Below are 115343 nucleotides of genomic sequence, written 5' to 3'. Positions count from 1 at the left end.
TCGCCAACGGCACCGAGGTACGGGCCGACGCGGTCATCGCCGCCGACGGTATCCACTCGGTTTTGCAGAAGTACGTGATCGAGCCGTCCGCGCCGATTGATTCCGGTTCGGTCGCCTACCGTGGCCTGGTTCCCGCCGAGCGGGTGCCGTGGTGGCCCAAAGGCGTCTCCCAGTTGTGGATGGGCGAGCAGCGGCACTTCCTGGTCTACCCGGTACGTCGTGGCACTCTGATTAACTATGTCGGTTTCGTCCCGTCTCGGGAGAAGGCTGTCGAGTCGTGGACCGCCGAGGGGGACGTCGAGACCCTCCGCAGAGAGTTCGCGACGTGGGACAGCCCTGTCCCGAGGCTGCTGGCCGAGGTTGAGAAGACCAACTGGTGGGGTCTGTACGACCGTGACCCGCTCTCCACGTGGACGAGGGGCCGGCTCACGCTCCTCGGTGACGCCGCGCACTCGATGCTGCCGCATCTCGGGCAGGGCGCGAACCAGTCGATCGAGGACGCGGCCGCTCTCTCGGTCTTCTTGGCCGATGCCACCGCCGAGACCGTGCCCGAGGCCCTGTCGCACTACGAAGCCCTGCGCCGCAGCCGCACCACGGAGGTCCAGCTCGGCGCGCGCGCGAACGGCCGCCGCTACGACTCGCATTTCCAGGACCTGGCCGAACGCGACGCCGAGATCGCGGACTCCGCGCGGTTCCGTTCATGGCTTTACGACTATGACGCGGAAGCCGCCGCGGAGGAGGTGCTGGCGGTCCGCTGAACGCTTCCAGACGGAGAGACTCATGACATTCGCGACGCACAAGCCAAACCGAGCCTTCATCTGCCTCTCACACAGCCCTTTCATGGCGCTGCCGGAGCGGAGTGAGGCCGGCTACGAGTACCGGGCCGCGGTGGAGGAGGCGAAGCGGTTCATCCATGAGTTCGGGCCCGACCTCGTCGTCATGTTCGCCCCGGACCACATGAACCTGCTCAACCAGGTTCGGCCGCCGTTCACCGGGATACTCTCGGGTGACACCGTGCCCGAGTTCGGGATACCGCGCCTGGAACTGAACGTGCATCCGATCGCACAGACTTTGTTCCAGGATCTGGTGACGATGGACGTCGACCTCGCGGTCGGTGAGAAGGTCTCGGTCGACCACGGTCTCGGCCTGACTCTGCTGCAACTCTTCGGCGATCCCGGATCGGTGCCACTCGTGCCGATCATCGTGAACGCGATCGGCTACCCGCTCTTCCCCGTCGCGCGCGCTCGCCGAGTGGGGGAGCAGGTCGGCCGTGCCCTCCAGGCGTACGACGAAAAGGTGCTGTTCATCGGCACCGGCGGCCTGAGCCACAACCCGCCGTTCCCCGCCCCCGCTCCCGGCGCACGCCGGTTCACGGCGGAAGAACGCGCCGAGTCACTTGCGACGGCTCTGGACTATCTCGACCCGGCCTGGGACCGGGAACTGCTCGCCAAGATGGCCGTCGGTGACGCCGACTGCTTCAGCAGCCTGTCACAGGCGGACATCGACGCCCGCGGCGGCGGCGCGAACGAGGTGCGCACCTGGGCCGCCGCCTGGGCCGCCGGCGGCTCGCCCGCCGCGACCTTCACCGGCTACGAGGTCGTCGAACCCTGGATCACCGGCATGGGAGTCGCGTTCGGAACAGCGCCGATCCGACTGTGAGCCTGAGCGACCAGGAGACGGAGAACAGCGGGCGTGCGAGCCCCCGAACGGCCGGGACGCGCATCCCCTGCGCCGGCGCGTCCTGCGGGTGAGCCTGATCATCGCCTTCGTCTCGCTGTTCGACTCCGGCCAGGAGCGGGGCCGCGCGTTCGGCTTCTACGGGCCGACCTCGGCCATGTCGTTCGTCGTCGGCCCCCTCCTGTCCGGATCGGTCATCGCGATCGCGGGCGCGGACCACGGCTGGAGACGGCTCTTCCTGCTCAACGTGCCCATGGGGCCGACGGCCCTCATCGCGGTCGTGCGCCTGGTGCCCGTCCAGACCCGTGGAGTCACGTGACACGGTGCTGCGGATCGACCTTCCCGGCCTGATCCTGCCTGGGGCCGACCGTGCCGGCGTTGCCGTACCCCATGACGACGGCCGGGGCCGACGCGCACCGCAACCTGTTCCTGCTCGTCGTCGTGCCCGTACTCGTGTTCGCCATCAGGCGGGACACGTCGGCTGGGCCGCCCGTTTCGATGTCCGCCGTACGGACGTGACCGGCGTGGGGAGGGTCAGCGGGTGGCCAGCTTCCGGTGGTCCCATGAGACGACGCTGATCGGCTCCACGATCACTGCCACCCGCCTGGCCATCGTCCGCTCCGGATCCGGCGAGGGTTTGGTCGGATAACGCGCCGCGACGCTGGCGTGGATCGTAAGCTTCGTCGGCAGGTCGTGGGCGAGGACCGCCCGCCCGGCGATCTGCACGCCCCGGAGTTCGCCGTGCTGGGTCCCGGCGTCCACCAGTACCGTGACTCTCGGGTCCCGCGTCAGGTTCTTCACCTTCTGGGAGCCGGCGGGCACGGTGAACCCGAGACGCCGGTCCTCGGTGAAGCCGTACCAGACGACGGTGAGGTGCGGCAGGCCGTCCGGGAGCAGGGTCGCGACGACCATACGCTGACCGGGTACGGCGAGGGCCTGTTGTACCTCGGCATCCGTCATCCGCAGGTCGGTCCGGCCCGCCATCACATCACCACTTTCTCGTCGCGGAGGGTGGAGATCTCGGCTGTGGAGAGGCCGAGCTCGGACAGCACCATGCCACGGAACGGCACCGGTCCCATCCCGCCCAGTTCAACGACGCGGAGCCCGGCCAAGGGACCTTCGGTCACCTCTTGTGCCCTCTACAGCGGCTGTTCTCACAGCGAACACATGTGCGCATAAAGAGAAGTATGGGGTCGCCGCCGAGTTTCGGTCAATACACGCCCTCCATGAGCCGAATCCCACCCGGATCATCCGCTGGGCTGCCATCGACGCCCTGGTCCATCTGATCAAAGACTGTCCGTCACCCGCGCCGCGTACCCCCGATTCCGGCTTGTCCGGCTCGCGTTGGTGAAGCGGGAACCCCATACGGGGTCAGTGGGAAGAACCAAGGGCCGGTGAGCGGCTGACCAGGGAGTCGCCCAGGGGGGTGCGGTGGTAGAGGACGGTGCGGCCGGTGCGGTTGCCGGTGATCAGGCCCGCGTTGCGCAGGGCGGAGATGTGGCCGCCCACGGTGCCGAGACTCAGGCCCAGCAGGGTGACGAGCTGGGTGGTGGTCGCCGGGGTCGCGAGCTCCAGCAGCAGCCGGGTCCTGGTCCTGCCGATCAGGTGGGCCAGGCCGTCCGTCGTCTCGGGCGGGATGCCGGTGCCCCGGGCCGTATAGCTGATCGCGTACGGCCAGCTCTTGTCCAGGTAGTAGCTCACCCCGGCGGGGAACACGGTCGGGACGAAGAGCATCCCGCGCCCGTCGAGCCGGTAGGTCTCGTCAGGGAAACTGGATCGCACCTCGATGACACCGTCGGAGTGCCACCGGATTCGCGGGTTGAGGTCGTCGAGCGCCGCGGCCCAGCCGTAGGTCGCCAGCTGGCCCGCCCGCTGGATCACGTCCCGCTCCAGGATCGCGTGGAAGCGTGGCCAGATGGGGGAGACGATCTCCTGCCAGATCGCCGCGAGTGCCTCGGCGAAGAGTTCTACGACGTTCGGTGAGAACAGCACCTCCCTGACGGACTCCGAGGGGCGGGGCATCCCCTCCAGGTTTCTGGCGATCTCGTCGTGCGCCTGGGCCAGCGGGGTGGCTCTCACCAGCGCGAGTTCCGTCTCGACCGGGGTGTTCACCCCGGTCGGCGGTGGTGCGGGGAAATCGGCGTTGTAGTAGCGCTCGCGGAACAGAGCCACCATCGGGGCCAGTCCCGGGTAGGTGCGCAGCAGTCTCTGATACGGCTCGCGCATTCGCTCCGCCCACGTCCGCCACTCCCCGGCACCCTTGACACCGGACAGGATCCAGAGGGTGTGCTTGGTCTCCATGAGCGGGGAGATGGCGAACCTGCTGGCCATGACGTCGTGCGGGGTGACCTCGATGCGATGGACCATTGAGCAACCTTTCGGATATATCCGAAAGGTTAGCCAACCGTCCGGGCGTCCGTTCAGCATCGTGCCCATGACCACACAAGAACGCGGCGCGACCTACACGGAGGTCTTCGCGAGCGGTGAGTTCCGTGTCCTGTTCGGAAGTTTCACCCTGCTGGTGGCCGGTGACCAGGTCAAGATGCTGGCCCTGTCGGCGCTGGTCTACGCGCGGACCGGCTCGCCGGGGCTGTCGGCGGCGGCGTACATGCTGGGCTTCCTGCCCTACGCCGTCGGCGCCACCTTCCTGCTCTCGCTGGCCGACCGGATCCGGCCGCGCGCGCTGATGATCGCGGGGGAACTGGTGCGGGTGGTGACCTGCCTGCTGATCGCCTTCGCCGGGCTGTCCGTCTGGGCGATGCTCGCCCTGGTCCTGGTCACCGGCCTGTTCTCACCGGTCTTCGGGGCCGCGCGGATGGCCCTGCTGCCCGACCTGCTGCCGGGGGACGCGTTCGTGCTGGGCAGGTCGGTGCTGACCGTGACGTCGGCCGGAGCGCAGATCGGCGGGCTGGCCGTGGGCGGTGGCATCCTCGCCGCGACCGGCCCCTCGGGGGCGCTGGCCGTCACCGCCGCACTGTCCGTGCTGGCCGCCGTGGTGCTCCGCTTCGGCCTGCCCGACTTTCCGGCCAGGGGCGCGGAGGCCGGCCTTCCCGGTGAGCGTACCGAGGATGGAGATCTCCCGGCCGGGGAGGCGGAACACGGGAGTGTGCGCACTGAGAAGGTCAGCGGCAGAGGTACCGTCCGGGAGACCCTGCGGGTCAACCGGGTGCTGCTGGCGGATAGGCGGATACGCGGCCTGCTTCTCGCGCAGTGGCTGCCGGTGACGTTCGCGGTGGGCGGCGAGGCGATGCTGATCCCCTACCTGGGGAGCACCGCCGGGTACGCGCTCGCCGCGGCCTCCGCGGGCCTGGCGGTGGGGAGCTTCGTCGTCGGCCGGCTGGTCTCGCCCTCCGGCAGGGAACGGCTGGCGTTTCCCATGGCGGTGGCGTCGGGCCTTCCGCTGCTGGTGTTCGCCCTGCAGCCGGGACTCGGGGGAGCCGCGCTGCTCGTACTGCTCGCCGCGGTGGCGGTGACCGCCTATGAGCTCGGGTTGCAGCGGTGGTTCGTGGAGGCGGTACCCGAGGCGATCAGGGGCCAGGCGTTCGGCCTGGCCTCGGCGGGGATGATGACCGGCCAGGCGCTCGGTGCGGCCCTGGTGGGCGTGGCCGCCGAGCTGACCTCCCCGCACCTGGCGATCGTCCTGGCGGGGGCCGCGGTCGTCTGCTGCTCACTCGCCCTGCACCGCTCCCTGCGGCCGGAGCCCTCCTGACCGGACCTCCTCGTACGGTCGGCGAGAATGGAGGTTCGTGCAAGAACGTCCCACCTCGCGGCAGGAGATCATCTACGTTGTCCCAGAAACGCGAAGTCCATCCGGCCGGCGGAGACGGTTCCCGCCTGCGGGCCGACTGTGCGAACTGCTTCGGGCTGTGCTGTGTCGCGCTGCCCTTCGCCGCCTCGGCCGATTTCGCGATCGACAAGGACGCGGGGAAGCCGTGTGTGAACCTGCGGGCGGACTTCCGCTGCGGCATCCACGCGAACCTCCGCGAGCGGGGCTTTCCCGGCTGCACGGTCTTCGACTGCTTCGGCGCGGGGCAGCAGGTCTCCCAGGTCACCTTCGGCGGGCAGGACTGGCGGCAGGCTCCGGGCACCGCCAGGCGGATGTTCGAGGTGTTTCCCGTCATGCGGCAGCTCCACGAGCTGCTCTGGTACCTGACCGAGGCACTGGCGCTGCCGCAGGCCCGCCCCATCCACGATGATCTCCGTCACGCGCTGGACGACACCGAGCGCCTCACCCGTGGCAGTGCCGAGACGCTCGTGGAAACGGACGTGGCGGCGGTCCGTCAGGGCGTCAACGCCCTGCTGCTCCGCACCAGCGAGCTGGTACGGGCCGAGGTGCCCGGCCGCAAGAGGAACCACCGGGGCGCCGATCTCATCGGGGCCAGGCTCAAGGGCGCCAACCTGCGCGGGGCCAACCTGCGCGGGGCCTACCTCATCGCGGCCGACCTGCGGAACGCCGACCTGCGTACGGCCGACCTCATCGGGGTGGACCTCCGGGACGCCGACCTGCGCGGTGCCGATCTCACCGGGAGCATCTTCCTCACCCAGGCCCAGGTCAACGCGGCCAGGGGAGACGCGGCGACCACGCTGCCCGCCGCGCTGATCCGCCCCGCGCACTGGTCCTAGGCCCGCTCCCGCGGGTCTTGCTGTGGTGAGGATCGGTCAGGTGGTGCCTCGCGAGGTGGCGGAGGGAGCCGCGCCGGGCCGCGGTGACCGGCGGCAACGCGGCGAGGCGCCGCCTGACCGTGGTGGCCGAAAGATCCAAGGGACAGGGCCTAAGCGGGAAGTTCCCCCGAGCCCCGGGGAATGAGCCGGGTCGGCAGCTCGACCCGCTCGGGAGTGCCCTGTTCGCCCGACAGGCGGCGGAACAGCAGCTCGGCGGCGGTCCTGCCGAGTCGCACCGGGTCCTGGGCCACCACGGTCACGCCGGGGACCAGCAGGTCGGCCAGCTCGAAGTCGTCGAAGCCCACCAGGGCCGGCCGGTGTCCGGTGCGCAGCACGGCCACGGTGATCCGGCCGTTGCCGGTGAACACCGCGGTGGGCGGGGCGTCGCCGGAGAGCATCCGGTTCAGCGCGGGACCCGCCTGCTCGGCCGGGCCGGTCGCGACCAGCGACGGATCGAAGGGCAGGCCCGCCTCGCGGAGGGCGCGGCGGTAGCCGTGCAGCCGTTCGCCCGAGGTGAAGATGGACGCGCTGTCGCCGATGAAGGCGATGCGGCGGTGACCGTGCCGGATCAGGTGGCTCACCCCCGCGTGCGCGCCGCCCGCGTTGTCGCAGAGCACGGTGTCGGCGTCCAGCCCTCCCGGCCGGTCGGCGAAGACGGCGGCGATGCCCGCGTCGAGTTCGGGCCGCAGGTAGTCGTGGTCGGTCCCGGCGGGCACGATGACCAGGCCGTCGACCCTGCGCGAGCAGAAGGCGAGGATCAGTTCCCGCTCGCGCCGGGGGTCCTCCCCCGAGGAGCCGCTGAGCACCAGCGAGCCGTGCCGGAGCGCCACGTCCTCGACCGCGCGGCTGAGCCCCGAGTAGAAGGGGTCGGCCACGTCCTCGATCACCAGGCCGATGGTCGCGGTCCTGCCCCGGCGCAGCACCCGGGCGCTCTCGTTGCGCCGGTAGCCGAGCCGCTCGATGGCGGCCGTGACCCGTCCGGCCGTGGCGGGGTTGACCCCCGGCTCCTCGTTGACGACCCGGGAGACGGTCTTCAGCGCCACCCCGGCCGCCTCCGCGACGTCCTTCATGGTGGGACGGCCTCGCACACTCTCTGTCACGATTCGATCATCGCCCATGCACAGCGTACTGACAACGTTGTCAACAGCGGTCGGGTGAACTCGCGTCCGAGCCGTCGTCCGTCGGGGACGGGCCAGCGCCCGCCTCCCGAGCCCGGATCAGGAGGCGGCGGCCCGTACCGCGTCGGCCGGCGGTGTGAACGCCCTGCGGCGACGGGTGGCGGGCGTGAGCGAGAAGATGCCGGCGCAGACCCTGCGGGCCCTTGAGCGAGACGGCATGGTCACCCGCGAGGTCCTGACGGTGATACCCGCCCGGGTGGAGTACTCCCTGACCCCGCTCGGCGCCCGCGTCGCCGAGCGCCTGCGCGATCTCGCCGATCTGCTCGACGGCTCCGTGCACGAGATCGGTGCGGCACGCGAGGCGTACGACAGTCGCCAGGCGTGACCGCGGGCGGGAACGGCTCAGGAGGACTCTCGCCAGGAGGCCCGGGTGGTGCTTCCCATGGTCCCGGCCGCGTGCAGGTCGGCCTCGACGCGGGCCGCCGCCGCGAGCAGCGGCGGCAGCAGGTCACGGTGGGCGGACTCGGGGGTGGTACGGCTCGCGTGGGAGGAGATGTTCATCGCGGCGGACACCCGGCCGGAACGGTCGCGGACCGGCACGGCGATCGAGCGCAGGCCCTCCTCCAGTTCCTGGTCGACCATCGCCCAGCCCTGGGAGCGGACCCGCTCCAGCTCGGCCCGGAGCGCGTCGGCGGTCGTGACGGTCTTCGGGGTGAACCTGCGCAGCTCGGTGCGGTCCAGGTAGGCGTCCAGCTCGTCCGGGGGCAGCCAGGCGAGCAGCACCCGGCCCATCGAGGTGCAGTGGGCCGGGAAGCGGGTGCCGATGTTGATGGTCACCCGCATGATCCGGGTGGTGGCCACCCGGGCCACGTAGACGACGTCCTCGCCGTCGAGCACCGCCACCGACGCCGACTCGTGCACCTCGGCGACCAGCCGTTCGAGGTGCGGCTCGGCCATCTCGGGCAGGGAGAGGCTGGACAGGTAGGCGTACCCGAGATCCAGGACGCGGGGGGAGAGCGCGAACAGCCGACCGTCGGTCCTGACGTAGCCGAGGTCGACGAGTGTCAGCAGGAACCGGCGGGCCGCCGCCCTGGTCAGGCCGGTCGCGCGGGCGACCTCGCTGAGCGTCAGCTCGGGGCTCGTCGCGCTGAACGCCTTGATCACCGAGAGCCCGCGGGCCAGCGACTGCACGTGGTCGGAGCCGCGCTCAACCGGTTCGATCATCGCCGTCCTCCTCGTTCCGATCGAACTCCAGCGCCGCCTGCGCCACCGCGAACGCCCGGTTCGCGGTGGGCACGCCCGCGTAGATCGCGGTCTGCAGCAGCACCTCCTTGATCTCCTCCTCGGTGAGCGGGTTCCGCGAGATTCCGGTGGGCGGCGAGCGCCCGGTCGACGAAGGTGGTGGCGGAGCCCAGGGCACCCGCCGGGTCGAGGGCCGCGTCGATCTCCTCGGCGGTCAGCGAGACGCCGGGGTCGGCGCGCAGGACCTCACGCAACGGCAGGCCCCCATCGCCGGCGCGGGCGCAGGCGGCGTCCACCAGCCGCCGGGCCTGCGGGGTGCCGCCGAGCCGGACGACCACCTGCTCGGCCATCAGCAGCCCCCGGGTCGCGTCGAGGTTGGCGCGCATCCTGGCGGTGTCCACGGTCAGGCCCTCCAGCACCTCGCGCAGCCAGCAGGCGGCGCTGCCGGTGAGCCGGAGCAGCTCACCCAGCGTCTCCCACTCGGCCTGCCATGGCCCGGCCGCGCGCTCGTGCTCGGCGACCATGCCACCGAGCACCGAGGCGACCAGCCCGGGGACGCGCTGGACGCAGGCGAGCACGGACATCGAACCCACCGGGTTCCGTTTGTGCGGCATCGCGCTGGATGTGCCCCGCCCGGGTCCGGTGGGTTCGGCGACCTCCGCCACCTCGGTCTGGGCCAGCAGCTTCACGTCGTTCGCGACCTTGCCGAGCGTTCCGGCCGCGGTGCCGAGCGCGCAGGCCAGCCGGGCGACCGGGGTCCGGTCGGTGTGCCAGGGAATGACCGGTTCGGCCAGCCCGAGCTCGGCCGCGAGCAGCGGCGGCACCTCGTGGCCCCGGTCGCCGAGGACCGACAGGGTGCCCGCCGCACCGCCGTACTGGGCCGGCAGCCGCAGCTCGGCCAGCTCGGTCCGCGAGCGGTCCAGCGCGCTCAGCCAGCCCGCCGCCTTGAGGCCGAACGTGACGGGTACGGCGTGCTGGCCGACCGTGCGCCCGGCCATGACGGTGTCGCGGTGCTCGGACGCCAGGCGCGCGCAGGCCCCGGCGCAGCCGGACAGGTCGGCCAGGACCGGGGCCAGGGCGCGGCGGGAGAGCAGCATCGCCGCGGTGTCGTTGATGTCCTGGCTGGTGGCGCCGTAGTGCACGAACCTCCGGAGCTCGGGGTCGACCCGCTCACGCAGGGCGGCCACCAGCCCGATGACGGGGTTGCCGGATCGCGCCGCCAGGCCACCCAGTTCCTCAAGATCGTAGAGCTCGGGACGGCAGGCCGCGGCCACCGCCGGGGGCACCTCGGCGGGGACCAGTCCGATCCCGGCCTGCGCGGTGGCCAGCGCGGACTCGACGTCCAGCATGGCGGCCAGCCACGCGAGGTCCGACACCTGCGCGGCGGCCCCGCCCCTGGCGAACATCCCGGAGAACAGCCCGGCGCCGGCGGGAGCGGTCATGGTCACCTCCGGATGGCTCGAACGTCGTTCAGGGCGGCCCGGGAGCGGGCGCCGCCCTGGAGAGGTGACCTACCCGGCGCCGCACCCTTCACGGCTTCCTGCCGGTGAGCTCGCGGAGGGCGGCGAGCTCCTCGGGGGTCGGGGGCGCGGTCTCACGGAGGCCGGGGGCGGTGGTCAGCTCCCAGCCGGTGGCGGCGCGGGCCTCGTCGAGGGTGACGCCGGGGTGCAGGTGGGTGAGGACCAGCTCGCAGGTCTTTGGATCGGGCTCCAGGATGCCCAGGTCGGTGATGACGGTACGGGGACCGCTGCCGCGCAGGCCGAGGCGCTCGCGGTCGCCCGGTCCCGAGCCGAAGCCCACGGAGGTCACGAAGTCCACCCGGTCGACGAACGTGCGGCGGCTCTGCCGCACGACCACCGTCACCTCGCGGCAGGAGGCGGCGATCTCGGGGGCCCCACCCGCTCCGGGCAGCCGGACCTTCGGGTCGTCGTAGCGGCCGATCACCGTCGTGTTGATGTTGGCGAACCGGTCGATCTGGGCGGCGCCCAGGAATCCGACGTCGATCCGGCCCGGCTGGAGCCAGTAGTTGAAGATCTCCGGCACGCTGACGACGGCGTCGGCGGTGTCGGCCAGCACGCCGTCCCCGATCGACAGGGGTGGCCGGTCGGGCTTGGCGCCGATGGTGCCGGACTCGTAGACGAGGACCAGGCCGGGGGCGTGCGTACGGCGGGCGAGGTTGGCGGCGACGCTGGGCAGGCCGATGCCGACGAAGCACGAGCCGCCGTCCCGCAGCCGCCGGGCCGCGGCCACGGTCATCATCTCGTCGGAGGTGTACGGGGAGGGGGCGGTCGTCAAAGCACGTGCTCTCTCATCCAGGCCGCGAAGGTCTCCCGGTCGCGGCTGATCTCGTCCCAGGCGAGGTAGAAGTCGTTGTCGCGGCTGGAGTACCCGGCGCTGTAGGAGGGGTGGGAGCCGCCGGGGACCTCGGAGACGTAGGTGATCGCCCAGCCGGGCAGCACGATCGCGCCGGGGTGCGGCTCCAGCTCGTCGACGACCTCCTCCACGGTGACCAGCGAGCGGCGGGCGGCCAGGACCGCCTCCTTCTGCACGCCGGTGATGCCCCAGAGCTGCACGTTGCCCCGCCGGTCGGCGCGCTGCGCGTGGATCACGGCGACGTCCGGGTTGATCGCGGGGACCGCGGTCAGCTCCTCGCCGGTGAACGGGCAGGTGATCGGCCTGATGTTGGCGGTCCTGCCGGGCAGGTCGGTGCCCCGGTAACCGCGCAGCACCGCGAAGGGCAGCCCGGAGGCCCCGGCGACGTAGGCGTTCGCGATGCCCGCGTGGCTGTGCTCCTCGATCTCCAGGGGGGCCGGCCAGTGGTTCTGCACCGCGTCGCGGAAGCGGTGCAGCGAGCCCACCCCGGGGTTGCCGCCCCAGGAGAAGACCAGCCTGCCGGCGCAGCCCATCCCGATCAGCTGGTCGTAGATCAGGTCGGGGGTCATCCTGATCAGGGTGAGATCGCGGCGTCCCTGCCTGATGATCTCGTGCCCGGCCGCGTGGGGGATGAGGTGGGTGAAGCCCTCCATCGCCACGCTGTCGCCGTCGTGCACGAGATCGGCCACCGCCTCGGCGAGCGAAACCACCGTGGCCATCGCGCCCCCTTCACGCATGTTCGATATGCGAACGAATGTTCTTTGAGTGAACATACTGACCCACCGTTCGGGTGGTCAAACCGATGGCCACCGTTATCGGTGAGCCACCGCGTTGCCGTGGCGGCTTCATCGGTGCGTGCCCGGCACGGGTGCCGGGCCCTGCCCCTCGAAGCGCTTCACCAAGCGGGCTGTGGGAAAGTGGGCCAATGGTCGAGCGGGGGGTCGGTGTGTCGCGGGTGTCGTGGGTGGTGCTCATCGCGGGCTTCGTGCTCGCCTCGCTCAACCTGCGGCCCGCGCTGGCGAGCGTCTCCCCGGTGCTGGACGAGATCATGGGCGACCTCGGGCTGAGCGCCGCCGGGGGAGGAGCGATCACCACGGTCATGGTGGTCTGCCTGGGCGTGCTGGGCCCGCTCGCCCCGTTGCTCGCCCGCCGTTTCGGCCTGGACCGCACGCTCATGGCCGGGCTGCTGATCCTGGCCGCCGGGGTGGCGCTGCGCAGCGCGGGAAGCGTCCCCGCGCTCTACGCGGGAGCGGCCGTCGCCGGCATGGCCATCGCCGTCATGAACGTCGCGATGCCCGGCGTGGTCAAGCAGCACTTCCCCTCGCGGGTCGGCCTGTTCACCGGGATCTACGTCTCCGGCCTGGTACTGGGCTCCGCCGCGGCGTCCGGGCTGATGATCCCGCTGGAGCGTGCCACCGGGTACGGCTGGCGCGAGGTGACCGCGATGACCGCGATCCCGGCGCTGGCCGCCGCGGTGCTCTGGCTGCCCCAGGCACTGCGCCGCCCCGCCCGCTCCGAGGTCGCGCCCAGACCGTTCGCAGCGCTGCTCCGCACCCGGGTGACCTGGTACGTCACCGTCTACATGGGCCTGCAGTCGCTGACCTTCTACGTCATGCTGGCCTGGCTGCCGACGATCTTCAAGGACGCGGGACTCCCCGCCGACCAGGCCGGATACCTGCTCGGCCTCACCAACCTGGCCCAGGTGGCGGCCACGTTCACGGTTCCGATCCTCGCCGGGCGCGCACGGTCGCAGGTGCCGTACGTCACCGCCGCGACCCTCCTCACGGTGGCCGGATACCTCGGTGTGCTGTTCGCCCCGGCCACCCTCCCGTGGCTCTGGATGATCGTCCTCGGGGTGGGGCAGGGCGCCTCGATCGCGCTGGCCCTGCTCATCATCGCGCTCCGCGCCCCCGACCCGGTCTCGGTGACCGCGCTCTCGGCCGTCGCCCAGTCCGTCGGGTATGTGCTGGCCGCGCTCGGGCCGCTCCTGGTCGGCGCGCTCCACCAGTTCTCCGGCGGCTGGACGCTGCCGCTGCTGGCCGGGCTCGGCGCCTGCGGACTGCAACTGGCGGCCGGGTTCCTGGCCGGGCGCCCGGTCCCACAGGCCGGTACGGGCGCCCCGCCGGGAACCCGGCCGGCCGAGGATTCCCCCTCCCTGGCCTGACCCATGAGCGGCTCAGCACATCGGCTCTCGGCGCAGAATGATCAGTGCGGCCGGGTCAGAGCCAGCCGCGGGACTCGGCCACGCGAGCGGCCTCGACGCGGTTGCGGGCCCCGGTCTTGCCGATGGCGGAGGACAGGTAGTTGCGGACGGTTCCCTCAGTGAGGAACAGCCTGCGGGCGATGTCCGCCACGGTGCTGCCGTCGGCGGCCACGCGCAGCACCTCGGCTTCTCGCTGGGTGAGCGGGCTGGTGCCCATGGTCAGAGCGCTCACCGCCAGCCTCGGGTCGATCACCCGTTCGCCGGTGATCACCCGGCGAATGGCGGCCGTCAGTTCGGTGACCGGGGCGTCTTTCACCACGAAACCGGCCACACCGGCCTTCAGCGCCCTGGTGAGGTAGCCGGGCCTGCCGAACGTGGTCACGATGATCACCCGGTGGCCGCGGAGGCGCTCGGCGACGTCCAGGCCCGATAGTCCAGGCATCTCGATGTCGAGCAGGACCACGTCGGGGTCGTGCTCCGCCACCGCGGATTCCACCAGGTCTCCGCGCCCGACCTCGGCCACCACCTCGATGCCGTCCTCGAGAGCGAGGAGCGCCGCCAGGCCACCCCTGACCAGGTCCTGGTCGTCGGCGATCAGCACGCGGATCATGACTCCTCCAGCGGGACGCGCACGCACAGCCGGTATCCCCTGCCGGGCAACGACCCTGTCTCCAGCCGTCCACCGGCCTCCGCGACCCGCTCGGCCAGCCCGGTGAGCCCGTGCCCCGCCCGCCCCGCGCCGGACCCGTCGCCCGGCGGAGTGCCGTCGTCACGGACCTCCAGGCCCGCGGCCGTGTCGTCCACGCTTAGGTCGATCCAGCAATGCCCGGCCCGGCTGTGGCGTAGCACGTTGGTCACCGCCTCTCGTACGGCCCAGGCCAGCAGGATCTCGGCGGAGGCGGGAATGGGCCCCTCGGCGGGGGAGACCTCCAGCTCGATCCCGGCGGCCCGCAGACCGCGGGCGGCCTTGTCGAGCTCCTCCGACAAGGCGGGGGTACGGTAGCCGGTGACCGCGCGCCGTACCTCGTCGAGGGCCTGGCGGGTGGCGTGCTCCACGTCGGCCATCTCGCGGGCGGCGCGGTCCGGGTCGGTACGGGCCAGCCGCGCCGCAAGCTGGCTCTTGATGATGATCGACGCGAGTGTGTGGCCGAGAATGTCATGCAGGTCCCGGGCGAACCGCAGCCGCTCGTTCTCGATGGCCATCTGCGCGACTTCGGCGCGGGCCGCCTCCAACCGCGCCACCAGCACCCCCATCTGCTTCAGGCTCTGCACCACCGCCGCCTGCACCGCGATGACGAGCGGCACCCACCAGATCCCGGCGAACGGTGCTCCCAGGACCCACAGGGCGATCACGTCCACGACCGCTGTCGCCACCACCGCCGCAGTGAACACGACCGGCCGCAACGAGGCCGCGAGAGCGGAGACGACCAACACGAAGCAGACGTACGCCCACGGCCGCCCCAAGACGGGGAGCAGGGCCAGTGTCGCGCCGAGCAACCCGGCCAGAGCCCACGGCCGCGGGGTGTCTCCCCGGCTGCTGAACATCCGCCACGTGATCATCAGCCAGCAGCCGGCCAACAGCGCCGCGCCCCCGAACGCCCATGCCACTCTTGGGATCCCCGGTTCCGCGTCGAGTAGCGACCAGAGCGGCCAGCACAGGATCAGCAGCCACGCGGCGGACCAGGCCCGCGTGGTGCGGGCCCGGCCGTGCTCAAGCTCCGGCAGCGTCGTCCTCACCGTCACAAAGCCCGACGGTAACGCCACATGCCCAGCGCGGCGAACAACAGGGTCCAGGCCACCAACACACCCACCCCGGTCCCGGTCGGCCACCGCCCGTCCAGCATCCGCCAGCCGAGTGATCCGGCCTGATAAGCGGGACTGTACTCGACCAGCGCACGCAGGCCCGCGGGCATGGCTTGCACCGGCAGCCAGAGGCCGCCCAGGACGGACAGCCCGAAGTAGACGCCCATCATGGCCAGGTTCGCCGCCTGCCCTCGGAGTGTGTAGCCGAACGCGATGCCCAGCGCGGCGAAGGGCATGACGCCCAGCCAGATCAACACCACCAGCGCCGGCCAGGTCCACAGGGACAGGCGCACCCCGCCCAGCACCGCGCCGGCGGCCAGCACGACGAAGATGCTCGGCAGCACTCCCGTCATCCCGCTGACCAACTTGGCCACCACGTAGCCGTGCGGCGGCAGCGGCGTCACCGCGAGCTGCCGCGACCAGCCCTTGCTCCGCTCCAGCGCGATGGCGCCCCCGATGAACAACGCGCCCCCCATCGCACCGTACGTGGCCATGGAGACCATGGAGAACGCGGCGAAGTCCGCGCGCTGTTCCTGCGGCACCACGGTGAGCACCTTGGTCCACAGCAGGTACAGCGCCAGCGGGAAGCCGGTCAGCAGGATCATCCCGGCCGGGTTGCGGAAAGCGCGCCGTATCTCGAGTCTCAGATACGACCTCATCGTCCCGCTCCTCCCGTCAGGCTGACGACGGCGTTCTCCAAATCGGTGCTCATGGTGCGTACATCCCTGAAGTCGTCGAACGTCGCGAACAGGGCGCGAAGCGTGGCGTCGGAGTCATCCGTGCGCAGTGTGACGGCACGCCCCTCGATCCGCACCTGGCGCACGCCCGGCAGCGTTTCGAGCCCGCTCACATCGGCGCCGTCGAAGACGAAACGCACCTCCATGCCGCCGACCAGGGATTTGATGGTGCTCACCGGCCCATCGGCGACGATCTTTCCGCCCGCGAGCAGGACGACCCGGTCGGCGTAGTCGTCGGCCTCGGCGAGGTAGTGGGTGGCGAAGACCACCGTGCGGCCCTCGGCCGTGCGAGCGCGTACCTCCTGCCACAGGGCGCGGCGGCTCTCGATGTCCAGCCCCACGGTGGGCTCGTCGAGCACGAGCAGCTTCGGGTCTCCGACCAGCGCCAGAGCGAACCGCACGCGCTGCTGCTGGCCGCCGGACAGCAGGCCGATGCGCCGGGTGGCGAGTTCGGCCACGTCCGCGGCTCGCATCGCCGCCTTGACGGGATGCGGGTGAGGGTACATTCCCGCGACTGTCGCGACCAGTTCCTCCACCCGCACGTCCTCCAGCAGCCCGGAGTCCTGCAGGAGCACGCCGACCTCGCCGGCGTGCAGCGCTTCCACGGGGGTGCGGCCGAAGACCCTGGCAGCTCCGGAACTGGGACCGAGGAGCCCGAGGGCGATCGACAACAACGTGGTCTTGCCTGCGCCGTTCGGCCCGAGAACGGCTACTGTCTCCCCTTCCCCGACACGCAGATCTACGTCGTCGAGCGCGACGGTGTCGCTGTAATGCTTGCTCACGGCCTTGAGTTCCACTGCTGTTCGCATGGCCACCACCCTGACCGACGACACGGAACCGGCTGAAGTGCCATAGGTCAGCGCGAACGATGTGACACATGTCAGCCCACGGCAGGGACCAGGCCGTTGGTTTTGTGACTCGCTGCCCTTGTAGCCGACTTCCTTTGCGAATCGTTGTTCCGGTGGTCATCCGGGCCTTCTACGGTCCTGAACATGATCCGTAGGTTTCGGGTCGTGGTGCCGGCGGCCCTCGTGGCCGGTACCGTCGCCTTCGTGTTGCCACAATCCGAACCCGCCATCGCCGAACCCCGGGTCCGCGAACCCATCGTCATCGGCCACCGGGGCGCCAGTGCGCACCGGCCCGAGCACACCCTGCTCTCGTACGAGGCCGCCATCGCGCTCGGCGCCGACTACATCGAGCCCGACCTGGTCGCGACCAGGGACCACGTGCTGGTCGCCAGGCACGAGAACGAGATCGGCGCCACCACGGACGTCGAGAACCACCCCGAGTTCGCGGACCGCCGCACCACCAAGACCGTCAACGGCAGGTCGATCACCGGCTGGTTCACCGAGGACTTCACGCTCGCCGAGCTGAAGACCCTCAGGGCCGAGGAGCGCATCCCCGACCTGCGCCCGGCCAACGCCGTCTTCAACGGCCTCGCGGAGATCCCCACCTTCGACGAGGTGGTCGAGCTGGCACGGCGGCACGGGGTCGGGGTCTACCCGGAGACCAAGAACCCGAGCTACTTCGACTCCATCGGTCTCTCCCTGGAGGGGCCGCTGCTGGAGGTGCTCGGCAGGCACGGCTGGAGCGGGAGCGGCGCCCCGGTCTTCATCCAGTCCTTCGAGACCGCCAACCTGCGCGAGCTGAGCAAGAAGACCAGGTTGCCGCTGATCCAGCTGATCACCGCCGGCGGCGCCCCGTACGACTGGATCGCGGCCGGAGACCCGCGCACCTACGACACCATGGTCACCCCCGCGGGGCTGCGTGAGGTGGCCGGTTACGCGGACGGCGTCGGCGTCGACACCCGGCGGATCGTGCCGGCGGGACCCGACGGCAGTCTCCTGCCGCCCACCACGCTCGTCCGGGACGCCCACCAGGCGGGACTGAAGGTGCACGCCTGGACGGTCAGGAACGAGAACTCACACCTTCCGCTGGACTTCCGGCTGGGCAACCCGGCCAGCCCGGCCTTTCACCGGGCCACCGGCGACGTGATGGGCTGGCTGGAGAGGCTCTACCGACTCGGCCTGGACGGCGTCTTCGCCGACGACCCGGGCATGGCCAGGGCGGTGCGGGCGCGGGTGTTCTGACCTGCTGGGTTCGGTGACCGTCCGGGTTCCGAGAGCCGTGCGGACTGGCACCGTCACACGGGGGTTTCGCGACGCGAGACCCCTGTGCTCTTTTCAGAACCGCGGTCAGTGTTTTTGTGTCATGGATTTCAGCGGTGGGTTGCGCCCACGGAGGTGGTATACGAGTTTCCCCAGTTAGTGGGCGTGGCACCAGCAGGATGACATAGAACCAGAGAAGACCTGTGCGACCTGCTGCTGGTCGCCCCGCGCCCACACGAAGGAAGCTCCGGCATTCGCGTTACGTGACAATAAGTTGGTGCCAGGCATCGCGCCGAGATTTTGCATCGCCCAGGCCTACGCACATGGTTCCCTTGGAACGGTCGACCAGAACGTCCTCGCTGGGTGATGATCGTGCCCATGAAGGTCTTGGTGCTGGGCGGAACACGCTTTGTGGGCAGGGTGTTCGTGGAACACGCCCTTGCCCGCGGCCACCAGGTCACGACGTTCAACCGCGGCCGGACGGGCCAAGACGTGCCCGGTACGGAGGCCGTCCGAGGAGACAGGGAGAACGCGACTCATCTCCGCGAGTTGGTCACCGGCCGTGAGTGGGACTGGGTCGTCGACACCAGCGGCTACGTGCCTAAAGTCGTCGGGGATGCGGCCCGCCTCCTGTCGGACCGGGCGGGCGCCTATGTCTTCTTCTCCACCGTCTCGGTCTATCCGGCCTGGCCTGCCGAGCCTGTCAGCGAGGAAAGTCCTGTCTACGAATGCGCACCGGATGCGTCAGGCACAGCCGAAGACGAGGCGACGTGGACGGCCGCGCAGTACGGGGCCTACAAGGCCGGTTGTGAGCGCGCGGTGGTGGACGCCTTCAACGGCCGGGTCACCGTCCTGCGCCCCGGAGTGATCCTCGGGCCACAGGAGAACGTGGGCCGGCTGACCTGGTGGCTACGGCGAATCGAGCGCGGCGGCCGGGTGCTCGCACCGGGAGATGCCACGAAGCCGATCCAGCCCGTCGACATCCGAGACCTGGCCGCGTTCACCCTCCAGTGCCTGGAGAAGAGGACGGCAGGGACCTTCAACGTGGTGGCGCCTCAAGGGCAGGCCACCTTCGGGCAGATGCTCGAAGCGTGCGTCGCTGAGACCGGGTCAGGTGCCGAGTTGACCTGGGTCGACGACGACTTCCTGATCGATCACCAGGTCAGGCAGTGGACCGAGATTCCGCTGTGGCGGACTCCCCCGGGCACCTGGTCCGTGAACACGACCAGGGCGGCACCCGCCGGGCTGACCTGCCGCCCGATCGATGACACGGTACGAGGCACCTACGGGTGGCTGTCCAAGAGCGGAGATCCTGCTGCCTACGACCGCCAAGCTCACCATGGGTTGTCCCAGGAGAAGGAGCGAGAACTCCTTGAGATCTGGGATCACCGCTAAAAAGACATCGGCGCTCGTGTGACGGTTTCGGCGGTGAATTCCTCGATCTTTCCCACCAAGGTGGTCGTCTCGCGAGACGGGATCGCAGCAAGTGACGTTCGGACCTGCCAGAGCCGCTTCACCAGCCCTTCAACCCGTTTGTCCGCTGGAAGCGTGAACATGGGGGACAGGGCGTCCGTTGCTCCGCTGACGTCATCAGAGAGCAGCCGGGCCGCTGCGAGATCGACGGAGGCGCTCGCTTCGGCGGCGTACCACCGCTCTTCGGCAGGCGCACGACGGTACAGAGTAAGCGCGTACTCACACTCATTCTCCGCATCCGGCGCCAACCCGGCGCTCAGATAAGCGGAACCCGCGCAGAAGGCCTGTCGCGCCTCGTTGAATCCGAACTCGCCACCCACACCGTCATGCAACTCCCCCTGAGGGCCGCGGGCATCCTGGGCGCCGCGAACTGCTTCGCGGACCCCCTCTACGTCGCCGAGCAGGGCGGACGCTCGCGCCGCGATGCTGAGCAGGCGGACCCGGGCGGTGCCGGTGGGGGCGAGAGCGAGGCCTCGTTCCACCAGCCGCAGTGCCTGCGCCGGACGATCCGCCCAGAACTCCACACAGGCCAGCAGACCGTCGGCCCACGCGGTCAGCTCGTTGTGGCTGATGACTTCACCGTAGACACGGGCCGCCCTGGCCTGCTCCGCCGCCGCGTGCGGGTAGCCGAGGTCGAAGCTCGCACTCCCCAGCAGCCCGCAGACCTGTCCGGCGACCAGATAGAGATCACGCTGCTGGCCGGGGTGGCGAGTGCGCTCGATGAGGCGGTACGTGCGGTTACGGATGCGCGTCAGCTCACCGAAAAGAGGAAGAGGCGCCGCATGTACATAGGTGCGGGCAAGGCGGGTGATGTCGTCGCTCAGCTGCTCCAGGGCATTGGAGCCGACGACGGCTGCCTCGGCTTCGGCGGCGTGGTCGCTGGACTCGTTGGCGGCACTCATGATCAGCTCCCGTTCAGGTGCGGGGACCGGGGTCTTCACGCCTGGGGAGTAGTCGGTGGCGAATCCGAGTTCCACCGGGCCGGTCTGGAAGAGGCGACACAGCAGGTCGAGGTAGTGAGCTTCCCCCCGTGGGTCCGCGTGAAATGAGGCGCCCTTCGGTACTCGTCGGGCGTCGATCTCCCTGCCCCTGCCTGGCCGGGGGCTGAGCACCACGACCCGGCTGGCGAGCAGCACCGTCTCCTCGATTTCCGGTGCCGAACCTGATCAAGTCTTTTTGATCAGGTTCGGCACCCGTCCAGGGCCGACTCCCCGCCGGATCTCCGTCCGGAGCCGTCCGTGCTCAGGCGACCTCGACCAGCTGCCCGGCGTCGTCCAGCGGGCGCAGCTCGTCGGCGTAGCTGACCGAGACGCGGCGCATCACGCCGCTGTCGCTGATCGAGTACTGGCCGAGGCGCCAGAGCGGCGGCGAGTAGGCGTGGATCGAGACGCTGCCGTGCACCGCGCCGTTCAGCCGGTGGATGTGGTCGGGGCCGAAGGAGAAGGACTCGCCCTCGGAGATCACGGTCTCCAGGTGCTCGCCGCCGATCCGGGGGTTGCACTCCAGAAGTGTCCCGGCCACCACCCGGACCGCGCCGGAGGAGGTGTCGTGGTCGTGCCAGCCGGTGTCGTCCTCGGGCCGCCAGCACAACAGCCAGATGTCGACGTGGGAGTCACGGTAGAGGGAGGCGTAGTGGCGGCCCCCCTCCTCGGGGAACTCGACCTGGTCCTCCCATCGGGAGGGGTCGGCGGCCAGCTCGTTGACCAGGTCGAGCAGCTCGCGCCGGTCGAGGGCGCGGGCGGGCAGGGCCTCGTAGCTCATCAGGACTCACCGCCGGAGTGGCGGTTCGCTCGCCTGACGATCTCGCCGTTCGGGGCCGCCTGCGCCGGGAGCGCACAGCTCCCGCGGCCCTGGGACTGGTTCACTAACGCGACTCCTTCCGGTTCAGCAGACGGTTGGGATTGGTGACCGCGATGGCGTGCCAGGCGGCGTCGCCGAGCCCCGGGTCCGGGGCGGCGGCATAGGGCTGGTCGGAACCGCTGACCACGACGTCGACGCCGAGCTCGCGGATGATCGCGTCGATGGCGCGCGGGCCGTAGGAGGAGGTCTCCAGGAAGATGCCGGGATCGACCTGCCCCCGGCCCTCCCCGCCGCGGTTGGCCAGGCGCTCGGAGTGCAGCGGGGCCAGCCCGGCGAGCAGCGAGAAGCAGACCCGCAGGCGGGGGTGGCGGGCCCGGCCGAAGGCGGCGAAGGCGTACCAGGCGGCGTGCATCTGCTGCACGTACGGCACGACGGCGGGCCACCAGCCGGGCACCCCGGCCCCCTCGGGTTCCTCGGCCTCGGGGGCGGGGCCGGGGCCGGGGCCGGGGTGCACGAAGAGCGGCAGGTCGCGCTCGGTGAGCGCGTCGAGCAGCGGGGCGACCCTGGCCAGGCCCGCGGCGTCGCGCACGGCGGTCGCGGGCAGCTGGAGCCCGGCGAACCCCCGGGTGTCGAGGTTTCCGGCGAGCCTGTCCGGGTCGATCTCGCTGAGACAGGTCGCCGCCCAGGCGCCGAACGGCGCGGGCAGGGCGAGGGCGTCCTCATGGTAGGCGTCGATGATCGGCCAGGCGTCCTCGGGCGGCAGCGACTCGATGCCGAGCGGGCTGGACAGCGACACCAGGGCCAGGGCGAGGTCCGAGTTCAGCGCGAGGCGCGCGGCGAGGTCGTGGTCCGCGGGGTTGACCTCGTAGGGGGGCTCGCCGTCCGTGTGGAGGGTCCAGCCGTCGAGACGGGGGGCGGCCGTGCGGTGCCTGAGCGCGTCGACGAACGCGGGCGTCCACAGATGCTGGTGAACGTCGACGGTCACAACCGGCCTCCTCCCAGGCTATCGAGATATTCCCTACCTAGAATATAGGTAACCGCTCTCACCATGCCACATCCAACAGTGACACGGTTCAGTGAACCGTTTCAGTGAACCGTTTCACCCCATCTTGTGTCAATACCTCCGGAAAGATGTGATCCGCTGTGGAGCGCGCTCCCGGAGGTCCTGAGGAATAGGCTGGTCCGATGCCCCAGCCTCGGAAACGAGCGACCATACGTGAGGTGGCGAAGGCCACCGGCCTGTCACCCGCCGCCGTCTCGTACGCGCTACGCGGCATGCAGGTCTCGGAGGAGACCATCGAGCGGGTGCGCCAGGCCGCGGCCGAGCTCGGCTACGAGGCCGATCCCATCGCCCGCGCGCTGGCCAGCGGCAGAACCGGCATGATCGGCCTGCTCTGCGGCTCGCTGGAGGATCTCTGGCAGCAGGCGCTGGCCGTCGGCATCGGCCGCGCGCTCAAGGACAACGACCGCTACGCCCTGATCCTGGACGCCGCCGGTGACCCCGCCAGGGAGCACACGCTCGCCAGGCAGCTCCGCGACCAGCGGGTGGACGCGCTGATCGTGCAGCCGGTCGACCCCGCGGCACCGCTCTGGGCCGAGCTGTGCGAGGGGCTGCCGGTGGTGTCGATCGGCGACGCGCTGGCCGGAGCGCGCGCCGCGGGCGAGGTCGTCTTCGACAACAGGGCCGGGGTGACCCTGGCCCTGGAACACCTGCGCGAGCGGGGGCACCGGCGCCTGGCCGTTCTCACCTCGACCAGGGCCAGCACCCCTGACAGGCCCGCCGACGTGCACGTCATGGCCGAGGCCGGGCGGCTGGGTCTGGACATCGAGCTGGTCACCGCCCCGCAGTCGCCGGCATCCGCCACCAGGGTCGCCGGCGAGATGCTCGACGCCGGGCACCGGGCGTTCTTCTGCTTCGCCGACTCGATCGCCTACGGCGTCTACGCGGCCTCGGCCGAACGGGGGCTGGTCATCCCGTCGGAGGTGTCGGTGATGGGCTACGACGACCACCCCATGTCGGGACTGCTCACCCCCGGCCTGACCACCGTCGACTGGGACATCGACGGCATCGTCCGCGCCGCCGTCCGGATGGTGGTGGCCGCCGCCGACGGCAACCCGCGCCGCCGCCGCATCGTCCAGGCCCCCCGGCTGCACGAGCGCGGCTCGGTCGGCTGACCGGCGGGGAGTCAGCGAACGGCGAGGCCGGGCAGGAGCCCGCGTGCCACGTCGAGGTCGGCGTCCAGCGGGCGGTCGTCCAGTGCGGGATCGAGGGGCAGGTCGCAGGGGACGCCGCGCAGGCGCAGGGTCCGTACGGAGGCCACCAGCTCGCAGGCCAGGACGATCTCCAGCGGCTCGACGGCGGCGAGCGCGGAGCGGGCCGCCTGCGGGGTGAAGCTCGCGTGGTCCTCGGTCCCCAGGGAGAGCACGGCGCCGCCCAGGGTGACGGGGGCGGCCAGATGGCGCAGCTCGGCCAGGGCGGAGTGCGCGACGTATTCGAGGATCATCACCCCGGAGCCGCCGGGGCGCTCGGCGAGGAAGGGGAGCAGCCCCGTGTGGGCCGGATCGTTCAGGGTGGCGAGCCTGGCGGCGCTCACCGCCGCGGTCTGCACGAGCGCGGCCCGCAGCGCGTCAAGGGCGAGCGCGACCCGCGCCGAGTGGAAGTTGCCGTTGTGCCAGGCCCGGCCGTCGGCGATCAACGGGTTCTCCGGGGCCGCGTTCATCTCCTCGGCGACGGTCCGCTCCGCGTGGCGAAGAGCGTCGAGTGCGGCCCCGTGGATCTGCGGGAAGGCACGGTAGCCGTACGGGTCCTGCACGCGGCGCGGGCTGGTGGCGCCGACCAGGTCGCGCAGCTCGGCCGCGACCGAGGTCTGCTCGGGGCCGCGCTGCACGACGGGGGAGAGTGGTTCCAGTGAGGCCTCGACGGCCAGGAAGGAGCGGGCCGCGACCGCGGTGGCGGCGGCCAGCAGGACTCCCAGGCGATGGCAGGCCAGTGCCGCGTCCGCCAGGGTCGCCGCGCCCGAGCTGATGAACGGCAGCGCGTCACCGGCGGCGAGCGCGAACCGGGGTACGGGCTCATCGGCCCGCGTTCCGGCGGGGGGCCCGGCCTGTGCGCTCTCGGCCTGTGCGCCCTCGGTCCGTGTGCTCCTGGCGGGAGGTCTCCAGGCAAGCTCGCCCACCAGGCAGAGCGCGGTGGTGGCCAGGGCGGTGAGGTCGCCGGTGCCGATGGCGCCGTAGGTGCGGATCGGCGGGGTCAGGCCCCGGTTGACGGCGGCGGCGAGTACCGGCAGGAGTGCGGGGTCGACCCCCGAGCCGCCGGCGAGCAACTGGTTGAGGCGGACGACGAGGGTGGCGCGGGCGCGGAACTCCTCGATCCGCGGTCCCGCGCCGCCCGCGTGGCTGCGGAGCAGGTCGAGACCGGCGGCCTCGGTCTCCACGTCCTTGTTGGCGCCCACCCCGGTGGTCCGGCCGTACACCGGCCCTTCGAGCAGGGTGGCCGTCCGCCACGCCGCCCGCGCGCGGGCCGTGGAGCCCAGCGCGACCCCGGAGCCGTGAGCCGCCCGATCGACCTGCTCGCAGGTCAGGTGGGCGCCGTCAAGGAGGACGACCATCGGCTCAGTCGCCGACGATCGCGTCGAGGATCAGGTCGAGGATCCAGCTGACCAGACCGATGACGATCGCGCCCCAGAACGCGGGCCAGAAGCCCTCCACGTGGAAGGGCAGGCTGAGCTCCTTGGCGATCCAGCTGGTCAGCAGGAGCAGTCCGGCGTTGACGACCAGGGCGAACAGGCCCAGCGTGAGGATGTAGAAGGCGCAGCCGAGCGTCTTGATGATGGGCTTGAGAACGGTGTTGACGATCCCGAACACCAGGGCGACGGCGAGGAGCGTGCCGATCTCCTTGACGGGGGTCTGCGCGGACACCGTGATGCCGTCCACGAGCCGGGTCGCCGCCCACAGGGCGGCGGCCACCACCAGTATTTTGATGATTATCTTCACGGTTGGGCATCCTCGCATGGCTGGTCGGGCGGGCGGCAGATCTGCAGCCCGAAGCGGATATATACGGACACTAGACACTTTGCTGGTCGGCTGAGCGCCTGCTGATCCGATCGATACCGAGCGCCACGGGCACGGCGGTCATGACGACCGGGGCGGCGGATCGCGTCCCGGCTTCCGTGCAAAGTTTCGCATCCATGACCAGATGCGGTCACGAAAGTGGCGAGATCTTGTCAGGTTCGTCGCCGTCTCGCGAGGAGGACCGCTACCGGATGGGAAAGTCCCAGATGAGAAGCGCGAATCGCCGAGGGGGCCATCATGTCGGACGACCGACCATCCAGCGGCCGATCAGGAGATCAGTCCGCCGGAGGCGGGACGGAACCCGGAAGCCGGCCCGTCCCCAAGCCGGGTCCGAGGCCCGGTCCCGCCCCTAAGCCCGGTCCCGCCCCTAAGCCCGGCCCTGCTCCCAAGCCCGGCCCTGCTCCCAAGCCTGGCCCCGGGGCCGGTCCCGGTTCGGCTTCCAAGCCCGGCCCTGGCTCCCAGCCTGGCCCCGGGGCCGACCCGGGTTCGGTTCCCAAGCCCGGCCCTGTTCCCAAGCCTGGCCCCGGGGCCGGTCCCGGTTCGGCTTCCAAGCCCGGCCCTGGCTCCCAGCCTGGCCCCGGGGCCGACCCGGGTTCGGTTCCTAAGCCCGGCCCTGTCCCCAAGCCTGGCCCCGGGGCCGGTCCCGGTTCGGCTTCCAAGCCCGGCCCTGGCTCCCAGCCTGGCCCCGGGGCCGACCCGGGTTCGGTTCCCAAGCCCGGCCCTGTCCCCAAGCCTGGCCCCGGGGCCGGCCCCGGTTCGGCTCCCAAACCCGGCCCCGGTCCCGTCCCCAAACCCGGCCCCGGTCCCGTCCCCAAGCCCGGTCCCGTCCCCAAGTCAGGCCCCAAGCCCGGCCCCGCCCCCGCCCCCGGAGCCGGGACCGGGGACGGATCCGGAGCCGTGTCGGAAACGGGAGCCGGGACGAGGACCGGGGGTGGCGCCGGCGCCGGGAGGACCGCCGCGACCGGGGCCGCCGCCGTGAACGGGACGTCGGCGCGTGCCGCCGGCCGTACGGTGTCGCGGGAGATCCGGCTGGCGTCGCGCCCCTCGGGCTGGCCGGTCCCGGAGAACTTCGAGCTGGCCGAGGTCGAGTCGCCCCCTCCAGGGGAGGGGGAGATCGGTGTCCGCAACCTCTTCATGAGCGTCGACCCGTACATGCGGGGACGGATGAACGACGCCGAGTCCTACACCCCACCCTTCCGGATCGGTGCCCCCCTCGACGGCGGGGCCGTCGGCGAGGTCGTCGTGTCGCGCTCGCCGGACCTCGCTCCCGGCGACATCGTCACCCACGGGTACGGCTGGCGCGAGTACGCCGTGCTCGACGCGGGGCAGGCCCGCAAGGTCGAGGAGGTCCCGGGTGTCCCGCTCTCCGCCTACCTCGGGGCGCTGGGCATGACCGGCCTCACCGCGTACGTGGGCCTGCTCGACATCGCGCACTTCAAGGAGGGCGAGGCGGTGTTCGTGTCCGGCGCGGCCGGGTCCGTGGGCAGCCTGGCCGGGCAGATCGCCCGGCTGAGGGGCGCCTCGCGCGTGGTGGGCAGCGTCGGGTCGCCGGAGAAGGTCGCGTACCTGATCCGCGATCTCGGCTTCGACGCCGCCTTCAACTACCGCGACGGCCGGATCGGTGAGCAGCTCGCCGAGGCGGCCCCCGGCGGGATCGACGTCTACTTCGACAACGTCGGCGGTGACCACCTGCAGGCGGCCATCGACGAGCTGAGGCCGTACGGCAGGGTCGCGATGTGCGGCGCGATCTCGGTCTACAACGCCACCGAGCCGGTACCGGGCCCGAACAACCTCTTCCTGGCCGTGGGGAAGCGGCTCACCCTGCGCGGATTCATCGTCTCCGACCACCAGGCGCGGCTGCCCGACATGGTCGCCGAGGTCGGCGCCTGGCTTCGCGAGGGCAGGCTCGTCTCGATGGAGACCGTCGTCGACGGCCTGGAGAACGCCCCGCGGGCGTTCATCGACATGCTCCACGGCGCCAACACCGGAAAAATGCTGGTCAGGCTGGTGCGCTGACTGCGCGTACCGCCGATTGCGCATGATGGTCACAATCTCGGGGCAGAAGGGGCGTGAGGGGGTGGGTCTGTTGGAAACGGATGAGCTTGAGTCGCTATCGGCCCAGGAACTGCATGATCGCGCGGTCCACTACGCCGTGCATCACGGAGATCTCGGCTTTCTGTGGGAGTTGCTCTCCTTGATCCCGGCGGCGGAGGCGTCGTCGGGGCACGAGGACGAGACGACCAACGACCTCAGCCGGATCTCGGCCCTGCTCAGTGACGCCATGGTCTCGGGTCATGGGGAGCTGGGTGACGCACTGCGCCCGTTCTACATCGAATACCTGTCCAAACATCCCGATGCCTAAGGCGGTCCTCCTCCCTCTGTAGGGTGATCCGCAGATCGAGGAAGGCAGGGGAGGAGCGTCATGGCGCAGGTGAGGGTGGAGCGGACCGAGGACGGGTTCGTGGCACGCAACGACCGCGGAGCCGAGGTCGCCATGGGCAGTGGCGACGAGCAGGGGACTTTCACCCCGGTCGAACTGCTGCTCGCGGCGCTCGGCGGCTGCAACATCGTCACCGTGGAGCCGCTGACGGCCCAGCGCGGCCACCGCATGGTCCGCCTGGCGATGACCGTTCAGGCGGAGAAGATCGAGGCGAGCAGGCTGGGGCCGATCACCATCAGCTACGACGTGGAGCTGCCCGAGGGCGACGAGAAGGCCGCCGAGGTGCTCCGCGCGGTGGCCCACCGTGTCGAGGAGAAGTACTGCACGGTGAGCCGGGCACTGCGGGAGGAGACCAAAGTGGGCCTCGAACTCCCCTGACCCAGGCACGAGGTGGCCGATCGGCTCCCGGTCCGAGTCCGAAGCAGACCGATCTACCTCCGGGAAGCCGGATTTTCGGGTATCCGGCGGGGGTGACGGAGGCTTCGGTGATACCGGGTCAAGGTTGGGTGTAGGCGCAAAATCAACCTTTGGATGACGCGCCCGTTACATTTAGCCAGGTAGTGTTATTGCAGGTCAAGGGGTCTGCGAAGCCCGGGGGGAGCGTTGCAGAGACTTTTCACCGGAAAAAGGACGCGAGGGGGATCGCGTTCCTGAGCGGAGCCGCCGGAGTCTTGGGGGAGACGATGGCAAAGCCCGCGAGGAGATCGGGGTCGGACAGTTGGGGGACTGTCCGGCCCCGAGTCTATTTCGGAACAGGACGGCCGCCGGAGTCTTGAGGGAGACGATGGCAGAGCCCGCGAGAAGATCGGGGTCGGACAGGGACTGTCCGGCCCCGAGTCCGTGTACAGGGCCGGACAGCCGGGAATGGCCCGAGCCTGTCGCGGGGAGCCGGGCGGCGGTCAACCGAGGTGCGGTCGCGCCGGAGCTGCTGCTAGAGTTACCCCCGTTGCAAGCGCCGCTAGCTCAGTTGGTTAGAGCAGCTGACTCTTAATCAGCGGGTCCGGGGTTCGAGTCCCTGGCGGCGCACTTGCAAGAAGCCCAGGTCGGCACTGTCGGCCTGGGTTTTCTTCGTTTGGCGGCCAACCCGACGAGGGGCCCTCCAGTCAGAATGATCATGATGGCGTATCGAGCCGCCGGTGGCGGAGATTCATTGCGGCTGAGCCGCCCGGAGTTCTTACCCGCCACGGATGGAGTCGCTTCCGGCCCCGATCACACCACTTCGCCCTGGCCTTCAGGCCATAGCCTGGCGCCAGGGCGGGGGTGATCGGTGCGGATGAGTCAAGACCGGATGGACAGGTCCACCACGGCGGAACTCCTGGTCGCGGCCCAGGCCGGTGACGGCGACGCCTTCGGACGTCTGGTCGGACCGCTGCGGGATCAGCTGCACGCGCACTGTTACCTGATGCTGGGGTCCGTCCATGACGCCGAGGACGCCGTACAGGAGACCCTGGTCCGGGCTTGGAGCAGCCTGGAGCGGTTCGAGGACCGGGGGTCGATCCGGCCGTGGTTGTACCGGATCGCGACCAACAGGTGCCTGACCCTGATCGAGCGCAGGGGGCGCCGCGAGCTTCCCACCGACCTGAGCCCGGAAGGCGCGCCGTCGGCCGAGGCGATGTGGCTCGAACCCTACCCCGACCACCGGCTGAGCTGGACGGCGGAGCTGAGCCCGGAGGCTCGCGTGGTGGTTCTGGAGAGCGTGGAGCTCGCGTTCGTCGCCTCGCTGCAGCACCTGTCGGCCCTGCAGCGAGCTGTCCTGCTGCTGCGCGACGTCCTCGGGTTCGCGGCCCGCGAGGTCGCCGACCTGCTGGACACCACGGTCGTGGCGGTCAACAGCGCGCTGCAACGGGCCAGAAAGGTCCTCGACGGCCTGCTTCCGGCGGCCACCCAGCGGGCAACCCTGGACGCGATGGGCGAGGCGGCGCGGCGGGAGGTGGCCCGGAGGTACGCGGCCGCGTGGGAGGCCGGGGACATCGAGGCCGTCGTGGCGATGCTGACGGACGACGCGAGGTACTCGATGCCACCGTTGACGGCCTGGTACGAGGGCCACGACGGCATCCGGGCGTTCCTGACGGAGGTGATGTCGGACCGGCGGTGGCGCTTCCTGCCGACGCGGGCGAACGGGCAGCTCGCGTTCGGCACCTACCTGTGGGACGAGGACAGGGGCGTCCACGTCGCGGCGGGCCTGGACCTGCTCGTCCTGAACGGTACGAGGGTCGCCGAGGTGGTCGCCTTCCTGGACGCGGAGTTTGCGGTGTTCGGCCTCCCGGCGGAGCTGCCCGGCTGACTGGTTTCAGCCGATTGGCTGAGGGCGATCCGGCGGCGCGCGATGACTTTCCGGGGCGGCGCGGGTTGTAGTCCTGACGGGATCACCAACCGGAAAGGACCGGGCCGAAGAATGCCTGCTGACGAGGAACAGATCCGGATTCTGGTCGAGAACTGGGCCGAGGCGGTCCACCGGGGCGACATGAGCGGCGTCCTCGCGGACCACTCTGAGGACATCGTGATGTTCGACGTGCCGCCACCGTACGAGGGGGTACGCGGTATCGACGCCTACCGCGAGTCGTGGCCGCCCTTCTTCGACTGGCAGAGACAGGGAGCCCTGTTCCAGATCGACTCGCTGGACGTCACCGCCGGTGACGACATCGCCTACGCGCACGCCCTGCTGCGCTGCGGAACGCGGGAGAATCTCGCCGACCGGCCTGAGAACCGCCTGAGGCTCACGCTCGGCCTGCGTAAGGAGCACGGCCGCTGGATCGTCGCCCACGAACATCACTCGTTCCCCGACGTCGGTACGGACACCGGCGAGGCGAGGGCCGACCCGCGCCCGTAACGGGGCCGTCGGCGGCGGCCTGTCGCGGGCGAGGCCACGGCGGCTCTCGCCCGCGACAGGTCGGATTCGAGGCCGCATCAGGTCAGGAGGCGGGCGGCTCCGGGCCGTGCGGGCTGCGACGGTCCATCCGGTACGAGTGACCTGTGGGAGTCAGGCGCCGGTTCCGGGGCGAGAGCGGCAGACCCCGCCAAACCATGATCTACGATTGTAAGGAGAGAAGAGTCTCCGTTTACCACTTACCGGCCGGCGCTTCCTACCATGCTGGGGTGGAAGTGCTGAGCGAGCGGGAGTGGCGGGGCCGGGCCTCGGCGCATCGGGACCGGGTCGGAGCCTGGGTCGAGCCGCATCTGCGCCGCGGTCGGGAGCAGGTCGCCCACCCGGTCGAGGACTTCCTGTTCACCTACTACAGCTTCCGGCCCGGGCGCCTGCTGCGATGGCATCCGGGGGCCGAGGTGATCCTGGCGGGGGCGAGTTCCTTCGGGCCGAACTACCGCGACCGCGCGGAAGGCGCCGTACTGGACCTTGAGCTGGTCCTGCCGCAGCGCGCGGCCGCGATCGGCTGGACGAGAGAACTGCTGGCCGCCACCGCGAGCCGTCCGCCCTATCTGGGCTGCTTCGGGATGCACGAGTGGGCGATGGTCTACCGGACGCAGGAGGCGGAGATCCGGCACTCCTCCTTCCCGCTCCGGCTCTCCTCCGAGCGGATCGAGGAGATCGTCGACCAGCGCGGAGTGCGGTGCGGCCACTTCGACGCGTTCCGTTTCTTCACGCCCCCGGCCCGCCCGCTCAACGTGATCCAGCCGACCCGTGAACGCCAGCGGGAGCTGGAGCAGCCGGGCTGCCTGCACGCCAACATGGACCTTTACAAGTGGGCCTACAAGCTGTCGCCGCTGATCGGCAGCGAGCTGGTCGCCGACTGCTTCGCGCTCGCCCGCGACATCAGGACCGTGGACATGCGGGCCAGCCCGTACGACCTGGGCACCCTGGGTTACCGGCCGATCCAGGTGGAGACCGCCGAAGGCCGCGCCGAGTACGTGGCCGCCCAGCGCGTCTTCACCGAACGCTCCGCCCCGCTCCGCAGGCGCCTGCTACAGGAGTGCGACCGCCTACTGGCCCTGGCCTGAGGGGCCTCCGTGCGTGGTTGTGCGGGTGGGACATGCGAGTTCGATGTGACGGATGACCGCCGGGCGCCGTTTGGCCTCACTGTCCAGTGGGGGTTCGGGGTGGACGCAGACGGTCTCCACAGTGGCCGGAGACCCGGGCGTCAACGATGTCCGGCAGTTTCAGATCCTGGCGCCTCGTCGGTGTCTTCTCGGCCTGTGGGTGCGGCGGTGGGAGGTTGTGCCGTCTGGGAGTGGCCGAGGCGGCACGCTGTCGCGGGTACCAGGGGCCGGCCGCTGGAGGTCCATTCCGTGATCGAGCCGTCGTACACCCGTACCCCGGTGATGCCGGCTGCGCGCAGCGCGAGCCACACGGCCGGGGCGGAGATCGCCGCACCGCAGTACGCGATGGCCGGCGTGTCGGCGGCGATCCCGGCCACGGTGGCCACCGCTCTGATCCGGGAGGGGGGAAGGTGCAGCCCCAAGGAGTCGACGAGCACACGCATCGGCAGCCTCGTCGCGCCCGGGATGAGCTGAGGCTCCTCCGCCCAACTGGAGTCGCGGCGGCAGTCGAGGATGGGCAGGCCGGCCGCCTGGTGGGCGAGTACATCCTCCAGGCCGGCGATGGCGGAGCCGGTCCGGCTCAGGAGCGGCGGGCGGGTCACGCCGGGCCGCGAGGAGATCGGCCCGGTCTCCACGGGCCCGCACGACCGCAGCCAGGCGGGCCACCCGCCGTCGAGGCGGAAGGCCCGCTTGAAGCCGTGGGCGCGCATCAGCCATACCAGCCGCGCCGCGGTGAACTGGTGGTTGTCGTCGTAGGCGACCACGATGCTGTCGGCGCCGACGCCGAGATCGGTGAGCGCAGCGGCGAGCGTCGCGGGATCGGCGGCCCGGCCCGGTGGCTGCGGGCCGGGTGCCTGGGTGGCGTCGAACCCGAGATGGACGGCGCCGGGTACGCGAGAGCGGCGGTACAGGTTCCGTCCAGCCGGACCGTCGCCCACGGGCCAGCGCGTGTCGAGGATCCGGACCGACGGCGCGCCGAGCAGTCCGGCCAGCTCATCGCAGGAGACGAGCAACTTCTCCACGCTCCCCCTCCCGGTGGCCCCGGCCTTGGTCGCGCCCCCGTCGTGGCCCGGACCGATCCCCAAGGCCAGGACACGCCCTCAAAGTGATCTGGTACTCCAGTGACATATCGCGATCTTCGCGGTTGAGGCCACATGAAGGCGGCCACCGCGCGATCATTCGGAGTTCGTGAAGGCAACCAAGATCATGTGATGGCCGCAGAGTACAGCGTAGACCTTGACGCCTGGCGCGTCATGTTCGAAGCCGACGACCACGGCATCCCGCCGACCGTGCCGGAGGTCCGCCGGCCGTACTCGTCGTTGGGCCGGTCCGAGGTATCCAGGAGGTGCTGCGTTCGGCGATGCCACTACCAGCGCAGAGCCCGACCCTGATCTCGGCATGTCACTGCAGTCCGGGGAGGGCGGTCGCGGCTACCGGGGGTGCCGGGGGAACAACCCGCAGAGACGTTCGATGCCGAGGCCGCCGATGAGCAGGCGTTCCTTGGCGTCGCTGAGGAGGTCGGCGGTCCAGGTGGTGAATCCGCCGTCGCCGAGGCTGTGGTCGTCTCCGGTGGGGGTGGTGGCGCGGATCTCGAAGCAGGCGCCGCTGTAGTAGCCGCGGCCGCTCACCCGGTCGTCGTCGAAGGTGAACGTGGTGCCGGGATGTGCCGGCGCGAGCCGGTTCAGGACGTGTTCGTGCAGGGCCTGGCGATGCCGTCCCTCGGTCAGGTCGGTGAGGAGCACCCGTACGGCGGAGATCTGGTAGCCGAGTTCGCGGGCACCGCGCAGGACGTCGAGGTGGACGCCGATCTGCTCGGCCAGCGCCGCCGTCTCGAAGGTGAACGACCCCTCGGCGCGACCGGCGGTGCACAGCGCCAGCAGCGCGAAGTGCGCGGACATGCCAGGCCCGGCGAAGACCTGGGCGCGCACCACCCGGTGGACGGCGGCGAGCCGGACCCGTTGGCGCGACCGAGGGTCGGCCCGCAGCGACTCCCGGCGACGTACCGCGCATTCCAGGGCCAGGACGTTGGTGGCGTCCGCGACGACCTCGGTGTTGCGGACGGTGGTGACCACCTTGTGCTGGTCCACGGTCGCCACCGCGGAGTTGGTACCCAGCGGGCAGAGTGGTGACAGCGCCAGCCCGGTGAAACCATGCCGGGCCAGCCGTCCGTGCACGAGCGCGTCCAGGCGGGCCAGCTCGCCCGCGTCCAGCGCCGACGGTGCGGTGAAACGGTTGCGCTCGTAGGCCCGCAGCAGGCCACCCGGTGTCACGGCGGCGGCGCGGCGGCGGTAGACCTCCAGGAGCAGGGTCTGCAGGTCGGTCGGCGAGAGCCGTTCGACCAGGGCGCTCAGCAACCCGGGGGTGGCACCCTCGCGCAGGATCCGGTCGAGCCAGGGGCCGGACGCCGACCGGTCCACACTCTGTCCGGACAGATCGTTCATCACCCCATCGTGCTGGACGGCAGGGCACGGCCGCACCAGGTTTATCCGTCACGTCCACACCGCCAGGCGGCAAGTGCTTCACTCACCGCTGACTTCTCGCGGAGCCCTGCTTTCCGGCAACTCACTCACCGGGGACCACGACCACCGGGACGCCCTCGCGGGCGTCTCCGGGACGGAGAGCAGCGCCATCACCCGGCCCATCCGCATCTCGCGCCGCACCGCCACCGGCCGAAGATCGCCACTCGGGGCCTGACCTGGTCGTCAGAGTTTGCTGACAGGTCGGCACAGGCCCCAGAATCCCCTACTGGGGGATCCATGGGGCGGAAAGCGGACTACGCGGTGCGGGTCGTGGCCCTGTCCCTGGGCACGCTCGGCCTCGCGGCGCTGGCCGCGCACGTGGTCATCGAGCTCGCGATCAACCCCCGGCCGCCCGGCGTCGGCGACACCGCCCGCGTCCAGGCACTGCTCAGCACCCCGCTGGGCATGCTGATCGTGCTGCGCCGTCCCGGGTTGATCGTCGGCTGGCTGCTCCTGCTGGTCGGGGCGGCCAACGGCTGGGTGACGCTCGCCATCTCCCTGTACGAGGTGTACGGGCAGGGTGCGGTGCCGCTCCCGCCGCCGCTCTACTGGCCGTAGCGCCGTCACCACCTGCACGGCGCTCATGCTGCCGCTCGCGCATCCGGACGCCGGCCTGCTGCGGCCCCGATGGCGCTGGGTCTACCTGGCGCTGATCTCGTGGCAGCTGCTCCTGCTGGTGATCGCCATCCCGCGGCTGCACGAGTCCGCCGGGCCGCTCGCGAGCCTGTACCAGGTGTCCGCCGCGATCTGCGAGCCGCTGCTCTGGGTGAGCCTGCTCGTGCTGCTCATCCGGTTCTGGCGCGCAGACCCGGACGTGCGGCGGCAGATCGCCTGGCTGGCGCCCGTCGTGGCGTTCGACAACCTCGCCTTCAACGAGATCCTCGGCTGGGACCACCTCTGGCTGGACACCGTCGGCGAGGCGGCCGTGCCGATCGCGGTGGCCGTCGCCGTACTCCGCTACCGGCTCTACTCGATCGACACGCTTGTCAGCCGGGCCCTGGTCGGCGGCGCCCTGGTGGTCTTCGTCGCCACGGCGTACCTGGCCGTCGGCGCGCTCACCGGACTCTTCCTGGCCGACTACGGCGAGCTCTTCGGCGTGGTCGCGGCGATCTTCGCGGGCCTGTCGTTCCTGCCCGTCCAGCGGCGCCTGCAGCGCCTGCTCGACCGGCTCCTGTACGGCAGGAGCGGCGACCCGCAGGTGCACGCCGAAGCCCTGCGGCGGCAGATCCAGCACGCCGGCCCCGCCCAGGCGCTGGAGGCGGCGGTGCGGGCGGTGGCCGACGGCCTGGCGGTGACCGGGGCGGCGGTCGAGACCGAGGAGAGCCACGTCGTCGGCGAGCTCGGGGACGACCCTCGCAAGGTCCCCCTGGTGTGGCACGGCGAACCCGCCGGGACGCTGCTCCTCGGCCCGCCCGGGGCGCGGCGCTTCCCCCGGGCGTACGAGCGGCGGATGCTGGCCGTCCTGGTGCCGATCGTCGCCGACGTCGCGCATGCCGTACAGATGGCTCATGACCTGCGGCGCTCATGGGAACGGGCGGCCGGGGCGCGGGAGGAGGAGCGGCGGCGGCTGCACCGGGACCTGCACGACGGGCTGGGGGCCGGTTGACCGGGATAACGATCGGGCTGGAGGCGGCGCGGCGATCCCTGAGGTACTCTCCCGACCTGGCCTATCAGCTGCTGTCCGATCTCCGGGTGGGGATGGACGCCGTGAACGGGGAGATGCGGGAGCTGGTGCAGGGCCTCCGGCCCCGCACGCTGGACGAGGTCGGGCTGGAGCAGTCGATCCGGCGGCTGGCGGTGGAGGTGCCGGTCACCGTCGGGGGGAGCCTGGAGGGGCTGCCACCCGCGGTGGAGGTCGCGGCGTACCGGATCGTGCAGGAGGCGCTGACCAATGCCCGGCGTCATTCCGGTGCGGAGGTCATCACCGTGGCGCTGGAGCGGGCGGGCGACCTGCGGGTGCGGGTCACCGACGACGGGGTGGGCGTCGGCACGCCGGCTCGGGGCTCGGGCTCCGGCCTGTCGACGATGCGCGAACGGGCCGCCGAGGTGGGCGGCACCTGCTCGATCCGTGACGGCGAGCACGGCGGCACCGTGGTCGAGGCCGTTCTCCCCGTCCCGACATGACCGGTGGGTGCAGGTGGGTGCAGGTGGCCAGGAAGGACGCGTCAGAACTCAGCTGTCCGGCCGGTGTGCCGGATAGAGCGGAAGCGTGTACTGCTCCGGGCCATCAGAGTAGATTCCGGATATCTGCTGTACGCGGGTGAAACCAGTCGCATACAGCGCGGAGTCGGCGCGGGGGGCCATTAATAAAACAGGGGAGTGCTCGTGGTCGTTCGGCTGAGTGTCGAGGGTGAGAACTCTGCGGACACGGTGCGGGATCTGTACGCCTGGCTGTCGCAGGAGCCCGAGTTGCGCGGGTGGGTGCGGATCATCGAAGGTGACCCCGAGCCGGGTGCGCTGGGTCCGGTCGTCGAGGGGCTGCAGATGGCGCTGGGCGCCGGAGGGGCGTTCGCCTCAACGGCGACCGTGCTGGTCGCGTGGTTGCGATCGCGTCGTGGTGAGGTGAGCGTCAAGCTCAGCCGTGGTGAGGGGCAGCCCGGCATGGAGGTGACCGCCAAGGGCGTCAAGGACCTGGACGCGGCGGCGGTCAAGGCACTCACCGAGCAGCTCACCCAGGCCCTCACCGACGCCGACGCCGCTGGCGCCCAGGGTTCCTGATGGGAGCGGATGGGCCGCCGGAGCTGATGCTGGCCCGGCCCGGCGCCCGGGTGCTGCTGGTCGGATCGAGCGCTCATGTGGCCGGGTCACGGCTGGGCGCGGTGCCCGCGGTCGCGCGGACGGTCGCCGACGTGGGCCGCTGCCTGATCGAGCGGGCCGGGCTGGACGCGGCTCATCTCACCACGGTGGTGGACCCAAGGGACCCGCAGGAGTTCGGCGCGGCGCTGGTGCGGGTCGCCGATCAGGCTGAGGATGTGCTGGTCTTCTACTACGTGGGCCACGGGCTGATCAGCCCGCGCGGGGAACTACATCTGGCCACCCGCGCGAGTGTGGACCTGACCCAGGGGATCGCCGGCCACCAGGCGCTGCCGTACTCGACGGTGCACGAGGTGCTGTCGACCTGCCGGGCTCCGCTCGTGCTGATCGTGCTGGACTGCTGCTTTTCCGGGCGAGCCCGAAGCGCAGGGCGCTCTGGGCTGGATGAGGTGTTCGCCGCCCCCCAGCAGGGCGGCTACGTGCTGGCCGCGGCCGGGCGGGATGAGGCGGCGTGGGCGCCGGACGGCCAGCGGCACACCGCCTTCTCCGGAGCGTTGATCACGGTGCTGGCCGGCGGCGACCCGGCGGCCGGGCCGTATCTGAGCGTGGACGGCCTCTACCGGTCGCTGTCGCGCGCGTTGACCGAGCAGGGCTTTGCCGCGCCGCGCCGGCAGGCCACCGGCTTCGGCGACCGGCAACCGCTGGCCGTCAACCCGGCCCACCACGGGGGTGCGGCCGGGCAGGTGGGGGAGGCCAGCCCCTACCGCGGGCTGGCCTCCTTCGGCCCGGATGACGCGGAGTTCTTCTTCGGCCGCGCCGAGCTCACCCGCACCCTGGCCGACCGGGTCGCCGCGCAGCCGGCCGGCGCCCGACCGTTGATGGTGGTCGGCCCGTCCGGGGCGGGCAAGTCCTCGCTGCTGCGCGCTGGGCTGATGCCCGCCCTGGAGCGTGCCGCCGGGGTCGGCGTGCTGGTGATGACCCCCGGCCGCGACCCGCTCACAACCCTGGCCGACCGGTTCGCGCCCCTGGACGGCTCCCCTCCGGCCGACCTGCGGCAGCAGCTGATGAGCGACCCTGGCCGTCTGCGGGATGTGCTCACCGGGCCGGGGCAGCGGGTCATCATCGTGGACCAGTTCGAAGAGCTGTTCACCCTGTGCCCGCACGAGGCGGAGCGCCAGGCTTTCCTGGCCGCGCTGCATGCGGCCTGTACGGTCGCGGTGGTCGTCGTCGGCATCCGCGCTGACTTCTTCGGCCGGTGCGTCGGCTACAGCGAACTGGCCACCGCCCTGGAACATCCGGTGGTGGTCACTCCGATGAGCGTCGCGCAGCTACGCCAGGCCATCGAAGGACCCGCCCGCCTGGCCGGGCTCACCCTGCAGCCCGGCCTGGTCGACCTGCTGTTGGAAGACCTCGGCGCCGACCTGGAGGCGTCCGAGCCCAGCGGTGTGCTGCCGCTGCTGTCGCACGTCCTGCTGTCCACCTGGCAGCGCCGCGAGGGCGCCACGCTCACCGTGACCGGCTACCTGGCCACCGGCGGCATCAACCGGGCCCTGGCCAACACCGCCGATGCCACCCTGACCGGCCTGAACCTGACCGGCCAGCGCGCCGCTCGCCAGTTTCTGCCCCGCCTGATACGCCTGGGTGAAGGCGCAGACGACACCCGCACCCGGGTTCCCCTGACCGAGTTGCTGCCTTCTGTTCCCGATGCTCCCGATCGGGAGCAGGCCCGGCAGGCGCTGGAGCGTTTCGTCAACGCCCGGCTGCTCACCGTCGACGCCGACACCGTTGAGATCAGCCACGAGGCACTGATCCGGGCCTGGCCCCGCCTGCGCGAATGGATCGACGCCGACCGTGCCACCCTGCTGGCCCGCCAGCAACTCGACCACCAGGCCCGCGACTGGGCCGACCATCAGCAGGACCCGGCCTATCTGTACAGCGGGACCCGCCTGGCCGCCGCCGAGGAAGCACATGCCCGCTGGCAGGCCGACCCAGCGGGCTCCGCTCCGCTGTCGGAGCGCTCCGAGCGCTTCCTGGATGCCAGCGTCAAGACCAGGAAACGAGCGCTACGCGCCAGACGCCGCGGCATCGGCATCGTGGCCGCGTCCATGGCCCTGGTGCTGCTCGCCTCCATCGGCACCGCGATCCTCGCCCTCGGCGCCGCCCGTGAAGCCAACCACGAACGGCTGGTCACCCTGTCGCAAAAGGTCGCCGCGCAAAGCCAGGACCTGGCAGATGCCGACCCTAACCTGTCCCGGCTCCTCGCCGCGGCCGCCTTCACCCTGGAGCAGACCCCCGAGGCGAGATACAGCCTGGCCAGCTCGCTGACCGATCCTCGCCGCAACACTCTGACCGGCTCCGGCCAACCGGTGAGCGCGGTGGCCTGGGGTCAGGTCAACGGTGCACCCGTCATCGTGTCAGGCGACCTCGGCGGCAGGGTGCGGGTCTGGGACCCGTCGCTGCCTGCCGATCTTCTCGGTGCCGTTTGCGCCCGGGTCTTTCGTGCTCTCACCCGGGAGGAATGGGGCCTGTACGTCGGGAAGGACGAGCCCTTCCGGCAGGTATGCCCGGGCGCTGGGAAATCCTGAGGGAGGAAGTGCCGGACGATGCGGCAGCCAGGACGTTCTGTCATCGGCCAGGAGGTTCGCGAAGCCGGTACTGAGAGGGAACCGGTGAGGGCGTCGTACCGCGCGCGCCACAGTGCCGCGAACGAGCCCGTGTCAAGCTCCCGCAGGGAGACGGGCCACTTTCCCAGAGCCTGGAAGATCAGGTTCGCGGTCTCCGTGGTGGACAGTCGCCGTTTGGTCTTTGTCTCCTTGACATCCTCCCCCTCGTAAACGAGGGGGATTCCCACGGTCGCCCGTGAGGGTTCCTGCTTCACCGCCAGTCGCCCGCCAGGAGAAATCCCCTTTGAGGTCTTACACCGGCTCCACAGGCGTTTTACCTCTCCGCCAGCCCGGCGGCGAGGATGTTCTTCGCGGCGTTGACGTCCCGGTCATGGGCGGCGCCGCAGGCACACACCCAGTCCCGGACGCCCAACGGCATGGACCGCTGGATCGCCCCGCACGCCGAGCACAGCCTGGAGGAGGGGAACCAGCGGTCCACGACGAGGAGTTCCCGCCCGTACCAGGCGGCCTTGTACTCCAGCATGGACCGCATCCGACGCCAGCTCGCATCCGAGATCGCGCGGGCCAGGCTGTGGTTCCTCACCATGTTGCGCACGGTGAGGTCCTCGATCACGACCGTTTGGTTCTCACGGACGAGACGAGTGGTGACCTTGTGCAGGTGATCACGGCGCCGATCACCGATCCGGGCATGGACACGGGCGACCTTGAGTTTCGCCTTCCGCCGGTTGTTCGACCCCTTCTCCGTGCGGGCGAGGCTGCGCTGAGCCTTGGCCAGGCGCCTGCGGTCGGCCCGCTCGTGCCCGGGATTGACGATCTTCTCCCCGGTGGAGAGGGTGACCAGGGCGGTGAGGCCCGCGTCCACCCCAACCGTACTCGCGGCCGGGGGGAGCGGGGTGATGCGCTCCTCGACCAGCAGGGACACGAACCAGCGCCCGGCCGCGTCCCTCGACACGGTCACCGTGGACGGCTCGGCCCCCTCGGGCAGCGGACGCGACCACACGATGTCCAGTGGCCCGTTCATCTTCGCGAGGGTGATCCGGCCGTCCTTCCATCGGAAGGCGCTACGGGTGTACTCGGCGCTCGCCCGGGACTTCTTACGGGACTTGAACGTGGGGTACTTCGCGCGTTTGGCGAAGAAGTTGGAGAACGCGGCCTGCAGGTGGCGAAGCGCCTGCTGGAGCGGGACCGAGGACACCTCGGACAGGAACGCGAGGTCCTCGGTCTTCTTCCACGCGGTGAGCGCGGCCGAGGACTCCACGTAGGAGACGCGGCGGCCTTCCTGGGTGTAGGCGCGGGTGCGGTGTTCGAGGGCTTTGTTGTAGACGAGGCGGGCGCAGCCGAACGTGCGAGACAGCTCCGCTGCCTGCTCGTCCGTCGGGTAGAAGCGGAACTTGAATGCCCGCTTCACGATCTGCGCCATGTTTCACACTCTACTGCAAGATCAGTTAAGTGTTGGGTGGGGTGGGTCGTGCGGGTCCAGGCACGCTCAGGCGCTAGAGCGCCTTCCCGCTCCCGTTTCCTCCCCGGCCTGAAGGCCGGGGTATCCACGGGAGTTATTAGATGAACGATCATCCATCATCATCTTCGGCTTCTTCGGCGGGGGAGTGCCGGGTTCACCCGGCAGGTGAATGGCTTTCCCGTCATGGTTCCGGTGTGCGAAACGGCGCCCGCCTCGATCGGGGGAGACGAGAAGCCGCTTCCCCAGGGAGTGGGGAGCCGGATCCGGTCAACGGTGCCGGGCTCCGGGTCATCTCCAGGCGCGGCGTCGCAGCAGGAGCCCGGTGGTGGCGGTCAGGATGAGCAGGGAGCCGGTGAGCAGGAACATCCGCCCGTCGGGCCCGCGCTCACCGCCACCCCCGGTCGCGGCGGGCCCCGACGGGGTCTGTCGCACCTTGCCGTTCCCGCCGGTCTCCGGCTCGGTCTCCGGTTCCGGCTCCGTACCCGTATCGGTTTCGGTCCCCGTATCGGTTCCGGTCTCGGTCTCGGTCTCGGTCTCCGTCCCCGTCTGGTCGGCCGCGGTGACCGTGAGGGGGTAGGTGGTCAGGGCGGTCTGGTTCTGGACCGCACACTTGATCGACGGTGCGTCGGCGGCGGTCCCGAAGTTCAGGGCGGCCGGCCGCACCGTCGCCGTACCCGCGTTGGACGAGGTCGTACTCAGGCTGACCGGTGCCGTCGGCAGCGGGATGACCTGGTCCGCGCCGACCGTATCGAGCGTGCCCACCCCGGTGGCGGAGGTCAGTCCGGTGAGCCCGCTGATGGACGCGTACGCGTACAGGCCGGCGCCGGCGGTCAGTCCCGTCGCGGGTGCCTTCAGCCCGGTGCCGTCGGCGTAGGTCCCCTGCCAGCCGATGCTCAGCTGCTCACCCGTCGTGGCGGCGGCCGGCATCGTCATCTCGATCTTGACCTTGATGTTCTGTTTCTCGGTCGCGCCGGTGGTGGTGCACTGGTACTCCACCACGTCGGTGATGACAGCCGAGCTCTGCCGCACCTCGCCGGCGGCGGCGCCGGCCGGCTGGAGGAAGAGAAACAGGACGGTGACGGAGAGAACGGATCGGACGCGCAAGGCGACTCCCATTGCGACAAACGTGGCATTGGGGAAGACGTACTACGAAGTTATCCGGTTGTCACCATGTCCGCATCCGGACATTGGCCCTCCATCGCGGGCCGGAGCACGTCCTGAACGTCCAGGCGGAAGGCGACGCCGGCGGCGGTAGCGAAGGTGATGACCAGCGCCAGGCCAGCGGTCATCAGGAGGATCGGCCCCCACAGAGCGCGATGGCCGGGAGGCAGAGCACGGCGCAGCCCGGCGGCGAAGGCGAGCAGCAGGAGCCCGCCGATCACGAAGTTGACCGTTTGAAGCCAGCCGCGCTCGCCGGTGCCGAGCTGGCTGGCGCCGTGATGCCAGAGGCTGTAGCCGGGCCGGGTGGCGCCGTCGATCAGGATCAGAGCTGGGACGAGTACGCCTGCGGCGAGGCCGCAGCCGAGAAGGGTCGTGGTCGGGCGCATCGGAAATAGCCTCCAAGCTCCACGATCCCAAGATCGAGGGCCGACCAGGCTTCCCGGCTCACCGACACCCGCACCCCACCAGGGGCGCGATCTTCCAGTTGCCTGGAATGTAACACCTGGCCCGGCGTGCGGCCAGGTGCCCTACGACCTCAGCCCTTGATGAAGCGACGGGTCATGTACCGGCGGACCGGCGGCAGGGAGGCCAGTCGCAGCGGTAGCAGGCTCAGCCACAGCAGCGCGGGGTTGGCGGGGGCGTAGACGCCTTTGACGCGGCGGCCGAGCTTTTGTTTGCGTTCGGCTTCGGGCCGGATGGCCGCTTCCCACGCGGTCAGCGCGGCGGGGATGTCGCCGGGGTGGGCGGCCAGTTCGGTGCCGAGCCGGTCGGCGCCGCCGACGGCCAGCGCTGAGCCGTATCCGGCGAACAGGGTGACGCACCAGGCGGCATCGCCCAGCAGCACCACCCGGCCGCTGCTCCAGCACGGTGCCACGACCTGGCTGATGGTGTCGTAGTAGACCGAATCGGCCCGCGCCAGCCCGGCGAGAGCTTCGGGGATGACCCAGCCGAGGTCGCCGTAGACGCGTTCCAACTGGGTGGCGACGTCCTCGTCTGGGTGGGCGTGGTCGGCGCGGTAACCGAAGAAGGCGACGTTGCGGCCGTCGCCGACGCTGATGACCGCCGCGGTACGGCCGCGCGATGACAGGGTGCCGGTCGCGCCGGGCGCGATGGCTGCGGGCCGCCGCTCCAGCATGAAGACGGCGACCTTGTGCTCCAGGTCGAGCAGGAAGTCCTCCTCCGGGCCGAACAGCAGGGCGCGAGTGGCCGAGTGCAGGCCGTCGGCGCCGATCAGCAGGTCGGCCTCCTCGATGGTGCCGTCGCTCAGGGTGACGCGGACGGCGTGGTCGTCCTGGTCGATGGCGGTGAGGGTGGCGCCGAAGCGGATCTCGGTGTGGCCCTCGACCTTCTCGTACAATGCGGCTTCGAGATCGCCGCGCAGGATGGTGATCGAGCGGGGGCCGGTGGTGGCGGCGATGGTGGCGCGGTCGAGGGCGAAGCGGCGGGAGCCGTCGCTCTTGTGGTAGACGAGCTCGGTGGTGTCGAAGGCCTTGGCTCGCAGGTCGGGCAGGATGCCCATGCGTTCGGCGGCGTCGTAGCCGATGCCGCCGAAGGTGACGGCGTAGCCGCCGCCGCGGCGGGCGGGCGCGCGTTCGACGATGAGGGTGTCCCAGCCGATCTGGTGCAGGCGCAGGGCGGTGGCCAGGCCGGCGATGCCGGCTCCGATGATGATGGCGCGCATGACAGGTGGTGCTTCCTTAGCGTGAGAGCTGGTCGAGCAGCCGCTGTTCCGCTGCGGTGTCGAGCCAGGTGTCGGGGGAGGGCGCATCGGCGCGGGGCACCGGGGCGCCTTCGGTAAGGAGCCAGGCCCAGGTGTCGGCGAGGGTCTCGCGTAGTGGGCGCGTGGTGAGCCCTTCGGCCAGGGCGGCGCTGACGTCGGCGTCGTGCATGCCACTCGGGGCGCTGCCGTCGGGCAGCCGCAGCCCGAGCTCCATGCCGAGTGGCAGGCCGTGCCGCAGGAGCAGCTCCGGCGGCGCCCACACCAGTTCGGTGTCGAAGCCGGTGACTTCCAGCGCCGTGGTGAGCAGGTCGCCGAGGGTGATCGCGCCCGGCGGGCCGGTAGTGGTGAAGGCGCCGCTCAGGCCGCGTTCGGCCGAGCGCAGTATCCAGGCGGCCAGATCCCGGACGTCGAGGTACTGCAGAGGCGTCTGGGCCGGGGCGGGGGCCAGGACGCGCCCGCCCTTTTCCAGGCGGCGCAGCCACCAGGGGATGCGGCCGACGTCCTCATAGGGGCCGAGGATCATGCCTGCTCTGGCCAGCAGCGCCGCTCCGGGGAAGGATTCCAGAGCGGCGAGTTCGCCGCCGCGCTTGGCGGCGGCGTAGTCGACGTCGTCCGTACTGCCAGGGTCGCCGTCGACCAGGGGCGCGTGCTCGTCGGCGCCCGCGGGCCAGGGCCAGCGGTGCACGCCTCGGCTGGAGACGTACCCGTAGTGCCCGGCCCGGCCGGACAGCAGGCGGGCGCTGTCGCGCACCACCTTCGGCGCCCAGGCCCAGGTGTCGATGACCGCGTCCCATTCCTGGCCGCCCAGCGCCCGGCGGACAGCCTCGGGGTCGGTGCGGTCGGCGATGAGTGCGCGTACCCCGGGCGCGGGGTCGCGGCTGAGGCCGCGGTTGAGCGTGCTCACCTCATCGCCGCGCTCCAGCGCAGCCTCGACGATCGCGCGGCCCACGTGGTGGGTGCCACCGAGAACGAGTAGTTTCACGATGCTCCTGGAGTGAGGGGCAGCCAGAGGGCTGACGGGCGGCTGTGGTCGTGGAAGATCTCGTGCTCCGAGGCGCGCAGGCCTCGCCCGGTCGCGAGCGGTTCGCCGGTGCCGGGGTTGCGGCCGAAGCGCGGGTGGGCGCCGCTGGCCCGCCGGGTAGTAGTGCGTGGCCAGCAGCCGCACACCGTCGGCGGCCGGGATCTCCACGTTCCGCCGGACACGCGCCCGGTGACGAAGGGCGGGACGCACACCGTACAAACGGCTGAGCAGGGTCATCGCCGGATCAACTTCCTGTCGACGCTGATGAGAGGTCACATCGCCGACCAGGCTTCCCGGCACACCATCGAACCTCTCACGAGAGGCCGATACGAGGAATATACCGACTTTTCGGAAATTTCTGAAGACTTGGAGTATTCGGTATCCTGATTCCCTCAAGGAGGCGAGCACGTGAACAACCGGTATGAGCAGTGGCAGGCGGCGGAACGGCTGGCCCTGACGCTGATCGAGGGCGGGCTACAGCGCATGGCCGCGCGCACCCTGGCGGTCTTCCTGTTCACCGACCAGGAAAGCGTCACCGCCGGCGAGATCGCCGACCGGCTGGAGGCCAGCGCAGGCTCGGTCTCCGGCGCGATCAAATCCCTGCTGACGGTCGGGCTGATCGAACGCCTGCCATCGCCCGGTAGCCGCCGCGAGCACTACCGGCTCCGCGACGACGCCTGGGCCACCCTGTTCACCAGCCAGAACACCGTCATCCAGGCCATGCTCCAAGCCGCGGCCGCCGGGATCGCCGCCACCGATGAAGGCGATCCCGCCCGTCAGCGCCTGGCACAGATGCACGCCTTCTACGAATTCCTGCTCGGCGAGCTCCCCTCCCTCCTGCAACGCTGGCACCACCAGCGCCCCATCTGACCAGCCCTAGCCCTTCGCCGCCCCACAACGGAAAGAGGTGGTATGGGCCATACGGCCCGGCGAGCGCTCCGATCAGTTCACGGGCAGCGCCGTGGCGCCTTCGTCGTGGTCGCGGAGCATACGCAAGACAGTGGCGGCCGAAGGGCTGCACCAAAGGTCCCAGCTCACTGGCCACTGGCACGTTGCAAAACCGGCCTCAGGGAGCGTTCTCTCAAACACGCAGACGGTTACCTGGAAGTGTGAGAGCCGTTTCAACCAGGTTAATCAGCCTCTTGACAACTTTTGGCAAGCGAGAGCAATCTCGTGGTGGGAGAGCGCTCCCTCATATCCGTCAGCGCCCAGCAGTACAGACCCCGAGACCCTGACCACCGGTCCACCCCCTCCACAGAGACCTGGAGTCTCGCCATGGCCTCGCTCCGCCGATGGTTACCGCCCCTGACCGCTCTGCTGACCCTGACCGCCCTCCTGCTTCCCCTTCCGGCCACCGCTGCCGCCCCGCCCGTCGATCCCGCCAGGTTCCAGCAGGTCACGCTGGCCAAGGGGGTCGCCGAGGTAGGGGAGCCCATGTCCATGGCGGTGCTGCCGGACCGCTCGGTCCTGCACACCGCCCGCGACGGCACGATCCGGATCACCGACGCCGCGGGGACCACCAAGGTGTCGGGCAAGATCCCCGTCTACTTCAACGACGAGGAGGGCATGCAGGGCGTCGGCATCGACCCCGGTTTCTCCTCGAATCGGTTCGTCTACCTCTACTACGCGCCGCCGCTCTCCACCCCCCCGGGTAACGCCCCGCTCGACGGCACCGCGGCCGACATCGCGCGCTTCGACGGCGTCAACCGGCTGTCGCGCTTCAGGCTGAACACCGACGGCACGCTCGACGTCGCGAGCGAGAAGAGCGTCCTGGAGGTGAAGACGAGCCGGGGTTTCTGCTGCCACGTCGGCGGTGACATCGACTTCGACGCCGCGGGCAACCTCTACCTCACCACCGGCGACGACACCGAGCCCGGTTTCAACGACGGCTACGCGCCACTCGACGACAGGGCGGGCCGCAACCCCGCACTCGACGCGCAGCGGGGTGCCGCCAACACCAACGACCTGCGCGGCAAGGTGCTCCGCATCAAGGTCAACGCCGACGGGTCGTACTCGATCCCGGCCGGGAACATGTTCCCGCAGGGAACGGCGAACACCCGGCCGGAGATCTACGCGATGGGCTTCCGCAACCCGTTCCGGATGAGCGTCGACAAGGCCACCGGCGTGGTCTACCTCGGCGACTACGGCCCCGACGCGGGCACCGCCGGCGCCAGGGGGCCGGGCGGCCAGGTCGAGTTCGACCGGATCACCGGGCCGGGCTTCTACGGGTGGCCGTACTGCACGGGCAACAACACCCCCGCCGAGACCTACGCCCGCTACAACTACGCGACCGCGACGGTCGGCGCCAAGTACGACTGCGCGGGCGGGCCTGAGAACACCTCGCGCAACAACACCGGCCAGACCAGACTGCCCCCGGCCAAGGCCGCCTGGATCACCTACGACGGCTGCTCGCTGCCGGAGTTCGGCTGCGGCGCGGAGTCGCCGATGGGCGGCGTCGTCTACCGCTACTCCGCCGCGCTGAACTCACCGATCAAGTTCCCGCAGTCGCTCGACGGGCACTTCCTCGCCGGTGAGCTCCAGCGGCAGTGGATCAAGGACATCGAGGTCAACGCGGACGGCAGCCGGGGCACCATCCAGCCCTTCCCCTGGTCGGGCACGCTGGTGATGGACATGGCCTTCGGCCCGGACGGCGCCCTCTACGTGCTCGACTACGGGACCGGCTGGTTCAACGGCAACGAGCACTCGGCCCTGTACCGCATCGAGCACATCGGGACCGGCGGGCGGGCGCCCATCGCCAAGGCGTCGGCGGACCGCGTCTCGGGGAAGGCGCCGCTGACCGTGGCGTTCTCCTCGGCGGGCAGCTCCGACCCGGACGGCGACGCGCTCAGCTACTCCTGGGCGTTCGGCGACGGCGGCACCTCCACCGCCGCCAACCCCACCCACACCTACACGACCGACGGCACCCGTACGGCCACGCTGACCGTCAGGGACGGCACCGGCCTGACCGCGACGGCCAACGTCGAGATCAACGTCGGCAACACCGCGCCCACGGTGCGGATCGACCTCCCGCTCAACGGGCAGGTGTTCGGCTTCGGCGACGCCGTGCCGTACCGGGTCACCGTCACCGATCCGGAGGACACGATGATCGACTGCGCGAAGGTGAAGATGACCTACATCCTCGGTCACGACACCCACGGCCACCCGCTCGCCACGGCCAACGGCTGCTCGGGCACCGTCCAGACTCCCGCCAACGGCGAGCACGACGGGGCCGCCAACCTGTTCGGCGTCTGGGACGCCGAGTACACCGACTCCGGCGGCCTCACCACCCACGCCCAGCACGTCACCCAGCCGAAGAACCGGCAGGCCGAGCACTACACCACCGCCCAGGGGGTCGCCCTGTTCGACAAGCCGACCGCGCACGGCGCGAAGACCGTCGGCAACATCGAGAACGGGGACTGGATCGCCTTCGACCCCTATGTTCTGGCCGGAGTCTCCAAGATCACCGCTCGGGTCTCCTCGGCCGGGACCGGCGGGACCATCCAGGTCAGGGCCGGCTCGGCGACCGGGACGCTGCTGGGCACCGCCACCGTGGCGCCGACGGGCGGCTGGGAGACGTTCGTCGACGTCTCCGCCACCCTGACGGGTGCCCCGGCCGGCACGACCAAGCTCTTCCTGGTCTTCGCCGGGGGCGCGGGCGCGCTGTTCGACGTGGACGACTTCACCCTGACCACCGGGACGCAGCCGCCCACCGGGACGCTGCTGTCGTCGGGACGTCCGGTCACCGCCTCCTCGACGGAGGGCGCCGGATTCGCGGCGGGCAACGTGGTGGACGGCAATCCGGGGACGCGGTGGTCGTCGGCGTTCTCCGACCCGCAGTGGATCTCGGTGGACCTGGGATCGGTCAGGCAGGTCAGCCGGGTGAGGTTGCAGTGGGAGGCGGCGTACGGGAGGTCCTACCGGATCGAGACCTCGACCGACGGCACGACGTGGTCGCAGGTCCACTCCACGACCGCGAGTGACGGCGGTGTGGACGACATCACCTTCGCGGCGGTCGGCGCCCGCCACGTGCGGGTGTACGGCACGCAGCGTGCCACTGTCTGGGGCTACTCCCTGTGGGAGATGGAGGTCTACGGTGCGTAATGTCATCGCGGTCATCACCGCACTGCTCGTCGTCACGATCAGATTGGGGGCGCCGGCCATGGCAGCGGACCCGGCCTACAAGGTGCTCGTCTTCTCCAAGACCGCGGGGTTCCGGCACGACGCCATCCCCGCGGGCATCACCGCGCTGCGCGGGCTGGCGGCCGAGAACGGCTTCACCGTCGACGCCACCGAGGACGCCGCCGCCTTCAGCACGGCCAACCTGGCCGGATACCGGGCGGTGGTCTTCCTGCTGACCACCGGCGACGTGCTGAACGCCGCGCAGCAGACGGCGTTCGAGTCCTACGTCGCGGGCGGCGGCGGATACGTGGGCGTCCACTCGGCCGCCGACACCGAGTACGACTGGGCCTTCTACGGCGGCCTCGTCGGCGCCTACTTCTCCTCCCACCCGGCCATCCAGCAGGCGACCGTACGGGTGGAGGACCGCACGCACCCCTCGACGGCCCACCTGCCGGCGACCTGGGTGCGCACCGACGAGCTGTACAACTACCGCACCAACCCCCGCTCCGCCGCCCACGTGCTGGCCACGCTGGACGAGTCGACCTACTCGGGCGGGTCGATGGGAGCGGACCACCCGATCGCCTGGTGCAGGCCGTACCAGGGCGGCCGGGCCTGGTACACCGGACTCGGTCACACCATCGAGTCCTACACCGAGCCGAACTTCCGGGCGCACCTGTACGGCGGGCTCCGCTACGCGGCCGGGGTCGCCCCCGCCGACTGCGGCACCGCCCCCACCCCCACGCCGACTCCCACGGTGCCCCCGGGGAGCGTGCTGCTGTCGTCGGGGCGTCCGGTCACCGTCTCCTCCACGGAGAACGGGTCGTTCGGCGGGAGCAACGCGGTGGACGGCAATCCGGGGACGCGGTGGTCGTCGGCGTTCTCCGACCCGCAGTGGATCTCGGTGGACCTGGGGTCGGTCAGGCAGGTCAGCCGGGTGAGGTTGCAGTGGGAGGCGGCGTACGGGAGGTCCTACCGGATCGAGACCTCGACCAACGGCACGACGTGGTCGCAGGTCCACTCCACGACCGCGAGTGACGGCGGTGTGGACGACATCACCTTCGCGGCGGTCGGCGCCCGCCACGTGCGGGTGTACGGCACGCAGCGTGCCACCGTCTGGGGCTACTCCCTGTGGGAGATGGAGGTTCACGGCAGTTAGGAGCCGGGATTCCCGCGGATCTCACCGGTTTCGCAGGTTCGACGGTGGGAATCCGTTGACGGCCGGTTGCCCGGCGTTGGGCGGCTCATCGTCGTGCCGCCGGCAACCGCAGCGGCAACCACACGTACCAGGTGACCGCCGGCCTCTCGGCCCGGCGGTCACCCGGGTGAGAGACAGGAGGTGGTCCGGGTGTCCTGGACCGGCAGGACGGCGGTGTGGCCGGCGCTCGGCAGGGTGGCAGGAGGCCCGGTGACACCCGGCACCCGCATCGTGGTCCGCGACCCGGTCCGGCCGGTCACCGTCCGATGACCACCTCCGCGGCGTTCGCCATGCAGCCCCGGCTACTGCCCGAGATCTTCCCCCCCGACCTGCGGCACCGGTTGTCGCTGGTGACGCGGGTGGACGAGCGAGTGATCGAATCCTTCGACGGGCCACTCGACGTGGAGATCCTGATCACCGGCTGGGGGTGTCCGATGATCGATGCGGACGTGCTGGCCGCGGCTCCACGGCTGCGGGCGGTCGTGCACGCCGCCGGCAGCGTCAAGGGGCACCTCACCGCCGAGGTGTTCGACAGGGGCATCGCGGTCTCCTCGGCGGCCGAGGCCAACGCGCAGCCGGTGGCCGAGTTCACCCTGGCGATGCTCGTACTGGCCGCCAAGCAGGCGATCGTCAAGGCGCGCGCGTACTCCACGCGGGGCTGGTCGGGCGACCCGCTGCCCGGAGTGGCGACGCCGAGCGAGGGCGGCGGCCTGATCGGAGCGGTGGTCGGCGTCATCGGCGCCTCCCGGGTCGGGCGGCTGGTGATGGAGCGGCTCCGCGATCACGGCGCGCACATCCTGCTCAGCGACCCGTACATCGGCCCCGCCCAGGCGGCGGCCCTCGGGGCCAGGCCGGTGCCTCTCGACGATCTGTGCCGCGAGGCCGAGCTGGTCACCGTGCACGCCCCCGCGCTGCCGGAGACCCGCGGGCTGCTCGACGAGCGCCGCCTCGCGCTGCTGCGCGACGGCGCGGTGCTGGTGAACACCGCCCGGGGCTCCCTGATCGACACCGACGCCCTGGTACGGCACTGCGCCACCGGTCGCATCGGCGCCGTCCTCGACGTGACCGATCCCGAGCCGCTGCCCCTCGGGCATCCGCTGCTCGCCCTGCCGAACGTCCTGGTCACCCCGCACCTCAGCGGAGCCAGGGGCAGGGAGCTGCGCCGCCTGGGCGAGTTCGCGGTCGCCGAGGTCGAGCGGCTGGCGCGGGGCCTTCCGCTCCGCGGCACCGTCCGGCCGGCGGATCTGGATCGGATCGCCTGACGCCCCGGCCGGCCGTGGAGATCTGCTCTGACCATCACCGTGGCGCCCGGCCTCACGCGCCCCGCTGACGTCGTCCCCGCAGCCGTGTTCAGCCCCGCGGGTCGTCCCGGTAGTCCTTGAGCATCTCGATGGGCCGGTCGGGCGCGGCCTTCCGTTCCGACCGCGGTTCCAGCTACATCTCAGAGGAGTTCGGCCGTTTCCCGGCCGACGAGACGACCATCTTGCGAGGGAGCTCAGAGCCTTTCAGTCAGAGCCTTTCAATCAGAGCCGAAAAGGCTTTACAGTCTGGAGTCGGGCAATGTATTTTCGCCATCAGGTCCAGGTAAGAGCCGTATTCATCTCAATACGTTAGGAGCTCACCTGATGGCTTTGGTTCGTGGGAGCACGACCTGCGTGCCGTCCTTATCTCGACCGTACGGGCATGCCCTGGCGCTACCTGGCGCGACAACCATCCGTCCTGGGCCAAGGTATGTGCCTGCCTCGCCCGCCGACAATGGTGGCTCAGCGGCTTGCCACACCGATTAGTCCGCACCGCCGAAAGGCGCGAGCTCGAACCGACTTTTCGCGTGATTGACGCTCAAGCGTCAAATCCTCGGCCAACGTGCCCGCCACCACCTGGGAGAATCGTCGGCCGGAAATGCGGCATCGTCACCGGTGCCCTCGGACGCTGTGGGCGGTGCCGGTCACCGCCGCCGGATCGCAAGCGGCTGAGCCGACAGCACTCACCGCACCCCCTCACCGCGGCACTGTCCGCCGGACACGGCGCCACACCTGGCAATGACATCGACGTCGTCCCCCGCGCCTGTGCTGCCAGAGGATTCACCGCTCTGCTTTGGCACTGGATTGCCGAACGGAGCTTCGGAGGACTGATTTTCCACCGTCTCCTGCCCCGCAGCTACGAGACCGTGCCAGTCCGCCGCGAAGCCATGAGCCTGATCGGCCTCATGATTCGCTGACTCAGCATGAACTCACCTCGACCTCGCGAGGAATCCGAAAGAGGTATTCGAGTGTTACGAAGAATTGTCACGATGACGGTCTCGGTCCTCTTCGTCGTGGTGCCGATGGCGGTCATATCGCCGGTCGCACCGGCCGCGGCGCAATCCCAGGACAGGGTCATCATCTCAGGAGACTGGGATGGTGACGGTGTGGACACGTACGGCATCGTGGACACCTCCACGAACCCGATGACGTGGTACCTGACGAACCGATACGACAACTTCTGGATCGACAACCTCGCACCCGACACCGTCTTCACCTACGGCGCCCATGGCGCGCAACCGATCGTGGGCGACTGGAACAACAACGGCTCCGACACTCCGGGGGTCTTCGTACGCACCGGCGGAACGCCATCGTGGCAACTACGCAACAGCAATTCATCGGGATCCGCCAACGTGACCTTCGGTTACGGCGCGGCCTCGGACACTCAGCCCCTGGTCGGCGACTGGGACGGCAACGGCTCCGACACCCCCGGCCTGTTCCGGCCCGGCAGTCCCAACTCGTACCTGCTGCGCAACAGCAACACCGCCGGGAGCGCCGATCTCACCTTCACCTACAGCAGCGGGGCGGGGAAGCCCATCGCGGGCGACTGGAACAACGACGGCTCCGACACCATAGGGTTCATCAACACCACCGCCAGCCCCTTCACCTGGTACCTGCGCAACAGCAACACCACCGGAACGGCCAATGTGACGTTCACCTACGGCAGCGGCAGCGCGTCATCGGTGTACTTCGCCACGGGCGACTGGGACGGCAACGGCTCCGACACCCCCGCAGTCGCGCTGCCTCTCACCAACGGGCCCTTCCAGTGGCATCTGCGTAACAGCAACACCAGCGGCGTCGCCACCAGCGGCGTGCGCTTCAACCCCGTCACGCCGCTGAAGCTGATGCATTTCAACCTGTCCGGGGGCATCCTGAACAACGGCACCTACCCGATCATCGGGCGGATCGTCAGGGAGGTGCAGGCGCGCCGACCCGACGTGATCTCCCTCAACGAGATCTGCGACCGCCAGTACGCGCACCTGGTGGACCAGTTGGCGGCGGTCGGATACGCGATGCAGGGGTACTTCCAGGAGTCCCGCACGTTCGTTCCCGACTGCATCGTCTTCCCCGACACCCGCAATGAGGCCGGCAACGCCATCCTGGTACGCGCCGACGTGACCCAGCAGAAGGGGTACATGTTCACCACCGGCCACAAATTGGAGGAGCGCGACCAGCCCGTGGTCACGGAGGAACGCAGCGTCGCCTGTGTCGTGGCCAATTTCCCGCCGGCCAATCAGCCGGTGAAGGCCTGTTCGACACACCTGGCCGACGGCGACGCGTCCGGAGCGCAGGCCGAGACCCGGGAGCTGACCCGCGTGTTCGGCCCCGAGGCGAACTCCAGGCCGTTCATCTTGATGGGCGACCTCAACCTGACCCCGGACGATGCCGCGGTCGGCACGCTCTACTACCCGGACGGGAGCGGGAACTTCTGGGAGACCGACACCTACTGGAGCAGTTGCATCGGCGAGGACGGGATGTGCGAACCCGTCCGGGGTGGCCGGGCCACGCGGGTTGGCGGCACCCGCAAGATTGACTACACCTTCGTCAGTCGTGACCATTTCAGCGTGCCGATCGGCGGCGTCGACATCATCGACGCCGGTAACTGCGACACCCATCCCTGCTCCGACCATCTGATCATTCACAGTTCCGTCAACCTGTACCTCCCGAGAAAGGCACCCTGACCGAAGTCGGGAAGAGGTAGGTGTGTGACAAGGCGCCGCAGGCAGTTCTCGCCCGTACGGCATCACCGGCTTATGGAGCGGGGCCACGTAAGCCGGTTGCCTGTCTCACTCCGCAGGGGTGGCTTTGGTTCAGCCGATCGTAGCCCGTCGGGATCACCGAGCAGGAGGGCGGATATGAAACATCTGATCGGATAGCCGGGCCGTCCCACCGGTAACCGGATCGTGAGGCCGGGCGTCACACCCATGGCGCCCGGCCTCCGCAGGTTCCGCTGACGTCGTTCACAGCCGTGTTCAGCTCCGCGGGTCGTCCCAGTAGTCCTTGAGCATCTCGCCAGGCCAACTGGGCTCGCGTACTTCGCCGCGCGGACCCATCTCCCCGAAGTACGGCGCCAGATCGTAGACGGGGCTGCCGTCGATCGCGTCCAGGTCGGTCACGTGCAGGTCCAGGCCGTCAACCTTCAGAAGCCGTGGGAAGGACTGCGCGAGCTGGTTCGGCCGACGGTGGTTGCGGTGGACGAACGTGCCCGTGGCCGGCCAGGCGGGGTTGTTACGCGGGCTACGGGCGTGCAGGGCGACATCCTCGGGCGAGGCCCGGTGGAAGTGCCAGACGACCAGCAGGTGGGAGAACTCCTCAAGTCCCTGGACGACCTCGGCGGGGAAGTCCGCGTTCAAGCGGATGATCGCCGTGCCGCTCCAGTGGTCGTCGGTGGGGTCGGTACGTCCACCGATAACGGTGCCGATGGGCTTGATCTCCAGTGACTTTGTCATATGCCTGCCCTCATCCCGTCGATCCGACGTGATCAATCTACGTTGGTCAGGTATGCGGCGGCTCGCGCGTCCAGCTCGGCGACCGCCGATATCCGGCGACGCCGGTAGGGGGAGAGGAGGTTGCGCATGTCAACGACCGCCTGCCGTGCCCGGCCCGAGTAGATGCCCTCCTCCATCGCATCCAGCGCGGTGCTCCAGGTGGTGCACGCCTCTTCCACGCCACCGGTAGCGATCTGCATCGCCCCCAGGTATCCGAGTGTCACCACGTGCGTGCGGCGGAAGGCATCTCCTCGCGTCTGTACGCTGCGCCGGAAGTGGCGAAGGGCTCCCTGACGGTCCCCGCAGTCGCGCAGAGTGCATGCCGTCTCGTGGGCCAGCGAGGCTTCCGCGAAGAAGAAGGTCCGGTGTGGTTCTTCGATGCCCTCCTTGGCCGATGTGAGGTCGTCCTCAGCTCTCAGCAGGGCCTGTGCCGCCGCCTGCTTCTGGTCGCTGGAGGCCAGAGCGCGTGCATGGACGACACCGAGCAACGCCCTCTCTCGGGGGGTGGCCGAGGCATAGCGCTGTCCGTGCATGGAGGCCGTTGACAGCTCAAGGCCCTTCTTGAGGTGGCCGAGGTCGAGAGCCTGATGCGCCATGGCGCGCAGAATGTGCCCGCTCAATGGTGGATTTCCGGCACGAGCGGCAAGCTTCACGGCTAGGACGAAGTACTTTTGTGCGGTGGCCTGCTCGTTGTTGTCGAACGCCATCCAGCCCGACAGGTAGGACAGCTCCGCGGCTGCGGAGAACATGTCATTTCGTACCTGCTCATTGGGAAAGATCCCCTGTAAGAAGGTTGTGACGTCGGATCGTAAGTATTGCGCCAGTGCCTTTCTGCCGTGGCCGCCGCCACGGCGCTGGTCGACCCGCGAGAAAGCGTAGGTGAGTTCCTGGACGGTGGCGACATCACCGCGGCCTACGCGTTGATACTTCGTCGGTGTGGGGTGTTCTTCGGCCATGGTCTTCCACCAGACCTCATCGGGCAGCGCAAGGGCAGCTACCGAGTACACCGCGCCCGTCAGGAGGCTTCTCCGGTCCGCATCCAAGTCCGTTCTCCCCAGGTCGGTCAGCGCGATCAACGGGTCGATGCTCCACTCCAATGCCTCCTGAGCTGGTGCATTGGGGACTGTTAACCCGAGTTCATCTGGCGTGATGGCACGTTTCAGACGACGGGACAGTGCCTGACACAAGATTATGGGTGCTGCGCCTGAGGGCCTGGTCCCGGCCACCCACATGCTGATGTGGGAGCGGCCGATGCACGTGTAGTCGAGAAGATTGCTCTCCTGGGCGACGCGGTTGAAAGCGCTCGCTGTTTGCGCCCGTGACCAGCCTGCCTCTTGGAGGAGTACGGCAAGCCGCTCATTTCGTTCGCGCGCCATCGCATGCCTCCGCGTGCCAAAAGAATCTTTGATCACTTTGACCGACCGGCGTTTCCGCTACGGCCAGTTACCGCTCGCATGAACAACCATAGTCGCCGAACCGAGGCCCTTAACGCGAATGGCCGCAAGCTTGCTGACCTGAAATCGCTAAACGCGATCTTTGACCACTTTGACCGCCCTCCGGGCCCTGACCCCATACTCCATGTGGCTCGGTCTCCGTAGTTTTGACAGCGACGACGAACTGCTGGAGGCCCACGATGGCTGGTGAAACTGCGGGCGCCCGCCTGCCCGCCGCACATGTGTCGAAAACAGTGGTCGAGGAGCGCAGCGATACAACGGCTGAGAGGCATGACGGGAGGCTGGCCGTCGTGCAGCAGTTGCTGAAGGCCCACGGGGTTCACTCGTACGCCGTTCACACCATCAGCTTGAAGTTGTCCGGTGACGACGGCCAGCCGATCCCGCTGGGGGAGCCCAAGCTGTACGCCCCCGAACTGGTCGTTCACGGCGACGCCGGACGGGTGGTCACGGTGACCATGGGGGCGCGCTCCGGCTGCTATCTGGTATCCCTGCCAGGTAGCACCCCGCAGACAGTGCGGGAGGCTCGGCAGGTCGCGGACCTGATCCTCACCGCTCAACCAGGTGGCGGGTCATGACGGCCGCCGTGGCGACAGAGCTCGGCAAGCCCTACATCACGCCGTACGAAGAGGAGACCCTGGATCTACCGTTGGCTTTCGAGTGGGCGGACGGATTGCCCCGGCTGACCTACCGTGATGCGCTCCCGCAGGAATGGATGTTCAAGGTGCTGTGGGCTCGCTGCGGCACCGCGCGGGAGGGGAAGATCCAGTGGCATCTGGTGCATACGCTGCGCCAACGCCGGTGCATGCTGAAGGGGCTGTGCCGTGTGTGCGGGAAGTCGGCCACTGACCCCGGCGGGCGTATCAACTGGATCATGCCCTCCTCATTGGTTGGCGACCGCACGTCGCCCTGGCCCACAGCGCACCCGCCCACGTGTAAGGCGCATGTTGACGAGGCGCTGGCCACCTGCCCGTACCTGCGTAGAGAAGCGCCGGTCGTTTGTACGGTCGGTGATTACTCCCCGGTCGGAGTACTGGCCAACTTGTACGGCGAGGATGACGGTGGCCGGGTGGTGGAGACCGGCCATCAGATCCCCGTCGGCTTGGACGAGTCCCACCTGCTGAACCGGGCGCTGGCCACCCAGCTCATCGTCCAGGTCACGGACCTCCAGCCAGCGGCCCCGGGCTGAGAGCCATGATCATCGAAGAAGTCAGGAAGACCACCGACTACATCACCGTAATCATTCTGCTCGCCATCGTGGCGGCCATCGTCGACTCCTTCGCGAGGGACTGGCGCAAGGGGTGGCGGCCGTGGCACTGGGACTCCTGGCGTAACCCCTAAGACCCCCGGTAGGGCCAGCCTTCCCCGGCCGGTCCCCCCACGGACCGAGCCCTACCGGGGCACCACAACTCAATGACAGCCCGCACTCTCCGTATGGTCCAGTGGCGGCCAATGAGCCCGTGGCGGCATGGTGAGCGCGCCTCCCGTGTCGCCGCGACAGGCTCCTCGCGGGCGGTGGAGGGCCGCTCGCGGGGTCAGACGCGGCCGTACGCCCCTGGGCGGGGGGCGTGAACAGCCGGTCGCGACGGAGCTCCCGCCTTGTCTTTCACCTTGGGGCGGGGGCTCCCCACGGCTCGCGCTGACCAGTCAACGCCACCCACATCAACACCTGGCGTGGCCGCCACTGGCCCCGCCGGACCAGCCACCGTTGCCTGGTGAAGTACTCCATCACTGTGAGGAGGTGATCATCACTCTCCCTTGGTACGACGTCCTTCGCACGCCCGGGAGGCCGGCTTCCGGCAGGCTCACCGGTCCACAGAACCCGAGAAAGGGATCACTGTGAGGCGTCCGCTCATCATCGACACCCACGCCAGCTCCTGCTACTTCCGGACCTCCGTCGAAGGAGACGAGCGCAAAGCACTCGTTCAGATCACCGAACGCTGCAACCTGCACTGCGCTCACTGCTTCGTCTCCTCGGGCGACTGGGGGGAGCACATGCGGTTAGAGGACCTCACCGACATGGTGTTCCCGCGGCTGCGCCGTGCCCGGGTCGAGCGCCTGACCCTGACCGGCGGCGAGCCGTTCGTCCACCCGCACATCATGGAGATCTGCCGCGCCGTCGCCGACATGGGGCTGCCCCTGGGCATCTGCACCAACGCCACACAGACAACACCCGAGCAGATCACCGCGCTGGCCGCCCTCGGCAACGTCCACATCAACGTGAGCTTCGACGGGTTCCGGCCCGAAAGTCACGGCAAGTTCCGCGGCTCCGTCGCCTCCTTCGGCACCACCCTGGCCACCACCCGTGCCTTCGCCGAGGCAGGGCTGCTGCAAGGGCTGCTGTCCACCCCGAACGCGCTCACCCACGTGGAGGAGTTCGCCGCGCTGTGCGAGTTTGCCGTCGAGGTCGGCGCCGAGTACGTGCTGATGAATCCGCTGTCGTCATTCGGGCGCGGCGTCAAAAGTCAGGGTCGTCTCGCGGCCAACGATGACAAGATGCGCTCGATTCGGGAGGTCACCGAGCGGTTCCGCGAACGCGGCATCGACGTGGTGCACATCCGCTTCCCCAACGACACCAAGCCGCTGGCCGGATGCGACGCGGGGAAGCTCATCTACGTCTTCGCCGACGGCGCCACCGCGGTCTGCCCGTACCTGGTGTTCGCGGCCCGCACCCCGCAGTCGCCGTACGCCGACAGCGACTTCCTGGTCGGCAACATCCTGCGCCAGGAGATCGCCGACGCGCTGGACGGCTACGACCTGGCGGGCACCCTGGCGATGGGCGCCAACTCCACCTGCGGCGGCTGCTCGATGAACGCCAGCTGCGGCAAGGGCTGCCCGGCCGCGCTGATCTCGCGTGGCCAGCGGATCGGCGAGGTCGATTCCGAGCAGTGCCCCGTCGTTGAATCCCCGCTGTTGCAGATCACCACCCGCCGCTCATGAGCGGCGGCCTGTTCGTCGTCGTGGAAGGTCCCAATGGGGTCGGCAAGACCACCACCACGGCGCTGCTCGCCGAGCGGCTCCGCGAGCGCGGCCGAGCTGTTCACGTGACCACCGAGCCGTCCGACACGTCACTGGGGCGGCTGATCCGCGCCAGCGAGTCCACCCTGACCGGCCGGGCCCTGGCCTTGGCGGTGGCCGCCGACCGCTGCGCCCACGTCGAGCACGAGATCTCTCCGGCGCTCGCGGCCGGAAAGGTCGTCATCAGTGATCGGTACGTGCAGTCCTCCCTGGTCCTGCAACGTCTCGACGATCTGCCGCTGATAGACATCTGGCATTACAACGCCCACGTGCCTCCGGCGTCCCTATCCTGCTACCTGCACCACGACCCCCAGGTGCTTCAGGAGCGACTCGACCAGCGCTCCAGCCGCTCCCGGCTGGAGCGCATCGGCTCCCCCCAGCGGGAAGCCGATCTGTACGGGGACGCGTTCGGCTTCCTGGCCGCTCGCGACTGGCCACAGCTGCGGATCGACTGCCGCGGCCTCGCCCCGGAGGGGGTGGTGGCCCAACTGCTCCAGCATCTGGAGCAGACCGAAACGATATGAGGTGAGATCCAGGTGGTTACAGCGCTGACGGTCAACATCGGGGCCGCGTCACGCGTCCGCGCCGAGCTGCTGCTGCGGTGGCTCGCGGCCCGGCCGGAGCAGGTTTTCCTCCTCACCGAGACGAGCGCCGGCGCTGGCACCACCTACCTGCTGGACCAGTTCCGCACGGCGGGGTACGCCGTGGTGAAGACACCCGACGTGAACGGGGAGCGGGGGGCGGCACTCGTCAGCCGGATCCCGCTGATTCAGCCTCACCTCACCTCATTCAATGGGGTGAGCATCCCCGGGCGGGTCGCCGTGGCGGCGCTCGACACCCAGCCTCGGACGTGGTTCCTGGGCGTCTACGTGCCTAGCCGAGACCGCAGCGAGGGAAAGACCATCCGCAAGCAGACCTTCATCGCGTCACTGCTTGACGCGTTGGGAGGTCTACCGGCCGAGCAACACGACCACCTGGTGATCGGCGGCGACTACAACGTGATCGCCGCCGATCATGACCCGCTGCACCCGGGGTTTCTGCCGTTCGAGTTCGGCATGCTGAGCACCCTGGAATCACGGGGATTCCTCGACGCTCACGGCCACTGCTTGCCGGGCGTGCAAGCGTACAGCTGGATAGGCCGGACCGGCGACGGGTACCGCTACGACTACTTCCACGTCGGCCCTGCCCTGGCCACCCTCGTCCGCTCGTGCACCTACCTGCACGAAACCCGGGAGACGAACCTGACTGATCACGCGGCGGTCCAGCTCGTTGTAGACGTGAAAGCGGCCCGCCTGCCGTGTGGTAACCCGACCGGGGCCGATGACCTGCCCCTGTTCTAGGCCGGGGTCAGCGCGGCGCGCACCAGCGAGTCGTAGGTATCGCTCGTGCGCTCCAAGGCGACACCGAGCGACCGCGCGAAGCCGTCGAGCTCCTCCTGAACGGTGATGCCGGACTCCTGCCCGTGTACGGTGCGTTCGATCTCGACGAAGGCTCCGGCGTGCTCCACCTCATCGACGCAGATCGTCATGTCTCCCAGCGTCGCGGTGCGCCGGGTCTTCACGATGCGGACCGTGGGATGGAACCCCATGAGCGTGATGGCGTTGTGCATCTGCTCGCGGTCGGCGACCGTGGTCTCGTGCTCCAGGCACGCCATCGCGTTGTCGACGGGCTTCTTCACAGTGAACAGGTGCCGACCCTGCTGGGTGCGCAGCCGGGCGAACGACCTACCGATCTTGGGCTGGGCATAGGTCCACCCGTCCTCGGCATACGCCTGATCGTCCTGGTGCACGGGAGCCGACAGCAGCGCCCCCCGCCGAGCGAGAGCGTCCTCCAATGCCGCCAGGTCACCCACCCGGTATTTGACCTCGATCTCCTGCACCCCGTGCGTCACGACGGCCTCCCCGGTCTCTGCTGCAACTCGGGGAGCCTACCGGGAGCGCCAAGCCCCCCATGCGAGGAACATCGGAACTGGCCGCTCCTCGTTGACACGTTGAGAGGTCGAACATCCACACGGCCACCGGACTCCAAAAGTGGGCGGCCTACTGCCCGACAACGACACCGAGCAGGCTCCGCAGCTGTTCTGACTGCGCGGCGGGTCGGGCGCTGACCGGATCGCCTCCTGTCGTGACTGGGCCACTGGCGGCTATCACTGGCCGGACATGGCCTGTCGGGATCCGGAGCGCATGAGTTGACCTCAATCATGCTTGAGGTTGCAGGCTGGGCGGCGGCGTACACGAGTGGAGGGGAACCCTGTGAAGGCAGCTGCTTTTTTCGAGTTCGGCGGTCCCGAGGTATTGCGGGTGACGGAGCTTCCGACGCCCGAGGCGGGCGAGGGGCAGGTGCGGGTCCGGGTCAGGGCCGCGGGCGTGCAGCCGTTAGATCTGGCCATCAGGGAGGGGTGGACTCCGCCGGGACTGGACGGGGAGCTGCCCCGGGTGCCCGGCAACGAGTTCTCCGGGGTCGTCGACCAGGTGGGAGCGGGAGTGGCGGGGGTCTCGGCCGGCGCCGAGGTGCTGGGCTTCACCGTGCTGAACGCCTACGCCGAGTACGTGGTCGTGCCCGCGGAGAACGTCACGCCCAAACCGGCGAACATGCCCTGGGAGGTGGCGGGCGGTTTCACCGCCGGGACCCAGACGGCCCACATCGCGCTGCGGCAGCTCGGGGTGGGGGAGGGCGACACGCTCCTGGTGCACGCGGCCGCGGGCGCGGTCGGCACCGCCGCGGTCCAGCTCGGCCGGCTCTGGGGGGCCACGGTGATCGGCACCGCGCGCGAGGAGAACCACGACTACCTGCGCGAGCTCGGCGCGATCCCGGTCGCGTACGGTGCGGGCCTGCTGGAGCGGATCCGCGACCTGGCGCCCGGCGGGGTGGACATGGTGCTGGACGGCGCGGGCGGTGAGGCGTTCGACATCTCCTTGGAACTGGTGAAGGGGGAGCGCCTCCTCACCCTCGTCGAGCACGGCAGGGCCGCCGGGCTGGGGGCGCAGCGGACCAGGGGGGAGCGGCTGGCGTCCCGCCTCGCCGAGCTCGCCGCCCTGTACGCCGAGGGCAGGTTCGTCTTCCCGGTGCGCAGGACCTATCCGCTGGAGCGGGCCGCGGACGCCCACCGGGAGGTTGGGACCAGGCACGGCAGGGGCAAGGTCGTGCTGGTCATGGAGTGAGGCTCCGGCTTCCGGTCTTCGCCGCGGTGACGACCTCACCCACGACCCGTGGTCGTGCCGGTCATGGAGTGCGGCTCCGGCTTCCGGAGGGAGCGGGGGCGCCTCCGGGAGCCCGGGATCCGGCGGGGGCATGCCGGTCATGGAGTGCGGCCCGACCCGTGCCGGAGGAGGGAGCCGGAGCGCTCGCCGGGAGGGTTGGGATCGTGCCGGTAGGGATCTATATCCTTATTCGACTGGCATTATGGGACGGACTCTTAGTAAGGTTTCTTGTTAATAACGTGCTATCCGTCGGCTCGTTGGACATGTCCTGCCTCCATTCCCCAACCCAGGAGGAGTCCACGTGCATCTGCGACACAAGGTGGCCACCGGTGCCGCCGCGGCGCTCAGCGTAGGGTCCCTGCTCGCGCTGCTGCCGTCCACCGCGGCGGTCGCTCACGGTTCCATGTCGAACCCGCCCAGCCGGGCCTACGTCTGCAAGACGGAGGGCCCGGAGACCCCCAAGTCCGGCGCGTGCAAGGCGGCCGTCGCGGCCGGCGGCACCCAGGCCTTCTACGACTGGCACGAGGTGTCCCGGCTCGAAGCCGGCGGCAACCACCGCCAGATCATTCCCGACGGCCAGCTCTGCGGCGCCGGGCGCGACAAGTACCGGGGGCTCAACCTCGCCAGGGCCGACTGGCCCGCCACCCAGGTCTCCCCGGGGCCGCTGACGGTCACCTACCACGCGACCGCGCCGCATGCGAACAGCAACTTCGAGTTCTACGTCACCAAGCAGAGCTGGGACCCGACCCAGCCGCTGCGCTGGTCGGATCTGGAGCACATCAGGACCTTCACCAACCAGAACCCCAGCACGTTCACCAACTGGACGATCAACCTCCCGCAGCGGAGCGGTCGCCAGCTCATCTTCTCGATCTGGCAGCGCGTCGTGGGCAGCACCGAGGCCTTCTACACCTGCTCGGACGTGAACTTCGGCGGGGGAGGCGATCCCAGCCCCACGCCGACCCCGACGGTGACCCCCACGCCGACCCCGACTCCGACCCCGACCGTCACCCCGACGACTCAGCCGGGCGGTTCCTGGCAGGCGGGCACCGCCTACGCGGCGGGCGCCACGGTGACCTACGGGGGCGTGACCTACCGGTGCCTGCAGCCGCACACCGCGCTGGCGGGCTGGGAGCCGCCGAACGTGCCGGCTCTCTGGCAGCGCGTCTGACCCGTTGACGTCCGGCCGGGACGAGCCACCGTCCCGGCCGGGCGTTCTCCCCCGAGGTCCCGCACCGGTTCCGCCGGCCCGGCGGCGAGGGCGCCGCGCGTACGGGGCCCGGTCCTGGCCGCCACCGAACAGCACACCGAACAGCACACCGAGCACCACGCCGAACCGCGCGGTACCGTGCCGCGCTTCCTCCCCCGGGGCCAGAGTCCGGGGTCTCCACCCTGGAGGTATTCGATGAGACGTGCGGTCCCGGTGGTCGTACTGGGCGTCCTGCTGCTCGCGGGCTGCGGTGCCCACAGCATCCAGGAGCTTCGGGGCGGCGCGTCCGGTCACGCGGGGCACGACGCCGCCGCCCAGAGTGCCGACCAGGGTTCTGATCATGACGCGCACGACGGACACGGCGCGGGTCAGGGGATGCCCAGCCCGTCGCCCGCCCCGCCGACGGGTACCGCCGAGGGGGTCGCCTTCAACGCCCCCGACGTGATGTTCCTGCAGATGATGGTGCCGCACAACGCGCAGGTGGTGCGGCTGGTGCGGCTGGCACGGGAGCGGCAGGTCCGCCCCGAGGTCTCCGAGCTGGCCGAGGCGATCGGCGTGACCCAGGAGCGCGAGTCCAGCACCATGTCCGGCCTGCTGGCCGCCTGGGGGCAGCCCGCGACGGCGCCGGACGACGAGCACGCCGCGCACGGCGGGATGCCCGGGGTGAGCGATGAGGAGGTGGCGGCGCTCATCGCGGCGCCCCCGGCCGAGTTCGAGAGAAGGTTCCTCGACATGCTCATCGCCCAGCAGGACGACGCCTCCCAGATGGCCAAGGTGGAGGTCGCGACCGGGCTGCACGCCAAGGTCACCGAGCTGGCGAGACGCGTCGATGTCTCGCGTACAGCGCAGATCGCGCAGATGCTCTCTTTGCGCGACAAATGAGGATTTGTCCTTTTCCCTGTTCCTGTGAGATATTTCCTACCAGCTGTAAGGGGAATTAGGGGAGAGTCATGCGTAAGATATTTGGGATCGTGGCCGGACTGATCCTGGCCGGGACCCTGGCCGGATGCGGGGGGGCGTCCACCGACACGGCCCAACCGGCCGACGGCACGCCGAAGGCCGATGCCCCGCTCAAGGTCGGGGTCAACCCCGTACCTCACGGCGAGGTGCTCAAGTACGTCAAGGACAACCTCGCCGCCGGCGCCGGGCTGAACCTGGAGATCGTCGAGTTTACCGACTACGTCCAGCCCAACACCCAGCTCGACGAGGGCAACCTGGACGCGAACTACTTCCAGCACATCCCGTATCTGGAGGAGTTCTCCAAGGGCAAGAACATCCAGCTCAGCTGGGTCGCCCCGGTCCACATCGAGCCGCTCGGCCTGTACTCCAAGAAGATCAAGAACGTCTCCGAGCTCGCCGAGGGCGCCCAGGTGGCGCTGCCCAACGACGCGAGCAACCTCGGCCGTTCGCTCAAGCTGCTGGCCGACAACGGCCTGATCACCCTCAAGGAGGGGGTCGGCGTCAAGGCCACCGAGCGCGACGTCGCCGACAACCCCAAGAAGCTGGAGTTCAAGCCGCTTGAGGCCGCCCAGCTGCCCCGCTCCCTGGAGGACGTGGACGCCGCGATCGTCAACGGCAACTACGCCCTGGAGGCCGGGCTGCAGCCCGCGACCGACTCCCTGCTCCTGGAGAAGGGCGAGGGCAACCCGTACGCCAACGGCCTGGTCACCGTCCCGGCCAAGGTGGACGACCCCCGGATCGGGAAGCTCGCCGAGATCCTGGCCGGCGCCGAGGTCAAGAAGTTCATCGAGGACAAGTACAAGGGTGCGGTCCTGCCCGCCCGGTAACCGATTCTTCGCCGAGAACCCACGGGCCTGACGACTTTTCCGAAGTCGTCAGGCCCGTGACGTTCATTGGGGCGCCGTGGTCGGCAGCTGTCTCCGCCGGGTGACGTTTGGCAGCCGTGTGGGGGATAGGGGGGATGCGTTGGCTCGAAGGAGGAGATCCCATGACCATTGCAGGCGGCATCATTCTCATCATGCTCGGCGCCATTCTCACCTGGGCGGTCGAATTCGACATCGCCGGGTTCGACATCAACGTCGTCGGTGTCATCCTGATGATCGGCGGTCTCGCATGGCTCCTGTTCGCCGTGTACCGGCTCAGCATCGCCCGCCGGGCGGTGGCGGACTCGACGGCCACCACGGTGATCGAGGACCCGGTCGCGCACCGTCGCGTCTACGAGGAGCGGCGCTACAACGACCCCCCGGTCGTGTGAGTGCCGTAGAGCCACCGGCAAGTGATCACCTGCCGGGCCCTCCGGGGCCCGGCACCCGATCCCTGGCCGAAGGTCCCCGGTCCCGTCGACGGAACCGGGGACCTTTCTGGCTTTCCATCAGATCCTCCCGAGGGGACCGTCGCCTTTAGGCGACGGGGGAATCGGGAGCGGGAGGGCCGCCAAGGCCCGAGCGTGCCCTGACCTGTCTGGTCTGCGCATCAGAGATCTCCGTTCGTCGTGCATTAGATGAGCGGCGCTGTTATAAACATCATGTGACTCGTCGGATACGCACTTCTCCCGGTGCGGCGTATGACCTCGGGTACCACGTGGTGTGGTGCCCGAAGTACCGCCGCCCGGTCCTTGGCGGGCGGGTGAAGGACCGCCTGGAGGAGCTGATCCGCACCAAGGCCGACGAGCACGGGTGGGAGATCGTGGCGCTTGAGGTGATGCCCGACCACGTGCATCTGTTCGTCAAGCCCAACCCGAAGAACTCGCCGTCGTACGTGGCCAACCAGTTCAAGGGCTTCACCTCCCACCACCTGCGCGCCGAGTTCCCGCACCTGCGCTCCCAGCTGCCCACGCTGTGGTCGCGGTCGTACTTCGTGGCCACGGTCGGCGCGGTGTCGGCCGAGACGGTGCGGCGCTACATCAACACTCAGTACGAGCGCACCTCCAAAAGTGGTGGTGCTCGTGCGTAGGTCGTTCAAGTTCCTGCTCCGCCCCACCAGCAGGCAGGCCGCCGCGCTGACCGCCTGCCTGGACGACCACCGCGCCCTCTGCAACGCCGCGCTGGAGCACCGCCGCACCGCCTACGCCAAAGCGGGCGTGAGCATCCGCTACGGCGAGCAGTCCGCCGACCTGAAACACATCCGCGCCGATGACACCGGCGGTCAGGGCCGGTGGTCGTTCTCCTCCCAGCAGGCCACCCTGCGCCGCCTGGACAAGGCGTTCGCCGCGTTCTTCGCCCGCGTCAAGGCCGGGCGCACCCCGGGGTTTCCCCGCTTCAAGGGCAAGGGGTGCTTCGACACGGTGACCTGGCCCAAAGACGGCGACGGCTGCCGGTGGGACTCCCAGCCCGAACACCCTACCGCCACCTACGTGCGTCTCCAGGGTGTCGGGCATATCCGCGCCCACCGGCACCGGCCGGTGCGCGGCACCGTCAAGACGATCAGTGTCAAGCGGGAAGGCTCCCGCTGGTACGTCGTGCTGTCGTGCGACGACGTACCTGCCGAACCCTTGCCCGCCACCGGCGCGGTCGTCGGGATCGACCTGGGCGTGGCCTGGCTGGTCACCACCAGCGACGGCGAGCACCTGGACAACCCGCGCCACCTGGCCGCCTCCGCCGAGCGCCTCGCCGTCGCCCAGCGGAACCTCGCCCGCAGGAAACGCGGCTCCACGCGGCGCCGTAAAGCGGTGGCGCGGGTCGCCGCCCTGCACGGCAAGGTCGGCCGTCAACGCCTCGACGGCGCGCACAAGGCCGCACTCGCGCTGGTCCGCGACTACGACGTCATCGCCTGCGAGGACCTGCGGATCGCGAACATGACCCGCTCGGCGTCCGGCACCGTCGAGGTGCCCGGCCGCAATGTTGCCCAGAAGTCCGGCCTCAACCGTTCGATTCTCGACGCGGGTTGGGGGGTGTTCTTGACGATCCTGTCGCACAAGGCTGAAAGCGCCGGTCGAGAGCTGATCGCGGTGAACCCCGCCCACACCTCCCGCACGTGCGCCCGCTGCGGGCATGTCGCGAAGGAGAACCGCCTCGCCCAGGCCACGTTCGTCTGTCAGCGGTGCGCTCATGCGGCGCACGCCGACGTCAACGCGGCGATCAACATCCTGCGGGCAGGGCTTGCCCTTCGCGACGTCGCGCAAGCGGCTTAGCGAGAAGCCGCTCCCTTCAGGGAGCGGAGGAGTCACCCTGATTCCGGGACCGGAGAGCCGTCAGGCGACGCCCGGATACGAGCGGGCGCCGTCCTTCCGCCATGCCGGGACGCGAGAGGAGATCACCCCCGCGTACACGGCGGCGGTCCGGTCGGCGATCTTGTTCCAGTCGTAGTCGGAGCGTGCCCGGACGGCGGCGGCGGTGCCGTACGCCGCCAGCAGGCCCGGCGTGGTGAGCAGCGACGTTCTGGCCTCCGGCGTCGGCTCCGCCGACGGTCGCGAGGGGGCTGGCATGCTGTCAGCTTCTCGGCCGTAAACGACCGAGCTTGCAGCTCCTCGCCGTCGATGGGTTCGACGGTTCAGGCCGCGTCATCGGCAGCGTGACTCACTGCCCAGCCCGCCACCCCGCGTGAGGCGATGTTGCGGGCCGCGTTGACGTCGGCGTGCTCAGCGAAGCCGCACGACGTGCAGGAGAAGGTCGCCTGGCCGGGCCGGTTCTTCTTGTCCACGTGCCCGCAGGATGAGCAGGCTTGCGAGGTGTAGGCCGGATCGACATGGACAACGGCGACGCCCTGGCGGGCGGCCTTGTAGGCGATGAAGTCTCCCAGTTGGTGGAAGCTCCATGAATGCAGCGTGACCCGCTGGGGCCTGCGGAGCCGTACCCGGTCGCGGATGCCCTGGAGGTCTTCCAGGGCGATGCCTTGCCCGGTGCGTGCAGCCTCGGTCACGATGCGTTTGGCGATGGTGTGGTTGGTGTTCGCGGCGAACCGGGCCTCGGCCCGGCGACGCCGCTTCAACAGCCGTTTGGCGGACTTGGTCTGCTTGGCCTGCAGGCGGCGGCGCAGCTCGCGGTGGCGGTGGCGGACCGCGTTCAGAGTTTTGCCGCTGTGGCGAACCCCGCCACTGGTGGTCGCGATGTTCGCGATCCCCAGATCCACCCCCAAAAATCCGTCCGGGGCGCGCACCGCCACCTCTGGCAGGTCGCAGGTGGCGATGAGGAACCACCTGCCATCGCGGTACAGCAGGTCCGATTCGCCCTTGCGGTAGGCGGCCAGCGTCGTGAGCTGATCGGCCGATGCGGTGAACGCCACGCTCTTCATCCGCCCGCGCGTGGTCCAGATGCTCACTGTGCGTGCGTCCATCTGCCAGGACAGGCAGCGGTCGTCGAACGGCTGGGCCGCGCCGGGGCGAAAGACGATCGGCGTGGCCAGGGCCCGCTCGCGCCGCGCGGAGCCGGGCCTGCCCACCTGGCCGTTGCGGACATTGGCGTGCAGCGTGGCGTAGGCGTCGGTGACCTTCTTGATGACATGCTGCGCGGCTTGGGCCGCCAGCCCGTAGTCGTCCTTGATCTGCCCGTAGGCGTGCCTGCGCAGGTCGTAATTGCGAAACACCCGCCGGTGGTGGGCGAGCGCCGCCACCCAGGTGGCCGCGGCGTTGACCGCGCACAGGGTCGCCTCCAGCGCCGCCGCCTGCTCAGGCGTCGGCAGGAGTCTCACCTGCACCACCAGCTTCACCTCGAACACCCTAGCGTCAGGTCCATGTCACCGTGATGGGAACCCGACTCCGACCTGCGCCGGGGCCGAGGCCGAACCGTTGTCTGCCCGCTACACGCGCATTCGGTCTTCACACCCGGGTATCGGTGCGGGGTCTTCACCGGCGAACCGCTGCGTCGCCGCGAAGTAATCATGATCGAGGTGTGTGGCGGCCATTTGTGGTCGCCGTTCTACTTCGCCACCTCCTGTGGCGGCGCCCCCTTGAGCATCATCAAGGGATACATCGAAAACCAGAAACGCCCGGACCAACGACCGGATGTTCACAACCCCAGGACCTGGAAGCGATTCCTCCCGGGCGTGAACGCCCGGGGTTCCTCGCTAGATAACGCTGAAACCATGGCGATCTTCATGGGCACGTCTCCACCGAGTTATGCGGGGCAGGCGTGCCCGCGTCCTGGGCACAGCGGCCTCCTCTGCCCTCAGTGGGGGTTTTAAACGTGTTTGACCTTGGGTTCCACGGGAAGGCGAGCTTTTTTGGACGGAAAGGAGTTCGACGATGGAGGCTCCGCAGTACGTCGCCGCGCGTGTGCAGCGCGCGCTCGCCGAGGACGAGAGAACCACGGAACTCGGCGTCCGGGTGGATGTCCGAGGTGATCAGCTCTACCTGCGCGGCCAGATCACCAGCGCCGACCGCCGCGAGCTGATCGCCAAGGTGGCCGGGGAGGCGGCTCCCGGGCTGGTCGTCCACAACGAGATCGATGTCGTGAGCGTGGTGGAGCCGGTGAGGGAGGAACAGCTGTGAGCGCGCTGCGGATCGCGGCGGTCGGAGACGTGCACCTGGACGAGAGTCTCAGGGGGGATTACCGCAGGCGGCTCGACGGCATCGAGGATCGAGCCGACGTGCTGCTGCTCGCCGGCGACCTGACCCGGCACGGCACCATGGAGGAGGGGGAGATGGTGGCGGACGAGTTCCGCGACCTGCCGATCCCGGTGGTGGCGGTGCTCGGCAACCACGACTACCACTCCGACCGGCCCGCTGAGATCGCCGCGCTGTTGCGCGGGGGCGGTATCGAGGTCCTGCACGACGACGCGACGGTGATCGACATCGACGGGATACGGCTCGGCGTGGCCGGCGGCAAGGGCTTCGGCGGAGGGTACGCGGGCAAGTGCGCCAGCGACTTCGGTGAGCCGGAGATCAAGGCGTTCATCGGCCACACCAAGCGGATCGCCGATCGCTGGCGGGTGGCGCTGAAGGAACTGGAGGCCGACTACCGGGTCGTGCTGTCCCACTACTCGCCGGTCAAGGACACCCTCGACGGGGAACCGCTGGAGATCTACCCCTTCCTCGGCAGCTACCTGCTGGCCGAGGCGGTCGACGCCGAGGGCGCCGACCTGATCATCCACGGGCACGCGCACGCCGGTACGGAGAAGGGCGTCACCCCGGGCGGCATCCGGGTGCGCAACGTGGCGCTGCCGGTGCTGGGCCGGGCGTACGGGGTGTACCTCCTGTAGGAGGGCCCGCTGTAGATGGGCGCCCGCCCCTCCCCCGCACCACCGGGCGCCACCACCGTGGGGGCCGTCGGTGGCGGGGGAGGGGCGGACATGAAGAAGCGGGCCGGGGAGACCCGGCCCGCGAGGCTTCTTGGGAGTTCGGGGCGACGTGCGTTCCTACGAGCGCGAAGCTCGTGTCGAACGGTCCGGCGGGCTGACGCCGGACGGGGGCTTTCGCGAGCGCGGGGCTCGCGTCAGACATTGAAGATGCTCACACCCCCGGGGCCGATGAGGAAGCCGAGGACGATGAGGACGATCCCCCAGAGGAGATCGCGACGGGCCAGGATCACATAGATCCCGGAGATGACGAGGATAACTGCAATGATCCACAGTAAAGTAGCCATAATCGGCCTCTGCCCTCACAATTCATGGCTTAACATCCTCTGTTCGGTATAGATCGATTATTGGCTGAACGAACCACAGCCAGGCGCTGGACAGGGCCACGGCCCCGCCGAACACCGCCGCGGGCCAGGCGTTGATGACCGTCTCCGCGACCAGCGCGACCGAGCTCGTCATCGCGATCGCGAGCCCGGCGGCCCCCGCTATGCCGACTCCGTTGGCGCGGTGCAGCATCTTCTCCTTCAGCCCGGTCCGGAACAGCAGGCGATGCTGGGCGGCTGGAGTGATGAAGCAGACGGACGCGATGGCGGCGCTCAGCAGGGCGATGAAGAACAGCCAGTGCCCCAGGACGTCGACTTTGTTGAAGCCCGCGGCGAACGGCAGTGTCAGCAGGAAGGCGAAAAGCACCTGCACGCCGGTGACCGCGACGCGCAGGCCCTGGAGGAGTTCGCCGAGCTCGCGGTCGACGCGTTCCTTGCGGCTTTCTCCAGGGTGGGGATTTTCTCTTTGCGTATGTTCGACCTGAACCATACGCCCCGTTTACCCGAGTCAAACTCCGGCATGCCTACCGTGGATGTTATGGGGTACGCGTGAGCCATGGGCAGCCACAGTCATGAGGTCACGGACGCGATCCTGGAAACGCTGAAGCGGGCGAGCAGCGGGCTGAAGGAGGCGGATGTCAGGTTCGCGCTCGCCGGAGGCTGTGCGGCGTACGCGCGCGGAGCCGCACCCTCGCTGCACGACGTCGACTTCGTCCTCCCCGTCGAGGACGTGCCGCTCGCGCTCGAAGCGCTGGGCAAGCTGGGCTTCGAGACGCTCAAGCCGCCGGAGGACTGGCTGGTCAAGGCGTTCGACGAGGGCAGGCTGGTGGATCTGATCTTCTCGATCTGCGATCACCCGATCACCCCGGAGTTGCTGAAGCGGGCCGAGCCGATGAAGACCTCGGCGGTGATCCTGCCCGTCCTGGAGGCCACCGACCTGGTCATCTCGTGGCTGCTGCCGTTCTCCGAGCACACCTGCGACTACGGTTCGCTGCTGCCCCAGGTCCGTGCCCTGCGCGAGCAGGTCGACTGGAACCGCGTCGCCGCCGTCGTGCAGGACTCCCCGTACGCCTCCACCTTCCTCACCCTTCTCGGGCGCCTCGATGTCATCCCCGGCTCCCTCGACTCCTCGGGCGACCCGACCTGGCCCTGAAGTGCCGTCGGGCGGCACCGGAAACGAGAGGGGCCCCGCCGGGTGGCGGGCCCCTCTCGTCGTTCGGCGTGCCGGATCAGGCGGTGCCCGGTCCGCGCCCGAAGGGGAAGCGGCCGTAGTACTCGCCGACGCGGTCCCGGTAGGCGGGCTCCTTGAAGCCGGCCTCGTCGAACTCGGGCGCGCCCTTGATCTCGTGCTTGGTGCGCGCGACGTAGATCTTCTTCTCCTGCGGGTCGATCTGGGTCACGGTGCTCGCCGGCAGGAGGACCTTCTTGCCGAAGATCCACGGGCCCGTGTCGATGACGAGGTAGCTCCCGCCGACCTCGTACGTCGCCTCGTCGACGGAGCCGATCTTCCCGTCGGTGGCCTCCACGTGGTACCCGGCGACATCGAGCGTCCTGTCCTGGCCGTACACGTCGGCGCGGTAGTTCCAGAGCTCGGGCTGCATGGTTGAACATCTCCCTTGATGTGGATTCTCCGGGCTCCGGTCACGTACCCGGGTGAGGGGCCCTAAACGGGATACGTCCCGGTCGGCCGGTACGGAACACCGCCCTGCCCTCCTCGAATCGCAGGTCGCCGCATGATTCCGCGCTCCCGCCCCGCCCGGCGAAACCGTAGCCGCCACAGGTTCGTTGATGCTCATATATCGGCGTATGTACGGACTACAGCGCCGGGTCCGGTAGTCTTGTCCAGGTCGCGCGCCGCTAGCTCAGTTGGTTAGAGCAGCTGACTCTTAATCAGCGGGTCCGGGGTTCGAGTCCCTGGCGGCGCACCGGCAGGAAGCCCAGGTCAGTACTGACCTGGGCTTTCTTTGTGTGGTGACCAACCTGGCGGCGGCCGATGACACGCGCGGCATGATCATCGGACGGCGCGAATCCGGCGCGGCGTCGCGCCGGACGCGGTCATCGACCGTGCCGGGCGACGCTCAGCCGGTGGAGCCGCTCGACCAGGTCGGTGGGGCGGTCGAAGTCCACCAGGGGGAGCCAGGTGAGGGCGTCGAGCTCGTCCGGGGCCAGCGCGCCGCGGACTCCGCCGACCAGCGCGGCGACGGTGTCGGTGTCGCCGCCGAGGAGGACGGAGTGGCGCAGCGCCGAGTCCAGATCCGTTGCCGTGCTCAGGACGTGGACCACGGCGGCGGTCGTCTCCAGCGCGTCGAGGCTGACGCCTCCGGCGGGAGGGGTCCAGGTGCCGGCGAGGGCGGCGCGGACGGCGACGGGCTCCCCGTAGCGGCCGGCGACCCAGCCGGCCTCGGCCTCGGCGGCGGCCAGGACCGCGTCGATTCCCGCGCCCTCGATCGCCCACGCGGCCATCGCGGCGACGAGGCAGGCGGCGGCGATGGCCTCCGGGGCGCGGTGGGTGCCGATCGCCAGTGCCTCCACCAGGTGACGGCGCAGGTCCTCCTCGGCGGCGGGAGTGGTCCAGCCGACGGGGAGCATGCGCATCGCCGCGCCGTTGGTGGGGCGTTCGCCGGGGATCGGCTCGGGCAGCGTGCCGGTCCCACCGAAGTGGGCCAGGGCGCGGCGGGTGGTCGGGCCGATGCCGCGGATCTCGTCCGCCGCGGCGGCGAGCCGGGTCAGGAAGGCCTCGGCGGTCGGGTTCCCCTCGGTGTCGGCCAGCAACTCGCAGACCAGGAGCATCTGGGCGGTGTCATCGGAGGTCGCGCCGCGCGGCCAGCCCTGCCGGGTGGCCGGGATCTCGTCGATGCGGCCGGCGTCGATCGCCGTCGGGTCCGAGCCCTCCCAGGGGACGCCCAGCGCGTCGCCCGCGGCGAACGCCGTCATCGCCCGTCCGATGCGCTCGGCCGAGGGCGGCAGGCGCTCTCCCCGGTCATGGGCGAGCGAGCCGGACTCGGTGCCCCCGGACGCCGGATCGCGCCGGGCGTCCGGGATCTCACTGATGTGGTCGGCGAACTCGCTTGGTCGCGGCACCGTTACATAGTAGGTCGTGCGGGCCTCGTGGGCGTGTGACGGTCCGACAGCCGGTGGGGGCGAACCGCTGTTCCCCGGGAACGGGGGGACAGCGGCCGGCCGCCGGAAAGTCCAGCCGCGCTCCCGGCCTGAGGAACGGATCGTCGTCGAAGGACGGGAAAGGCCCAGGTCCGGGCCGTCACGGCCAGGACCCGAGCCCGTGATTCTCCGGGGAGTGATCAGCCGACGTTGGCGCAGATCACGTAGACGCTGATGCCGACGTCGTTGTAACCGGGCTGGCGGCCGAGGCCGATCCAGCCGCCGCCGTCATCGGTGGGGAAGGAACCCACCAGGACGGCCTGGTTGCCCTGTGCCTCGGCGCCGCCGCCGACGGCCTTCTTCCCGGCGGGGCAGCGGACCACACGGCGCTGGAAGTTGGGGACGTTGGCGTTCGGGAGCTTGACGATCTGGTAGCCCGTGAAGTCGGCCGCGGCCTCCGTATCGGCGGCGGCCGGTACGGAGGCGGCTATCGCGGTCAGGCTCGCGATGCCGACGGCGACGCTCAGGGTGGCGGTCATGAGCTTCCTGCTTCGCATGATCTCTCCTGGGACGGGGAGTGCCTGGATGGTCACGCAAAGTAAATGTGTCATCACGCTGAGTGTCCAGTACTGATTTTGTCACCGTCCCGTCAGTTGTGGCCGCCCCGTCGATGGGCAGGCGCGTGCGCCGGGCGGCGCGCGTGGGTGGAGGTGCCAGGTCTGACGGGGTGGGTCGCGCGGGGGGTGGAAGCGGGTGTGGCCAAGGGCTGATCGGCCCTGGATGTCGATCAGTTCTGAGAGCGCTCTCAGAACAGGGTAGGTCCATTCCTTGATCGTTGGCCAGCGGGTCGATGTGCCACCTTCGGGTGCCTGGTGCGGGTGTCGTGCGATGGAACGCCCTGTTTTCTGGGCCTATGCCGTCCCGCCTGCATATCTGCTCTTTACTTATTCGTTACCAACGCGAAACGTTGACTGCTGTGACGCGGGCCGTTACTTTGCGGTGAGAGAGCGCTCTCTCATGCCGGTCCGCTTCGGAGCCCGACTCCTCTCCCCGGAGGCACCCCCCAATGGATCCCTCGAACCGGACCACGGGTCCGGACAATGCGCACCCCCGCGAAGGACGACTCGCCCACCGCATCCGGACCCGCCGCAGGCGCCTCGCCGCCGGCGTGGTCGTCGCGATGGTGGCCGGGCTGCTCGGCCTCGGCGCCGTCCACTCCGCCGAGGCCGCCACGGTCGGCGCCGGTAGCTATGCCGACACCCTCCCGGCCGGCCGCTCGCTGCCGACCGGCTGCGGCTCCCTCTCCACCAACCCCCGCCAGTGGGTGACGGCCAACGCCCCCGCCGGAGCCGTGCCCACCAACGACTGGTGGTCGTCGATCCTGTTCAAGAAGACCGACTGCGCGTACGGCGAGCCGTTGCACGCCCACCCGATCTCCTACGACACCTTCGCCGGCGGCCTCGGCTTCTCCTACAACACCACCCCGCAGATCAGTGGCACCGCCACCGGGGTGGGGGAGTACCACTACCCGTACGTCGAGAACATCAGGGTCGGTGTCGCGGGCCTGAACTCGCCGGACGTCAAGGTCGACGGCTGGAGCGACTGGACCGTCACCCCGTACTGGAGCGGTGGCGGCCGGACCATGAAGGCCACCATCGGCCACGGCCTGCCGTTCGCCTACTTCCAGATCACCGGCGGTGACGCGCAGATCACCGCGGCCGGCACCCCCTCGGTCTGGTCCAACAGCGGTGCCACCATCGGCTTCACCGCGGGCGGCCGCGACTACGTCGCCTACGCCCCGACCGGCGCGACCTGGTCGGTGAGCGGCACGACGATCAGCTCGTCCCTGGCGGGCAAGGGCTTCTTCTCGGTGGCGGCGCTGCCCGCCGGCGGCGACCGCGTGGCCCTGGCGAACACCTACGGCCAGTACGCGCACGCGCACGTCACCGGCACCCAGGTCTCGTACTCCTACGCGCCGTCCAACAGCACGCTCACCACGACGTACGCCTTCACCACCACGGCCAGGCAGGGCAGCGCGACCGGTACGGTCATCGCGCTCTACCCGCACCAGTGGAACCACCTGACCGGCTCGACGCCGCTGGCGCAGACCTACGTCTCGGCGCGCGGCCAGATGAAGATCGTCACCGGTACGCAGTTCAGGACGTCGATGAAGTACACCGGCGTGCTGCCCGAGGTCCCCGCGGTGGCCGACAACTCGGGTGCCGATCTCACCACGATCACCAACCACCTCAACGCCGAACTCGGCAACCCGATGGACATCCGCGGCGACGACACCTACTGGACGGGCAAGGGACTGGGCAGGGCCGCCCGCATCGCGGAGATCGCCGACCAGCTCAACCTGACGTCGGTGCGCACCGCCGCGCTGAACGCCATCCGCAGCCGCCTCAACGACTGGTTCACCGCCTCGCCCGGCAAGACCACCCGGGTCTTCTACTACAACCCGGCCTGGGGGACCCTGCTCGGCTACCCGGCCTCGTACGGCTCCGACCTGGAGCTCAACGACCACCACTTCCACTACGGCTACTACATCGCCGCCGCCGCGACCCTGGCCAAGTTCGACCCCGACTGGGCGAAGACCAGCCAGTACGGCGGCATGGTGGACCTGCTGATCCGCGACGCCAACAACTACGACCGCAACGACACCCGCTTCCCCTACCTGCGTGACTTCGACATCTACGCGGGCCACGACTGGGCGGCCGGGCACGGATCGTTCGGCTCGGGCAACAACCAGGAGTCCTCGTCGGAGGGCATGAACTTCGCCAACGCCCTCATCCAGTGGGGACAGGCCACCGGCAACACCGCGGTCCGCGACGCGGGCATCTACATCTACACGACCCAGAACGCGGCGATCCAGGAGTACTGGTTCGACGTGCGCGACCAGAACTTCCCCGCCGCCTTCGGCCACAGCACCGTCGGCATGGTCTGGGGCTCCGGCGCCGCCTACGCCACCTGGTTCAGCGCCGAGCCGGAGATGATCCAGGGCATCAACATGCTCCCGGTCACCGGCGGGCACTTCTACCTGGGCGACAACCCCGGCTACGTGACCACCAACTACAACGAGCTGACCCGTAACAACGGCGGCCCGCCCACCGTGTGGCAGGACATCATCTGGGAGTTCCTCGCCCTGGGCAACGGCGACACGGCACTGGCGAACCTCAGGGCCAACGGCGGCTTCACCCCGGAGGAGGGGGAGAGCAGGGCCCACACCTTCCACTGGATCCGCAACCTGGCCGCTCTCGGCAACGTGGACAACTCGGTGACCGCCAACCACCCGCTGGCCAAGGTGTTCAGCAAGAACGGCGCCCGGACCTACGTCGCGTCCAACATCACCGGCAGCGCGATCACGGTGACCTTCTCCAACGGCACGACGCTCAACGTGCCCGCGGGCAAGACCGTCACCTCGGGAGCCCTCACCTGGAGCGGCGGCAACGCCGGCGGAGGCAGCACCGGCCCCGACCCGACTCCCACGCCCACCCCGACCCCGACCCCGACCCCGACGGTGGGCCCCTTCACCGCGACGCGCTACCTGCAGTCCGGCGGCGGGCTGCCGGGCACCGCGGGCACCGCGGGCACCGTCACGCTGGCCGCCGCCAACGGCAACCGCGACGGTATCCCGACCAACGCGCAGGTCTTCACGGCGACCGGCCTCACCGGCACCTACAACGGCGGCTCCACCACGTTCGACCTCTTCGTGGACGCGGGCACCACGGTCGCCAACGGCACCCAGATCCGCGTCTCCTACGACCTGACCGGCAACGGGAGCTGGGACAGGGTGGAGACCTACGCCTACTTCGCCACCGACCCGGTGACGGGCTGGGAGCACTACACGCAGGGCGCGGGGCCGCAGTCCGCCTCGGGGGCGCTCGGCAACCTGTCGGGAGGCCAGGTGAAGGTCGAGGTCTGGAGCGCCATCGGCAACGGCACCACCGCCCTCGGCGTCGGCAACCAGTCCCTCGTACGGCTGCCGTTCAGCTGATCCGTGACGGGGCGGCGGGCCTCCCGCCGCCCAGACCTCAGCTGATCTTCGAGGGGAAGGCCGGGAGCGAGAGCTCCCGGCCGTTCTCGCCTCCGGACGGCAGGGGCAGGCCGATCGGGCTCAGCGTCGGCGGGATGCCCGCCTTCACGACGGCCTCGGTCAGCGGGTGGAGCAGCCGGGCGAGGGCGGAGGTCCGCTCGTCACCGAGGGCCCGCCAGGGGCCGGCCGCGGCCTCGTCGGTCAGCCGTTCGATCCGCGCGCGCACCCGGGTGCCCTCGGCGGTGAGGGCGCCGGAGGCGTCGACCCATCCGCGCTCGCGCAGGGCGGCGGCACCGGACTCCCACTCCTCGTCCGGCCAGGGGCGTGCCACGCGCAGCAGGTCCAGGTCCGTCTCACCGGCGGCGACCTTGAGCAGGTGGGCCTGGATCGGGGAGACGCCGTGGGCGACGAGCGCGGCCACGTGCCCGTCTCCCCGGTGCTCGCGCAGCGTGGTCGCGGCCTGCCAGAGCAGCAGGTGCGGCTCGTCCGGTGCCGGCAGTGCCTGGTTGGCCGCGCTCAGCACCCGGCCCGCGGTGTCGGCGAGCCGGGCGGCCTGCCAGGCGAGGTCGGCCGCCGCGCGCAGGTCGTCCGGGCCGGCCACCTCGTCGGTGAGCAGGTTCCGCAGCGCCGCCCTCGCCCCGTCGAGCCGGGCGCGGAGCACGTCGCCGGGAGTAGCGAACGTCCACGCGTCGGGGAGTGCCCTGGAGACCTTGGCCGGGGGGAAGCCGTGGAAGGCGGCCGTGACGACGTCGGGGCCGACCGGTCCGAGTGGTGCCGCCCTGGTCGCGAAGTACCCCATCCAGAAGCCGCGCATGCCGACTGCGTCGGACGCCGCCCGAGCCTCCGGGGCGAAGTAGGTGACGGCGTGCAGAGGCTCCAGCAGCTGCCACATGACACGCGGAACGTTCGGTTCGTGCTCCGGCACGGTCTCACACCCTGTCTCATGGATCCTGGCGGATCGGCTGTGCATGTTCATACGGTACTCGGCGAAATGACCATTGATCCCCCTGTGCGAGAGCCGCCCATCTGGTCCGAACCCTGACCTGATCAGCGAAGACAAGTCATCCCACCCGTAAGGTTGGGCCTTCTCGAAGGGGCGGCGGGCGGGTTGTCAGGAGCTCGGAGCGAATTGTGATTTTCAGCTGCCGCACCTTCCGGTGCCACGGTCGTGTCCGATCGCCCAGCCCTCCGGGCGGGCGGAGAACGGCACGTGTCGGCCACGAGGAGTGATGTCGAGAATCCTGGGCGTCATGGCCGGGCCGGTGACCGGCGTCGCCGCCGTGGCCACGGGCGCGCGGGCATCCGTCCCCAGCCGATGGGACCGCGCTCCTCGTTCGCGCGGTATCCGATGAAGTGAATTTTCCTCACTTTTGCGACATGGGGCGGAAACAATTAGGGCGAAATCAATTCACAGATGCGGTTAGATGTTCTACCTTTGTTGTGGGAGCGCTCCCACGAGAAGGAGGCGCAGTGTCTCTCCACCACAACTCATCCGCGGCGTACCTTGACGCCGTCCCCGAGTACGCGGCCGAGTGCCTGCTGTCCGCCGCCCCGTCAAGCGTGCGTGATGCCCGCTCGATGGTTCGCCGGGAGCTCTCCCTGTGGGGTGTGGACGACCTCATAGACGACTGCGTGCTGGTCGTCAGCGAGCTGGTCACCAACGCCGTCAAGCACGGTGGTGCCGCGTGCGCACTGCGCATCCGCGGCGGCGGCGGGGGCCTGGTCCACGGCGAGCTCTTCGACCCCGGGGCGGGTGCGCCCCGGGTGTGCGCCCGCGACATGGAGGCCACCGGTGGCAGGGGCCTGCAGATCGTCGACGCCCTCGCCGACGACTGGGGCGTCACGCACTCCTCCTCGGGGGGCAAGACCGTCTGGTTCGTCCTCAGCCTCCCCGAACCCGTCCGCCCTCATCCCACCGGCATCCCGGCCCTGCGGCTCTAGCGGCATCCCGTTCCCCCGCCGAGCCTTCGACCTCGAACGAGGCTCCCGCGCCGGAAGCGGGGGGTACGGCACCCGGGCCGGGCGTGCGGGCGTCGTGACAGGCGACGCGGATGGTGAGGCGGATGGTGAGGCGGCCGGTGGCCCGTCCAGGGATCCTCGCCTCACGGGATGAGCCGCGCCGTGCCCGCCGGGACCCTACCGGCGGTTCGGAGTGGTTCAGGAGGTTCAGGAGGGTATGACGAGTCTTGTCGTGCCCGATGGCCGGGCTGGCGACCACAGAGGAGTCTTCGATGAATTCGCACCCGCCCGGCAGGCCCGCCGTGGCCCGTGCGCTCGGCGGGGAGGACGCATGAGGGGTGGCCACCCCCGCGGTCTCGGGGAGAGAGCGTGAGCGAGATCGGCGCGCGGCTCCGCGACGCGCTCCACGCCGAGCTGCCCGCCGCCCTCCGGCTGCGGCGGGAACTGCACGCCGAGCCGTGCCTGTCCGGCCAGGAGGAGCCGACGCTCAAACGGGTGCTGGACGCGCTGCCCGAGGGCAGCGCGATGGAGCGGGTGGCCGGGACCGGCGCGCTCCTCCGGGTCGGCGGCGACGGCCCGGCCGTCGGAGTGCGCGGAGAGCTGGACGCCCTGCCGATCCCCGAGGAGACGGGGGTGCCCTGGGCCTCGCGGAACGGTGCCATGCACGCCTGCGGCCATGACGTCCACCTTGCCGCCCTGGTCGCGCTGACCAGGGCGGTCGACCACGTGAAGGCGCCGGCGCCGATGATCGCGGTGCTGCAGCCCCGCGAGGAGGGTCCCCCCTCCGGCGCCCGTGACATCGTCGAGTCGGGCGCGCTCCAGCGGAACCAGGTCGGCGCCATGATCGCGGCACACGTCCAGCCGGTGCTCGAAGCCGGTCAGACGGCCTGCACCCCCGGCGCGGTCAACGCCTCCGCGGACCAGTTCACGGTCATCGTCAGGGGCCATGGCGGGCACGCGGCCTATCCCCACCTGGCCCGCGACCCGATCCTGGCACTCGCCCAGATCATCGTGGCCGCCCAGCAACTGGTCAGCCGCGACGCCGACCCGATGACGCCGACGGTGGTCACCTTCGGGACCGTGGCGGCGGGCAGCGCTCCGAACGCGATTCCAGGGCAGGCCGCCGCCCGCGGCACCATCCGGACGATGTCGGAGTCCTGGCGCCGGCAGTTGCACCACCGCTTCCACGAGCTCGCCGAGGGCATAGCCCGCGCCTACGGCTGCGAGGCGGAGATGCGGATCATCTACGGGGATCCGGTGCTCGTCAACGACGCCCGCCTCGCCGAGGAGACCGGCTGCATCCTCGTCGACTACGCCCACCACATGCCCGCCACGCTGCGCTCCTGCGGTGCCGATGACTTCGCCCACTTCGCGTCGGTCGTGCCGTCGCTGATGCTGTTCGTGGGCACCGACACGGAGGCGGGACTGCACAGCCCGTACTTCCTGCCCGGAGACGAGACGGTGTGGGCGCTCGCCGAGAGCCTGCTGGCCGGCTACCTCGGCGCCGCGCAGGTGATCGGCGCGGGCGTGAGCCACTGACCGAACCACCCGGGCGGCGTGCCGCTCCGGTCGCGAGCCCGTCAGTATCCCGCGGCGGGATCGATGACCCCCTCCAGCGGAAGGCCCGCCCGCAGGTTGCGTACGTTCCGCTCGACCCGCTCGCAGAACATCCGGGTGACGTACTCGGCGGAGTCGGCGCAGTGCGAGGTGATGAGCACCCTGGGGTCGGTCCAGAGCGGGTGCCCCACGGGGAGCGGTTCGGGGTCCGTCACGTCCAGCCCGGCGGCGGAGATCGTCCCGGCGCGGAGGGCCTCGACGAGCGCGTCGGTCCGGATGTGCGCGCCGCGGGCGACGTTGACGACGACGGCGTGCGCCGGCAGCAGGGCCAGCTCGGCGGCGTCGACGATGTGGGTCGTCTCCGGCGTCAGGGCGAGGGCCAGCACCAGGATGTCGGTCTCCGGAAGCACGGCGGGCAGGGCCTCGGGCGGCAGCGTCTCCTCGGCGCCCTCGATGTTCTCCGCCCGGCGGCGGATCACCCGGATCCGGCACTCGAACGGCCGCAGGAGCCGGATGAGCTCGGTCGCTATACCGCCGCCGCCGAGGATCGTCACCCGCCGGCCGTGCAGGGACCTGGGATCGACCGAACACCAGCGGGGGGTGCGCGCCTGCCGGGCGAGGTTGCGCAGGCAGGCCAGCATCAGCATGAGCGCGTGCTCGCCGACCTGCCCGGCGAACGACCCCTTGGCGCAGCTGAAGACCACCGGGCGGTCGAGCACGCCGGACGCGGTGAATCTCTCCACCCCCGCCCAGGGGAACTGCACCCAGCCGATCCGGGGGTGGGCCTCCAGCGCCGAGCGGAGCAGTTCCGGCTCACCGGGGATGAGCCACACCAGGCCGTCCGCCTCGGTGAGCGGGACATTGACGCCGCCGCCGCCGGACACGGCCTCCTCGACCCTGAGGCGCAGGCGGTCGAGGTCGGGGGAGTTGGGACGGTCGTAGGCCGCCCCCGCCTCCGGAGACGGGGCTATCGCGATTCGGGCTTCCACAACAGACATTCTGTACGTGGCCCACCGGCCGGGTACCTCGGCCTCCCCCGGTCGTCACCGGATGGCCAGGGAGCCGGGACCGGTGTCGCACCCGGCCTCCCACCCTCGTCGTCTCGGGACGCCGATGGGGACAGCGCGGTCGGGGGCGGGATCTGTCATCCGGGCCTGTGCTGCTTGCGCTCCTCTGCGGTGAGTTCGCATCGCGAGCGGCCCCCGGCCGGGGGGCCGGGGGCCGCCTGCCGGGGATGTGTCAGGTCTCCACGCCGATGTGTACCGGACCGGCATCCGCCCTGACCGCGCTGAGGACACTCGTCGGGATACGGAACACCCGGCCGGGAGCCGCCGGCCACCACAGCCGCCTCCGTGCGATGACCCTTCCCCCCTGCCGGAGCACGATCCGGGGGAACGGGATGTAGCGGTCGCTCCACAGCAGCAGGCGGCGACGGGCCGGGGCCGGGTCCCCCGGACGGAAGATCTCCGGCGCCACCCAGCGGAAGGGCGCGTCGGCGACGAGACGCACCTGCTCGGCGGGCGCGCTCCTGCCGCGCAACCAGGCGATGACGGAGCGCGCGACATGGGCGCCGTCGATCGCCGCGATGTCCGCGGTGTCGACCGGGTGGAGCAGGTTGCCCACGGCGAACACGCCCGGCCTGTCGGTACGTAGCGCGTTGTCGACCAGCGGGCCGTTCGTGCCGGGGTCCATGGTGATTCCCGCCGCGCGCACCAGTTCGTGGTCGGGGATCCAGTCGCCGGTGAGGACGAGCGTGTCGCACTCGACGATCCGCCTGGCACCGGTGTCGATGTCCTCGATCTCGACGGCCCGCAGCTCCGGCCGGCCGATGACCTTCGTCACCCGGGTGCGGGTGGCGACCCTGGTACGGAAGAGGAGCCTGCCGGGGATGCTGAACAGGGAGTAGGAGTCCGGCCGGGGATACTCGGTGGTCATCAGGACGGTCCGGCAACCGGCCTCGCGCAGGGTCAGCGCGGCCGACCAGCTGACCAGCTCGGCGCCGACGACGACGGCTCTCCTGCCGACCTTCCCGTGCTGCAGGTGGACGAGATTCTGCAGGTGCCCGGTGGTGTAGACGCCGTGGGCGCGGTCTCCGGGGATGAGCCGGGCCGGTCGTGGGCGCTCCCGGGCACCGGTCGCCAGGATGACGGCCCGCGCCTCGACCCGGATGCGGCCCCGCGGGGTGGTGGCCTCGATCGTCCGGTCACCGGCCCAGTTCGTCACGGTGGCGTTCGTCAGGATCTTCGCACCGGCGGCCTCGGCCTGCCGGACGAGCCTCCTGGCGTAGGCGGGACCGCTCATGAAACGCCGCATGTCCCTGATCCCGTAGCCGGGATGGTCGCTGTGCCGGGGGATGCCTCCGGCCGTGCTCTCCCGGTCGAGGACGAGGACGTCGCCGTTGATCCTCGGCGCGAGTTCACGGGCGGCGCTCAGCCCGGAGGGGCCGGCGCCGATGATGACGACGGCAGGGGTGAGGGTGGTGATGTCGCCGGATGTCATCGGCCGGCCTCCAGTGGTGCGTGGCGCTGCTCGCAGGCGCTCTCGCCCCTGCTCTTCAGCAGTTTCTTGATCTCGGCGCCGCAGAAGAACCCCTGGCAGCGCCCGTTCATCGCCCGGGTGCGGCGGCGCAGCCCCTCCAGGGTGGCCGGTGGGATCGGTGACCGGAAGGTGTCGCGGACCTCGCCGGCGGTCACCCGCTCGCAGAAGCAGACCACGTGGCCGTAGGCGGGGTCGGCGGCGATCCGGGCGGCGTCCTGGTACGGGCGGCTGAACGCCTCCCCGAGGTTGGGCATCCGGGGCGGCTCCGGCAGGTTCTCCCGTGCCACGAGCGCCAGCCCGGCGGCGCGGGCGAGGCCGGCGACGTGCTCGGCGATGGCGATGCCGGCGGTCAGGCCGGTCGAGCGGATCCCGCCGACCAGCACGTAGCGCCGCCCGGCGTCGGCCTCGATGAGGTAGTCGGGGTGGTCGCTCGCCGCGCGCAGGCCCGCGTAGGTCGCGGTGACCTCCTCAAGCAGCAGGTCGGGCATCAGCTTCTCGCCCTTGCCCAGCAGGAACTCGAACCCCTGCTCCGAGGTCCCGGTGTCGGTGCGGTCGACGAGGTCCTCGGCGGTGGGACCGAGCAGCACGTTGCCGTAGACGGTGGGGCTGATCAGCACGCCCTTGCCGCGCGAGCTGGGCACCGGCAGAATGATCTTGTTGACCATCGGGCGGGCGAGCTTGTCGTAGACCAGCAGCTCGCCGCGGCGCGGCGTGACCGTGAAACGGTCGTGGCCGAACAGCCGGTCGATGACGTCGGCGCCGAGCCCGGCCGCGTTGACCACCCAGCGGGCGTGCACATCCCCGCCGGAGGCGCGCAGCACCGTGCGGTCGCCGAGGTCCTCGACCGAGGTGACCGCCCGGTTCAGCAGCAGCGTCACACCGCGGCCGACCGCGTCCGTGGCCAGGGCGAGGTTGGTGGTCCAGGTGCAGATGATCGACTCGTCGGGAACGGTCAGGCCGCCCAGGGCGCCTTCCCCGAGGTGGGGAAGTTGCCGGTACACCTCCTCGGGGCCGACGATCTCCGTCTTGCCGTACCCGTTCTGCTCCGCCTTCCGGCGCAGGCCCGGCAGTGCGTCGAGCTCCTCGGCGGTCCAGGCCACCAGCAGCGCCCCGGTGTGCTCGACCGGGATGCCGGTCAGCTCGGCGTACTCCGACAGCAGCCGGTAGCCCTCGCGTACCAGCCGGGATTCGAGGGTGCCGGGTTTGGCGTCGAAACCGGTGTGCAGGATGGCGGTGTTCGCCTTGCTCGTGCCGTCGCCGACGTCGTCGCGCGCGTCGAGCAGCGCGACGCTCAGCTCGTAGCCGGCCAGCTTCCTGGCGATGGCCGAGCCGACGATGCCGGCACCGATCACCGCCACGTCGAACGTGGTGTTCATCGTGTTCCCTCCCGCGCCAGGGTGGCGTTGACCGCCTCCGCCCAGCGGGAGCGGAAGTCGGCCGCCTGATCAGCGGACCATCGGGGTTCGTAGGTCGTGCTGGGCTCCCACGGGTGGACCGCGTCCGCGAGGGAGAGCGACGGGTCGAGCGAGGCGCGGGCCAGCGCCACCGCCCCCATCGGGGTGGCGTGCTGGGAGGGGTAGACGTCGATCCGGATCCGCATCAGGTCGGCGACCGCCTGCATGAGGACCCTGCTCCGGGTGAGCCCGCCGTCCACCCGCAGCCGGGTCAGCGGCTGCCCGAGGTCGGCGGTGACGAGGTCGCCGAGCTCGGCGACCTGCGCCGCGATCCCCTGCAGTACGGCGAGCACGAGGTGCCCGGAACCGGTGGAGAGGGTCAGCCCGGAGAACGAGGCCTTGGCGTCGGGACGCCACCAGGGGGCCGCCAGGCCGGCCAGCGCCGGCACGCACAGCACCCCCTCGGCGTCCGCCGCCGCGACCACGTCCAGGTCCGCGGCACTACGGATGAAGCCGAGATCCTGGATCCACCGTACGGCGGAGGCGGCCGTGTAGACCTGGCCGTCGAAGCAGTACGAGGTCTCCCCCCGGACCCGCCAGGCGACCGAGGCGGCCAGGTGGGCGGTGGAGCGCGTGGCGGAGGTGCCGGTGTTGGCCAGCAGGAACGCGCCGGTGCCGAAGGTGCACTTCGCCTCTCCGGCGTGTCTGCAGTTCTCGGCGAGCAGGGCGGCCTGCTGGTCGACCACGAGTCCGCAGACGGGGACGTTCCCGCCGAACGCGGAGGTGTGGCCGACCACCTCGTCACAGGAGACGATGCGCGGCAGGCGCTCGGTGCCGAGCCCGAACAGCTCCAGCAGCTCCGGATCCCACCCGGCGTCGTCGAGCCGGGTGACCAGCGACCGGCTGGCCGTGGCGACGTCCGTGACGAACTCCCCGGTCAGATGGTGGATGATCCAGGAGTCGGAGGTGGTGACCACCCCTTCCCCCGTCACGTTCCGGCGCAGCCAGGCCATCTTCGGGGCGGAGAAGTACGGGTCCAGGATCAGCCCGGTGGTCGCGGCGATCCGGTCCTTGAACTCCTCCAGCTCCGCGCAGATGCTCTCCGAGCGGCGGTCCTGCCAGACGATGGCGTCCGAGAGGGGCTCGCCCGTGGCGGGGTCCCACGCCAGGACGGTCTCGCCCTGGTTCGCCAGCGTGACGGCGTCGATCCGCACCCCGGCCCGCGCGACGGCCTGGCGGCCGGCGTTGAGAACCGAGTCGAGCAGTTCCCTGGGGTTCTGCTCGACTCCGCCTCCGGGCAGGTAGGTGGGGCGGACCGGGACCTCGGCGAGGCCGAGCACCTCACCTCGGGCGTCGACGACGATCGCCTTGGTGCCGGATGTTCCCTGATCTATCGCCAGTACCGTGGTCACCGTCGGTGAGCCCCCTCCGAGTGCCTGCCCCTGGCCGTGTCCGAGGCGTCGACGGTCAGCTCCGCGTCGATGGAGTGCATGTCCGGCATCACCAGGCCCTTCGTGCCCCTGGTGAACAGCAGGTAGGCGAAGTACACGGCGCCGAGGGCGAGCATGAGGAGTACGTAGACCCACGACTCCACGAACGAGGAGTCACGGAAGAGCAGCAGCTCGAAGACGAGCCAGATCAGCGCGACGACGATCACCGGGATCTCCCAGCGGCCCAGGGCGAACCCCTTGCTCGGCGGCAGCGACTTCCGCTTGACCACGTACAGGGCGACGGTTCCGGTGTAGATGATCGCCGGCAGCAGGGTGGCGGCGGCGAACAGGCCGAAGAGGGCGTCGGTCCGGGTGGAGAAGACCGCCAGGATCAGCTCGCCGATGACGAACATGAAGACGGTGGCGTTCAGCGGGGTGCCGAAGCGCGGGGAGACCTTGCGCAGGCCCTGCCAGCCGGGGAAGCGCTGGTCGCGGGACATCGCCCAGACCAGCCGCACGCCGGTCATCAGGATCACCATGCCGCAGGCGAAGATCGCGATGACCACCAGCACGAGCAGACCCGTACCCACGATCGGGCCGAGCGACCGGCTGATCACGTCCGCGACCGGGGTTCCCGACTTGGCCAGCTCGACCGGGTCACCGGCGAGCAGGGTGACGGCGACGAGGAACAGGAAGCCGAGCACACCGGAGGCGAGAACCGCCTGCCACATGGCGCGGGGGACGACGCGGGCCGGGTCCTTGGTCTCCTCGGCGAGGTTGGCCGCCGACTCGAAACCGACGATGGTGAACGCGCCGAGCAGGAAGCCCAGCATCCACGGGCCGGCCGAGGTGAGGGTGCCCATGCTCAGGTAGCCCTCGGACGGGACGGCGCCGGTGCTGAACAGGTTGGCGAAGTTGACCTCCTTGGCGACGAATCCCACGATCAGCAGCAGCAGGACGAGGGCGATCATGCCGATCAGCTCCGCCGTCACGGCGAAGTTGTTGACCCGCTCGGTCCACTTCGTGGAGAGCCCGACCAGCAGCGCCTGGCACAGGATGACCACACTGGTGATCACCCAGGCGTTCAACGCGGTGCCCTCGTAGCTCAGCAGTACCGGCATCACGGTGGAGGCGATGGTGTAGTCCACCGCCACGACCACGACCGCGAGGAACGAGAACGAGACCCAGCCGATGATCCAGCCGAGGACGGGGTTGGCCAGCCGGGACATCCACTGGTAGGAGTACCCGGTCACCGGGATGCGTGCGGCCAGCGAGCCGAAGATGAAGGCGACGGCGAGCTGGCCGATGATCACGAGCGGCCAGGTCCAGATGCCGGCGGGTCCTGAGGTGTTCAGCACCGAGCCGTACGTGGTGAAGATGCCGGTGGCGATCGAGACGAAGGCGAACGCCACGGCGAACGAGGCGAAACGCCCGGTGCCGCGCTTCATCGCCTGCTTGTAACCAAATTCCTCAACACTTGCGCCGCTCTCCTGATTGCCCGGCGCGGGTGGTGAATACTGGGTCATGGACCTACAACTCCTGTGTTTCCTGTCAGATGGTGCATCGGCGTGGTGGGTCGAGCCGGGTGGCGTTGCCGCGCCGCCCGGCTCCTTCGACGGTGGGGAACGTTCAAGGCAGCACGATCACCCCGCCCTTGCGGGTGATCGCGTCCTGGATGCCGGAGGGCGGTTCCGCCTCGGTGATGAGACCGGTGAACTCGCTCACCTGGGCGACCCGGTGCCGGGCGACCAGGCCGAACTTGCTTGAGTCGGCGAGCACGTACGATCGCGTCGCGTTCCTGAGGATGATCTTCCGGACCGCGATCTCGTCCAGGTAGTAGTCGGTCAGGCCGGCCACCGCGTCCACCCCCCCGGAGCCGAGGAACGCGACGTCCGGGTTCAGGTCCGCGAAGAACGCCTGGGCCACCGAGTTGGAGAGCGCGAGGTCTCCGCCCCGGAGCCTGCCCCCGCAGACGAGGACCTCGACGCCGGGACGCTCGGAGAGCTCGGCGGCGACCAGCAGGGAACACGTGGCCACGGTCCCGGAGAAGTCGAGTGGCAGGGCTCTGGCGACCTGGACGGCGGTGGTCCCCACGTCGATCACCACGGTCTGGCCGGGGCGCACCAGCCCGGCGGCGGCACGGCCGATGCGCGTCTTGGCGTCCGCGGCGGTCCCGGTGCGTTCGGCGAAGGGAGCCTCCTCGCCGGCGGCCTGCCCGAGCGTGATGGTCGCGCCCCCGTGCACGCGAGACAGCCTCCCCTGGCGCTCAAGCGCCACGAAGTCACGGCGGATCGTCTCCGCTGACACGCCGAGCTCGTGCGCGAGGTCGTCGGTGCTGACGACGCGGGAGACCCGCAGTGCCTCCCCGATGCGCGCATGCCGCTCAGCGGGCAGCACGACTGCCCACTTTTGTGGAAGTTTGTGCATGCATGAGGGGGATTATGCTTTGATGTGGTTACCGAGTCAATACGTTGTGCTATCGGAGCGGAAAGCTTTGCCGGGGTTTCCGGTTGTCGAAGGCGATGTGGCTCCGCTGACCTCGGCTCACCAGGCGATCGCAGCGGGCATTCCCGGTCATCCGCGGGCATTCGACCGGTGACCCGGGCCGGAGGACGACAGACCCGCAGACCTACCGCGCTGCCGCCGGATCAGAGGTCGGCGGCGAGGCGGAAGCCGGTGTTGCCCGAGCTGCTGTCCGGAGTGTTGGAGCTCCGGGCGGCGACCCGGTAGCGGTTGCAGTAGGAGTCGTGGCACAGGTAGGAGCCGCCCCGGATCACCCGCGAGGTCCCGGTCTCGGGTCCGCGGGGATCCTCAAGCGGCCGGGAGAGATGGTCGGTGCCGAACCAGTCCGCGCACCACTCCCAGGCGTTGCCCACCATGTTGTGCAGGCCGTAGCCGTTGGGCCGGTACGACTTCACCGGCGCGGTGCCGAGATGCCCGTCCTCTCCGGTGTTGTGCGTGGGGAAGCGGCCCTGCCAGATGTTGCAGCGGTGCTGCCCGCGCGGGGTCAGCTCGTCGCCCCATGGGTATCGCGCCTGGTCCAGGCCACCCCGGGCGGCGTACTCCCACTCGGCCTCGGTCGGCAGCCTGCCGCCCGCCCAGGCGCAGTAGGCCGCCGCGTCCCGCCAGGAGACGTGCGTCACCGGGTGGTCCTGCCGGCCGTCGATCGTGCTGCCCGGACCCTGGGGCGCCTGCCAGCAGGCGCCCTCGATCACCAGCCACCAGGGGGTCTCGGCCGGGGAGGGCGCCCGCCGCCGGGCATCCGGCGCCACCAGCAGGTGGAAGACGTAGGACCAGCCGAACCGCTCGGCGTCCGTGACGTACCCGGTCGCCTTCACGAACGCGGCGAACCGCGCGTTGGTCACCGCGGTGCGCGCCAGCAGGAAGGGCCGCACCGTCACGGTCCTGATCGGCCCCTCCCCGTCGGCGGGGAACCCCTCGGCGTCGTCGGTCCCCATCCGGAACGCGCCGCCGTCCAGCCGGATGAGCCCGCTCGGCCGCCGGGGCGCGGCGACGGCGGCCACCGGCCGCGGTTCACGGCCGTCCTCGTCCCCGCCACGGCCAGGCGCGCAGCAGTGTCCGCTCATCTCAACACCTCCAGCGTGGAGACCCCGGGCCTCTCGCGTCGAGAGTACGGCCGTCGGGGGTGTGGCCGATCCTTCTTGATCGGCAAAGCCAAGGGGGTGGCCCCGGGCAGACGGGGCCACCCCTCGACAGCGGCGGGCGGGAAAGAGATCATTCCCACCAGATGCTGTCGGTGTCCGGGAAACGCCAGACCTCTTCCATGTTGTGCTGGGGAAGCTCCATGACCCGGAGCCCGGACTTCACCGGGTCCTCGTACCGGCCGAAGTACCTCTCCACCCGCCCGGTCAGCTCGGCGACGAGCTCCGCGTACCGGGGGTCGGCGTAGAGGTTGACCGTCTCGCGCGGGTCGGCGACCAGGTCGACCAACTCGGCGGGGCCGTCCGGGTAGCGCAGGGTGAGCTTGTGGGTCCTGGTCCGGATCATCCGCAGGTTCCCGTACTCGCCGTACACCTCCTCGGGCCACTCGGCCACGTGCCCCCCGCCCAGCAGCGGGGCGAAGCTGCGGCCCGGGTAGTCGCGCTCGGCGAGCGTCTCCGCGGGAAGGGAGACGCCGGTGTGCTCCAGGATGGTCTGGAACAGGTCGCAGTGGGTGACCATCTCCGTCCTGGACTGGTCACCGAGCAGCGCGCCCGGCTGGTTCAGGATGAGCGGCACCCGGATCGACTCCTCGACCATGTTGTATGGCTTGGTGCCGTTGCCCTTGCCCCAGATGCCGTGGTGCCCCATGTTCAGGCCGTGGTCGGAGGTGTAGACGACCAGCGTGTTCTCCCGCAGGCCCTGGGTCTCCAGCTCGTCGACGAGCCGGCCGACCTGCTCGTCCACCTCGGTCGCCGAGGCGTAGTACTGGGCCAGCGTCTCCCTGCGGTCCCGGCGGGAGGGCATCAGGGATTCCGAGGCCATCCGCCCGAACGGGTAGGTGGCGTCGTCGGGGATGTCGTCGAAGTCGCACCGGCGGTAGCGGGAGACGTACCGCTCTGGGCGGCCCTCCCACGGGCTGTGCGTGCTGACGTAGCCGACGTGCAGGAAGAAGGGCTTCTCCTCGTCGCGGGCACGGAGGAAGTCGATCGCCCGCTCGGTGACGGCGTGCCGGTTGTAGCCGCCTCGGAAGGCCGGGGAGTGCTCCCACGGGCTGTCGAGGTGCTCCTGGTTCGCGTGTTCGTCGGCGAGTTCGTACCAGAAGTCGAAACCGGGGGCACGCTCGAACGACCTGCCCAGGTGCCACTTGCCGGACAGCCCGGTGGTGTAGCCGTTGTCCCGCAGGATCTCCGGCAGGGTCAGCTCGTCGGCGATCCAGTTGCGCTGGTCCACCTCCGGATTCCACACGTTGAGATAGTCGTGTACCCCGTGCTGCGAGGAGAGCCTGCCGGTCAGGAAGGCCGCCCGCCCGGGGGAGCAGACCGGGGTGGGGGTGAAGGAGTTCTCCATCCGCACCCCGGTGGCGGCCAGGTAGTCCAGCGTCGGGGTCTGTACCTCCCGGTTGCCGTAACAGCCCAGCGCCCACTGCGCGTGGTCGTCGAGGAAGACGACGAGAACATTGGGACGCACCGGTCCTCCTGGTTGTGACATCAGTAGCCGCCCGCCGAGAAGAGGTAGCGGCGCAGGAACGTCGAGCCGATGCGCTTCCAGAGCCGGTCGACGATGAAGCCGAGGATTCCGAAGCACAGGATGCCGACGAAGATCTGGTCGGTCCGGAAGTAGGTACGCGCGTTCCAGATGAGGAAGCCGATGCCGTTCTGGGTGGCGAGCGCCTCGGCCGCCACGATCACCAGGAAGGCGTTGGCGAGCGCGAGCCGCATGCCGGTGAAGATGTGCGGGACGGTGGCCGGGAACACCACCGCCCGCAACAGGGTGAATCTGCCGGCGCCCATGCTGCGCGCCGCGTTGAGCTTGTCGGCGTGCACCGAGGCGGCGCCGCTGGCGGTGTTCACCATCACGATGAACGCCGCCGAGTAGGCGACCAGGTTGACCTTGGAGGCCTCCCCGATGCCGAACCAGAGGATGAAGACCGACACCAGCGCGAGCGCGGGTACGAACCGGAAGAAGTGAATGAACGGATCGACGACGGCCCGGGCGACCCGCGAGGTCCCGGCGAGGATGCCGAGCGGGATCGCGATCACCGATCCGAGGATCCAGCCCAGGAAGACCCGCTGCAGGCTGATCAGGATCGCGCTGCCGAGCGTGCCGTTCGTGATGAGCTCGACGGCGGCGTCGGCCACCGTGGTGGGCGGCGGGAACAGCGTCGGGTCGGTGTTCAGGGTCGCCAGCTGCCACAGGACGACGAACACCACCACGGCGGCTACCGAGTAGAGGGCGGAACGCCTGCCTCCGACCACAGCTTGTTCACCTCCTCCCCGATGTCGATCTCGACCTGGCGGGCGAGCTCGACGAATCCCGGGGAGAACTCGTCGCGCGGGTAGGGCAGGTCGACCTGGTACATGCTCTTGATCCCCGACTGGGGCGGCGCGGACATCACCGCGATGCGCTGGCCGAGCAGTACGGCCTCGCGGATGTCGTGGGTCACGTAGATCACCGTCCGCACCTCCTCCCGCCACAGGCGCGACACCTCCTGCTGGAGGAGCTTGCGGGTCTGGGCGTCCAGGGCGGCGAAGGGCTCGTCCATCAGCACGATCCCCGGCGAGACCGCCAGCACCCGGGCGATCTGCACCCGCTGCTTCATGCAGCCGGACAGCTCGTGCGGATACTTGCCCGCCGCGTTCTGCAGCCCGACCTTACGCAGGAAGTCGTCGGCGACGGCCGAGCGCTCGTCACGCGGACGCCCCTGCATGCGCAGGCCGAACTCGACGTTCTGCTTGGCGGTGAGCCACTCCATCAGCGGCACGTCGACGTTCTGGAAGATCATCGCCCGGTCCGCGCCGGGCCGGGTGACCGGCCCCTCGGGCGTGCGGACCTCGCCCTCCGTCGCGTCGGCGATGCCCGCGATCAGGCGGAGCAGCGTCGACTTGCCGCACCCGCTGGGACCGACGATCACGAAGAACTCGCCGGCGTCGACGGTCAGGTCCAGATGCCGCAGGACCCAGTCCCCGCGGCCTCCGGTGAAGTTGATGCCGATGTCGCGGAACGAGACGGCCTCGTTCACTTGTCGACCTCGACCTTTTCTCCGACCACGGCCCGCATGGCGGTGAGGTCGACGATCTGCGAGACGTCGGTGACGCCGGTGAGCTTGCCGAGGTCGACCAGGTACTTCTGCAGGTTGACCAGCTGCTCCATCTGGTCCTTGCTGAGCCCGAGCTCGTAGCCCTGGCCGGGGATGCCGGTCTCCAGCGCCTTGACGTCACCCTTGGTGCCCGCCGCGACGATCCGCGCGGCCTCGGCCGGGTCGGCGACGACCAGGTCGGTGGCCTTCTGGTACGCCCGCAGCACGCCCTCGACGGCGGCGGGGTTCTTGGCCACGAAGTCGGCACCGCCGACCAGGAAGATCGACTGCACCTGGCGTACCGACTTGTCGTCGGTCATGATCGTGATGTTGGGGTCGGCGGTCGCCTGCTCGACGCCGTTCGCCCAGATCCAGGCCGCGTCGAGTTGGCCGGTCTTCAGCGCGCCGACGATCTCGAACAGGCCGGGCATCGACATGAGCGTGACGTCGCTCTGCGCGATGCCCTGCTGCTCCAGGTACTTCATGGTCACGTACGCCTCCAGGGTGCCGTCGACGTAACCGATCCGCTTGCCGACGAGGCCCTTGGCGTCGGAGATCCCCTTCGTCACGGCCAGCTTGTGGAAGCCCGGTGCCGGGGAGGCGATCGCGCCCAGGATCCGCAGCCGGTCGGAGGCGGCGCTCAGCGCGGCGAAGTCCAGCGCGGGCGCCAGGTCGGCCTGACCGGAGACGACGGCCTTTACCCCGTCGATGCCCTCCTGGTACATCTGCGACTCCACCTGGATCTTCTCCTCGGTGAAGTACCCCTTCTCCTGGGCCACCCACATCTGGGTGCCGAGCAGGAAGTTGTTCGTGGCGATGCGGACCGTCGCCGGCGCCGCGCTCGCCCCGGTGCCGCCGTCGGTGGCGGGGGTGGTGCTACCACCGCAGGCCGCAAGCGCGAACAGTGCGATGGCTCCGATAGCTACCGAAAACGGGTGAAAACGCCTCGTGGACATGAGGACTCCGTGGATCTTGAAGGTGAATCGTGAAAGCGGAGGGCGGTCAGGTGCGCGTCGTACGGACGAATCTCAGTCGGACCGTGTCCGTCCGGTAGTGAATGTCGCTGAAGATCACTGGGTGCCCGGTCTCGCTGTAGCTGGACTGCACGGCGCGGAGCAGGGGAGTGCCGGGGGCCACCTTCAACAGGGTGGCGATCTCGCCGCTCGCTCCCGCGGCCTCCATCTGGACCTCCATCCGGATGACCCGGGTCCGTCCCATCCCCGACAGCAGGGTCAGCAGATCGACGTTCACATCGGTCAGCGGGGTGAGGTCGAGCTCGCGCCCGTTGAGCCGGGCGGGCACGTAGTCGCGCAGGAAGACCGCCGGGGTCTCGTCCACGTCGAAGACCCGGTCGACCCGCCACACGGTGGCCACTCCGTCCAGCGCGAGGGCCTGGGCGACCTCGGCGTCGGCGTCGACCCGCTCAACCCGGCCGTAGGACACCGTCGGCTCGTGCCCGGCCGAGCGGATCGCGTCCCGGATCGGGATGATCGAGCTGGAGCCGATCACGACGGGCTCGGAGCTGTCGGCCACGAACGTGCCCACACCCCACCGCCTGACCAGCAGGCCCTCACTCCACAGCAGCCAGAGCGCCTCACGCAGGGTGGTGCGGCTCACGCCCCAGCGGTCGGCCAGGTCCTTCTCCGAGGGGAGCTGCGCACCCGGCTGCAGGTCGTCCGCGATGAAGACACGCAGCTCGGCCGCCACCTTGGCCGCCAGGTTCTCCCGGATGACCACATCGTTCCCTTCGCCAGACGTCCAGAGGTCCAACCTCTGCAGGCATATATATAGGGAAATCTAACTAAATGCAATGAGATGTTCACTTGAGTGAGTAAATGATCTATGTTGACCGTTTTGTATGGCTTCACGAAGAAGATCCGGAAAGGCTGGCGCATCATCGATCCTGGCAGAGGGAGCGAAGATCGACGGTGTCCCTGATACGGCGACGAGCAGTCCGAACACGCCGATCCGCGGCACCGCACCCACGAACGGGCGCGGGAAGATCATCTGTGCCGATGGCGGTCCTCGGCGGGTCGGTCCAGGCATGCCCCGACGGGGCCCGCCCTCTCCTCCGCGTGATCGCGGTCCGCGGGCGGTACGGCCGGCGTGGCCGTGCCGTGAGGGTCGCCGGTCTCCGTTTCGTGCTCGCGTGCATCGGGGCGAACGGCCCTTTGGCCAGGGGGATTTCGCGAGCGACGGCAGAGTACGCGAACAGCGGAGCTCCAGCCCGTGAAAGTCCTTGGGCTGGAGCTCCGCTTCTTCGTTCACGGCCGGTCCGACCGATGGGACGCGTTTGACCGCGCGGTTCTGCCGTCCGGTGTGCTGTTCGTGGTTATCGGCAGAACCTGTCGTAGCCGTCGTCGTAGCCGTCCAGCCAGCCTCTGTCGTAGTCACTTATTCTTAGTGCGAGGCCGGGCAGTTCTCCTGATTTGGCCCGTGGCCTTGAGCAGTCCTGGCCGGCGGCCCGGTAGCCGTCCCGGTAGCCGTTCCAGTACCCCCCTCTCGGGTCCCTGGCCGGTGGGGTCGGCTCCGTCACCCTGGCCGGCAGGGTGCTCACCGTCGGTGACGCGGGGTCCGGCGCGGCCGAGGCGGGTGAGATCGAGACCGGTCCGAGGGCCAGGACCGCGAGAAGCGCCGGACCGAGAACCATCAGTTGTCGCTTGCCGTACATGGGTTCCTCCTCTGAATGGCCGCGAGTGTGAATCACTTGGCGGCCATGGGCACCAGGCACGATATAAGGCGAACCGTTTACGGCAAGGGATCTGATTGCTCGCTTTCTCATTCTTGAAGTAGGTATGGGCGAAGCCAATTTTCCCGCGATTTCTGTTTGTTCCGGCGGCTTCCGGGAAACCGCGTACTGGCCTCGGCCACGAGATCTCCCCGGATGTGAACCGGCCGGCCACGGCAACGGGAAGAGGAGCGGGGTTGTCGACGCCCCGCTCCTCTTCTAGCCGTTGCCATGGTTATGGCTAATGACCACATCGGCTGCAGGAGCTCCCACCACAGTGGTCCGGTGCCTGGTCGGAGGTGAGATCGACGATGGGCTCGAACATGAATGTTTGATCGGTGGTGACATCGACCGGTGTCTCTGTGCTCATGGGCTTCCTCTCACAGGGTGACCCACTGTGGGCGGGCCACAGCTCGACGACCCGTTGCCGGGCCGATTTCCGCGCCGTTCGAGTGACCTCGGCGAGGTCGGCGCGGAGTCTGATGGGGATGGCCCTCGGGGAGCCGCCTCAGTAACGGTCAGGGGTGAGGTTCAGCACGCCGGCCGCCGCGAACCGGGTGAGCATGCCGGTGACCTGGTCGGGGTCGGCGCCGGAGTCGGCGCCGACCGCCGCGATCACCTCCGCGACGTTCCGGGTGCCGTCGCAGCGGCTCAGCAGGGCGGCGGTGGCGTCGTTGATCCGGTAGACCCGGACGGCCGGCTCACCCCACTGGCGTTGCAGCAGGATCGACGTGCGCCGGGCGGGCAGTCGCGCGGGCGGCACCTCGGCGGTGACGTCGTGATCGAAGGAGGCGGTCCGGACGGTGGGGGAGACGCTGAGCATCCCACGTACCGGTCCGTCCGGCGCGAGGACCGGTTCTCCGGCTGCCTGGGCGGCCCGCCGGTCACCGGCGAGTCGTCCGCACAGCAGTTCGTAGCGGGCGAAGTCGACCAGTGGCGCCGGCACCCGGCCGCCGATCCACGCCACCAGTTGCCCGGCCTCCCCGGACTCCGACGGGTCGCCCGGTCGCGGCCGGCGAACGGTGGCGGCGGCGAACCCGTCCAGTAGCTCCGGGCAGTGGGCCTTCAGCTCGGCGACGGTGGCGGGCAGGCAGGCCGTCACCTTCTGTACCAGCTTGCTGCGGACGCTCTCGCCGGTGACCCGGAATCCCGCGGGGGAGGCGCCTACCAGCATGGCCAGCTCGGCGTCGCTCAGCCCGTAACGGCGCCGCAGCCGGGCGGGATCCGCACGCAGCGTCGCCAGCTCGGCCTCGCGGGTCAGCACCGCGGCCAGGGCCTCCAGCAGGCCCATCAGACGCTCCCCGCCAGGAGGGTCCGGGCCCGGTCGATCTCCGCCAGCAGCTCGTACGGATCCTCGGGGAAGTTCCGGTCCCGTTCCACCAGGGTGGCCTGAACGGTGGTGCGGCCCACCAGTTCGGCCAGCAGATCCCACACCCGGGGCGGTACCGGTTCACCATGGGTGTCGAGGGACAGTTCGCCGCCGTCGGTGTCCTCACCGCCCGCCAGGTGCACCTGCGCCACCCGCTCCACCGGGATGGTGCCGAGGAACTCCAGCGGATCGAAATGGTGATTGCGGGCGTTGATGTCGAGATTGGTCAGGTCCAGTAGCAGATGACACTCGCAGTTCTCCATCACCTCGGCGATGAACTGCGCCTCGCTGAGCGGGCCGGCCAGATCCACGTAGTAGGTGATGTTCTCCAGCAGGAACGGTGCTCCCACCGCGTCCTGCACCTGCTGCGCCCGGCGTCCCAGCCGGCGCGCCGTCTCCCGGGTGCGGGGCAGCGGCACGAGCACTCCGAGCGCCACCTGGTCGGTCCGGGTGAAACAGAGATGGTCGCTGAACCACGGCGCGTCGATCTCGGCCACCAGGCTTGCCAGCGCCTCAAGGTAGTCTCCGTCGACTTCACGGCTCGACCCGATGGACATCTCCACCCCGTGCGGCACGATCGGGAACCGGGTGGCCAGCTCGCGCAACCGTGCCAGCCTGTCAGCCGGGGCGAACAGGAAGTGCTCAGTGATTACTTCCAACCAGTCGATCCGGTCGGCGTGCTGGTCGATCATCTCTGCCAGCTCGGCCCGGTAACCCAGGCCTGAGCCCAGCTCGCGCAGTTCGAACACCGTGCACCCCCAAGATCCGGCGTGTGTCGCCATCCAGGGATCTCGCGTTGCCAGTACGTTGTCAGTACTCCGTCGGTACTCCCGGATAATTCCCGAGCCCGTTCCCGCCACACTCTCTCGGCAGACAAATGCTGAATTATGCTGAAAAAAGCGGATATGCGTAGAAATGTGGAAAACGTTGGTGATGAGTTGCCGGTGGCTGCGAAGATCCAACCTTCGAAAGATCTTGGATATGCGGGCCGGGGAGCCCTTCCCCCTTTCCACGCGGGAAGGTGCCTCGTGAGGTGGCCGCATCGAACCCGCCATCCGGTGCTCGTCGCCGCGGCGCCTGCTCTGCGCGGATTTTTGGTTCCGGCCGTTGACCTCTGACACCGAACCATGGTCAGACTTTAGAGTGTGGCTTTGACAATTTCATATCCGCGCCGGCGCCTCCGCCGGCCGGGAAGGGGTGACCGATGACGGCTCTGGGCGGATTCCACCATGTCAAACTGCCGGTCTCGGACGTGCGCAAGAGCATCGAGTGGTACGGGCGGGTGCTCGGCCTTGACGTGGCGATCGAGTTCGCCGAGGCGGGCGTGCTGCGCGGCGTGGCGCTGCGCGACCGGGACGGCACCCTCATGCTGGCGCTGCGCGAGGAGCCCCGGCTGGCCGGGGAACTGCGGGGGTTCGACCCCGTCGCGCTCGGCGTGCCGACCTACGACGCGCTGGTGGAGTGGTCGGATCACCTCGACGCCGTCGGCGCGGCCCACTCCGGGATCGCCGAGGCCAGCATCGGATGGCTGATCAGCGGGGTGACCGACCCCGACGGCATCGAGATCCGCCTCTACACCCTGCAGAAACGCGGGTGAACCGCACGACCCGCCGCCTCTGCCCTGGCCGCCGGGAACGCGGGCTCTCGTCCGCGACCACCGGCGGCCTGGACATGACCGGCGCTCCCGGCCACCGCATCACCGCGAGCTAGCCGGGCACTTCGTCGGTGCCCGGCTCGTCCCACGCCCACCGCGGGACGAGGTGAAACCCTCGTGAAACCGACGATCTTTATCTTGACCTCAACCAGCATCGGCGCCGTCGGGGGACGGTGTCCACATTGCACGTGAGGTGAAGTTGACTGTCCGTGTTCGGTTTCCGAAACATGCCACCGGGGGGCGACAGGGGCCGTGGCTCGCAGCCGCGCTGACCGTACCCACAGTGGTGGCCTCATTACTCGTCGGCCTCTCGCACCCCGCGGTGGCCGACCCCGACCCCGGCCCCTCTCCCGCTCCCGTGGTCGACGAGGGCGCCAATGCGCTGGCGAAGGCCAGGGAGACCGGGCAGCCGGTCGAGATCCTGTCCCAGCGCTCGGAGATCCAGCAGGTGTTCGCCGAGCCCGACGGCAACCAGCGACTGGTCGTCTCGGCCCGGCCCACCCGGGTGAAGAAGGGCTCGACCTGGGTCGACGCGGAATCGGAACTGGTGGTCCGCAAGGACGGCTCGCTGGGGCCGAAGGCCGCGACCCTCGATCTGGCGTTCTCCGGCGGGGGCAGCGGGCCGATGGTCCGGATCGTCAAGGACGGTGCCTCGCTCTCCTACACCTGGCCGGCCCCGCTGCCGACGCCCTCGATCGAGGGCAACAAGGCCACCTACGCCGAGGTGATCCCCGGCATCGACCTGGTGCTCTCGGCCGACGTCGAGGGCTTCTCCCAGGTACTGGTGGTGAAGAGCGCCCAGGCGGCGAGCCGGCCGGAGCTGGCCGAGCTGCGGGTGGCCACCGAGGTCGGCGGGGGCACGCTGAACCTCGACAAGACCGGCAACCTCACGCTGGTCGCCACCGACGGCACGGTGGCGTTCCACGGTAACGCCCCGCAGATGTGGGACTCCTCGGGATCGGGGGAGGAGAGCGGTGACCGGCTCGCCGGGCCGCGTACCGGCGACGCGATCGGGGAGATGACCGCCCGGCTGGACGGCGGCACCCTGGTCCTCACCCCCGATCAGGAGTTCCTGCGGACCCCCGGCCTGACCTTCCCGCTCTACGTCGACCCGCCGATGCACGGCGCCAGCCGGCTGGCCTTCGCCTACGTCTCCAAGCACTTCAGCACCACGAAGTACTACGGCACCACCGACGTGGCCAAGGTGGGCTACTACAACGATCCGACGGTGCCGAGCGGTCCCACCGTCGACACCTACCGGTCGTTCTTCCGGATGAACACCGCGCCGGTGAACGGCAAGCACATCATCAAGGCCACCTTCCGCACCTACGAGACGCACTCGTGGTCGTGCACGGCCCGGGCGGTGGACCTCTGGCTGACCGGCGCGATCGGCACCGGTACGACCTGGTCGGCACAGCCGTCCTGGACACGCAAGATCAGTTCGGCGAACGTGGCCAAGGGCTACAACTCCAACTGCGCCGCGGGCGGCGTCGACTTCGACGCGACCTCGGCGGTGGTCGAGGCGGCGAGCAAGAAGTGGAGCAACCTCACCCTCGGTCTGCGCGCCGCGAGCGAGTCCGACAAGCTCGGCTGGAAGAAGTTCCGCAACAACCCCACCATCGAGATCACCTACAACACCACGCCGAATGTGCCCGACCAGCTCTCCACCGAGGTGGGCGCCAGCTCGGCGGTGTCGTGCGCGACCGGGACGGCCACCCCGTACGTGACGACGCTGACCCCGACGCTGCGGGCCAGGGTGAGTGACGCCGACGCGGCCAAGGGACAGACCGTGCGTGCCCACTTCGAGTGGCACGTGACCGGTGGAGCGAAGATCGGCGAACGCTACACCGCCTATGTCGCGTCGGGAACGCCGGTCACCGCGCCCATCCCGTCCGGCGTGTTCGCCGATGGCGCCAACATCAGCTGGCGGGTACGCGCTCAGGACGGCGTCGCCACCAGCGGCACCAGTGCCTGGTCGGGGTGGTGTTCGATGATCATCGACCGTACCCGGCCGTCCAGCGCGCCCACGGTGGCCTCCACCGACTACCCCGAGACACCGGACGGACAGGACCCGATCCCCTCGGGCGGCGTCGGCCGGATGGGCGTCTTCAGGCTCACCCCCGGGCCGGTCACCGACATCGGCGGCTACCGCTACGCGCTCAACAACGACGACCCGGGCTCGGCGACATCGGTGACGGCCGCCGCGGACGGCACGGCGACGGTCAAGGTGACCCCACCGCGTGACCTGCTCAACGTCCTGTACGTGTGGAGCCGCGACAAGGCGGGCAACATCGGCCCGTACAAGCGGTACGAGTTCAGCGTACGCGCCGGGACGTCCCCGGTGGGGCACTGGAAGCTGGACGAGACCACCGGAACCCAGGCGAACGACTCCTCGAGCAACGCCTATCACGCCTCGGTGACGCTCGGCGCCGCCTGGAAGCCGGGCCGGGTCTCCGGCGGAGTGTGGCTCAACGGTATCGCCCAGGTGACGCCGCAGAAGCCCGACGCGATCGTCCGCACCGACGCGAACTTCAGCGTCGCGGCCTGGGTGAAGCTCTTCAACAAGGACGGCGGCAACCAGACCGTGATCAGCCAGGACGGTGTCAACCGCAGCGCCTTCCTCCTGCAGTACAGCAAGGGGCTGGACCGCTGGGCGATGGTCATGACCTCGGCGGACACCGCGGGCGCCGTCACCTACCCCATGGCGACCTCCAACGCGTCGCCGCAGATCGGGGTCTGGACGCACCTGGCCGGTTCCTTCGACGCCGCCACCGGCGGGCTGACGCTGTTCGTCGACGGGCGGCAGCAGACGGCCACGGGTGTCCAGGCCACCCCGTGGCACGGGGCCGGCCAGTTCACCATCGGCAGGGCAATGGGCACCTCGGACCGGTTCGGGGGCGGCGTCGACGACGTCCGTGTCTGGGACCGGGGGGTCTACCGGCAGGAGGTCGCCGGCCTGGCGAGCCACCCGGCGGCCCCGGAGGGGCACTGGCGGCTCGACGAGACCTCCGGGACCGTCGCCGCCGACTCCTCGGGCAAGGACAGGCCGGCCACCGCGTCCGGCGCCTACACCTGGTCGGAGGGGTGGATCGGCGGAGCGGCCGACTTCGCGGGCACCACCGGTCAGCTGGTCACCGCCGAGCCGGTGGTGCGCACCGACAGGTCCTTCACCGTCGCCGCCTGGCTGAAGCTCACCGACAAGGCCGACTACCGCACCGCGGTCAGCCAGGACGGTGTCAACCGCAGCGCCTTCTACCTCCAGTACGACAAGGCGCAGGACCGCTGGCGGTTCAACATGCCGACAGCCGACACCAACGACACCAACTGGACCGGACCCTTCTCCCTCAACCCCGCCCAGCTGAACACGTGGACGCACCTGGTCGGTGTCTACGACCACGCGAACAACGAGCTCAGGCTCTACGTCGACGGGAACCGGGAGAGCGCGACGACGTTCACCACGCCCTGGAACGGCACCGGGCCGCTGGCCATCGGCAGGGCGATCAAGGGTGTGAACCGCTGGGCCGGAGGGATCGACGACGTGCGCGTCTACACCGGCGTGCTCACCGACGACCAGATCTACGACCTGGCCCTGCAGTAGTCCCCGTCCCCGGACGGTAGGAGAGGGCACCGGCTCTCTCCTACGGCGATCCCCTTCTCCCGCACCGCCGGGGAGGGCGCCCAGGTGGGCGTGCTCTCCGGCGGTGAGATCCACATGACCCGGTCTACCCCGGTCATCCCGTCTCCGTGTGTGCTGCCGGGGAGCGCCCGTATGGACGCGCTCTCCGGCACTGAGATCCCGCGAGCCGGCTTCGCGGCCATCCTGTTTCCGTACCGCCGGAGTGGGCGCACGCGCGTCCGCTCCGGCACCGGAGGTCATCATGAGTTCCCCCCTGTTACATCCTTATTCATCCAGATCCCGACCTCGACGTCGCAGCGTCCGGCGGATCACGATCCTCACGCTCGGTTCCATCACCGCCACCTACCTCTTCGCCCTCCCGGCGTCGGCGATCACCGACCGCTGGGACCCCCCCAAGCCGCAGTCGGACCACCTGGTCGAGGGCACGCCGATCCCGCTGAAGGACAGACCGGCCGACCCCGCCGAGCAGCGGGCGATGAAGGAGGCCACCGAGGTCGCCTGGCCGAAGGCGGCCGAGGCGACGGTCGAGCTGCCGGCATCCGGAACCGCAGGCGTCACCGGGACCGGGAACGGACGCTCCGTCCTGGTCGCGCTCCCCGGCCTGCCGGTACGGGTCGGCCCGGTGACCACCGGAGCATCGGCGAAGGCTCCGGAGGCCACACCGACCACCGGGGCGCCGTCGGCGTCGGACGCCACCCCGGCCGCGGACCCGCCGCGGCGGGTCCGGGTGGAGGTGCTGGACCCGCCGGGTAAGGAGGTGGCGGACGCCGCCGAGGTACGGCTCCGGGTGATCCGCGCAGACGACGCCGCGCAGCCCGCGCCGGTGGCGCTGGAGGTCGACTACTCGGCCTTCCGGCACGCCTACGGCGGTGACTGGGCGGCCCGCCTGCGCCTGGTCGAGCTGCCCGGCTGCGCCCTCACCCAGACCCCGGGCACCGGGGACTGCCCGGCACCCCAGCCGGTGCCGACCGCGAACGACACCGGACGGGGCGCGCTCACCGCCGATGTCACCGCCGTGGCCTCCACGGGAGCGGTCGCGGGAAGCGCCGCCGGCGCGGGACTGTACGCACTGGCCGCGGCCCCCTCGGGAAGCACCGGGAACTTCACCGCCAGTACGCTTTCGCCCACCGCGAAATGGCAGGTGAGTGCCCAGACCGGGGACTTCTCCTGGTCGTACCCGCTGCGCTCGCCGCCGTCGCCTGGCGGCCCGTCGCCGCAACTCGCCCTGACCTATTCGGCCGGCGGCGTGGACGGACGTACCGCGTCCACCAACAACCAGCCGAGCTGGGTGGGAGAGGGCTTCGACTTCACTCCGGCCGGCTTCGTCGAGCGCAAGTACAAGTCGTGCAACGACGACGGGGTGACCCCGAAGACCGGCGAGCAGTGCTGGGCCGGGGAGAACGCGACCATGATGCTCGGGGGCAGCTCCACGGAGCTGGTGCGCGACTCGACCAGTGGTGATTGGCGGCCGAAGAACGACGACGGCTCGCGGGTCGAGAAGCTCACCGGGACGACCAACGGCGACAACGACGGAGAGCACTGGAAGATCACGTCGCTGGACGGCACGCAGTACTTCTTCGGCCTGAACCGGCTGCCCGGCTGGACGACGGGAAAGGAGGTGACCGGATCGGCCTGGACGGTGCCGGTGTTCGGCAACAACACCGACGAACCCTGCAAGAAGGCGACGTTCGCCGACTCCTGGTGCCAGCAGGCATACCGGTGGAACCTCGACCACGTGATCGACACGCACGGCAACACGATGAGCTACTTCTACACGCCCGAGATCAACCACTACGGACGTAACATCAAAGCCGCTGACGAGACGCCGTACACCGCGGGCGGCTACCTGCGGCGCGTCGAGTACGGCCAGCGTGCCGGGGCCGTCTACTCGACATCCGCCACCGGGCGCGTCCTGTTCACCGTCGCGGAGCGGTGCCTGCCCACCTCGTCGTTCGACTGCGCGCCGGCGAAGCTCACCACGGCCAACGCCAAGTACTGGCCGGACGTGCCGGCGGACCAGCTCTGCGCCGCCGGGGCCGACTGTGAGAACTACTCGCCCACGTTCTTCACCCGCAAGCGGCTCACGAAGGTCACCACTCAGGTGCTGAAGGGCACGACGTACGGCGACGTCGACTCCTGGACGCTGACGCAGACCTTCCCCACACCGAGCGACAACATGAGCGCCGCGCTGTGGCTGGAGAAAATCCAGCACACCGGGCACGTGGGGGGCTCGGCGAGCACCCCCGCGGTGGACTTCGACGGCGTCGACATGCCCAACCGGGTCGACGGGCTCGAAGGCATCGCGCCGATGATGAAGTGGCGCATCCGCAGTGTGAACAACGAGACCGGCGGACGGCTCACGGTCAACTACGCCGAGCCGGAGTGCAGGCGCGGTGCCCTTCCCGAGCCGCACGCCAACGGCAAGCGCTGCTTCCCCACCTACTGGGCGCCGGAAGGGGCCACCGACCCCTACCTGGACTGGTTCCACAAGTATCCGGCCGTCCAGGTGCTGGAGTCCGACCTGACCGGCGGTTCGCCGACGGTGCGGACCGACTATTCCTATCTGGGCAGTCCCGCCTGGGCCTACGACGACCAGGAGCTGGTGCCGGCGGCGCGGCGTACCTGGTCGCAGTGGCGCGGCTACGAGCGGGTCCAGGTGTCCAGGGGTGAGAGCACCGACCGGCGGACGGCGACCGAGCACCTGTTCTTCCGGGGCATGCACGGTGACAAGCAGCCCACCGGCAAGCGCACCGCGCAGGTCACCGACTCCGAGGGAACGAAGGTCGACGACCACTGGCGGCTGAACGGCTTCGAGAGGGAGACCCGCTATCTGAACGGGCCCGGCGGGGCAGAGCAGTCGGGCACCATCAACGATCCGTGGTTGCACGGCCCGACCGCCGAGGGCGGCGGTGACCAGGCGTACAAGCTGGACACCGCGAAGGTGCGCAGCCGCACGAAGCTGAGCACCGGAATCTGGCGGCGCACCGAGACACAGCGTTCGTACGACGCGAGCGGCTCCGTCACCCAGATCAACGACCTGGGCGACATCGCCACCGCCACCGACGATCAGTGCACCCGCTACACGTACTCGCCCAACAGCACGGCGTGGATCCTGGGCCTGCCCAGCCGTACCGAGACGGTCTCGGTGGCCTGCTCGGCGACCCCGGTCAGGCCCGCCGACGTGCTCGGCGACGCGAGGATGTTCTACGACGGCGGCGCGCACGGTGTCGCGCCGACCAAGGGCGACCTGACCATGGTGGAGGAGCTGGACTCCTACTCCGGCGCCCAGCCACAGTACGTGGCGATCTCACGCAACGTCTTCGACGACTACGGGCGGGTGACCGAGAGCTACGACGCGGCCGGGGCCAAGACCGTCACCGCCTACACGCCGGAGACCGGCGGGCTGGTGACGGAGGTGACGACCACCAACCCGCTCGGTCACGTCGAGATCACCACGCTGGCCCCCGAACGGGGGGCGATGACCGCGCAGCAGGACGCGAACGGCCGCAGGACCGATCTGGCCTACGACCCGCTGGGCCGGCTGACGAAGGTCTGGCTACCGGGCCGGACGACGGACCAGACGCCCAACGGCGAGTTCTCCTACAACGTGCGCACCAACGGGCCGGTCGCGGTCACCACCAAGACGCTGCGCAACGACGGGACCCAGACCGTGGGTCACGAGCTGTACGACGGGCTGCTGCGGCTGCGCCAGACGCAGCTGCCCGCGCACGGCGGCGGCCGGCTGCTCAGCGACACCGTCTACAACACGCTCGGCCAGGCCGCCAAGAAGAACGACATCTACACCAACGCCGATCCGCCCAGCACGAACCTGCTGGGCGTGGCCGACAGCGCGGTGCCGGCGCAGACCGTGTTCGACTACGACGGGCTGGGCCGCGAGGTCAGCACCGCGCTGAAGGTGATGGGCGTCGAGAAGAAGCGGACCACCACCACCTACGCCGCGGACCGGGTGGATGTGGACCCGCCCAAGGGGGCGACACCGACCACATCGATCCTGGACGCGGCCGGCCGGACGGTGGAGCTGCGCCAGTACAAGGGCGAGAGTCCCACCGGCGAGTACGACGCCACCCGGTACACCTACGGCAAGAACGGGATGGAGGCGACGGTCACCGACCCCGCGGGGAACGTCTGGCGCACCTCCTACGACCTGCGCAACCGGGTGACCAGGACGGAGGACCCGGACAAGGGGACCACCACCTACGCCTACGACCAGCTCGGCCGGCTGACCTCCAGTACCGACGCCGCGGGCCGCACCCTGGCCCACGCCTACGACGTGCTGGGCCGCCGGACCGCCGTCCACCAGGAAACGCTGACGGGTGACAAGCTGGCCGACTGGACCTACGACACGCTGGCCGACGGCACGTCGGTGAAGGGTCTGGGGGTCGCCTCCACCCGCTACTCCGGCGGGCAGGCCTACACCACCAGGGCGGACGCCTACGACACCGCCTACCGGCCGACCTCGGCGAGCTACGTGATCCCCGCCACCGAGGGCAAGCTGGCCGGGACCTACACCTTCAAGATGCGCTACAACCTCGACGGCACCACGCAGTCGGTGACCTACCCCCAGACCGGGAACCTGGCGGCCGAGACCGTCCGCACCACCTACACCGATCTCGGGATGCCGCTGGAGACCAGGTCGTCCCTCGCCACCTACGTGCAGGACACGCTGTACAGCAAGCGCGGCGAGCCGTTGCAGGAGCGCTGGGGCGCCGAGGGTTCCACGGTGCTGCACGACTACACCTACGAGGAGGGCACCCGGCGGGTGGTGCGCCGGATCACCGACCGGCAGACCGCCATCCAGGTACGCCAGGCCGACGTCGCCTACGCCTACGACGAGTCGGGGAACATTCTCAAGATCGCCGACACGCCGCCGGCAGGTAACGCGCCGTCGGACGTGCAGTGCTTCACCTACGACCACCTGCGGCGGCTGTCGAAGGCGTGGACCGCCACCGACGGCTGCGCGGCGTCCACGCCCAGCGCCGGTGTGGTCGGCGGCGCGTCGCCGTACTGGCACTCCTACACCTACGACAAGACCGGCGGGCGGCTTACCGCGACCAGGCACGCGGTGGGTACGGCCACCGCCGACACCACGAGCACCTACTCCTACCCGGCCGCGGGCCAGCCGCGCCCGCACACGCTCCAGCAGGTCAGCACGTCGGGCCCGTCGGGCACCCGGCTCGACACCTACTCCTACGACGCCACCGGCAACCTGACCACGCGCAAGCTGGGTTCGGCCGAGCAGAAGCTGGAATGGGACTCCGAGGGACACCTGACGAAGGTGACCGAGGCGGGGCAGAGCACCTCGTTCCTCTACGACGCCGACGGCACCCGGCTGATCCGCCGAGAGCCGGTGGCCACCACGCTCTACCTGGGCGCCGTGGAGTTGCGCCTGGCGACCGGGGCCACCGCGACCACCGCCACCCGTTACTACGGCCACGGCAACGAGATGGTCGCGGCCAGGACCAACGACCAGAAGCTCACCTGGCTGGTGCCCGACCACAACGGCACCGGTCAGCTGGCGGTGGAGGCCGCCTCGCTCCAGGTGACCCGCAGGCAGTTCGACCCCTTCGGCAACCCTCGGGGCGCACAACCCGCCTCGTGGCCGTCGGAACAGGGATTCATCGGTGGTACCCGTGACGCGACCACCGGGCTCACCCATCTGGGGGCGCGCGAGTACGACCCGTCGATCGGCCGGTTCGTCTCGGTCGACCCGATCATGGATCCGAGCGACCCGCAGAACCTCAACGGCTACGCCTACAGCAACAACAGCCCGATCACCTTCAGCGACCCGACCGGGTTGAAGGAGCTCTGCGGACACTATCCCGGAGAGTGCGACGACGACCCCCCCAGCAGTGGCGGTGGCGGTGGCAACGGCAACGGCGGCGGAGGCGGCAAGCCCCCGCCGCCGCCTCCGCCGGCCGGACCCAGCAAGGGCGACCAGGACCACGCCAAGAAGACGGTCAAGAAGACCTGGGTGGATGTCGCGATCGAAGTCGGCGGCGAGGCGATCAAGGACATCATCGGCTACACCGACGTCCGTGACTGCATCCAGGGCAACATCGGCTCCTGCGCGATGGCGGTCGTGGGAGTCGTGCCGTGGGGCAAGGCCGCCAAGACCCTCAAGGCGGCGATCCGGGCGGGCAAGGCGGTCATCCACTGGTTCGAGCGGGTCAAGTGGGCCCGGCGGGTGCTGCGCGAGGCCGACGAGGCCGCGGCGGCCACCGCCAAGTACCAGGACGACCTGGCCAAGTGGAAGAAGGCACAGGAGGCGGCAGGAGCGAGCAAGACACCCGGCGCGGGGCCGGCCGGACCCGGACCGGGCCCCAGGAAACCAGGAGGCCCCACCAAGGCGCCGGACCAGGTGACCGTGCGCAACCGCGGCCCGAGCTGCAACAGCTTCGTGCCCGGCACCACCGTGCTGATGGCCGACGGCTCCCGTGTCCCGATCGAGGAGGTGCGGATCGGGGACGAGGTGCTGGCCACCGACCCCGAGACCGGGCGGACCTCGGCCAGGCCGGTGGTGGCGACGATCGTCGGCGAGGGCGACAAACACCTCGTCGAGGTCACCGTCGACACCGACGGCTCACGCGGAGACGCCGTCGGCACAGTGGTCGCCACCGACAACCACCCGTTCTGGGTGGACGATCGCGGGCAGTGGATCGACGCCGCCGATCTCAAGACCGGCGACAGCCTGCTCACCCCGGACGGTGACCGCCTGACCGTCGTCGCCCTGCACCGGCGCGACGCCCACCAGCGGGTCCACAACCTCACCGTCGACGCCGTGCACACCTACCACGTCACCGCGGGTGGCGTCGACCTTCTCGTCCACAACATGAACACCGACCCGTGCGCCCCCGGCGACGGTGGCGGCAAGAAAGGCGGCAAGGGCGGCGGTAACGGCGGTGGTAACAGCGGTGACCCCGCCGTGTCCGGGGGATCGTCGGGGACCCCCTACAGCAGCCTGCCCGGCGGCCGGGTGTCACCTGACAATCACGTCGCCGGCACCGGCCAAAGGCCCTACAACGAGCTGGACTCCAAGGACGTTCGGGAGTTCAAGCCGCCGTTTGTCTGGGTGAAGGCGCCGGAGGGGGCCACCAGGGGAGTACGGGCCAAGTTCCTCGTGGGCAACGTCTTCAATGCTGTTCGATACATCGCCAACCTGATCGCCCCCTGAGGCATCGGAGAAATTTCGAAAAGCCGAAAAAGTAACAGGTAACCGATTGTCCGGATAGCCAGCGCAAACCGTTCACAAAAAGAATCGAAACGCCACCGGTGACGTCGGCGGTGGTGCCTGGGACGCGGGTCGTCCCGGTGCCACCGCCGTGTCCCGGCCGTACGGGCGCGGGGGCCCGCTGCGACAGCCACTGGATGGAATACGGCCGCACCGGCGGTAAATGATCAGCACGGCATGGGTGGCCGGGCTCGGGGCTCGTCGAGGGCGTGAAGCGCCTCCCTGGCCCGGCCACACCAGACCGGCAGGCCGATCTCGGTGAACGCCTGGACGGCCTGGCCCAGCAGTGCCCTGGCCGATTCCAGGTCGTCTCGCCCCGCGGCCACCCGGCCGCCCGCCAGCCTGGCGCGGGCGACCAGGAACGGCTCGCCGACCTCGGTGGCGATGCGCAGAGCGGATCGCAGCCGGGCGGTGGCGCCGTCGAGGTCGCCGGCCAGCAGCCGGGCCTCGCCGATTCCGAGCAGCCCGTACGCCTCGCCGATTCGGTCCCCGGCCACCAGGGTCGTCGTGCGCACCCGCCGGTAGGCGATCTCGGCCTGCTCCGCGAGGCCCTGCCGCAGGTACAGGGCACCCGTCCGGTTGAGGATCTGGGCGACTCCCCGCAGGTCGCTCAGCGCGAGGTAGACGGCCAGCGCCGTCTCCAGCAGCAAGGTCGCCGGCTCGGGGCGGCCGTGCTCGATGTGGATCTGGGCGATGCTGCCGAGCACGTGAGCCTCGGCATGCAGGTCACCGACCTCGCGGAGCATCCGCAGCGCCCGCCGGTAGCGGCGCAGCGCCGTCCCGGCCCGTCCCTCCACCCGCTCGATCAGTGCGGCGTTGCACAGGGTCAGCGCCTGGCCGTGCCGGTCGTTCACCGTCTCGAAGAGCGACAGCGCGACGTCGAAGTGGGGCTGGGCGGCGGTGTAGCACTGCCGGAACAACTCAAGCGTGCCCAGCGCGTAGCGCATCGCCGCCTCGCCACGCGGGTCGCCCACCCGCAGGGCCACCGACAGCGCGGTCTCGCAGGTGTGCCGCCAGTCGTCGAAGTACCCCTGCGCCTCGAACAGCGTGATCGCCGTCATCGCCAGGTCCCAGCAGGTCTCGCTCAGGTCGAGCCGGGCCGCGGCGTCCACGGCCGCCACCAGGCCGAGCCGTTCGCTGCGCAGCCAGGCGGCCGGGTCGGCGAGCAGCCGGCGGGAGGTGGCCGGCCCGCAGTCCCAGCGCGGTCCGCCGCCGTGCAGCACCGTGTAGTCGCCGCCGTACTGCCGCCGATGTGCCTGTTCGGCGAGCGACAGGTAGGCCCCGGTCAGCCGGGTCAGCGCCGCGTCGGTGGCGCCTGGCGGCTCGTCGGCCACGCCGCGTTCCCTGGCGTGCAGTCGTACCAGGTCGTGGACGCGGTAGCGGGGCTCACCGATGCCGTCCACTCCCGCGTACTCGACGAGTTGCGCCTCCAGCAGAGCCTCCAGCACGTCCTCGGCGTCGTGCGGCTCGGCGTCGAGGAGCACGGCGGCGATCCAGCCGGCGAAGTCGGGGGTCTCCAGCAGCCCGAGGCGGCGGAACAGGACACGGCAGGTCTCGCTGAGCCCGGAATAGCCGAGGGCGAGGCCCGCCCGCACCGACAGGGCCCCGTAGGTGAGCTCGTCGAGCCGGTTGTGCTCGGCGGCGAGCCGGGAGACGAGCCGCTCGACGGTCCAGTGCGGCCGTGCCGCCAGCCGTGCCCCGGCGATCCGGAGCGCCAGGGGCAGCCGTCCGCAGAGCTCGGCCAGTTGCTCGGCGGTGGCGCCACCGGCGTTCATCTCGCTGCGGCCGGTGATCGTGCTCAGCAGCTCGACGGCGGCGGTACTCTCCAGAACTCCGAGGACAAACCGGTGCGTACTTGGCAGCGCGGGCAGTGCTGTCAGCGCGGAACGGCTCGTGACCAGCACCGCGCACCCGCCCCCGGAGGGAAGGAGCGGCTCGATCTGGGACTCGTCGGCCACGTCGTCCAGCAGCACCAGGACGCGCCGGCCGGAGAGATGGGCGCGGAACACCTCGGCGCGTTCGTCCAGGCCGTCCGGGATGGTGGTACCCGGCAGGCCGAGCGCGCGCAGGAACCGGCCGAGTGCGTGCGCCGGTGTGACCGGCCCGGTTTCGGCGCCGCGCAGGTTCACATACAGCTGCCCGTCGGGGAACTCGCCCCGCACCTCGTGCGCGGCCCGTACGGCCAGCGCGCTCTTGCCGACTCCCGGCATGCCGGAGACGGCGCAGATCACCGGTGCGAGGGGGAGTTCGGACAGGGTGAAGGCGGGGGCGGCTTTCGCAGTGGCGACCGCCGACGTGGAGGTGGCGGTGAGCGCCGGTGGGGTGACGCGACCGCGCAGGATCGTGGTGAGCCGGCGCAACTCGTCGTCGCGTCCGGTGAGATCGCTCACCGGTGCGGGGAGCAGGAAGGGAGCCGGAGCCGGCGGGGCGGCCGCGGGCCTTCCCCCCGCCGGCTCCGTTCTCCGGTGGGAGTCCAGGCCGATCTGAACATCCCCGCGCAGGATGGCCTGCTGTAGCACGTGCAGCTGCGGCCCCGGTTCCACCCCCAGCTCCTCTGCCAGGACGGCGCGGGTCTGCCGGTAGATCCTCAGCGCCTCCGTACGCCGGCCGGCCCGGTATGTCGCCACCATCAGCCGGGCGACCACGCGCTCGGCCAGCGGGTCCTCGGCGACCATCGAGACCAGCTCGGGAATGATCTCGGTGTGCCTGCCCAGTGCCAGGTCGATGTCGATGCGTTCGAGCAGCACCCGCTTGCGGTCCTGCTCCAGCTGCTCGGCCGCCGCGGCCAGCGGCGCCACGTCGTCCAGGCCCGAGAAGGCGCGGCCGCACCACAGTCCGAGCGCCTCCCCCAGCAGCCGGTGCGCCGTCTCCGGATCCCTCAGGTTCAGGAACTCCTTGGCGCGGGTGGTCAAGTCGGTGAAGTGCCAGGCGTCCACCTCCCCGGTCTGTGCGGACAGGGCGTAACCCGAGCGGTCGTGCCGGATCCGCTCGGGATCGTCCAGCGTCCTGCGCAGCCGATGCACGAGCACCTGCAGATTCTTTCCCGAGCGTGCCTCAAGCCGCTCTCTCCACATCGCGTCGATCAGCGCCTCGGGCGCGATCGTGCGCCCCTGCGCGCAGATGAGCAGTGCCAGCAACTGCTCCTGCCTGCGGGAGGACAGTTGTACCGGATGACCGTCGACGACGAGCGCCACGTCGCCGAGTACCTGGAACCTCATCGAAGCTCCCAAACGGTGCGTGGATCTTCGGAGCCGGTGTGAACCGTGCCACATCCGGAACGGCGTGTCGCACCTGCTTCCGGTGAGAATAGCTTGGATGATCATGGCGTGATAGGGCGAGTGATCCACCTGATACCGGGCGGGGTCCGGATGGATACCGTGCTGTCGACGGGCTCGGCGCTTCACGCCGTCGGCAGCAGGATGCCGGTGACGAGCAGAGCCGCGACCTTGGCGGTCTCAAGGACGACGTAGGCGTGGTGGCCCCGTGCAGCGGGCAGATCACCGCGGCCTGGGTCTCGACCAACTCGACGAACGGGCAGTGCCGCAGCCCGATCTGCCGCGGGTGGCGCGGGCGTTAACGCCGTTGTTATCGGCGGTCGGATACGACTTCGAGCATGCGGATACTGGTGGTGGAGGACGAGCGGGATCTGGCCGACCTGGTGGCCATGGGGCTGCGGCGGCACGCGATGGCGGTCGACGTGGTCTACGACGGCGAGGCCGCGGTGGAACGGCTGGCCGTCAACGACTACGACGTGCTGGTGCTGGACCGGGACCTGCCCGGGATACCCGGCGACGTGATCTGCCGGGACCTGGTGCGGGCCGGGGCACGTACCCGCATCCTGATGCTGACCGCGGCCGCGTCGGTGCCCGAACGGGTCGCCGGGCTGGGGCTGGGCGCCGACGACTACCTGCCCAAACCCTTCGACTACACCGAACTGGTGGCGCGGGTGCGGGCCCTGGGACGGCGCAGCCAGGCGCCGCTGCCACCGGTGCTGGAACGACACGGGATCGTGCTGGACCCCCAGCGAATGCAGGTCTCCCGCGACGGCCGCTTCCTGAGGCTGTCGCTGAAGGAGTACGCGGTGATCGAGGTGCTGATGCGGGCGAACGGGAGCGTGGTGAGCGCCGAGACACTGCTGGAGTCGGCCTGGGACGAGCACGTCGACCCGTTCACCACCGTGGTGCGCGTCATCATCAGCCGGTTGCGCGCCAAGCTCGGCGACCCGCCGTGCATCAGGACCGTACCGGGCGCCGGGTACCTGCTGTGACCCGGCGTACGGCCTGGGAACGTGCGGCGCATCCGGCGTACGATCCGGGAACTCCACGGTGACCCGGCACACGGCCCGGAAACCTTTCGGCACGGTACGAACGCGCCTCACCCTGCTGTACACCGGCCTGTTCCTGGTCACCTCGACGATCCTGCTCACCGTGGTGAACCTGCTGCTCACGAGCGCGGTGGAGAGCCGGGTCAGCTCCATCGCGGAGGACTTTCCGCTCTTTGGCG

Annotated in this window: 101 protein-coding genes, 2 tRNA genes and 3 pseudogenes (2 of these 106 only partly in view); 54 read left to right on the top strand and 52 right to left on the bottom strand. The window is 70.0% G+C overall.

Annotation, left to right across the window (positions count from 1 at the left end; all coding sequences use genetic code 11):
- From ACQP0P_RS38975 to ACQP0P_RS38960, 4 genes are all read left to right on the top strand, one after another.
- Positions 1-758, top strand: the 3' portion of a protein-coding gene (locus ACQP0P_RS38975; protein ID WP_433365508.1) for an FAD-dependent monooxygenase. 424 nt of this gene lie to the left of the window's left edge; only the last 758 of its 1182 coding nucleotides appear in the window; the start codon falls outside the window, past its left edge; its stop codon occupies positions 756-758.
- Between the two features lie 82 nt (positions 759-840).
- A complete protein-coding gene (locus tag ACQP0P_RS38970) occupies positions 841-1659 on the top strand; it encodes a hypothetical protein (RefSeq protein ID WP_433365505.1) in 819 nt (272 codons plus the stop codon).
- Between the two features lie 88 nt (positions 1660-1747).
- Positions 1748-1996, top strand: a complete 249-nt coding sequence (locus tag ACQP0P_RS38965; protein WP_433365502.1) for a hypothetical protein — start codon at positions 1748-1750, stop codon at positions 1994-1996.
- A gap of 59 nt (positions 1997-2055) precedes the next feature.
- Complete coding sequence (locus ACQP0P_RS38960) at positions 2056-2196, top strand: hypothetical protein (RefSeq protein WP_433365499.1); 141 nt, start codon at positions 2056-2058, stop codon at positions 2194-2196.
- A gap of 15 nt (positions 2197-2211) precedes the next feature.
- On the opposite strand, the gene ACQP0P_RS38955 is transcribed toward ACQP0P_RS38960, so the two are convergent.
- The 3 genes from ACQP0P_RS38955 to ACQP0P_RS38945 form a co-directional block, all read right to left on the bottom strand.
- On the bottom strand, positions 2212-2661 hold the full coding sequence (locus tag ACQP0P_RS38955; RefSeq protein WP_433365496.1) for a pyridoxamine 5'-phosphate oxidase family protein: 450 nt from the start codon (positions 2659-2661) through the stop codon (positions 2212-2214).
- Positions 2661-2804, bottom strand: a complete 144-nt coding sequence (locus ACQP0P_RS38950) for a hypothetical protein (protein ID WP_433365493.1) — start codon at positions 2802-2804, stop codon at positions 2661-2663. The genes ACQP0P_RS38955 and ACQP0P_RS38950 overlap by 1 nt, the downstream gene beginning before the upstream one ends.
- 244 nt (positions 2805-3048) lie before the next feature.
- Entirely contained in the window at positions 3049-4044 is a 996-nt protein-coding gene (locus ACQP0P_RS38945; RefSeq protein ID WP_433365490.1) for an ArsR/SmtB family transcription factor, read from the bottom strand.
- Between the two features lie 67 nt (positions 4045-4111).
- Here ACQP0P_RS38945 and ACQP0P_RS38940 point away from each other — a divergent pair, with 67 nt between their 5' ends.
- Together ACQP0P_RS38940 and ACQP0P_RS38935 are read left to right on the top strand one after the other, a co-directional pair.
- Positions 4112-5386 carry an MFS transporter gene (locus ACQP0P_RS38940; RefSeq protein WP_433365487.1) on the top strand — a complete coding sequence of 425 codons (1275 nt, stop codon included), beginning with the start codon at positions 4112-4114 and terminating at the stop codon, positions 5384-5386.
- A 77-nt stretch (positions 5387-5463) separates the two neighbouring features.
- A complete protein-coding gene (locus tag ACQP0P_RS38935; RefSeq protein ID WP_433365484.1) occupies positions 5464-6300 on the top strand; it encodes a pentapeptide repeat-containing protein in 837 nt (278 codons plus the stop codon).
- A 149-nt stretch (positions 6301-6449) separates the two neighbouring features.
- On the opposite strand, the gene ACQP0P_RS38930 is transcribed toward ACQP0P_RS38935, so the two are convergent.
- The gene (locus tag ACQP0P_RS38930) at positions 6450-7439 is read right to left on the bottom strand and encodes a LacI family DNA-binding transcriptional regulator (protein ID WP_433365481.1); all 990 of its coding nucleotides are present in this window, start codon (positions 7437-7439) and stop codon (positions 6450-6452) included.
- 184 nt (positions 7440-7623) lie between these two features.
- Here ACQP0P_RS38930 and ACQP0P_RS38925 point away from each other — a divergent pair, with 184 nt between their 5' ends.
- Positions 7624-7842 (top strand): winged helix-turn-helix transcriptional regulator, encoded by a 219-nt coding sequence (locus tag ACQP0P_RS38925; RefSeq protein ID WP_433365478.1) that lies wholly within the window; start codon positions 7624-7626, stop codon positions 7840-7842.
- A gap of 17 nt (positions 7843-7859) precedes the next feature.
- Here ACQP0P_RS38925 and ACQP0P_RS38920 read toward each other — a convergent pair whose 3' ends face one another.
- The 5 genes and pseudogenes from ACQP0P_RS38920 to ACQP0P_RS38900 all read right to left on the bottom strand — a co-directional run bounded on the left by ACQP0P_RS38920 (position 7860) and on the right by ACQP0P_RS38900 (position 11791).
- A complete protein-coding gene (locus tag ACQP0P_RS38920; RefSeq protein WP_433365475.1) occupies positions 7860-8681 on the bottom strand; it encodes an IclR family transcriptional regulator domain-containing protein in 822 nt (273 codons plus the stop codon).
- Complete coding sequence (locus ACQP0P_RS38915; protein WP_433365472.1) at positions 8665-8784, bottom strand: hypothetical protein; 120 nt, start codon at positions 8782-8784, stop codon at positions 8665-8667. The genes ACQP0P_RS38920 and ACQP0P_RS38915 overlap by 17 nt, the downstream gene beginning before the upstream one ends.
- A gap of 115 nt (positions 8785-8899) precedes the next feature.
- Positions 8900-10105, bottom strand: a pseudogene (gene pcaB / locus ACQP0P_RS38910) (3-carboxy-cis,cis-muconate cycloisomerase); the annotation flags it as partial.
- Positions 10106-10229: 124 nt separating this feature from the next.
- Entirely contained in the window at positions 10230-10994 is a 765-nt protein-coding gene (locus ACQP0P_RS38905) for a CoA-transferase subunit beta (protein WP_433365469.1), read from the bottom strand.
- The gene (locus ACQP0P_RS38900; protein WP_433365466.1) at positions 10991-11791 is read right to left on the bottom strand and encodes a CoA transferase subunit A; all 801 of its coding nucleotides are present in this window, start codon (positions 11789-11791) and stop codon (positions 10991-10993) included. The genes ACQP0P_RS38905 and ACQP0P_RS38900 overlap by 4 nt, the downstream gene beginning before the upstream one ends.
- A gap of 206 nt (positions 11792-11997) precedes the next feature.
- Between ACQP0P_RS38900 and ACQP0P_RS38895 the strand changes: the two genes are divergently transcribed.
- Positions 11998-13236, top strand: a complete 1239-nt coding sequence (locus ACQP0P_RS38895) for a CynX/NimT family MFS transporter (protein WP_433365463.1) — start codon at positions 11998-12000, stop codon at positions 13234-13236.
- A gap of 55 nt (positions 13237-13291) precedes the next feature.
- On the opposite strand, the gene ACQP0P_RS38890 is transcribed toward ACQP0P_RS38895, so the two are convergent.
- The 4 genes from ACQP0P_RS38890 to ACQP0P_RS38875 are packed head-to-tail and all read right to left on the bottom strand — an operon-like array spanning position 13292 to position 16624.
- Complete coding sequence (locus ACQP0P_RS38890) at positions 13292-13885, bottom strand: response regulator (protein WP_433365460.1); 594 nt, start codon at positions 13883-13885, stop codon at positions 13292-13294.
- Complete coding sequence (locus ACQP0P_RS38885; RefSeq protein WP_433365457.1) at positions 13882-15018, bottom strand: sensor histidine kinase; 1137 nt, start codon at positions 15016-15018, stop codon at positions 13882-13884. The genes ACQP0P_RS38890 and ACQP0P_RS38885 overlap by 4 nt, the downstream gene beginning before the upstream one ends.
- Positions 15015-15737 carry an ABC transporter permease gene (locus ACQP0P_RS38880; RefSeq protein WP_433365454.1) on the bottom strand — a complete coding sequence of 241 codons (723 nt, stop codon included), beginning with the start codon at positions 15735-15737 and terminating at the stop codon, positions 15015-15017. Before ACQP0P_RS38880 ends, ACQP0P_RS38885 begins: the two co-directional genes overlap by 4 nt.
- On the bottom strand, positions 15734-16624 hold the full coding sequence (locus ACQP0P_RS38875; protein ID WP_433365451.1) for an ABC transporter ATP-binding protein: 891 nt from the start codon (positions 16622-16624) through the stop codon (positions 15734-15736). Before ACQP0P_RS38875 ends, ACQP0P_RS38880 begins: the two co-directional genes overlap by 4 nt.
- A gap of 183 nt (positions 16625-16807) precedes the next feature.
- On the opposite strand from ACQP0P_RS38875, the gene ACQP0P_RS38870 reads away from it, so the two are divergent.
- Together ACQP0P_RS38870 and ACQP0P_RS38865 are read left to right on the top strand one after the other, a co-directional pair.
- A complete protein-coding gene (locus tag ACQP0P_RS38870; RefSeq protein ID WP_433365448.1) occupies positions 16808-17905 on the top strand; it encodes a glycerophosphodiester phosphodiesterase in 1098 nt (365 codons plus the stop codon).
- 396 nt (positions 17906-18301) lie between these two features.
- Positions 18302-19318 (top strand): NAD-dependent epimerase/dehydratase family protein, encoded by a 1017-nt coding sequence (locus tag ACQP0P_RS38865; protein ID WP_433365445.1) that lies wholly within the window; start codon positions 18302-18304, stop codon positions 19316-19318.
- On the opposite strand, the gene ACQP0P_RS38860 is transcribed toward ACQP0P_RS38865, so the two are convergent.
- From ACQP0P_RS38860 to ACQP0P_RS38850, 3 genes are all read right to left on the bottom strand, one after another.
- Positions 19315-20373 (bottom strand): hypothetical protein, encoded by a 1059-nt coding sequence (locus ACQP0P_RS38860; RefSeq protein ID WP_433365443.1) that lies wholly within the window; start codon positions 20371-20373, stop codon positions 19315-19317. The genes ACQP0P_RS38865 and ACQP0P_RS38860 overlap by 4 nt on opposite strands.
- A gap of 265 nt (positions 20374-20638) precedes the next feature.
- Positions 20639-21157 (bottom strand): cysteine dioxygenase, encoded by a 519-nt coding sequence (locus ACQP0P_RS38855; RefSeq protein ID WP_433365440.1) that lies wholly within the window; start codon positions 21155-21157, stop codon positions 20639-20641.
- Between the two features lie 103 nt (positions 21158-21260).
- Positions 21261-22181, bottom strand: coding sequence for an amidohydrolase (locus tag ACQP0P_RS38850; RefSeq protein WP_433365437.1), 921 nt, complete (start codon positions 22179-22181; stop codon positions 21261-21263).
- Between the two features lie 236 nt (positions 22182-22417).
- On the opposite strand from ACQP0P_RS38850, the gene ACQP0P_RS38845 reads away from it, so the two are divergent.
- On the top strand, positions 22418-23371 hold the full coding sequence (locus tag ACQP0P_RS38845; protein WP_433365434.1) for a LacI family DNA-binding transcriptional regulator: 954 nt from the start codon (positions 22418-22420) through the stop codon (positions 23369-23371).
- 11 nt (positions 23372-23382) lie between these two features.
- On the opposite strand, the gene ACQP0P_RS38840 is transcribed toward ACQP0P_RS38845, so the two are convergent.
- Positions 23383-24804, bottom strand: coding sequence for an aromatic amino acid lyase (locus ACQP0P_RS38840; RefSeq protein ID WP_433365431.1), 1422 nt, complete (start codon positions 24802-24804; stop codon positions 23383-23385).
- A gap of 4 nt (positions 24805-24808) precedes the next feature.
- Entirely contained in the window at positions 24809-25189 is a 381-nt protein-coding gene (locus ACQP0P_RS38835) for a phage holin family protein (protein ID WP_350962804.1), read from the bottom strand.
- A 1089-nt stretch (positions 25190-26278) separates the two neighbouring features.
- Between ACQP0P_RS38835 and ACQP0P_RS38830 the strand changes: the two genes are divergently transcribed.
- The 7 genes from ACQP0P_RS38830 (at position 26279) to ACQP0P_RS38800 (ending at position 31661) form a co-directional block, all read left to right on the top strand.
- Positions 26279-27283, top strand: a complete 1005-nt coding sequence (locus ACQP0P_RS38830) for an NADP-dependent oxidoreductase (RefSeq protein WP_433382310.1) — start codon at positions 26279-26281, stop codon at positions 27281-27283.
- A 61-nt stretch (positions 27284-27344) separates the two neighbouring features.
- The gene (locus tag ACQP0P_RS38825) at positions 27345-27629 is read left to right on the top strand and encodes a hypothetical protein (protein ID WP_355569441.1); all 285 of its coding nucleotides are present in this window, start codon (positions 27345-27347) and stop codon (positions 27627-27629) included.
- 60 nt (positions 27630-27689) lie between these two features.
- Positions 27690-28085 (top strand): OsmC family protein, encoded by a 396-nt coding sequence (locus ACQP0P_RS38820; RefSeq protein ID WP_433365427.1) that lies wholly within the window; start codon positions 27690-27692, stop codon positions 28083-28085.
- 574 nt (positions 28086-28659) lie between these two features.
- Positions 28660-28733 (top strand) — tRNA-Lys (locus ACQP0P_RS38815).
- A 247-nt stretch (positions 28734-28980) separates the two neighbouring features.
- Positions 28981-29991 carry a sigma-70 family RNA polymerase sigma factor gene (locus ACQP0P_RS38810; protein WP_433365424.1) on the top strand — a complete coding sequence of 337 codons (1011 nt, stop codon included), beginning with the start codon at positions 28981-28983 and terminating at the stop codon, positions 29989-29991.
- 111 nt (positions 29992-30102) lie between these two features.
- A complete protein-coding gene (locus ACQP0P_RS38805; RefSeq protein WP_433365421.1) occupies positions 30103-30537 on the top strand; it encodes a YybH family protein in 435 nt (144 codons plus the stop codon).
- 266 nt (positions 30538-30803) lie between these two features.
- A complete protein-coding gene (locus ACQP0P_RS38800) occupies positions 30804-31661 on the top strand; it encodes a 3-methyladenine DNA glycosylase (protein ID WP_433365418.1) in 858 nt (285 codons plus the stop codon).
- 140 nt (positions 31662-31801) lie between these two features.
- Here ACQP0P_RS38800 and ACQP0P_RS38795 read toward each other — a convergent pair whose 3' ends face one another.
- Positions 31802-32722 carry a sulfurtransferase gene (locus ACQP0P_RS38795; RefSeq protein ID WP_433365415.1) on the bottom strand — a complete coding sequence of 307 codons (921 nt, stop codon included), beginning with the start codon at positions 32720-32722 and terminating at the stop codon, positions 31802-31804.
- A gap of 408 nt (positions 32723-33130) precedes the next feature.
- Positions 33131-34141: a hypothetical protein gene (locus ACQP0P_RS38790; RefSeq protein ID WP_433365412.1), complete on the bottom strand. Its 1011-nt coding sequence runs from the start codon at positions 34139-34141 to the stop codon at positions 33131-33133.
- Between the two features lie 315 nt (positions 34142-34456).
- On the opposite strand from ACQP0P_RS38790, the gene ACQP0P_RS38785 reads away from it, so the two are divergent.
- The 5 genes from ACQP0P_RS38785 (at position 34457) to ACQP0P_RS38765 (ending at position 39558) form a co-directional block, all read left to right on the top strand.
- On the top strand, positions 34457-34777 hold the full coding sequence (locus tag ACQP0P_RS38785; RefSeq protein ID WP_433365409.1) for a hypothetical protein: 321 nt from the start codon (positions 34457-34459) through the stop codon (positions 34775-34777).
- Positions 34740-35825, top strand: a complete 1086-nt coding sequence (locus ACQP0P_RS38780) for a hypothetical protein (RefSeq protein WP_433365406.1) — start codon at positions 34740-34742, stop codon at positions 35823-35825. The genes ACQP0P_RS38785 and ACQP0P_RS38780 overlap by 38 nt, the downstream gene beginning before the upstream one ends.
- Positions 35822-36343 (top strand): sensor histidine kinase, encoded by a 522-nt coding sequence (locus ACQP0P_RS38775; protein WP_433365403.1) that lies wholly within the window; start codon positions 35822-35824, stop codon positions 36341-36343. The genes ACQP0P_RS38780 and ACQP0P_RS38775 overlap by 4 nt, the downstream gene beginning before the upstream one ends.
- 201 nt (positions 36344-36544) lie before the next feature.
- Positions 36545-36937 (top strand): effector-associated constant component EACC1, encoded by a 393-nt coding sequence (locus ACQP0P_RS38770; protein ID WP_433365400.1) that lies wholly within the window; start codon positions 36545-36547, stop codon positions 36935-36937.
- Positions 36937-39558, top strand: coding sequence for a caspase, EACC1-associated type (locus tag ACQP0P_RS38765; RefSeq protein ID WP_433365397.1), 2622 nt, complete (start codon positions 36937-36939; stop codon positions 39556-39558). The genes ACQP0P_RS38770 and ACQP0P_RS38765 overlap by 1 nt, the downstream gene beginning before the upstream one ends.
- A gap of 266 nt (positions 39559-39824) precedes the next feature.
- Here the strand turns inward: ACQP0P_RS38765 and ACQP0P_RS38760 are convergent.
- The 5 genes and pseudogenes from ACQP0P_RS38760 to ACQP0P_RS38740 form a co-directional block, all read right to left on the bottom strand.
- Positions 39825-41017 (bottom strand): annotated as a pseudogene (locus ACQP0P_RS38760) (RNA-guided endonuclease InsQ/TnpB family protein); the annotation flags it as partial.
- 327 nt (positions 41018-41344) lie between these two features.
- Positions 41345-42160: a hypothetical protein gene (locus ACQP0P_RS38755; protein WP_433365394.1), complete on the bottom strand. Its 816-nt coding sequence runs from the start codon at positions 42158-42160 to the stop codon at positions 41345-41347.
- Between the two features lie 50 nt (positions 42161-42210).
- Positions 42211-42603 carry a DUF998 domain-containing protein gene (locus tag ACQP0P_RS38750; protein WP_433365391.1) on the bottom strand — a complete coding sequence of 131 codons (393 nt, stop codon included), beginning with the start codon at positions 42601-42603 and terminating at the stop codon, positions 42211-42213.
- Between the two features lie 149 nt (positions 42604-42752).
- Positions 42753-43898 (bottom strand): FAD-dependent monooxygenase, encoded by a 1146-nt coding sequence (locus ACQP0P_RS38745; RefSeq protein WP_433365388.1) that lies wholly within the window; start codon positions 43896-43898, stop codon positions 42753-42755.
- A gap of 16 nt (positions 43899-43914) precedes the next feature.
- The gene (locus ACQP0P_RS38740; RefSeq protein ID WP_433365385.1) at positions 43915-44919 is read right to left on the bottom strand and encodes an NAD-dependent epimerase/dehydratase family protein; all 1005 of its coding nucleotides are present in this window, start codon (positions 44917-44919) and stop codon (positions 43915-43917) included.
- Positions 44920-45366: 447 nt separating this feature from the next.
- Between ACQP0P_RS38740 and ACQP0P_RS38735 the strand changes: the two genes are divergently transcribed.
- The 5 genes from ACQP0P_RS38735 (at position 45367) to ACQP0P_RS38715 (ending at position 54254) form a co-directional block, all read left to right on the top strand.
- Entirely contained in the window at positions 45367-45828 is a 462-nt protein-coding gene (locus ACQP0P_RS38735) for a GbsR/MarR family transcriptional regulator (protein ID WP_433365382.1), read from the top strand.
- A gap of 405 nt (positions 45829-46233) precedes the next feature.
- Positions 46234-49059, top strand: a complete 2826-nt coding sequence (locus ACQP0P_RS38730) for a PQQ-dependent sugar dehydrogenase (RefSeq protein WP_433365379.1) — start codon at positions 46234-46236, stop codon at positions 49057-49059.
- Positions 49052-50233 (top strand): ThuA domain-containing protein, encoded by a 1182-nt coding sequence (locus ACQP0P_RS38725; RefSeq protein ID WP_433365376.1) that lies wholly within the window; start codon positions 49052-49054, stop codon positions 50231-50233. Before ACQP0P_RS38730 ends, ACQP0P_RS38725 begins: the two co-directional genes overlap by 8 nt.
- A gap of 305 nt (positions 50234-50538) precedes the next feature.
- Positions 50539-51534: a hydroxyacid dehydrogenase gene (locus ACQP0P_RS38720; protein ID WP_433365373.1), complete on the top strand. Its 996-nt coding sequence runs from the start codon at positions 50539-50541 to the stop codon at positions 51532-51534.
- Positions 51535-52562: 1028 nt separating this feature from the next.
- Complete coding sequence (locus ACQP0P_RS38715) at positions 52563-54254, top strand: endonuclease/exonuclease/phosphatase family protein (RefSeq protein ID WP_433365370.1); 1692 nt, start codon at positions 52563-52565, stop codon at positions 54252-54254.
- Between the two features lie 291 nt (positions 54255-54545).
- On the opposite strand, the gene ACQP0P_RS38710 is transcribed toward ACQP0P_RS38715, so the two are convergent.
- Complete coding sequence (locus tag ACQP0P_RS38710) at positions 54546-55022, bottom strand: SAM-dependent methyltransferase (protein WP_433365367.1); 477 nt, start codon at positions 55020-55022, stop codon at positions 54546-54548.
- Between the two features lie 32 nt (positions 55023-55054).
- The gene (locus tag ACQP0P_RS38705) at positions 55055-56437 is read right to left on the bottom strand and encodes a hypothetical protein (RefSeq protein WP_433365365.1); all 1383 of its coding nucleotides are present in this window, start codon (positions 56435-56437) and stop codon (positions 55055-55057) included.
- 257 nt (positions 56438-56694) lie between these two features.
- Between ACQP0P_RS38705 and ACQP0P_RS38700 the strand changes: the two genes are divergently transcribed.
- The 6 genes from ACQP0P_RS38700 to ACQP0P_RS38675 all read left to right on the top strand — a co-directional run bounded on the left by ACQP0P_RS38700 (position 56695) and on the right by ACQP0P_RS38675 (position 60870).
- Entirely contained in the window at positions 56695-57090 is a 396-nt protein-coding gene (locus ACQP0P_RS38700; protein WP_433365363.1) for a hypothetical protein, read from the top strand.
- Positions 57087-57701, top strand: coding sequence for a hypothetical protein (locus ACQP0P_RS38695; protein WP_433365360.1), 615 nt, complete (start codon positions 57087-57089; stop codon positions 57699-57701). The genes ACQP0P_RS38700 and ACQP0P_RS38695 overlap by 4 nt, the downstream gene beginning before the upstream one ends.
- 5 nt (positions 57702-57706) lie before the next feature.
- Complete coding sequence (locus tag ACQP0P_RS38690; RefSeq protein WP_433365358.1) at positions 57707-57853, top strand: hypothetical protein; 147 nt, start codon at positions 57707-57709, stop codon at positions 57851-57853.
- 498 nt (positions 57854-58351) lie between these two features.
- The gene (locus tag ACQP0P_RS38685; protein ID WP_433365355.1) at positions 58352-59452 is read left to right on the top strand and encodes a radical SAM protein; all 1101 of its coding nucleotides are present in this window, start codon (positions 58352-58354) and stop codon (positions 59450-59452) included.
- Positions 59449-60054 (top strand): dTMP kinase, encoded by a 606-nt coding sequence (gene tmk / locus ACQP0P_RS38680; RefSeq protein ID WP_433365352.1) that lies wholly within the window; start codon positions 59449-59451, stop codon positions 60052-60054. Before ACQP0P_RS38685 ends, tmk begins: the two co-directional genes overlap by 4 nt.
- Before the next feature lie 12 nt (positions 60055-60066).
- Positions 60067-60870 carry an endonuclease/exonuclease/phosphatase family protein gene (locus ACQP0P_RS38675; RefSeq protein ID WP_433365349.1) on the top strand — a complete coding sequence of 268 codons (804 nt, stop codon included), beginning with the start codon at positions 60067-60069 and terminating at the stop codon, positions 60868-60870.
- On the opposite strand, the gene cyaB is transcribed toward ACQP0P_RS38675, so the two are convergent.
- Positions 60867-61421, bottom strand: a complete 555-nt coding sequence (cyaB, locus tag ACQP0P_RS38670) for a class IV adenylate cyclase (RefSeq protein WP_433365346.1) — start codon at positions 61419-61421, stop codon at positions 60867-60869. The genes ACQP0P_RS38675 and cyaB overlap by 4 nt on opposite strands.
- A 409-nt stretch (positions 61422-61830) precedes the next feature.
- On the opposite strand from cyaB, the gene ACQP0P_RS38665 reads away from it, so the two are divergent.
- The 7 genes from ACQP0P_RS38665 to ACQP0P_RS38635 all read left to right on the top strand — a co-directional run bounded on the left by ACQP0P_RS38665 (position 61831) and on the right by ACQP0P_RS38635 (position 68027).
- Positions 61831-62691 (top strand): NADP-dependent oxidoreductase, encoded by an 861-nt coding sequence (locus ACQP0P_RS38665; RefSeq protein ID WP_433365343.1) that lies wholly within the window; start codon positions 61831-61833, stop codon positions 62689-62691.
- 340 nt (positions 62692-63031) lie between these two features.
- On the top strand, positions 63032-63898 hold the full coding sequence (locus ACQP0P_RS38660) for a lytic polysaccharide monooxygenase auxiliary activity family 9 protein (RefSeq protein ID WP_433365340.1): 867 nt from the start codon (positions 63032-63034) through the stop codon (positions 63896-63898).
- Positions 63899-64132: 234 nt separating this feature from the next.
- Entirely contained in the window at positions 64133-64819 is a 687-nt protein-coding gene (locus ACQP0P_RS38655) for a DUF305 domain-containing protein (RefSeq protein ID WP_433365337.1), read from the top strand.
- A 68-nt stretch (positions 64820-64887) separates the two neighbouring features.
- Positions 64888-65724, top strand: coding sequence for a MetQ/NlpA family ABC transporter substrate-binding protein (locus ACQP0P_RS38650; RefSeq protein ID WP_433365334.1), 837 nt, complete (start codon positions 64888-64890; stop codon positions 65722-65724).
- 161 nt (positions 65725-65885) lie between these two features.
- Positions 65886-66152 carry a DUF6458 family protein gene (locus ACQP0P_RS38645; protein WP_433365331.1) on the top strand — a complete coding sequence of 89 codons (267 nt, stop codon included), beginning with the start codon at positions 65886-65888 and terminating at the stop codon, positions 66150-66152.
- Positions 66153-66424: 272 nt separating this feature from the next.
- Entirely contained in the window at positions 66425-66850 is a 426-nt protein-coding gene (tnpA, locus tag ACQP0P_RS38640; RefSeq protein ID WP_433362464.1) for an IS200/IS605 family transposase, read from the top strand.
- Positions 66843-68027 carry an RNA-guided endonuclease InsQ/TnpB family protein gene (locus tag ACQP0P_RS38635; protein ID WP_433362461.1) on the top strand — a complete coding sequence of 395 codons (1185 nt, stop codon included), beginning with the start codon at positions 66843-66845 and terminating at the stop codon, positions 68025-68027. Before tnpA ends, ACQP0P_RS38635 begins: the two co-directional genes overlap by 8 nt.
- A 60-nt stretch (positions 68028-68087) precedes the next feature.
- On the opposite strand, the gene ACQP0P_RS38630 is transcribed toward ACQP0P_RS38635, so the two are convergent.
- Positions 68088-68321 (bottom strand): glycosyltransferase, encoded by a 234-nt coding sequence (locus tag ACQP0P_RS38630; protein ID WP_433365328.1) that lies wholly within the window; start codon positions 68319-68321, stop codon positions 68088-68090.
- Positions 68322-68386: 65 nt separating this feature from the next.
- Positions 68387-69541 carry an RNA-guided endonuclease InsQ/TnpB family protein gene (locus ACQP0P_RS38625; RefSeq protein ID WP_433365325.1) on the bottom strand — a complete coding sequence of 385 codons (1155 nt, stop codon included), beginning with the start codon at positions 69539-69541 and terminating at the stop codon, positions 68387-68389.
- Positions 69542-69595: 54 nt separating this feature from the next.
- Between ACQP0P_RS38625 and ACQP0P_RS38620 the strand changes: the two are divergent.
- The 3 genes and pseudogenes from ACQP0P_RS38620 to ACQP0P_RS38610 all read left to right on the top strand — a co-directional run.
- Positions 69596-69823: pseudogene (locus tag ACQP0P_RS38620) on the top strand (transposase); the annotation flags it as partial.
- Positions 69824-70076: 253 nt separating this feature from the next.
- The gene (locus ACQP0P_RS38615; RefSeq protein ID WP_350912238.1) at positions 70077-70322 is read left to right on the top strand and encodes a BON domain-containing protein; all 246 of its coding nucleotides are present in this window, start codon (positions 70077-70079) and stop codon (positions 70320-70322) included.
- Positions 70319-71032 (top strand): metallophosphoesterase family protein, encoded by a 714-nt coding sequence (locus tag ACQP0P_RS38610; protein WP_433365321.1) that lies wholly within the window; start codon positions 70319-70321, stop codon positions 71030-71032. The genes ACQP0P_RS38615 and ACQP0P_RS38610 overlap by 4 nt, the downstream gene beginning before the upstream one ends.
- A gap of 233 nt (positions 71033-71265) precedes the next feature.
- Here the strand turns inward: ACQP0P_RS38610 and ACQP0P_RS38605 are convergent, their stop codons facing one another.
- Both ACQP0P_RS38605 and ACQP0P_RS38600 read right to left on the bottom strand, forming a co-directional pair.
- Positions 71266-71415: a GPGG-motif small membrane protein gene (locus ACQP0P_RS38605; RefSeq protein WP_350912242.1), complete on the bottom strand. Its 150-nt coding sequence runs from the start codon at positions 71413-71415 to the stop codon at positions 71266-71268.
- A 22-nt stretch (positions 71416-71437) separates the two neighbouring features.
- Positions 71438-71941 (bottom strand): DUF6328 family protein, encoded by a 504-nt coding sequence (locus ACQP0P_RS38600; protein ID WP_433365317.1) that lies wholly within the window; start codon positions 71939-71941, stop codon positions 71438-71440.
- Positions 71942-72007: 66 nt separating this feature from the next.
- Between ACQP0P_RS38600 and ACQP0P_RS38595 the strand changes: the two genes are divergently transcribed.
- Entirely contained in the window at positions 72008-72604 is a 597-nt protein-coding gene (locus ACQP0P_RS38595) for a hypothetical protein (RefSeq protein WP_433365314.1), read from the top strand.
- A 76-nt stretch (positions 72605-72680) separates the two neighbouring features.
- On the opposite strand, the gene ACQP0P_RS38590 is transcribed toward ACQP0P_RS38595, so the two are convergent.
- On the bottom strand, positions 72681-73052 hold the full coding sequence (locus ACQP0P_RS38590) for a PRC-barrel domain containing protein (protein WP_433365312.1): 372 nt from the start codon (positions 73050-73052) through the stop codon (positions 72681-72683).
- Between the two features lie 250 nt (positions 73053-73302).
- On the opposite strand from ACQP0P_RS38590, the gene ACQP0P_RS38585 reads away from it, so the two are divergent.
- Positions 73303-73376, top strand: a tRNA-Lys gene (locus ACQP0P_RS38585).
- A gap of 130 nt (positions 73377-73506) precedes the next feature.
- On the opposite strand, the gene ACQP0P_RS38580 is transcribed toward ACQP0P_RS38585, so the two are convergent.
- Together ACQP0P_RS38580 and ACQP0P_RS38575 are read right to left on the bottom strand one after the other, a co-directional pair.
- Positions 73507-74532, bottom strand: coding sequence for an ADP-ribosylglycohydrolase family protein (locus tag ACQP0P_RS38580; RefSeq protein WP_433365309.1), 1026 nt, complete (start codon positions 74530-74532; stop codon positions 73507-73509).
- Positions 74533-74750: 218 nt separating this feature from the next.
- A complete protein-coding gene (locus ACQP0P_RS38575; protein ID WP_433365306.1) occupies positions 74751-75107 on the bottom strand; it encodes a hypothetical protein in 357 nt (118 codons plus the stop codon).
- Positions 75108-75616: 509 nt separating this feature from the next.
- Here ACQP0P_RS38575 and ACQP0P_RS38570 point away from each other — a divergent pair.
- On the top strand, positions 75617-78547 hold the full coding sequence (locus tag ACQP0P_RS38570) for a glycosyl hydrolase (RefSeq protein WP_433365303.1): 2931 nt from the start codon (positions 75617-75619) through the stop codon (positions 78545-78547).
- 37 nt (positions 78548-78584) lie between these two features.
- Here ACQP0P_RS38570 and ACQP0P_RS38565 read toward each other — a convergent pair whose 3' ends face one another.
- Positions 78585-79556 (bottom strand): SCO6745 family protein, encoded by a 972-nt coding sequence (locus tag ACQP0P_RS38565; RefSeq protein WP_433365300.1) that lies wholly within the window; start codon positions 79554-79556, stop codon positions 78585-78587.
- A gap of 500 nt (positions 79557-80056) precedes the next feature.
- Here ACQP0P_RS38565 and ACQP0P_RS38560 point away from each other — a divergent pair, with 500 nt between their 5' ends.
- Entirely contained in the window at positions 80057-80527 is a 471-nt protein-coding gene (locus tag ACQP0P_RS38560) for an ATP-binding protein (RefSeq protein WP_433365297.1), read from the top strand.
- Between the two features lie 387 nt (positions 80528-80914).
- Positions 80915-82084, top strand: coding sequence for a M20 metallopeptidase family protein (locus tag ACQP0P_RS38555; protein ID WP_433365294.1), 1170 nt, complete (start codon positions 80915-80917; stop codon positions 82082-82084).
- Between the two features lie 41 nt (positions 82085-82125).
- Here the strand turns inward: ACQP0P_RS38555 and ACQP0P_RS38550 are convergent, their stop codons facing one another.
- The 15 genes from ACQP0P_RS38550 to ACQP0P_RS38480 all read right to left on the bottom strand — a co-directional run bounded on the left by ACQP0P_RS38550 (position 82126) and on the right by ACQP0P_RS38480 (position 99049).
- Positions 82126-83091, bottom strand: coding sequence for a D-isomer specific 2-hydroxyacid dehydrogenase family protein (locus ACQP0P_RS38550; protein ID WP_433365292.1), 966 nt, complete (start codon positions 83089-83091; stop codon positions 82126-82128).
- Between the two features lie 250 nt (positions 83092-83341).
- Positions 83342-84601, bottom strand: coding sequence for an NAD(P)/FAD-dependent oxidoreductase (locus ACQP0P_RS38545; protein WP_433365289.1), 1260 nt, complete (start codon positions 84599-84601; stop codon positions 83342-83344).
- A complete protein-coding gene (locus ACQP0P_RS38540; protein ID WP_433365287.1) occupies positions 84598-86016 on the bottom strand; it encodes an NAD(P)/FAD-dependent oxidoreductase in 1419 nt (472 codons plus the stop codon). The genes ACQP0P_RS38545 and ACQP0P_RS38540 overlap by 4 nt, the downstream gene beginning before the upstream one ends.
- A complete protein-coding gene (locus ACQP0P_RS38535; protein ID WP_433365284.1) occupies positions 86013-87446 on the bottom strand; it encodes an FGGY family carbohydrate kinase in 1434 nt (477 codons plus the stop codon). Before ACQP0P_RS38535 ends, ACQP0P_RS38540 begins: the two co-directional genes overlap by 4 nt.
- Complete coding sequence (locus ACQP0P_RS38530) at positions 87443-88990, bottom strand: amino acid permease (protein ID WP_433365281.1); 1548 nt, start codon at positions 88988-88990, stop codon at positions 87443-87445. Before ACQP0P_RS38530 ends, ACQP0P_RS38535 begins: the two co-directional genes overlap by 4 nt.
- A gap of 103 nt (positions 88991-89093) precedes the next feature.
- The gene (locus ACQP0P_RS38525; protein WP_433365278.1) at positions 89094-89861 is read right to left on the bottom strand and encodes a DeoR/GlpR family DNA-binding transcription regulator; all 768 of its coding nucleotides are present in this window, start codon (positions 89859-89861) and stop codon (positions 89094-89096) included.
- A gap of 251 nt (positions 89862-90112) precedes the next feature.
- The gene (locus ACQP0P_RS38520) at positions 90113-91051 is read right to left on the bottom strand and encodes a formylglycine-generating enzyme family protein (RefSeq protein ID WP_433365275.1); all 939 of its coding nucleotides are present in this window, start codon (positions 91049-91051) and stop codon (positions 90113-90115) included.
- A 148-nt stretch (positions 91052-91199) separates the two neighbouring features.
- Positions 91200-92594: a sulfatase-like hydrolase/transferase gene (locus ACQP0P_RS38515; RefSeq protein ID WP_433365272.1), complete on the bottom strand. Its 1395-nt coding sequence runs from the start codon at positions 92592-92594 to the stop codon at positions 91200-91202.
- A 20-nt stretch (positions 92595-92614) separates the two neighbouring features.
- The gene (locus tag ACQP0P_RS38510) at positions 92615-93382 is read right to left on the bottom strand and encodes an ABC transporter permease (RefSeq protein WP_433365269.1); all 768 of its coding nucleotides are present in this window, start codon (positions 93380-93382) and stop codon (positions 92615-92617) included.
- Entirely contained in the window at positions 93346-94146 is an 801-nt protein-coding gene (locus ACQP0P_RS38505; protein WP_433365266.1) for an ABC transporter ATP-binding protein, read from the bottom strand. The genes ACQP0P_RS38510 and ACQP0P_RS38505 overlap by 37 nt, the downstream gene beginning before the upstream one ends.
- Entirely contained in the window at positions 94143-95159 is a 1017-nt protein-coding gene (locus ACQP0P_RS38500; RefSeq protein WP_433365264.1) for an ABC transporter substrate-binding protein, read from the bottom strand. The genes ACQP0P_RS38505 and ACQP0P_RS38500 overlap by 4 nt, the downstream gene beginning before the upstream one ends.
- 46 nt (positions 95160-95205) lie before the next feature.
- Entirely contained in the window at positions 95206-95940 is a 735-nt protein-coding gene (locus tag ACQP0P_RS38495) for a GntR family transcriptional regulator (RefSeq protein ID WP_433365261.1), read from the bottom strand.
- A 595-nt stretch (positions 95941-96535) separates the two neighbouring features.
- A complete protein-coding gene (locus ACQP0P_RS38490) occupies positions 96536-96874 on the bottom strand; it encodes a hypothetical protein (RefSeq protein ID WP_433365258.1) in 339 nt (112 codons plus the stop codon).
- Positions 96875-97439: 565 nt separating this feature from the next.
- Positions 97440-98222 carry a PqqD family protein gene (locus ACQP0P_RS38485; RefSeq protein ID WP_433365255.1) on the bottom strand — a complete coding sequence of 261 codons (783 nt, stop codon included), beginning with the start codon at positions 98220-98222 and terminating at the stop codon, positions 97440-97442.
- Positions 98222-99049, bottom strand: a complete 828-nt coding sequence (locus ACQP0P_RS38480) for a DUF692 domain-containing protein (RefSeq protein ID WP_433365253.1) — start codon at positions 99047-99049, stop codon at positions 98222-98224. The genes ACQP0P_RS38485 and ACQP0P_RS38480 overlap by 1 nt, the downstream gene beginning before the upstream one ends.
- 455 nt (positions 99050-99504) lie before the next feature.
- Here ACQP0P_RS38480 and ACQP0P_RS38475 point away from each other — a divergent pair, with 455 nt between their 5' ends.
- From ACQP0P_RS38475 to ACQP0P_RS38465, 3 genes are all read left to right on the top strand, one after another.
- Entirely contained in the window at positions 99505-99897 is a 393-nt protein-coding gene (locus tag ACQP0P_RS38475) for a VOC family protein (protein ID WP_433365250.1), read from the top strand.
- A gap of 340 nt (positions 99898-100237) precedes the next feature.
- Entirely contained in the window at positions 100238-103552 is a 3315-nt protein-coding gene (locus ACQP0P_RS38470; RefSeq protein WP_433365247.1) for a LamG domain-containing protein, read from the top strand.
- A gap of 280 nt (positions 103553-103832) precedes the next feature.
- Positions 103833-110783 carry a polymorphic toxin-type HINT domain-containing protein gene (locus ACQP0P_RS38465; protein ID WP_433365244.1) on the top strand — a complete coding sequence of 2317 codons (6951 nt, stop codon included), beginning with the start codon at positions 103833-103835 and terminating at the stop codon, positions 110781-110783.
- A 224-nt stretch (positions 110784-111007) separates the two neighbouring features.
- Here the strand turns inward: ACQP0P_RS38465 and ACQP0P_RS38460 are convergent, their stop codons facing one another.
- Complete coding sequence (locus ACQP0P_RS38460; RefSeq protein WP_433365242.1) at positions 111008-114058, bottom strand: AfsR/SARP family transcriptional regulator; 3051 nt, start codon at positions 114056-114058, stop codon at positions 111008-111010.
- Positions 114059-114453: 395 nt separating this feature from the next.
- Here ACQP0P_RS38460 and ACQP0P_RS38455 point away from each other — a divergent pair, with 395 nt between their 5' ends.
- Both ACQP0P_RS38455 and ACQP0P_RS38450 read left to right on the top strand, forming a co-directional pair.
- On the top strand, positions 114454-115107 hold the full coding sequence (locus ACQP0P_RS38455) for a response regulator transcription factor (protein WP_433365239.1): 654 nt from the start codon (positions 114454-114456) through the stop codon (positions 115105-115107).
- 58 nt (positions 115108-115165) lie between these two features.
- Positions 115166-115343, top strand: the 5' portion of a protein-coding gene (locus ACQP0P_RS38450) for a sensor histidine kinase (protein WP_433365236.1). The gene runs 1010 nt beyond the window's last position; only the first 178 of its 1188 coding nucleotides appear in the window; its start codon is at positions 115166-115168; the stop codon falls past the right edge of the window.

The organism is Streptosporangium sp. CA-115845 (assembly GCF_050943795.1).
Lineage (GTDB): Bacteria > Actinomycetota > Actinomycetes > Streptosporangiales > Streptosporangiaceae > Streptosporangium.
The sequence above is the reverse complement of the archived record's forward strand: the minus strand, read 5'-3'. Positions and strand labels throughout refer to the sequence as shown.

Excerpts from the sequence above, each read along its gene's own strand:
- ACQP0P_RS38970 (WP_433365505.1), top strand. The coding sequence starts at position 841 with ATGGCGCTGCCGGAGCGGAGTGAGGCCGGCTACGAGTACCGGGCCGCG.
- ACQP0P_RS38955 (WP_433365496.1), bottom strand. The coding sequence starts at position 2,661 with ATGGCGGGCCGGACCGACCTGCGGATGACGGATGCCGAGGTACAACAG.
- ACQP0P_RS38945 (WP_433365490.1), bottom strand. The coding sequence starts at position 4,044 with ATGGTCCATCGCATCGAGGTCACCCCGCACGACGTCATGGCCAGCAGG.
- ACQP0P_RS38940 (WP_433365487.1), top strand. The coding sequence starts at position 4,112 with ATGACCACACAAGAACGCGGCGCGACCTACACGGAGGTCTTCGCGAGC.
- ACQP0P_RS38920 (WP_433365475.1), bottom strand. The coding sequence starts at position 8,681 with ATGATCGAACCGGTTGAGCGCGGCTCCGACCACGTGCAGTCGCTGGCC.
- ACQP0P_RS38900 (WP_433365466.1), bottom strand. The coding sequence starts at position 11,791 with ATGGCCACGGTGGTTTCGCTCGCCGAGGCGGTGGCCGATCTCGTGCAC.
- ACQP0P_RS38895 (WP_433365463.1), top strand. The coding sequence starts at position 11,998 with ATGGTCGAGCGGGGGGTCGGTGTGTCGCGGGTGTCGTGGGTGGTGCTC.
- ACQP0P_RS38890 (WP_433365460.1), bottom strand. The coding sequence starts at position 13,885 with ATGATCCGCGTGCTGATCGCCGACGACCAGGACCTGGTCAGGGGTGGC.
- ACQP0P_RS38880 (WP_433365454.1), bottom strand. The coding sequence starts at position 15,737 with ATGAGGTCGTATCTGAGACTCGAGATACGGCGCGCTTTCCGCAACCCG.
- ACQP0P_RS38875 (WP_433365451.1), bottom strand. The coding sequence starts at position 16,624 with ATGCGAACAGCAGTGGAACTCAAGGCCGTGAGCAAGCATTACAGCGAC.
- ACQP0P_RS38870 (WP_433365448.1), top strand. The coding sequence starts at position 16,808 with ATGATCCGTAGGTTTCGGGTCGTGGTGCCGGCGGCCCTCGTGGCCGGT.
- ACQP0P_RS38865 (WP_433365445.1), top strand. The coding sequence starts at position 18,302 with ATGAAGGTCTTGGTGCTGGGCGGAACACGCTTTGTGGGCAGGGTGTTC.
- ACQP0P_RS38855 (WP_433365440.1), bottom strand. The coding sequence starts at position 21,157 with ATGAGCTACGAGGCCCTGCCCGCCCGCGCCCTCGACCGGCGCGAGCTG.
- ACQP0P_RS38840 (WP_433365431.1), bottom strand. The coding sequence starts at position 24,804 with ATGGTCGTCCTCCTTGACGGCGCCCACCTGACCTGCGAGCAGGTCGAT.
- ACQP0P_RS38820 (WP_433365427.1), top strand. The coding sequence starts at position 27,690 with ATGGCGCAGGTGAGGGTGGAGCGGACCGAGGACGGGTTCGTGGCACGC.
- ACQP0P_RS38810 (WP_433365424.1), top strand. The coding sequence starts at position 28,981 with ATGAGTCAAGACCGGATGGACAGGTCCACCACGGCGGAACTCCTGGTC.
- ACQP0P_RS38805 (WP_433365421.1), top strand. The coding sequence starts at position 30,103 with ATGCCTGCTGACGAGGAACAGATCCGGATTCTGGTCGAGAACTGGGCC.
- ACQP0P_RS38790 (WP_433365412.1), bottom strand. The coding sequence starts at position 34,141 with ATGAACGATCTGTCCGGACAGAGTGTGGACCGGTCGGCGTCCGGCCCC.
- ACQP0P_RS38785 (WP_433365409.1), top strand. The coding sequence starts at position 34,457 with ATGGGGCGGAAAGCGGACTACGCGGTGCGGGTCGTGGCCCTGTCCCTG.
- ACQP0P_RS38765 (WP_433365397.1), top strand. The coding sequence starts at position 36,937 with ATGGGAGCGGATGGGCCGCCGGAGCTGATGCTGGCCCGGCCCGGCGCC.
- ACQP0P_RS38750 (WP_433365391.1), bottom strand. The coding sequence starts at position 42,603 with ATGCGCCCGACCACGACCCTTCTCGGCTGCGGCCTCGCCGCAGGCGTA.
- ACQP0P_RS38745 (WP_433365388.1), bottom strand. The coding sequence starts at position 43,898 with ATGCGCGCCATCATCATCGGAGCCGGCATCGCCGGCCTGGCCACCGCC.
- ACQP0P_RS38730 (WP_433365379.1), top strand. The coding sequence starts at position 46,234 with ATGGCCTCGCTCCGCCGATGGTTACCGCCCCTGACCGCTCTGCTGACC.
- ACQP0P_RS38720 (WP_433365373.1), top strand. The coding sequence starts at position 50,539 with ATGACCACCTCCGCGGCGTTCGCCATGCAGCCCCGGCTACTGCCCGAG.
- ACQP0P_RS38715 (WP_433365370.1), top strand. The coding sequence starts at position 52,563 with ATGACGGTCTCGGTCCTCTTCGTCGTGGTGCCGATGGCGGTCATATCG.
- ACQP0P_RS38710 (WP_433365367.1), bottom strand. The coding sequence starts at position 55,022 with ATGACAAAGTCACTGGAGATCAAGCCCATCGGCACCGTTATCGGTGGA.
- ACQP0P_RS38705 (WP_433365365.1), bottom strand. The coding sequence starts at position 56,437 with ATGGCGCGCGAACGAAATGAGCGGCTTGCCGTACTCCTCCAAGAGGCA.
- ACQP0P_RS38700 (WP_433365363.1), top strand. The coding sequence starts at position 56,695 with ATGGCTGGTGAAACTGCGGGCGCCCGCCTGCCCGCCGCACATGTGTCG.
- ACQP0P_RS38695 (WP_433365360.1), top strand. The coding sequence starts at position 57,087 with ATGACGGCCGCCGTGGCGACAGAGCTCGGCAAGCCCTACATCACGCCG.
- ACQP0P_RS38690 (WP_433365358.1), top strand. The coding sequence starts at position 57,707 with ATGATCATCGAAGAAGTCAGGAAGACCACCGACTACATCACCGTAATC.
- tmk (WP_433365352.1), top strand. The coding sequence starts at position 59,449 with ATGAGCGGCGGCCTGTTCGTCGTCGTGGAAGGTCCCAATGGGGTCGGC.
- ACQP0P_RS38655 (WP_433365337.1), top strand. The coding sequence starts at position 64,133 with ATGAGACGTGCGGTCCCGGTGGTCGTACTGGGCGTCCTGCTGCTCGCG.
- ACQP0P_RS38650 (WP_433365334.1), top strand. The coding sequence starts at position 64,888 with ATGCGTAAGATATTTGGGATCGTGGCCGGACTGATCCTGGCCGGGACC.
- ACQP0P_RS38645 (WP_433365331.1), top strand. The coding sequence starts at position 65,886 with ATGACCATTGCAGGCGGCATCATTCTCATCATGCTCGGCGCCATTCTC.
- ACQP0P_RS38630 (WP_433365328.1), bottom strand. The coding sequence starts at position 68,321 with ATGCCAGCCCCCTCGCGACCGTCGGCGGAGCCGACGCCGGAGGCCAGA.
- ACQP0P_RS38615 (WP_350912238.1), top strand. The coding sequence starts at position 70,077 with ATGGAGGCTCCGCAGTACGTCGCCGCGCGTGTGCAGCGCGCGCTCGCC.
- ACQP0P_RS38605 (WP_350912242.1), bottom strand. The coding sequence starts at position 71,415 with ATGGCTACTTTACTGTGGATCATTGCAGTTATCCTCGTCATCTCCGGG.
- ACQP0P_RS38600 (WP_433365317.1), bottom strand. The coding sequence starts at position 71,941 with ATGGTTCAGGTCGAACATACGCAAAGAGAAAATCCCCACCCTGGAGAA.
- ACQP0P_RS38595 (WP_433365314.1), top strand. The coding sequence starts at position 72,008 with ATGGGCAGCCACAGTCATGAGGTCACGGACGCGATCCTGGAAACGCTG.
- ACQP0P_RS38590 (WP_433365312.1), bottom strand. The coding sequence starts at position 73,052 with ATGCAGCCCGAGCTCTGGAACTACCGCGCCGACGTGTACGGCCAGGAC.
- ACQP0P_RS38575 (WP_433365306.1), bottom strand. The coding sequence starts at position 75,107 with ATGCGAAGCAGGAAGCTCATGACCGCCACCCTGAGCGTCGCCGTCGGC.
- ACQP0P_RS38570 (WP_433365303.1), top strand. The coding sequence starts at position 75,617 with ATGGATCCCTCGAACCGGACCACGGGTCCGGACAATGCGCACCCCCGC.
- ACQP0P_RS38565 (WP_433365300.1), bottom strand. The coding sequence starts at position 79,556 with ATGCACAGCCGATCCGCCAGGATCCATGAGACAGGGTGTGAGACCGTG.
- ACQP0P_RS38545 (WP_433365289.1), bottom strand. The coding sequence starts at position 84,601 with ATGACATCCGGCGACATCACCACCCTCACCCCTGCCGTCGTCATCATC.
- ACQP0P_RS38540 (WP_433365287.1), bottom strand. The coding sequence starts at position 86,016 with ATGAACACCACGTTCGACGTGGCGGTGATCGGTGCCGGCATCGTCGGC.
- ACQP0P_RS38530 (WP_433365281.1), bottom strand. The coding sequence starts at position 88,990 with ATGACCCAGTATTCACCACCCGCGCCGGGCAATCAGGAGAGCGGCGCA.
- ACQP0P_RS38520 (WP_433365275.1), bottom strand. The coding sequence starts at position 91,051 with ATGAGCGGACACTGCTGCGCGCCTGGCCGTGGCGGGGACGAGGACGGC.
- ACQP0P_RS38500 (WP_433365264.1), bottom strand. The coding sequence starts at position 95,159 with ATGTCCACGAGGCGTTTTCACCCGTTTTCGGTAGCTATCGGAGCCATC.
- ACQP0P_RS38490 (WP_433365258.1), bottom strand. The coding sequence starts at position 96,874 with ATGTACGGCAAGCGACAACTGATGGTTCTCGGTCCGGCGCTTCTCGCG.
- ACQP0P_RS38485 (WP_433365255.1), bottom strand. The coding sequence starts at position 98,222 with ATGGGCCTGCTGGAGGCCCTGGCCGCGGTGCTGACCCGCGAGGCCGAG.
- ACQP0P_RS38475 (WP_433365250.1), top strand. The coding sequence starts at position 99,505 with ATGACGGCTCTGGGCGGATTCCACCATGTCAAACTGCCGGTCTCGGAC.
- ACQP0P_RS38465 (WP_433365244.1), top strand. The coding sequence starts at position 103,833 with ATGAGTTCCCCCCTGTTACATCCTTATTCATCCAGATCCCGACCTCGA.
- ACQP0P_RS38460 (WP_433365242.1), bottom strand. The coding sequence starts at position 114,058 with ATGAGGTTCCAGGTACTCGGCGACGTGGCGCTCGTCGTCGACGGTCAT.
- ACQP0P_RS38455 (WP_433365239.1), top strand. The coding sequence starts at position 114,454 with ATGCGGATACTGGTGGTGGAGGACGAGCGGGATCTGGCCGACCTGGTG.